The organism is Actinomadura sp. 6N118 (assembly GCF_044326415.1).
In the GTDB taxonomy this organism is placed as follows: domain Bacteria; phylum Actinomycetota; class Actinomycetes; order Streptosporangiales; family Streptosporangiaceae; genus Spirillospora.
Map to the genome: position 1 here is coordinate 54,076 of NZ_JBIRAZ010000015.1, position 111,060 is coordinate 165,135.

Sequence of the window (111,060 nt, forward strand, 5' to 3'; positions counted from 1 at the left end):
GTTGACATCGGTCGATGTAACGTCCTGGACTGATTGTCAATAAGCCCTTCGCTTTCCCAGCCCACCCGGGGGAGGCCGCGATGACCGCGCAGCTCAGCGAGCCCGAGAACATCGTTCTCCAGGCCCGTGACGTCACGTTCGACTGGTCCGGGGTCCCGTTGCACTGGATCCCGGGCGACCCCGTCGCCACGCACCTCATCAACGTGCTGCATCTTCTGCTGCCCGCGGGCGAGGACTGGTTCGTCAAGGTCTTCAAGGAGGCCCTCCCGTACGTCAAGGACGACAGGCTCCGCGAGGACGTGCTCGGTTTCATCGGCCAGGAGGCCATGCATGCCGGTTCGCATGATGGGGTCCTCGACCACTTCGCCGAGCAGGGGCTCGACGTGCGCCCGTTCGTACGTCAGGTGGAGTTCATCTTCGACGGGCTCCTCGGCGACCGGAACCTGACCGGCGAACGCGCGCAGGCCTGGTTGTTCGAACGCGTCGCCATCATCGCCGCGATCGAGCACTTCACCGGCGTGCTCGGCGACTGGGTCCTCAACGCCGTGGCGCTGGACGAGGCGGGCGCCGACCCGACGATGATGGACCTGCTGCGCTGGCACGGCGCCGAGGAGGTCGAGCACCGGCATGTGGCGCACGACCTCTACATGCACCTGGACGGCTCGTACGGCAACCGCGTCCGCGCGATGACCGAGACGATCACGATGCTGCTGACCCTCTGGCAGCGCGGGCATCGCTTCCTGATGGCCCGCGACCCGCTGGTGAGGGGCCGGATCAAGGGCGGCCTGCACCATCTGCGGCGCACCGGCCCGGCGGGCCTCACGCCGCCCGGCCGGCTGCTCGTCCCGTCGATCATGCGGTATCTGAGGCGTTCCTACAGCCCGCTGAACGAAGGCTCGACCAGCCAGGCACTGGCCTATCTCGCCTCGTCCCCGGCCGCGCAGGCGGCGCTGCGGTGACGGGCCAGGGCTCCGGGCGGACGGCGACGAGCCAGAGCGCCGGCCAGATCCCGCCTGACCTGCGAGGCCACCGGTCCCGTGATCCGTTCTGGGTGGCGGTCAGCGCGCTGTTCAACGGCATCCAACGGGTGCGTTCGCTGCGTACCCCGGTGATCCCGTACATCCGGCCGGTCGATCGCAGCCTCACCCTGGTCGTCCGGGAGACGCGGCAGGAGGCGGCGGACGTGGTCAGCCTCCGCCTGGGTGCACCCGACGGGGGTGTGCTGCCGACGTGGCAGCCCGGTTGCCACCTCGACCTGCTCCTTCCCTCGGGCAGGCGGCGGCAGTATTCGCTGTGCGGAGACCCTGCCGACCGGCGTTCCTACCGCATCGCGGTGCGGCGGCTGCCCGACGGTGGCGGCGGATCGATCGAGATCCACGACGAGCTCATCGAAGGCCGTACGGTCACAGTGCAGGGTCCTCGCAACGCCTTCCCGTTCCTGGCGAGCGAGTCCTATCTCTTCCTGGCCGGAGGCATCGGCATCACCCCGATCCTGCCGATGGTCAAAGCGGCGGAACGGGCCGGCGCCGATTGGCGACTTGTCTACACTGGCCGCTCCCGCGAGACCCTGCCGTTCCTGGACGAGCTCGCGGGCCTGCCGCCGAGCCGGATCGTGATCCGGACCGACGACGAGCACGGCGTGCCCGGCTCCGCGGACCTCCTCCGCGACGCCGGCGCCGGCACCGCCGTCTACTGCTGCGGCCCCGCGCCCATGATCGACGTTGTCCGCGCCGCGTTCTCCGCCGGCACCCTGCACGTTGAACGGTTCGCACCGGCACCCATCGTCGACGGCCGCCCGTTCACGGTCGAACTCGCCCGTACCGGCACGACCATCGGTGTCCCCGCCGGGCAGTCCGCGCTGGAGGCCATCAAGGCCGAGCTGCCCTCCGTCGCGTACTCCTGCAGGCAAGGTTTCTGCGGCACGTGCCGCGTCCGGGTCCTCGACGGCACTGTCGACCAGCGCGCGGCCAGCGACCATGGCGACGACTCGATGCTCATCTGCGTCTCCCGCACCCAGGGCGGCCATCTCACGCTGGACCTTTGATCGCCCCACCGAGTCCGCCCTGGATATGCGACGCTTGGGAGGATTTCAGTCCTGCCCTCGAGGAGAAGACCGTGCCGGAGACGTCCCATCTCGATCTGCCGTCGCGCATCGGCCCGTACCGGGTGATGAGCCGGCTGGGCGAGGGCGGCATGGGAGTCGTCTACCTCGGCGTCGACGAGTCCGACCACAAGGTCGCCATCAAGGTGATCCGCCGCGAGTACGCAGCCAACCCCCAGTACCGGGCGCGCTTCGAGTCCGAGGTCTCCGCGGCCCAGCGCGTGCGGCCGTTCTGCACCGCCCCCGTCCTCGACGCCGACCCCAAGGCCGACCCGCCGTACCTGGTCACCGAGTACGTCAGCGGTTCCAGCCTGGCCGCAGCCGTCGACCGCCAGGGCCCGCTGCGCGGCGCCGACCTCGAGGCGCTCGCCGTCGGCATGGCCTCCGCGCTGACCGCGATCCACGACGCGGGCGTGGTGCACCGCGACCTCAAGCCCGCGAACGTGCTGCTCTCCCCGTACGGCCCGCGCGTGATCGACTTCGGCATCGCCCGCGCGGACGACATGACCAGGCTCACCGCGACCGGCGGCCTCGTCGGCACGCCCGCGTTCATGGCCCCCGAACAGCTCAACGGCACGCCTGCCAGCGCCGCCTCGGACGTCTTCGCCTGGGGCGCCACCGTCGCCTACGCCGCCCGCGGTACGACGTGCTTCACCGGCAACTCGATCCCGGCGATGATCCACCAGATCGTCAGCGGCGAGCCCGACCTGCGCGGCCTCCAGGGAACCGTCCTCGACGTCGTCCGGGCCGCCCTGACCAAGGACCCCGCCAAGCGCCCCACCGCGCAACGGCTCCTGGAACGCCTGGTCTCCAGCTCCTCCACCCGTTCCACCCAGGAACAACCCGAAGCCCCCAGCACCGCACCGCCGTTCCCCCCGCCGCAGCCCCTCTTGCCGCCGCCCGCGGTGGGCACGGACCAGTCCGCTGCCCTGGTCGAACGGCAATACCGTGAGGCCGCCGAAGCGGGCGACACCGCAGCCATGTACAACCTCGGCGTCCTGCTGAGCTGGCGGGGGCAGACCGCCGAAGCCGACTACTGGTACCGCCGCGCGTCCGCCACCCAACCCAGCTACGCGTATCAGCCGACGTACCAACAGGCCTACACCACGTCACCCGCCGCCCAGCAGCCGCGCTACAACCACTTGGCCCTCTACGCGATCGTGCTCGGCCTGGTCGGCATCATCACCTGCGGTCTGCCCTCCATCCCGGCGATCATCACGGGACACATGGCTTGGCGGCAGATCGGCCGCACCCAGGAACGCGGCCTCGGCCTGGCCGCGACAGGCCTCGCCCTCGGCTACCTGATGGTCGCGTTCTGGCTGCTCATCGCGTTCGGTGCGGCCCTCCCCGACGAGGACCCGAGCACCCAGCTGCCCACCCCCGCCGCGACATGACAACGGGCCCCGGCGATCGCCGGGGCCCGCCATCAGAGTGTTACTTCACGCGAACGATCTTGCTGGGGACCGGCTTCCGCTTGAGCTTGTCGAAGACCAGGAACTTCTGCGCGTAGACCGGGGTCTTCGCGCCCACCTTGAACGAGATCGGCTTGACCGCGCCCTTCTTGACCCGGCCGTCGGCCTTGTAGGTCTTGATGGCCACGAGCTTCTTGGTCTTCGGGTCGAGCTTGTAGAAGACGACCTTCGCCGAGCCGACCTTGCTGGCGTCCAGGACATAGCCGGAGACCACGGCGGTCTTCTTGACCACGCGCCAGTGACCCGCGCTCTTGATGCTCGCGGGCTGGATGGTGCGCTTGCCCGCCTTGTTGAGGCTCCACTTGCCCTTCGTCGCCGGCTTGCGGTCGGCGCTGGCGGCCGGAGCCGTCACGCCCACCGCAAGGGCTGCGGCGGTGACCACGATCGCTGCCTTACGCATGCGAACTCCTTCTATTCAGGTTGGTAAGCAAGGAAACACCCCGGAAACCGGGGCCGTGATCAACGTAACCAGTCCACTACAGCGATTCGCCGGATTGCGGCCGAATGTTGCGTATGTCATTCCGAGACCGTTCGATCACAAGCAGTCGCGCCCCTGTGATAAATCCGTTGCGGTGATCGTCAGCCTCCTGGCACCATGGACATCGTCAGGCCGTCCAAGGAGACGATGAGAGGAGGACCGGCCATGGAGCAGTACCTATATCGACTGCCCTGGGCGTCGCTCGCCCGCCAAGGCCGGTATCCCGCCTGACCTTCGCCGAGTGACGCCGCACGTTCCATGCGGCTCTACCCCAACGGCAAGAGGGACCTCGCTCAGACCGAGGACGTTCCGGGTTCGAATCCCGGGAGCCGCACGCATGCCCCCGTAGTCCAACGGTAGAGACGGCAGCATGAGGTGCTGTGCGATGCAGGTTCGAATCCTGCCGGGGGTACGACGCGAGCCAAAGAGCTCGCCCCAGGGGCGGCGCCGAAGTTCGGAGAGTCGGGACCGGCTGTAACCCGGTTGCCTCGCGCTGAGTGGGTTCGAATCCCACCCGCCCCACCATCACGCCCGGGGGAGTGGGAAGTCCATTGGCGGGGCCGGCACGCCTCCGCGTAGGTCTTCCATTCGTTTGCGCAGGTCTTTCATGCGGTCGCGGAGCTTGTCGAAGTCCGGCGGGTCGGTGATGTGGGTGGCGGTACGGGTGTCACCGTCTCTCGGGCCGCCGATCATGACGGTGTCGCCGACCTTGACGGACTCCTTGCGGATAGTGGTGTCGGAGGTGAGGGCCCAGGTCCAGGTGGTGCCGTCCGAACTGTGCACTGTGATGGACGAGTCCGATTTCTGGGTGACCGTGCCGGTCTGCCACGTGTAGACGCGGGTCTTGCCGTCGGCGTCTCTCATGACCGACTCGCCGTGCACCACGGCTGGGGGTTCGGCGGGCGCTTGGACCGGGGCGGGCGATGGGTCGGCGGCGGATGCTGCGGCGGCGCCAGTGCCCAGGGCTCCGATTGCCACGGCTGCTCCGGCTAGCAGGATGAGCGGTTTCATCTTGGTCCTTCCGTTGGCCTGTTGCCGGAATCGTGCTTTGGCGCGGCTAACACGGAGGTAACACGCTTCACGTTATTCAGGAGTTATGCCGGGGCCGTGATGCTTGGGCTGACGGAGGTCGTGATGCGGGTTTTGGTTGTGGAGGACCAGGCGGATCTGGTGGAGATCCTCCTTGAAGGGTTGCGCGCGGCGGGGATGGCGGTGGATTCGGCGTTCGGGGGTGTTCAGGCACTGGAGTTGCTCGCGGTGAACGAGTACGACGTGGTGGTGCTCGACCGGGATCTGCCCGACGTTCACGGCGACGAGGTGTGCCGGGAGCTGATCGAGAGTGCGGCGCTGACCCGGGTGTTGATGCTCACTGCCGCCGGCGCGGTCGATGACCGGGTCGAGGGGTTGAGCATCGGGGCCGACGACTATCTGGCCAAACCGTTCGACTTCGCGGAGCTGGTGGCCCGGATCAGGGCGCTGGGCCGGCGGGCGCGGCCTCCGATTCCGCCGGTGCTGGTCGACGGTGATCTCGTGATGGACACCGCGCGGCGGGTGGCGACGCGGGGTGGGCGGCCGTTGCCGCTGACGGCGAAGGAGTTCGGTGTGCTGGAGGTCTTGCTGGGGGCGGACGGCGCGGTCGTCACCTCAGAGCAGCTGCTCGAACGGGTTTGGGACGAGCACACCGATCCGTTCACCAACACCGTCCGGGTCACGATGATGCGGTTGCGCCGGAAGCTCGGTGAGCCCGGTGTTGTGGCGACACTGCCGGGCGTCGGCTACCGGATCGCCCGCTGATGAGCATCCGGCTGCGGTTGACCGCGCTCTACGGCGGGTTGTTCGTGGCGGTGGGGGCGTTGCTCGTCGCCATCACGTACGGCTTGTTCGCGAGCAGGTTGAAGGCGGCGGGGCCGCGTGTGCCTGATCTTGGGCGGCTGCCGGGCCCGCCGTTCGGGCGGGAGGGCTTGGGAGATCCGCAGCGGGTGCTCGACGAGGCGCTCGCGCGGCAGCGGGACGAGGCGCTCGACCAGCTCCTCACCCAGTCGCTCGTCGCGCTGGCGATCGTGTCGGTGATCGCGGTCGTGCTGGGCTGGATGGTGGCCGGTCACGCGCTGCGGCCGCTGCGGGAGATCACCGCGACCGCGCGCCGGTTGTCGACCGACAATCTGGATGAACGCATCGAGCTGGGCGGGCCCCGCGACGAGATCAAGGAGCTGGCCGACACGTTCGACGCCATGCTCGCCCGGCTTGCCGCCGCGTTCGAGGCGCAGCGGCGGTTCGTCGCAAACGCCTCGCACGAGCTGCGGACGCCGCTGACCGTCCAGCGCGCTGCCGTGGACGTGGCGCTCGCCGATCCGGAGCCGTCGCTGCGTTCGCTGACGGCCATGGCGGTACGGATCCGCGCCGCGACCCAACGGCACGAGCGCCTCATCGCCAGTCTTTTGACGCTCGCCCGCAGCGAACGAGGTGTCGAGCACTACGAGGACGTTGATTTCGCCGAGACCGTGCAGACCGTTCTTGTCGGGACGAACACGCGGGATCTGAAGGTCGTTCCCCGGCTGCGGCCTGCCCATGTGCGCGGCGATCCGGCGTTGCTCGAACGGCTGGCCGTCAACCTGCTGGACAACGCCGTCCGCCACAACACGCCCGACGGATGGATCGAGCTCAGCGTCCGTTCCGAGGAGGGGGTGGTGACTTTGCGCGTCGCCAACAGCGGCCCCGTCGTGCCCCAGGAGGTCGAGATGCTCTTCGAGCCGTTCCGCAGGCGGCGATCGGCTGGCGGGCATGGGCTCGGCCTCTCCATCGTCGCCGCCATCGCCGCAGCTCACGGCGGTACCCACGCGGCGTTCGCCCGTCCCGAAGGCGGCCTTGAGGTCACCGTCAGCCTCCCGGCGCATGTTCCCGGTCGAGCGACCGCCCATCTGCTCGCGGCAGGGGTTTCGGCTCGTTCTCAACCAGGGTGAGGATGCATGCGACGGCGAGCAGCATCCCGGCGATCGCGCCGAACATGTGGACCAGAGTGCTGAAACCGTTCGTTCCGCCGCTGAACAGACCCCACGAGAAGAGATGTCCAGCGCCGACCCACGCCGCTGCCACCGCTCCCACCATCCGCCCGGAGCCGCGGCGGTGGACCAAGGCCAGGGCACCCAGCGCGCCCGCGAAGGCCAGCGGCCCGCCGATGGCGACGAACGTCTTCTGCGCAGCCGTCTCGAACCTCGGGTCGCCGCCCAGGTCGCCGCCGCTGAACGCCCACACGATCTGCATCACGCCGACCACCGCGGCGACCAGCGCCGCCCCGTTCACGAACAACACCTGAACCGAACGCGTCGCCCCCGGCCGGAGATCCCTGGCCGCCATGCGGAACACCTGCGGCCAGCGCGCCCGGGCGTGCAGCACGAACGCCCCCATCAGAGTGATCGCCTGGATGGTGAAGCCGCCGTAGACCACGGCGAACACCCAGCCGGCCATGTCGCCGGTGTCCTCGTTGTCCGGCAGCGGCGAGCCGCCGGCGACCGCCTGAACGGCCATCCCTAGCGGGAGACCCAGCACGATCGGCGCGTAACAGAACGCCAGCCGGACGTTCCAGAAACGCCGGTCGGCGGTGTGGGGCAAGATCGTCATGGGTCCCAGGCTCGCCGCGTGGCCTCCGCCCTGCCTCCCGCCCGGAGGGGAACCTCCTCCCCTCCACGGGGGAGGAGGTTCACGGGGCGTTCGTCGTCGCTGAGAGCTCGCCGTTCTGGTTCTCACCCCAGGCGAAGAGATAGCGGGAGCCAGGTACGGGGGCGACCCGGAGGTAGCCGGAGATGGGGACCTGCACGGCGGTCCAGGTCTTGCCCACCAGGCGGTAGAGGGTGCTGTTGCCGGCGGCCCAGTACGTGCCGTCGCCCGCCACGACGGGGTTGGCCGGAATGGACGTGGCGGGATCGCTGAGCTCATCCCATGAAGAGCCGTTCCAGCGCAGCTGGTGGTGGATGGTGCTGTTCCGCTTCCTGAACTGGATCACTGGCCCTTCGAGGTCGTAGATGGAGTGGTCCCAGGTGCCCCGGTAGGCGTCAGGGACGGGGACCGCCACCCACGCGGTGCCGGTCCAGCGGTGAACGATCGGCAGGCCGTCGTCGGTGCCCGTACGGGAAACGGCCCACATCCCGTCGGTGGTGGCGGCGTAGTAGTGGTCGGCCGAGTAGTGGAGGTCGCCCGGCAGCCGCTCGAAGGTGGTCCAGGAACTGCCGTTCCAGTGAGAGATCTTGTCCTCGTTGAACACGTACAGGTCTCCGTTGGCCGCCTGCTGGACGAAGTTGATGTGCCGGCCGCCCAGTGAATGCGATGTCCACGTACCGTCGGCGAAGCGGTGGAGGGCGGTACGGTCGCGGAGCCAGAGGCCCTTCGCGTCGGCCCACATCTCCGCGCTCACCAGAGTCGACGGCGAGGTGACCTGGCTCCATTTCGTGCCGTCCCAATGGGCCAGATATGCGGTGCGGTCCCGGTAACCGACGAAACCGGAAGCCCAGACGTTATCCGGGGTGACGGCCTCGACATTGGTGATCTCACCCTCCCCGCTGATGCCGGGCGGGGAGTGGCTCTTCCAGGACGTCCCGGTCCACTGCTGGAGCAGCGGCTTGGCGCCGATGTCAACCAGCGTGATGGGCGGGCGGATCAGGTCTCCGGGGATGCCGACGTACACCTTGCCCTGGCCGCCGGCGGCCCAGGCCTCCTTGGCGCCGACAGGCTCCACGTCCCTGAAGTTGCGGTCCGGCCAGGACCAGTTGAGCGGGGCCGGACGCCATACGTCGTCCGCATGCGCGGCGCTCGCCGAGCCGACTGCCGTCACCACCACCACCGACGCCGCCGCCGTGAGTGTGCCAGTAAATACTGTCATGATTCGCATGGTGGTCAGTGTCGGGCATGCGGAGGTGGAGATCCAGACCTCATTCCGCCCGATCGGCATGGGCTCCACCGGCCATTAACACGAAGTTCATTCGCGGTCACGCTCCGCTGGTCCGCGCGTTCGCGCAGGTCATTGATCGTCGGTGTGGTGATCTCACGAACGTGATCCATGCAGCTGGGCAAGTCGTGACATTTGCCCGCAAACTGCGCAATGCGACCGTCCCTTCTGACCCGCCGTCCCCGCACATGACCGGGGTCCCCCTCCCGGCCGGGGCGCGGGCAGAAGGAGAGACTCGTGAAACGAGTCACGGCATTCGCGCTGTCCACGGTGACAGCGCTCTGTCTCACCGCCGGACTGGCAACGCCGGCGGACGCCACCCCGCCCAACATCCCCTCCGCGAGCACCGCCGCGTCCGAGCTGGCGGCGCTCACGGTCGCGGCCGAGTCACACGAATCCACCTACGACCGCGACCTGTTCCCGCACTGGGTCACGATCTCCGGCGCCTGCAACACCCGCGAGACCGTGCTCAAGCGCGACGGCGTCAACGTCGTCGTGAACTCCAGCTGTGCCGCGACGTCCGGCAGATGGTCGTCTCCCTATGACGGCGCCACCTGGACCGCCGCGTCCGACGTCGACATCGACCACATGGTCGCCCTCGCCGAGGCCTGGCGTTCGGGTGCGTGGGCATGGACGACGTCCAAGCGCCAGTCGTTCGCCAACGACCTCACGAACGCCCAGCTCTGGGCGGTCACCGACAACGTCAACCAGGCCAAGGGCGACAAGGACGCGGCCGAGTGGAAGCCGCCGCTCACCTCGTTCCACTGCACCTACGCCAGGGCGTTCATCGATGTGAAGTACGAGTGGGGCCTCTCGGTCGACAGCGCCGAGAAGTCGGCGCTGAGCAGCATGCTCGGCCGCTGCTGACTCTCCCGTTCGACGGCCGCCGCCCCGCACGGGGCGGCGGCCGCCGGGACGCGACTCTGGGAAGATCGTGGCCAACGAGCGCGAGGAGTGCGTATGGAGAACTCGTCGATCACCACGGGGCTGCGGCATGCCTTCAGTTACGAGGTGCCTCCGAACCGGACCGTGCCACATCTGTACCCGGAGGCGCCCGAGTTCGTGCCGATGCCGGAGGTGTTCGCGACGGGCTTCCTGGTCGGGCTGCTGGAGTGGACGTGCGTGCAGTTGCTCAAACCGCACCTGGACTGGCCGGCCGAGCAGAGCGTCGGAACCCATATCTCGATCTCGCATGAGGCCGCGACGCCGCCTGGCTTGGTGGTGACCGCCGAAGTCGAGCTGACGGAGGTCGACGGTCGCCGGTTGCGGTTCGAGGTGCGGGCGCACGACGGTGTCGACACCATCGCGCGGGGTACGCATGAGCGGTTCCTGATCGACACCGAACGGTTCGTGCAACGCGCGGCCGCCAAGGCGCAATGAGATCCGCCGACATTCTCGTCGGCACATCATGTGATTGCGGATAGAACGAGGCGTCGCGCGCTGCCGGTACGCTCGCCGGGATGAGAGCGCCGGCGCAGAAGGCCACGGACACCCCGGACACCTCGGAGGCCTCACCTCGGGGATTCGCCGTTCTGCTGGCCGTCGCCAACCTGGGGTTGTGGATCCCGCTGATCCCGCCCGTCCTGGTGACGCTGCACCTTCGGCTGGAAGATCTCGACGCGGCGAACAAGGAACGCAACGCGGGCATCGTGCTGGGCGTCGGCGCGTTCCTCGCCCTGGTGGGCAACCCGCTCGCTGGACGGTTGTCGGATCGTACGGCTTCCCGCTTCGGCCGCCGCCGTCCCTGGCTCATCGGTGGCATGGCCGGCGGCACGGCCGGGATCGCCGTCGTCGCGCTGGTGCCGTCACTGCCCGCGATCCTGCTGGGCTGGTGCCTGGCACAACTCTCGTTCAACGCCACGCTGGCCGCGCTCGCCGCGACCATCCCCGACCATGTGCCGGTGGAACGGCGCGGTTCCATGTCGGGCATCCTCGGCTTCAGCCAGATCATCGCCATCGCCGCCGGTGTGGGCCTCGTCGCGGCACTGCCGGGCATCGCGGCGAAGTTCCTGGTGCCCGCCGTCCTCGGCACGGTGCTCGTCACCACGTTCGCCCTGCTGCTGCCCGACCGCCGCCTCGCCGAGCCTGCCACGCCCTTCTCGCTCCGGGAATTCGCCGGCACGTTCTGGGTGAACCCCCGCAACCACCCCGACTTCGGCTATGCCTGGCTCACCCGCTTCCTGGTCTCATTCGGTGTGTTCGCGCCTCTGACCTACCTGGCGTTCTTCCTGCCCGACCGTGTCGGCATCGCTGAGGACGACGTGGACAAGACAGTGGCGCTGCTGGTCGTCATCGCCCTCGGCTGCACCGCGGTCACCTCGGTCCTGGGCGGCTGGCTCTCCGACAGGGCCGGGCGCCGCAAACCGTTCGTGATCGGGTCCGGCGTCGTGCTGGCCGCCGGCATCGGCCTGCTGGCCCCCGCGACGAGCCTGCCCCAGGTGATCGCCGCTCAGATCGTCCTCGGCATCGCGGGCGGCATGTTCCTCGCCGTGGACATGGCCTTGATCACCCAGGTGCTGCCCGATCCGGAGACCACGGCCAAGGACCTGGGCGTCATCAACATCGCCAACACCCTGCCGCAGTCGCTCGCCCCCGCCGCCGCGCCCCTCTTCCTGGCCATCGGCGACGACAAGAACTACCCGGCCTTCTACGGCTTCGCCGCCCTCTGCGCCTTGGCCGGAGCCGTCTTCGTCACCCGCATCAAAGGCGTCCGCTGACCGCCAACCCGGTCAGCTGGCCATGTTGGTTCCTTGAGGGTCAGGCTGTTCGCCATGTCTTTCGGGGCTTGTTGTGCATGCGCCCGGGGACGCCGGGGCGCTGCTGCCAGGGGTGCGGGCCCGTGGGCGGGCGGTAGCCGACGCCCAGCGCGTCCAGGCGGGAGTAGTGCGCCGCGTTCATCCGGCGGTCGAAGTCCTCGAAGTCGCGTTCATCCGGCTCGGGCAGGTGTGACCAGGCCACTTCGGCGAACGCCACGAGGCGGGGGAACGCCTGGTAGTCGAGGCGGCCGCGGTCCTCGACGACTTCGGTCCACAGATTCGCCTGGGTACCGATGACATGACTCGCCTCGGGTGTCCCGGCGAGGCTGGGCGGTACGGGCTCGAAGCGGTAGACGTCCTCCAGCGTGTGCACCCAGCCGAACGGCACGGGCTCGTCTGGCCCAGGTGCCTGTACGTGGTCGAGGTAGACCTCTTGCTGTGGGCACATCACCACGTCGTGGCCCGCCTTGGCGGCCGCGATGCCTCCCCTGTACCAACGCCAGCAGGTGACCGTGGCGCCCTCCGCCAAGCCGCCCTCCAGGATCTCGTCCCAGCCGACAAGGCGGCGCCCGCGTTCGGCGAGCCAGCCGTCGAAGTGACGGATGATCCAGGACTGGAGTTCGTTCTCGTCCTTGAGCCCCAGCTCACGGATGCGTTCCTGGGCCGTGGGCGAAGCACGCCATTGGTCTTTGACGCACTCGTCACCGCCGATGTGAACGAACCGGCTGGGGAAGATGTCGAGCACTTCTTCCAGGACACCCTCGTAGAAACGCAGCATGGCCTCCGTGGGGGCCAGCACGTTGGGATTGATGCCCCAGTCGGTCTTCACCCCCAGTGCCGAGGTGTCGATGACGTCACTGTTGCCCAGCTCGGGATAGGCAGCGATGGCCGCTTGTGAATGGCCGGGCAGGTCGACCTCAGGAACGACGGTGACATGCCGCTCCGCTGCATATGCAACGATCTCGCGCAGGTCGTCCTGGCTGTAGAAGCCGCCATGCGGCCGTTCGTCCCACATCACCGGCTCGCCCCAGCCCATGCGGGTACGTGGACGCCAGGCGCCGACCTCGGTCAGCCGTGGGTAACGTTCGATCTCGACACGCCACCCTTGGTCATCGGTCAGATGCAGGTGCAGGACGTTGAGTTTGTGCGCCGAGAGCAGGTCGACATAGCGCATCACGTCGTCCTTGGGCAGGAAATGCCGCGCGACGTCGAGCATGAACCCCCGCCAGGCGAACCGTGGCGCGTCCTCGACGACCACGTAGGGCACGCTGACCGGCTCGCTCTCGATGGCTGCACGACGAAAGGCATCAGGGCCTTTCAGCTGCCGCAGACTCTGACGTCCCCAGTGGATTCCGGCCTCGTCCCCGCCCACGATGTCGACTCCGTTGGAAGAGACAGTCAGCCGATAGGCCTCCGGCCCGAGAGCGGGATCGACGCTGGTACGCACCTCTCCCAGCGGGCCCTCACCTCCGGTCCGGACAAGACGACGCGGGGCAGGGATCAGATTCGGCTCTCCGGTCATCGCTGCTCTCCACGGTTCTGGTGCTGCTCGGGCAGATGGCTGTCGGGGTGAACCCACAACAGCACATGGTCCAGCTCGGCGGATTCCCTCTCGTGCTGAAAGAACGAAAGGATCTCCTGGTCCGAGTGGCGCAGGCTGAAATGAGTCAGAACGAACTGCGTTTCCGGGTGCGCCTCGACGATGGGCTTGAGGCGGCTCCACACGGTGTGCCCGACGCGGTTCGCGCGTTCCAGTTCGGTGTCGTGGAGGAACGTGCACTCGGTGATGACGACCGGGTAGTCGAAAAGCCACGGATTCCGGTCGAACACGTTCACATGAGTATCACCGAGGAACGCGAACAGCGGCCGGCGAATCTCCTCCTCGACGGCCACGCCTTCCTTGCGCTTCTGCGCCATGACCCGGCCGAACTCGCCGCTCCGGCCTTCCTGCGCCAACGACCTCCGCAGCTCCTCGAACTCCGGCCGCAGCGCCTTGCGCCGTTCCGAGAACGCGTAGCCGACACACGGCACCTTGTGCTCGCACTCGACCACCCGCACATGGTGTCCGCGGCGGCCGAAGACGAACTCGTCATCCTGACGTACACCGTTCAAGCTGTGGCTCTCCGCCAGGGCCGGGTCGTAGCTCGCCCCGTGATTCAGCTCGGCGGACGCCCGCAGATAGGACTCCACGTACGGCACCGCCTTGTCCGGCAGATAAACGGCCGCCCCAGACGCAAGGAAGTCGAGGTCCTTGGAATGGTCGTGGTGCGTATGGGTCAGGAAGACCGTGTCGACCTGCCGCCCTTCGCACAATCCCGCGTCCAGGCTGCACCGGAGTTCAGGGATGTGGAAGAAGGTCTTGTCGTTCGCGCGGGAGTAGCCGGTGAGAGTGAGTTCGGTCCCCGGTATTCGCCACGTCTTCCACTGGCGGAACGGGTGACCCTTGTCCAGCAGTTCAGGAAGCCGCGTCATCGGGGCCGTCCTCTCAGCACCGTCGTCGACGGCGTCCCTAGCGCCCTGATCAATTCGCGCCGATCGTAGCGACCACCCACCGAACGTACGACCGGATTTCCCTGCCGGTCGTCACCGGCACCGGCGACGGTCGTCACGGCACCGGCTTGCCGTGGGCCGGTGTCTGAACTAATGTCTGGACACGTGTCCGGTATTCAACGACAGCTCATCCATGAGTCCACGCGGCGGCGGCTCACCGATCGGCAGGCCGACACCGTGCGGCGGCTCACGGACGCGGCGGTGGAGGAGGTGCGGGAGACCGGGTACGAGGGTCTGACCGTGCGGAACGTCGCCAAGCGGGCGGGGGTCGCCCCGGCCACGGCCTATACCTACTTCGCCTCCAAGAACCACCTGATCACCGAGGTGTTCTGGCGGCGGTTGAGCGCGCTGGAGCCCGTCTCGCCGGGGGGTGCCGTGGAGGGCTCGGCGAAGGAGCGCGTGGGCGCGGTGCTCCGGGAGATCGCGCTGCTGGTCTCGGACGAACCCGAGCTCGCGGCGGCGTGCACGACCTCGATGCTCGGCACCGATCCCGACGTCAAGGAGCTGCGGTTCAAGATCGGCATGGCGATCCGGGAGCGGCTCCAGGCTGCCCTGGGCGAGGACGCCGACGACAAGGTGGTAGGCGCGCTTGAGCTGGCCTACGCGGGTGCGCTGGTGCACGCGGGCATGGGCTACACCTCGTACGCCCGCATGGCTGACCGGCTGGCCGAGATGGCCGAACTCATATTGCCGAACTCTGAATGAGGTGACGGCTGTGGGGCGTTCCCCCGAGTTTTCTTACAGCCCTTACGACTACGCCATTCACGAGAATCCCTACCCGACGTACGCCAGGTTGAGGGACGAGGCCCCTCTCTACAGGAACGAGGAGCTGGGCTTCTGGGCCCTTTCGCGGCATGCGGATGTGGCGGCGGCCTTCAGGGACTACACGACGTTCTCCAGCACCAACGGCGTCTCGCTGGAGCCGAGTGCCTGGGGCCCGCATGCCCATAAGACGATGTCGTTCCTGGCGTTGGACCCACCTCGGCATACCCGGATGCGGGCCCTGGTCTCCAGAGGCTTCACACCCAGGAGGATCAAGGAGCTCGAAGACGGGATCCTGGAGCTGACGCGGCGTTATCTCGATCCACTGGTGGAGGCGGGTGAGGGCGACTTCATCGAGGCGTTCGCCGGCAAACTCCCCATGGACGTCATCTCCCAGATGATGGGCGTCCCGGAGGCTGATCGGGCCGAGATACGGCGGCTGGCCGACCTGGTGGTGCATCGGGAAGACGGGCTCAACGACGTACCGCCTGCCGGGATGGACGCCGCGCTCACCCTGGCGGGCTACTACGAGCAGATGGTCGCGGAACGCAGGAAGCGCCCGGCCGGGGACTTGACGTCGGCGCTCCTGGACGCGGAGATCGACGGGGACCGGCTGGAGGATCGCGAGATCATCGCGTTCCTCTTCCTGATGGTCGTGGCAGGCAACGAGACCACGACGAAGCTCCTCGCCAACGCCCTCTACTGGGGCTGGCGCAATCCGGGGGAGTCACGCAAGGCCCTGGGCGACGCGGGACGGGTCGAGGACTGGATCGAGGAGACGCTGCGCTACGACACGTCCAGCCAGATGCTCGCGCGGACCGTCGCGCAGGAGACCACCTGGCACGGGCAGACGATTCCGGCGGGGGAGCGCATGTTGCTCCTCGTCGGATCGGCCAACCGCGATCCAAGGGTCTTCGCCAAAGCGGACGCGTACGACATCGACCAGGACACCTCGCAGCTCATCAGCTTCGGCGGCGGACGGCACTTCTGCCTCGGCGCCAACCTGGCGCGGCTGGAGGCGCGCATCGCGCTGACCGAGTTCGTCCGGCAGGTGTCGGAGTACGAGGTGGACGGCGACCGGGCCCAGCGCGTGCATTCGGTGAACGTCCGGGGATTCGCGACCTTGCCCGTACGGCTGGAGAGGCGGCGGTAGTGCCCAGATTCGAACCACATCCCGAGCGGCGTCCGGCGCTGGTGGCCGGGGCGTCGTCAGGCATCGGCGCGGCCACGGCGACCGCGCTGGCGATGGCCGGGCATCCGGTGGCGGTCGGCGCACGTCGTGCCGACAAGTGCGAGGAACTGGCGGCGACGATCCAGGCGGGCGGGGGAGAGGCGTTCGCGCATCCCCTGGACGTGGGCGACTCCGGCTCCGTCAAGGCGTTCGTGGCGGCGGCGCAGGACGCGCTCGGGCCGATCGAGGTCGTCGTGTCGGGTGCGGGCGATCTGGCCGCCGACCGGATCCACGAACTGGACCCCGACGGGTTCCTCGCGCAGGTGCAGGTGCATCTGGTGGGCGCTCACCGGCTGGTGTCGCAGCTCGTACCCGGGATGGTCGCCCGGCGCCGCGGAGACGTCGTCTTCATCTCCTCCGATGTCGTACGGGCGCCACGGCCGCGGATGGGCGCGTACGTCGCCGCGAAGAACGGCGTCGAGGGCATGGCGCGGGCCATGCAGATGGAGCTGGAGGGCACCGGCGTACGGGCGTCGATCGTCCGGCCCGGGCCCACCGCTACCGGGATGGGCATGGGCTGGGACGCCGAGACGACAGGCGTGGTGCTGGAGGAATGGGTCAAGTGGGGCCTGGCCCGGCATCCGTACTTCCTGCGCCCGTCTGATGTCGCAGCCGCCGTGGCCGCAGTGGTGGGGACGCCGCGCGGCGCGCATCTGTCACTCGTCGAAGTCCAGCCCGAGGCACCCGTGGAAGTCCAGCCCGAGGCACCTGTGGAGAAGTCATGACGATCCCTGCCGTGTCCGGCGGTCCCGATCACCTGGACGAGCTGCGCTCGGACCCCATCGCGTTGATGCGCCGTGTACGTGAGGAGTGCGGCGACGTGGGCGAGTTCCGGCTCGCGGACCGCCGCGTCGTGCTGCTGTCGGGCGAGGAGGCGAACGAGTTCTTCTTCCGTGCCCCGGACGAGGAGCTCGACCAGGCCGAGGCGTACCCGTTCATGACCCCGATCTTCGGTGAGGGCGTCGTCTTCGACGCGACCCCGGAGGAACGCAGGGAGGCGCTGCACAACCAGGCGCTCAAGGGCTCGTTCCTCAAGGGCCACGCCGCGACGATCGCCGCCGAGGTGGACGGGATGGTCGCCGGGTGGGGTGCGGAAGGGGAGATCGACCTGCTCGACTGGTTCGCCGAGCTGACCATCTACACCTCGTCCGCCTGCCTGATCGGCAAGAAGTTCCGCGAGCAGCTCGACCGGCGGTTCGCCGAGCTCTACCACGATCTCGAACGCGGCACCGACGCGATCGCCTACGTCGATCCGTACGCGCCGATCGAGAGCTTCCGCAAGCGCGACGAGGCGCGGGCGGCACTCGTCGAGCTCGTGCAAGGGATCATGAACGGGCGGCCTCCGAAACCCCCGAAGGAGGACCGCGACCTGCTCGACGTGCTCATGTCCATCAGGAACGAGGACGGCACGCCGCGTTTCAGCGCCGACCAGGTGACCGGGATGTTCATCTCGATGATGTTCGCCGGGCACCACACCACGTCCGGGACCGCCGCGTGGACGCTGATCGAGCTCCTGCGCCACCCGGACGTGCTGACCGGCGTGGTCGGCGAATTGGACGACCTCTACGCCGACGGCAGCGAGGTGAGCTTCCAGGCGCTGCGCGAGATCCCGAGGCTGGAGTCGGCGATCAAGGAGGCGCTGCGGCTGCATCCGCCGCTGATCCTGCTGCTGCGGGTGGCCAAGTCCGACCAGGAGGTGCTCGGCCACCGCATCCCCGAGGGCACGATGGTCGGCTGCAGCCTGGCCGTCTCCAACCGGATCCCTGAGGACTTCCCCGCGCCGGACGCCTTCCGGCCCGAGCGCTACGCCAAGCCGCGCGAGGAGGACCTCGCGCACCGCTGGACGTGGGTGCCGTTCGGCGCGGGACGGCACCGCTGCGTCGGCGCCAACTTCGCGATGATCCAGCTGAAGGCGATCTTCTCGGTGTTGCTGCGTGACTGGGAGTTCGAGCTCGCCCAGCCGTCGGAGACGTACCGCAACGACCACTCCAAGATGGTCGTCCAGCTCGCGCAGCCGTGCGCCGTCCGCTACCGCCGCAGGAGGCGGCCGTGAAGGTCGAGGCGGACCTCGATCTGTGCCAGGGCCATGCGATGTGCGAGTTGGAGGCGCCTGACGTCTTCGAGGTGCCGCCCAAAGGCAAAGTCCGCGTCCTGAACGCCGAGCCGCCCGATGACCTGCGCGATGAGGTCACCGCCGCGGTCCGTTACTGCCCCACCCAGGCGCTCAAACTGAAGGAGACTCAGTGAACGGAGACTCAGTGAGTGGCTTTCCGCGTGAGGAGCTCGAGGACATGGTCCAGCACTGGCTGGACACCAACCGGCGCTGTGAGGAGCTCGGCGACTGGCGCCCGCTGGCCGAGCTCTACACCGTGGACGCCACGTACGGCTGGAACATCGGCCCCAACCAGGACTTCATGGCCGTCGGCCGCGACGAGATCCGCGATCTGGCCCTCGGATCGGAGATGGGCGGCCTGGACGGCTGGTCCTACCCGTACCAGAGCATCTTGATCGACGACCGCAAGGGCGAGGTGGTCGGCTTCTGGAAGCAGGTGGCGGACGCCGAGCGGCCGGACGGGAGCCCGTACGAGGTGGCGGGGATCGGCGGCAGCTGGTTCCGGTACGCGGGCGACCGGCAGTGGTCGTGGCAGCGCGACTGGTTCGACCTCGGCAACGTCACCTCGTTGTTCGTGGAGATGATGAAGGCCGAGGTGCTGTCGGAGGGGATGAAGCGGCGGCTCGACCGGGCCGCCTCGGGCGAGCCGATCCCCGGCTATTACAAACGCGGCGAGAGCCCGGCACCCCTTTGGTGATCGGCACCCCTCTGGTGAAGCGCAGCGGGCTGCGGCAAAGCCCGCCGGAGACACGGCCTGAGCGCCCTCAGCACCCTCAGATCTGGCCTTCGGGCTTCTTCGGGATCGTGGCCGTGATCGCCTTGCCGAACTCGATCAGCACGTCCCCGGGCGGGGCGTACTTGGCGGGCACCGTCACCTCGACGTAGGCCTGGCGGGCGACCGCCGTCCAGGTCACCGGACGGTTCGCCGGCTGCCCGAACCAGTCGACCCCGTTGATCGTCTGCAGCCGGGAGACGGGCGTCAACGCGGCGGGCCGCGGCACGCCGCAGCGCAGCGCGATCGCGGGAGAGCCCCAGGCGGCGGTCAGCGGCGAGCCCGGCTCGGTGTCGCGGCGGGAGAGACCGTTGACCTTCTCCGGCAGCCGCAGGCCCTCGCAGAGCCGGGTGGTCGCGGCGTCCGGGCTCGGCGGCGGCACCTGGACCGCGCCGTCCCCGCACCCGGCCACCGTGAGGGAGGTGACACCGAGCAGAGCGAGGGAGGTGACACCTCGCAGAGCGAGGGGACGGCGGTGAAGCACAGAGCGGTGAGGCACTGAGGCGTGACCGTCAGATGTGCACGATCGGGCAGGTGAGCGTCCGGGTGATCCCTTCGACCGCCTGGATCTGGGCGACGACGAGCTTGCCCAGCTCGTCGACATTGTTGGCCTCCGCTCGGACGATCACGTCGTACGGCCCTGTCACGTCCTCCGCCATCTTGACGCCCGAGATTCCTGCGATCTCGCGGGCCACGGCGGCAGCCTTGCCTACCTCGGTCTGGATGAGGATGTAGGCCTGCACCATCACGTCCTCCCCGGGCGGAGAAATAGCCGTCAGAAACTCACCGTATCGTGTTACGCGGCGCAACGGGGGTCCGGGGGGCGATCAAGCGTGGCTTGTCCCCTGTGCGGGTGGCCGTGGGGGAGAACGGAAGTCGGAGGCGATGGAGACCATCGGGGCGCTGGGCGAGTTCGGGCTGATCGCCCGGCTGACGCGGCGGTTGCCGCAGGGCCCGGCGGTCGCGCTGGGGCCCGGTGACGACGCGGCGGTGGTCAGGGCACCGGACGGGCGCGTGGTGGCGACCACCGATCTGCTCGTCGAGGGACGGCATTTCCGCCTTGACTGGTCCGGTCCGTACGACATCGGCCGTAAGGCCGCCTCGCAGAACCTCGCCGACGTCGTCGCCATGGGCGCGCGGCCGACCGCGCTGCTGATCGGTCTCGCCCTGCCGGCGGACACGTCCGTGGAATGGGCTGAGCGGCTCTACGACGGCCTCGCGGACGAGTGTGCACGGACTGGGGCCTCAGTGGCCGGTGGTGACGTCGTGGGAGCGTCTGAGATCACGATCGCGGTCACGGCGCTCGGCGATCTGGGCGGCGAGGTGCCCTTGACCCGTTCCGGCGCCCAGCCGGGCGAGATCGTCGCCGTACGCGGCCGGATCGGCTACTCGTCGGCGGGCCTGGACCTGCTGTCCGCCGGGCTCGACGGCCCGGCCGAGTTGATGGAGGCGCACCGGCGCCCGCAGCCCCCGTACGAGGCGGGGCAGGAGGCGCGGGCGCTGGGCGCGACGGCCTTGATGGACGTGAGCGACGGGCTGCTTCAGGACCTCGGTCACATCGCGACGGCGAGCGGCGTGCGGATCGAGGTGGAGAGCGCCGCCGTGCCGGTGGCGGACGTGCTCGGCCCGGACGGGCGCCGTGCCGGTGGCGGACGTGCTCGGCCCGGACGGGCTCCGGCACGCACTGACGGGCGGCGAGGACCACGCCTTCGCCGCCACGTTCCCCGCCGGGACCGTCCTCCCGCCCGCCTGGAGCGTCATCGGCCACGTCACGGAAGGTGACGGCGTGGCCGTGGACGGACGGCGCCACGGGCCTGCCGGTTGGGACCACTTCCGCAGGTGAGCCCGGGTGACACCGCCTGTCGCGGGGGCCACCCTTTTGCCGTTCCGGTAGGCATGTTTGGTACTGATTTGGTATACCTTCCTGTGATCGAAGAGGGATGGGATGGGACGACACACCAAGCCGCAGCAGCCGGATGAGGAGGGAGCCCATCCGGCTCCGCCGTTGGCCGCGCCGCACGGTCCGGGGACACCGTCCGCCTCCCCAGGTCAGGCCGGAACGCCGCCGCGCGCCGGGTTTCCCCTGCCACCCGGCAAGCCGCCTGTACCGCCCACTGGGCCTCCCGCGGTGGCCCGCCCCGTCTCGCCCGACGTGACCGTTCCGGACGTCAGCGCGCTCTACAAGACCCGAGGGCCGTCCCCGGGGCCCGCGACGGACCGTCCGGCCGCCGGCGCCCGCCCGCCCGCGACAGGCAGGCCCGACGTCCCGGTGCCCGTGGCCGGTGCGCCCCGACCGCCGGAAGGCGGCAAGTCGGCCGAAGAGAAGACCTCCGGGTGGCGCCCGTCCAAGAAGCTCGTCGTCACCCCGCTCCTGCCCGTCACCGCGCTGGTGATCGCAGTCGGCGTCGTCGCGTACGCGGGGAGCACCTCGCAGATCTCCCTCAACTTCGGCGGCGGCGCCCACGAGCCGGTCGACCCCAAGGACGGCCAGGTCTCCGAACGCGGTCAGGGCGGCCGGACCAGCCGCGCCGCGCGGGCGTCGGGACTCGTCGTGGCGTTCCGTCCGGGCAGCCCGACTCCGAGCGGGTTCCGGGGCACCGTCACCATCGGCAACAAGGGCAGCCGGCCGGTGAACGACTGGGCGATCGCGTTCAAGATCCCGAACGTCACGTTCGTCTCCGCGACCGGGGGGACCGTCGTGGAGACCGGGCCCCGGCTCTTCGTCCGCAAGGCGCCCGGCGGCCCGGCACTGGCGCCCGGCCAGCGTGTGCGGATCGCGTACGTGGCCAACGGCGTCCTGCAGAAGCCCTCCGAATGCATGATCAATAAACAGCCCTGTGTCCGGGTTTGACCCGTTCCGGGCCGTCTAAAGTTGACGGCATGACGCAGACCCCTCCCCTCGTGCTGACCATCGCAGGCTCGGACTCCGGCGGAGGCGCGGGGATCCAGGCGGACCTGAAGACGATGCTGGCCCTCGGCACGCACGGCATGAGCGTCATCGCAGCCGTGACCGCCCAGAACTCCCTCGGCGTCCAGGGCTACTGGGAACTGCCGCCCGAGGCCGTCCGCGCCCAGCTCGACTCGGTCCTCGGCGACATCGGCGTCCAGGCCGTCAAGACCGGCATGCTCGCCTCCACCGCACTCGTCGAGACCGTCGCGGAACGGCTCGCGACCGTGGACGTGCCCGTGATCATCGACCCCGTCGGCGTCTCCAAGCACGGCGACTCGCTGCTGGCCCCCGACGCGGTGGCCGCCATCCGTTCGACCTTGCTCCCGGTCGCCACCGTCGTGACCCCCAACCTCTACGAGGTCGAGCAGCTCACCGGCGTCAAGGTCGTGGACGAGCCGGGCCTGCGCGAGGCGGCCGAGGCGCTCAAGGCCCTCGGCCCCACCTGGGTGCTGATCAAGGGCGGCCACCTGCCCGGCGATCCGACCGACCTGCTCTTCGACGGCACGACCGAGCACCGCTTCACCGCGCCGCGCTACAACAACCGCCACACCCACGGCACCGGCTGCACCCTCGCCTCAGGCATCGCCTCATACCTGGCCCACGGCGACGACGTCCCCACCGCCGTGGCCAAGGCCAAGGAGTACGTCACAGGCGCGATCGCCGCAGGCTTCCCCCTAGGCGCCGGCATAGGCCCCGTAGACCACGCCTGGCGCATCCGGGCGCACTGATCGCCCGAGCGGCCAGAAACGCAAAAGTCGGCTCACCAGAGCTGGTGAGCCGACTGAGCTTGGAGACGACCGTCAGACGGTCGGCTTGACGACCTTGCCGGCCTTGATGCAGGACGTGCAGGCGTTGATCCGCTTAGTGCCACCGTTCACGACGGCGCGCACACGCTGGATGTTGGGGTTCCAGCGGCGCGGGGTGCGGCGGTGCGAGTGGGAGACACTCATGCCGAAACCGGGTCCCTTGCCGCAGACGTCGCAGACGGAAGCCACGGGAAACTCCAAAGTGGGTGTCGGTGCTCTGAACGGAACGCCCCCGGCCGGAGAGGCCGCTCGGAGCGCTCGCTGAAGGCGCCTCGGAGGAGGCGCATGGATCAGACTAGCCGACCTCGCCTCCGCTAAGCGAATCGGTGATGGATTCGGCCTGCGGATTCCGGGTGCGATCGGTTCCCAAAGGGGCACTTCACGCGATACAGAATTATCTCGGACATGGCCGATGAGACTTGTATTCAGATGAGCGCGGACCGTACCCCGCACGCGAGCGCGCTAACGGGTCGTGAAGCGAGCCGGAGGCGAAGCTTCACGAGAGATCGCGAAGCGATGTCGCGCTCGCCGCTTTTGCGGTTCGGTGGCCGAGCCGCCAGGCGAGGACTCCGAGGCCGCGAAAGCCATGAGAGGGGCGCGTGTGACTGAGGTCCTCGACGGGGCGGCGGTACGGCAGTGGTGCAGGCTCGCTGCCGAGGCCCTCGGCCGCACCCGGGGGGAGATCGACGCGCTCAACGTCTTCCCGGTGCCCGACGGGGACACCGGGACCAATCTGCACCTGACCGTGCTGGCCGCGGCGGAGGCCGTCGAGGCGCTTCCCGGGGACGCCGGCACCGCCGACATCTGGCGGGCACTGGCGCAGGGGGCGCTGCTGGGAGCCCGGGGCAACTCCGGGGTGATCCTGAGCCAGGTGTTCCGCGGGCTCGCCGAGATCATGGGACGGCCGGGGATCCGGGTGGACGCGGAGGTCTTCGCCGAGGCCCTGGAGTACGCCTCGGTCCTGGCCCGCAACGCGGTGGAGCACCCGGTCGAGGGGACGATCCTCAGTGTGCTCCAGGAGGCGTCCACCGCCACCGGCACCAGCGACGGCCTGTCCGGCGCCGCGCGCGCCGCCGCGGCCGGGGCGCGCCAGGCGCTGCGCAAGACCACCGGCCAGCTCGACGTCCTGGCCCGCAGCGGTGTCGTGGACGCGGGCGCCGCGGGCCTCTGCGTGGTCCTGGAGGCGCTCGCCGCCGTGATCACCGAGGAGTTCCCCGAGCGGTACGAGATCCCCGCCCGCACGCACGGCGAGCCCGCCGTACGGGAGGAGCCGGAGATCACGGGCCCCGGGTACGAGGTCATGTACCTCCTCGACGCACCCGACGACGCCATCCCCGACCTCCGTGAGTCCCTGGACGGCCTCGGCGACTCCCTGGTCGTCGTCGGCGGCGACGGCCTCTGGAACATCCACGTTCACGTGGACGACGCCGGAGCGGCCATCGAAGCGGGCCTCGCGGCGGGCCGCCCGCACCGCATCCGCGTCACCTACCTGCACACGATCACTGAGGACCAGCCGCACGCGCCCCATGTCGGCCGGGCCGTGGTCGCGGTCACCGCCGCCGACGGGCTGGCGGCGCTCTTCGAGGGATGCGGCGCCCGCGTCGTACGCCGCGCCTCGGGCACGGTCCCGCCGCTCGCCGTCCTGGCCGAGGCGATCCTGGCGGCCGGAGACGAGGTCGCGGTGCTGCCGAACGAGCCCGAGGTCCTCGCCCTGGCCGAGGCCGCCGCCGAACGTGCCCGCGACGCCGGCGCCCGCATCGCCGTCGTGCCGACCAAGGCGTCCGTCCAGGGCCTCGCCGCCCTCGCGGTGCACGACCCGCTGCGCCGCTTCGCCGACGACGTGATCGCCATGACCCGTGCCGCCGGCGCGACCCGGTTCGGTCATCTGGCGATCGCCGTGGAGGAGGCGTTCACCAGCGTGGGGCTCTGCCAGCCCGGTGACGTGCTCGGCCTGATCGACGGCGACGTCGCCATGATCGGCTCCGATCTGGCCGAGGTGGCCCGCCAGTGCGTGGACCGCATGTTGTCCGGCGGCGGCGAGCTGGTGACCCTCATCGCCGGCGCCCACGCGCCCGACGGCCTGGCCGTGGTCCTGGAAGACCACCTTCGGGACGTCCGCCCGGACGTCGAGGTCGGCGTCTACGACGGCGCCCAGGAGCTCTACCCCCTGCTCATCGGCGTGGAGTGACCCGCTGTCCCTTCCATGGGCTAGAAAAGACAGGTGGCCAAACTCGACGAGCCGTTGCGCAAGGTCCTCGGGGACAAGACCGCCAAGGTTCTGGCGAGCGGCCTCGACCTGCACACGGTCGGGGACCTGCTGCACCACTACCCCCGGCGGTACGCCCACCGCGGCGAGCTGACGCCGCTCAACAGCCTGGCGGACGGCGAGCACGTGACCGTGATGGCCGAAGTCGTCAAGGTCCAGGGCCGCACCCTCACCCGCAGCCCCGGCTACGTCCTGGAGATCACCGTCACCGACGGCACCGGCGAGCTCAAACTGAGCTTCTTCGGCCGCAAGGGCTCGTACAAGCCCGAAAAGGAGCTCTCCCCGGGCACCCGCGGCCTGTTCGCCGGCAAGATCAGCACCTACCGTCCGCGCAGCGGAAGGGCCGTCCGCCAGCTCACCCACCCCCAGTACAAGCCGATCCACGCCCGCGAGGACGCCGCGGCCGCCCAGGAGTGGGCCGAAGAGATCATCCCGATCTACCCGGCCACCAAGGGCCTGGACATCGACGCCATCACCAAGTCCGTCGGCATGGTCCTCGACCATCTCGAACTCGGCGACGACCCGATGCCCCGGCTCACCCTCAAGCGCTACGGCATGATCGGCCTCCGCGACGCGTACGAGGGCATCCACCGCCCCAAGGACTGGGAGGAGCTCGGCCGCGCCCGCAAACGCCTCAAGTGGGACGAGGCGTTCGTCCTCCAGATCGCCCTGGCCCAGCGCCGGCTGGCCGCCGCGGCCCTGCCCGCCAAGGCCCGCCCGGCGATCGAGGGCGGCCTTCTCGACGGGTTCGACGCCCGTCTCCCGTTCGAACTCACCAAGGGCCAGCGCGACGTAGGCCGCGAGGTCGCCGAAGACCTCTCCCTCGAACACCCCATGCACCGCCTTCTCCAAGGCGACGTCGGAGCCGGCAAAACGATCATCGCGTTGCGGGCGATGTTGCAGGTGGTGGACGGGGGTGGGCAGGCGGCTTTGCTGGCGCCCACCGAGGTGCTCGCGCAGCAGCACTACCGGTCGATCACCGGAATGCTGGGTGAGCTGGCGCAGGCCGGGCAGCTGGGGGGAGCCGACAACGCGACCAAGATCGCGCTGCTCACCGGGTCGCAGGGAGCCAAGGCGCGTAAGGCGGCGCTGCTGGACGCGGCCTCGGGGGCGGCGGGCATCGTGGTGGGCACGCATGCCCTGTTGCAAGACCAGGTGCAGTTCGCCGACCTGGGCCTGGTGGTCGTGGACGAGCAGCACCGCTTCGGGGTCGAGCAGCGGGACGCGTTGCGGGAGAAGGTGACCGGCGGGCGGCCCCACGTGCTGGTCATGACCGCCACGCCGATTCCCCGGACGGTCGCGATGACGGTGTTCGGCGACCTGGAGACGTCGGTGCTGGACCAGTTGCCGGCCGGGCGTTCGGAGATCAAGACGCATGTGGTGCCGCCGGAGAGGCCCGCGTTCCTGGCGCGCACGTGGGAGCGCATCAAGGAGGAGGCGGCCGCCGGGCGCCAGATCTACATCGTCTGCCCGCGGATCGGTGAGCAGGAGGGCGATGAGGGCGACACGATCGAGGAGGACGGGGAGCGGCGGTCCCCGCTGGGGATCATGGAAGTGCTGCCCAAGCTGGAGGTCCTGCTGGCGGGGCTGCGGCTGGGAGTCCTGCACGGCAAGCTGCATCCGGACGAGAAGGACGCGGTGATGCGCCGGTTCTCGGCGGGGGAGCTGGACGTGCTCCTGGCGACGACCGTGATCGAGGTGGGCGTGGACGTGCCCAACGCCACCGTGATGGTGATCATGGATGCCGACCGGTTCGGGGTGTCGCAGCTGCACCAGCTGCGCGGGCGGGTCGGCCGGGGGACCCTGCCGGGCCTGTGCCTGCTGGTGACGGACGCGGAGGCGGGGAGCAAGTCGCGGGAACGGCTGGACGCGGTGGCCTCGACGACGGACGGGTTCAAGCTGTCGCGGCTCGACCTGGAGCAACGGCGGGAGGGCGACGTGCTCGGGGCGACCCAGGCCGGGCGTTCGTCCAGCCTGCGGCTCCTGACGCTCCAGCGCGACGAGGAGGTCATCCTGCACGCCCGGGACGAGGCGACCTTGCTGGTCGAGGCCGATCCGGACCTGGAGGCCAACCCCGGTCTCGCGGCCGAGCTGGCCTCCCTCCTGGACGAGGAACGCGCCGACTACCTGGAGAAGGCTTGAGCCTTGCCCATCGGGTGGCAGGCTAATTCCTACTTAGTAGGTTGACTTTATAGGAAATAGGGCTGAGCATGGGGTGTGTGAATCCGAGAGAGCCCCTGACCGCTCGCCGGCACGTCGATCTCCGGCGGCAGGCCAGCGCGCTGTGTCCCCTCCGCTGATCCCCGACCCGAACCGGATCAGACGGCAGCTGGAGGCCTCATCATGATGATCACCGACGCCATCGCCACACCCGACACCACCACACCCGACACCACGACTCCCAACACCACGTCCGCCCCCGGGCTCGCCGCCCGGGTCACTGAGCTGCGCCAGATCGTTCACCCTGAGGTGAGCGACATCGAGCCCTACCTCCGAGACCCCGAGCCAGAGGTGCGCCGCGCCGCGCTCCATGTGCTCATCGACAACGCGAGCGGCGGCGACAGCCCGCGCGGCTTGGGCGACACGCTCGCCTGGGCGCTCGCGGACCAGGACGAGCAGGTGCGCCGGTTCGCGGCCGAAGCGCTTCGTGACCTGCCCGAGGTCTTCTTCGGCGACAAGGGGGTACGGGGGCTCCTGCTGGTGTCCTCGCGTGGCCGCGACAGGCTGGCCCGCGAGGCCGCCGCCGCGCTGCTCGCCGTCCTGACCGAGGGCGCCGGCGAGCTGTACGAACAGGGACTGCACGACGGGGAGACGAACGTGCGCGTCCAAGCGGTCCTCGGCCTCGTCGCGCTGCGCGCGGCCGGTGCGGTCTCCGAGGCCGCCGACGACCCCGCCCGTGAGGTCCGGGTGGCTGTCGCCGAGGGCCTGGCCCGGCTCGCGGACCCCGCCGGACTGCCCGTCCTCGAACACCTGCTCGCCGACCACGACCCGGTGGTACGGATGGCGGCGCTGGACGCCGCCGCTGAGCTCGGCCTGCCCGAGCCGCTGGAGGGCCGCGTCATCACCTCGATCGCGCACGCCGGCTGGCAGGTGCGCAAGCGGGCCGCCCTGGCGCTGGCGCAGGCCACTCCCGACGTCGCCGTCCAGCCGCTCCTGCACGCCCTGCGCGACCGCATCGTCGACGTGCGCCGGGCCGCGGTCCAGTCCCTTGAGCAGTGGGCCTCGGAGCGTCCCGAGGTCGTCACAGCCCTCACCGAGGCGCTGGCCGATCCTGACCCCGGAGTGCAAACCCAGGCGCGCTGGGCACTCGCCTGAGCCGCCGGTCGTCAAAGAGACGTGGGCGGGATGTTCCGGGGTGGGGCATCCCGCCCGCCCGATCACGGCCGGTCCGCGCCACCGCCATAATCAAGGGAGGCCGAGCGAAGCTCGTCCGTTGATGGTGGTGGGTAGGGGCTGGAGCGGAGAGAGGCCGAGCGGAGCTCGTCCCTTTATGGCGGTGGGTGGGGGCTGGAGGACGGTGACGAGGGTCATCGCGGGAAGCGCAGGAGGACGCCGGCTGGCGGTCCCGCCGGGCCGGGACACCCGGCCGACCAGCGACCGCGCCCGGGAGGGCCTGTTCTCGACGGTCCAGGCGTTGCTGGGCCCGCTCGACGGGCTGCGCGTGGCCGATCTGTTCGCCGGGTCCGGCGCGGTCGGGCTGGAGGCGCTCTCGCGCGGGGCGGCGCACGCCCTGCTGGTGGAGTCGCACCCGCGCGCGATCAAGGTCGTCCGGGAGAACGCGGCGGCCCTCGGGCTGCCCGGCGCGCGACCGGTGGCCGACAAGGTGGAACGGCTCGTCCGGCGCCCCCCGGACGAGCCGTACGACCTGATCTTCGCCGACCCCCCGTACGCGCTGACCGACGCGGCCGTGACCGACCTGCTCATCGACCTGCGCGACAACGGCTGGTACACGCCGGACGCCCTGGCCGTCGTCGAACGCTCGGTGCGCGGCCCGGCGTTCGAATGGCCGGACGGCTACACCGCCGAACGCGACCGCCGCTACGGCGAGGCTGTCTTCTGGTACGGCCGCGCCGATGGCTGACCCCGCTCCCTGATGATCCATTTCCTCAAGACCGCTGGTCATGGCGGTGTCCGATATGTGAAGGTAAGCGGATCGCTGTGTGAGGGCGTGCGCGACCACCTCAGGTGGTCGCGCTAATTCGGGGGGTAGGGCCTGGCATGGACAAGGCCGTGAGGCGTACCTGGATCGTGGCGCTGCTGATGGTCCTCGGCCTGATGGTGAACGTGACGTACGTCCAGGGCTTCGAGTACGAGAACCTGCGCGACGACCCCCACAACGCGCGGCAGTTCGAGGACCGCAACAAGATCGAGCGAGGCGCCATCGTGGCCGGCGGCCGGAAGCTGGCCTGGTCGGAGAAGGTCACCGACGCCAAGACCTACCGCCGCCGGTACTGGAACAGCGAGGTCTTCTCCCCGGTCACCGGCTACTTCTCGGTCTTCTCGCAGAGCGCCCTGGAGAACGCCGAGAACCACTTCCTCGACGGCACCGACCCCCGCCTGGTCACCAGCACCTTCCTGGACAAGCTGCTCGGCAAGAAGACGCCCGGCGGCACGGTGGAGACCACGATCAACGTGAAGGCGCAGCAGGCCGCCTACGAGGCGCTCCGGTCGAGCGGCGCCCGCCGGGGTGCCGCGGTCGCGCTGGACGCGAAGACCGGCGCGATCCTGGTGATGGCCTCAACGCCGTCGTACGACGCCAACACGGTGTCCACACTGGACGGCAAGGCTGCGACGGCGAGGTTCAAGCAGCTCAACGACGATCCGTTGAAACCGCTGCTCAACAAGGCGATGAAAGAGGTCTTCCCGCCCGGCTCCACGTTCAAGACCGTGGTCGCCGCGGCCGCGCTGACCGCGGGCGGCACCGAGAACTCACGGGTCAGGGCCAGGCGCAGCTACCGGCCGCCGGGAGCGGGCCAGGCCATCAACAACGACGCGGCCGACATCGGCGGCCAGTGCGACGAGCCTGCCATCCCGCTGATCGACTCGTTCGCCCAGTCCTGCAACACCACGTTCGCCTACATGGGTGCGCAGGCGCCGGGTGCCAAGGCGGTCAGCGACCAGGCGGCGGGCTTCGGCTTCTACAGCAAGATTGATGTCGCCGAAGGGAAGATGACCAGCGCCGCCAGCTCGTTCCCCAAGACCGACCAGCCGTCGCTGAGCGCGCTCGGCTCGATCGGGCAGGGCAGCACGATCGCCACCCCGCTGCAGATGGCCATGGTCACCGCCGGTGTGGTTAACAACGGCAAGGTCATGCGCCCCTATCTGGTCGACAAGCTGCGCGCGCCCGACGGCTCGGTCGTCAGCGACGCGAAGCCGGGGACGCTGAGCCGCCCGCTCACCGCCGTGCGAGCCGGGCAGCTGCGGGACATGATGAGGGCGGTGATCCGGTCAGGCACCGGCAAGGAGCTGCAGGGCTCGTCGATCGTCGGCGGCAAGACGGGGACCGCCGACGTCGAGGCCAGGTCCTACAACGACCGCTGGTTCATCGGATATGGCCCTCAATCCGATCCGCGGTACGCGGTCGCGGTGATGACCGAGGCCGACGGGTATGGAATCAAGTCAGGACCGATCGCCGCTGAGATCGTCGACGCGCTCGCCGGCTGACCTCCGCCACGCTCGGCGCCCGCGCCGGTGGAAGCCCGGTGAGGGCCGACCGAATCCGATTTGGTACGGTCGCGCCGCAGGCCGCCACCTGCACAGAAGGCCAGTCGCAACGGATGGAGCCACCTCGTGCGCCGTGTCGTTTGTCCGGGCTCGTTCGACCCCGTCACCAATGGGCACCTCGACATCATCAGCCGGGCCTCCCGCCTCTTCGACGAGGTGGTCGTCGCCGTATTGATCAACAAGACCAAGCAGGGGCTCTTCACCATCGACGAGCGCATCGCGATGCTCGAAGAGGTCACCAGGGAGTACGGCAACGTCAAGATCGACAGCTGGCACGGCCTGCTCGTGGACTTCTGCCGGCAGAACGACATCCCCATGATCGTCAAGGGCCTGCGGGCGGTCAGCGACTACGAGTACGAGCTGCAGATGGCCCAGATGAACCACCGGATGGCGGGTGTGGAGACCATGTTCATGTCCACCAACCCCCTCTACTCCTACCTCTCCTCCAGCCTCATGAAGGAGATCGTGAAGTACGGCGGCGACGTGTCCGGCCTGATCCCCGACCTCGTCCACGAACGCCTCGTCGAACGCCTCCAAGAAGGCTGACAAGCGCGGCTTAGCCGCGGAGACTGGCAAGCGGAGCTTGTTCCGTTGGAAGGGTGGTTGGGTGGGGGCTGCGGGAAGGCTGGCAAGCGCAGCTTGGTCCGTTGAGAGGGTGGTTGGGTGGGGGCTGCGGGAAGGCGAGTTGGGTAGGCAGGCCTCCGTTCGGTACCCTGGGGAGTCGGCCAGGACCGACGGCCGCAATTCGCCATGCCTCACGAAAGCAGGATTCCGCTGTCTCGCCTCGATCCCAACGCGCCGCTCGTGCTCGACACCCGAGCTCTCAGCAGGCAACCCGGGTCGTCCCGCGAGCAGACCCTGACCGTGCCGGCACCGGAGGATTTCGGCGTCGAGATGGTGGGCGTGCCCGAGGGCGCCGAGCTCGAACTGGATCTCCGGTTCGAGTCGGTGCTGGAGGGCGTGCTCGTCACGGGCACGGCGTGGGTTCCCCTGGAGGGGGAGTGCGCGCGCTGCCTAGACCCGATCGCCTCGACCTTCGAGGCGGACTTCCAGGAGCTCTTCGTCTATCCTGACACCCGCTCCGGCGGGAACGCGGACGACGACGAGCTCCGCCTCGAGGACGATCTGATCGATCTCGAGCCGGTGCTCCGGGACGCGGTGCTGCTCGCACTGCCGCTGTCCCCGCTGTGCCGGGACGACTGTCCCGGCCTGTGCCCGGAGTGCGGGGTACGGCTGGCGGACGCCGGTCCGGACCACCATCATGACGTCGCCGACCCCCGGTGGGCGGCGCTGCAAGGCATCACAGACCTACGAGAACGAAAGCAGGAGGGCTGACCAGTGGCCGTCCCGAAGCGGAAGAAGTCGCGCAGCAACACGCGGCACCGGCGTGCGCAGTGGAAGACCGCGGCGCCGACCCTGGTCGAGTGCCCGACCTGCCGTGACCAGAAGCTGCCCCACACCGTGTGCGCGTCGTGCGGCACCTATGACCGGCGGCAGGTCGTCGCGCCGTCGGCTTGATCTTTGAGTCTCGGGGGGCGGCTTCGCGTGCAGGCGCGGCCGCCCCTCGAGGCGCTTGAACCGACCACATCGAACCGACCACCCGGCGAGTGACGTCGGCGCGTGCGACCGGCACCGGGTCGGCGCCCGAGGCCGTGGTGCACGCCGGGAATGATCAACCGGCGCGCACCTCGTCTTCGCGGACCCTCCCTCGTGCCGTGCTTCCGCGTCGGCACCGCCGTCACACGCCGTAGCGGCCACCACACCGAGTGGTATGAGCCCTGCGAGGAGGGCCTGTGACCGGCAAGACCCATGACCCCGCGCCGGATCGCGCGGAGCTGTCGCGTGCGCTGGGCGTCGAGATGACCCCCGAACTGCTCGAACGTGCGCTCACCCATCGTTCCTACGCGTACGAGAACGGCGGGCTGCCCACCAACGAGCGCCTGGAGTTCCTGGGCGACTCGGTGCTCGGCCTGGTGGTCACCGACACCCTGTTCCGTGACCATCCCGATCTCCCCGAGGGCCAGCTGGCCAAGCTGCGGGCCGCGGTGGTCAACATGCGCGCCCTCGCCGGAGTCGCGCGCGGGCTGGGCGTGGGCGCCCACATCCGCCTCGGCCGGGGCGAGGAGGGCACGGGCGGCCGTGACAAGGCCTCGATCCTCGCCGACACCCTGGAGGCGCTGATCGGCGCGGTGTATCTCGACCGCGGGCTGGAGGAGGCCTCCGCCCTGGTGCACCGGCTGTTCGACGCGCTGATCACCCGTTCCGCCGGGCTCGGCGCCGGGCTGGACTGGAAGACCTCGCTGCAGGAGCTGACGGCGGTGGAGGAGCTCGGCGTGCCCGAGTACCACGTCGCCGAGAGCGGCCCCGACCACCAGAAGACCTTCCGCGCCTCGGTGCGGGTGGGCGGCAGCACGTACGGCTCGGGCGAGGGACGCAGCAAGAAGGAGGCCGAGCAGCACGCCGCCGAGGCCGCCTGGAACGCCATCCGCGAGATCGTCGTGGCCCGCGAGGCCGGGGAGGCCGTGCGGGGCGCCGACGCACGCCCCAACGGGTTCAACGCGGAGGCGGCGGGAAACGCGGGCGACGCCGGTCCCACTGCTCAGCGGCCGTAACCTGGGTCCCATGGCTGACACCTCCCGGCTGCGTTACCGGATGATCACCGGTCCGGACGACGCTGAGTTCTGCAAGCGCATCAGCACGCTCCTCGACGAGGGATACGAGCTGTACGGCTCACCCACGATGGGTTTCGACGCCGCCCGCGAGCAGGTGATCGTCGGGCAGGCCCTCGTGCTCCCGGACGGGGGAGGGCGCACCGATGCCTGAGCTTCCCGAAGTCGAGGTCGTCCGCCGGGGACTGGAGAGCTGGGTGACCGGCCGGACGACCGACGTGGTCGAGGTCCTGCACCCGCGCGCCGTCCGGAGGCACACAGCGGGCGCCGACGACTTCGCCGGCCTCCTGACCGGCCGCACGATCGTCGCCCCGCGCCGCCGCGGCAAGTACATGTGGCTGCCCCTGACCGAGGCCGGGCAGCCAGAGGAAAGGCCCGTGGAGGCGCTCCTCGCGCACCTCGGGATGAGCGGTCAGCTTCTGGTGGGCGAGCCCGGCCGGGAACGCGAGAAACATCTGCGGGTCCGGATCACGTTCACCGACGGCGAGCACGACCTGCGTTTCGTCGACCAGCGGACGTTCGGGCACCTGATGATGACCGACCTGGTCCCCGACCCCCTCGTTCCCGACCCGCTCGCATCCGGCGACCTGGTGCCCGAGCCGATCGCGCACATCGCCGCCGACCCGCTGGAGGGCGCGTTCGACGACGACGCGTTCTTCCGCGCGGTGCGGCGCCGCCGCACGGGCATCAAGCGGGCGCTGCTCGACCAGTCGCTGATCAGCGGGGTCGGCAACATCTACGCTGACGAGGCGCTGTGGCAGGCGAAGCTGCACTGGGCACGGCCCACGGAGACGCTTACCCGCGCCGAGGTGTCCCGCGTCCTCACCGCCGCGCGAGAGGTCATGTCGGCGGCCCTCAACGTCGGCGGCACCTCGTTCGACAGCCTCTACGTCAACGTGAACGGGGAGAGCGGCTACTTCGACCGCTCGCTGGACGCCTACGGGCGCCGCGACGAACCGTGCCGCCGGTGCGGGTCCGCGATCCGGCGCGACGTGTTCATGAACCGCTCGTCGTACAGCTGCCCGGCATGCCAGCCGCGCCCGCGCCGGGCTCGCTACTAGGGCTGTGCTACCAGAGCCGTGCTACCAGGGACCTCGCCACCAGGAACGACGACCTACCACCAGGGGCCAACGATGGACGACGAGAGCGTACGGCTGACCGCCTGGGCCCGCGGTCGCGTCCAGGGCGTCGGCTTCCGCTGGTGGGTCCGGGCCCGGGCGCTGGAGCTCGGCCTGGTCGGCAGCGCGACCAACCTGCGGGACGGCAGGGTCGAGGTGGTGGCCGAAGGGCCCCGTTCGTCCTGTGAGCGATTGCTGGAGCTTCTGAGGGGTCCGGGTACCCCGGGACGGGTCGCGGGCGTCACCGAACGCTGGGGCGAGCCGCGCGGCGGGCTCCCCGGTTTCCAGGAGAGGTGACCGGGTAGGGTTTTCCGGTTTGTACCTGCTAAACTGGTGACGACAGGTTGTTACCGGCCTGTGATGTCCATCTTGACCAGGACACCGGCCGGTGCGACTCTAGACGATACGCGCACCAGCTTCATTTGCTCGTTGTGCGCGATCCCTGCTGGTTACTCAGCGTGGAGGACCCTTAGTCATGGCGAAGGCTCTACTCGGCCACGTCGGCGGTCCCGACCCCCGGATGGTCGCGGAGATGCGGCGTCTTCAGCGGCGTGTACGTGATCTGGAGGCCGAGCTCGTACGGCTTCAGGCAGAGAACGACGCGCTGGCAACGGCGCCGGACGACGACATCGTGTCGCTCGGAGTAAAGGATCGCGAACCGGCGCTGACCTAGTCGGCGTCTTCTCGGGCTGGAAGGGCGGAGTCAGGTCGCAAGCCGCAGCTTGCTCCACCGCCCCCCAGCCCTTTGTATTGCCCGGATCGTATTTGCCCGGACTTATATGCCCGGTGTCGCAACGTCTGATCTGGGCCCATCACCTCGCCCCCACTCTTCCGCCGGGCGGCTTGTCCGCTCCGGTTCTCCGGCGTCCGCCGTCACGCTCCGCGAACACATCGCTGAGCACACGGTCGTTGTCGTGGATTCGCCATCAAACTAGGCGGAAAAGGTCACATTGATCTTTTTCCGTACCCGCAGGTTAGAAGTTCCTTACCTGCGAGTACGGACGGGCGAGGAAAGCTCACGTGGTCATGCACCGCACGCGTCGTACGCGCGGCAGTCGCACACGGCAGTCCTACGCGTCATATGCGTCGGCCGTATGCGTCGTTTCACGGTAGCGGCACGCGTCGTGTGCGGCTGCGAGCGCCGTCTTGTGATCGTTTTGGTGTGCCCGGCATGTGTTTCGGGGGGTCACAGCGCACAAACGGGCAGATCATGGCACATTGGGAGGTGCGCGAAAGCGCAGCGTCCCGGAGCCCGGATGCCTTAGATGCCGGGTCCCCAGGGCCCTGACCGGTATCGTTCGACACGCTCCCAGGCGTATCACCGGGCGCGACAGGGGGCTGGCCCTCCTGGGCACAAGAGGAACAGGCCGTGGTTCGGGGATGGCCTTACCCTGCATGATCCCCTGGAGGAGGACACAGGCGCGTGTATTTGAAGAGCCTGACGCTGCGCGGCTTCAAGTCCTTCGCGTCCTCGACCACGCTGAAGTTCGAGCCGGGCATCACCTGTGTCGTCGGGCCCAACGGATCCGGCAAGTCCAACGTGGTCGACGCGCTGTCCTGGGTGATGGGTGAGCAGGGCGCCAAGTCGCTGCGCGGCGGCAAGATGGAGGACGTCATCTTCGCCGGCACCGCGACCCGGCCGCCGCTGGGCCGCGCGGAGGTCGTGCTCACCATCGACAACACCGACGGCGCCCTGCCGATCGACTACTCCGAGGTGACGATCAGCCGGCTGATGTTCCGGTCGGGGCAGAGCGAATACGCGATCAACGGCGACTCCTGCCGTCTGCTCGACATCCAGGAGCTCCTCTCGGACTCCGGCATCGGCCGTGAGATGCACGTCATCATCGGCCAGGGCCAGCTCGACCGCGTGCTGCACTCGGGGCCCGAGGGGCGGCGGGCCGTCATCGAAGAGGCAGCCGGCGTCCTCAAGCACCGCAAGCGCAAGGAGAAGGCGCTCCGCAAGCTGGACGCGATGCAGGCCAACCTTACGCGTGTGCAAGATCTCACCGGAGAGCTGCGCAGGCAGCTGAAGCCGCTCGGCAAGCAGGCCGAGATCGCTCGCCGGGCCGCCGTCATCCAGGCCGATCTGCGCGACGCGCGGCTGCGGCTGCTGGCCGACGATCTGATGACGCTGACGACCAAGCTCGACCAGGAGGCCGCGGACGAGGCGGCCATCCGGGAGCGCCGGGCCGAGACCGAGCGTGCCCTGGCCGGTGCGCAGGAGCGCGAGGCCGGTCTGGAGGCCGAGGAGGCCGCCGAGGCGCCCAAGCTGGCGCAGGTGCAGGACACCTGGTTCCAGCTGTCGGCGTTGAAAGAGCGGCTGCGCGGCATCGCCGACCTGGCCGCCGAACGGCATCGCAACGCCGCCGAGGCACGCGAGGAGGAGCGGCGCGGGCGCGACCCCGAGGACATGGAGCGCGAGGCGGTCGCCGTCCGCGAGCAGGAAGAGATGCTCCGCGCCGCCCTGGAGGAGGCCCAGGAAGGGCTCGCCGGTGCCGTGGAAGAACGATCCATCGCCGAGGACGCGCTCACGCAGGAGGAACGCCGCCTGCAGTCGGCCGCCCGGGCTGCCGCCGACCGCCGTGAGGAGCTGGCGCGGCTGCGCGGCCGGGTGGACGCGCTGCGCAGCAAGGCGCAGGCGGGCGAGTCGGAGATCGGGCGTCTCGCCGAGGCCCGGACCGAGGCCGAGCAGCGTGCCGGGGCTGCGCAGGCCGAGTTCGAGGCGTACGAGGCAGAGGTCATCGAGGATCCGGAGCTCGCCGCCGAGCACGAGGTGGCCCAGGAGAGTCTCGCCGTCGCCAAGGAGGCGGTCGAGGCCGCCCGTACCGGTGTGGAGGGGCCGCGTGAGGAGCTGAAGCGGGGGCGGGCCGCCGTCGCCGCCGCCCGCACCGCGGACCAGGCAGCGCAGAAGAGCGTCGCCGCGCTCCAGGCGCGGATCGAGGCGCTCAATCTGACCCTCGCGAGCGCCGCCGACGGGGGAGAGGCCCTGCTTTCGGCGGGCACCGACGGATCCCTGGAAGGCGTGCTGGGCACGGTCGCCTCGCTGCTGACCGTACGGCCCGGATACGAGACGGCGATCGCGGCGGCACTGGGCAACGCGGCCGAGGCCATCGCGGTGGGCTCGGTCGACACGGCCGAGGCCGCCCTGGCGTTGCTGCGCGCACGTAACGCAGGGCGTGCGGGTGTACTGGTGGGCGGCGGGCCAGATGGCACGATCCCCCGGGTAACGGGAGTCGACTACGCGATCGACGCGGTGACCGTCCCCGACGTCGTACAGCCCGCGCTGGAGCACCTGCTCCGCGATGTCGCGGTGGTGGACGATCTGGCGGCGGCGGGTGAGCTCGTCCGGCGGGAGCCGGGGCTGCGCGCGGTGACCCGGGACGGCGACCTGTTCGGTGCGCACTGGGCCCTGGGCGGGGCCGCGGGCGGCGGGCAGAGCCTGCTGCAGATGCGGGCGACGCTCGACCAGGCCACCCAGGATCTTGCCGCCGCCGAGACCGGTGCCGAACGCGGCGCCGAGGAACTGGCCGCGGCGATCGAGGCCGAGCAGACGGCGCAGGCCGCGCTGGACGCCGCGCAGTCCGCCGTCAACCAGGCGCAGTCGGGCGTCAACCAGGCCCAGTCCGAGCTTGACCGGGTGCGGGCCAGGCTGCGCGAGTTCGAGGCGAAGGCGGCCCAGGAGGCCAAGCACGCGGCACGGCTGGAGGCGGGCGTGCGCGCCGCGCGCGGCGAGGTCGAACGGCTCACCAAGGCGCTCGACGCCGCCAACGAGTCGCTCGAACGGGACGTCCACGCGGCCGAGGAACTGGCCGTCCGGCTCGCCGAGTCAGAGGAGGCCGCCGAGGTCGCCGATGACATGGGCAACGAGACCGACGCCAGGGACGAGCTCGACGAGCGCTGCCGCAACCTGCGCGCCGTCGAGATGGAGGCCCGGCTGTCGGTGCGGACCGCCGAGGAGCGGGTCCAGGCCATCGCCGGCCGCGCCGACGCCCTCGAACGCGGCGCGCGCCGCGAGCGCGAGGAGCGCGCCCGAGCGGCCCGGCGGCGGGCGCGGCGCGAACGCCAGGCCAAGATCGCCGAAGCCGTGCTCAAGGGGTCGCGGACCGCGCTGGACCGGATCGAGCTCTCGCTCGCGGCGGCGGTCGCCCAGCGGGAGGCCGCCGAGCGGGCGCGCGCCGCGCGCGACGCCGAGCTCAAGGTGGTGCGGTCGCAGGTACGGGAGCTGTCCGGCACGCTGGAACGCCTGGTCAACGTGGTGCACGGCAGCGAGGTCGCGCGGGCCGAGCAGCGCCTGCGGCTGGAGCAGCTCGAACAGCGCGCGCTGGAGGAGTTCGGGCTGGAGGTCGAGGCGCTGGTGTCGGAGTACGGCCCGGAGGTGCTCGTGCCGCCCGGGCCCGAGGCCGCAGAGGACGCACAGCCCGTTCCCTACAAGCGGGTCGAGCAGGAAAAGCGCGCCAAGGCCGCCGAACGCCAGCTCAACCAGTTGGGCAGGGTCAACCCGCTGGCGTTGGAGGAGTTCGCGGCACTGGAGGAGCGGCACGCGTTCCTGACCTCGCAGCTGGAGGACCTCAAGAAGACGCGGCGCGACCTGCTGACCGTGGTCAAGGAGGTCGACGACCGGGTCCAGCAGGTGTTCGCCGCCGCCTACGACGACACCGCGCGGGAGTTCGAGCGGATCTTCGCGCGGCTGTTCCCGGGCGGCGAGGGCAGCCTCTCGCTCACCGAGCCGGAGGACATGCTCGCGACCGGCGTCGAGGTCTCGGCACGGCCGCCGGGCAAGAAGGTCAAGCGGCTGTCGCTGCTCTCCGGCGGTGAGCGGTCGCTGGTCGCGATCGCGTTCCTGGTCGCGGTGTTCAAGGCGCGGCCGTCGCCGTTCTACGTGCTCGACGAGGTCGAGGCGGCGCTGGACGACACCAACACGCAGCGGCTCCTGAGGGTGTTCGAGGAGCTGCGCGAGTCGTCCCAGCTGATCATCATCACCCACCAGAAGCGCACGATGGAGGGCGCCGACGCGTTGTACGGCGTCAGCATGCGCGGCGACGGCGTCACCCAGGTCGTGAGCCAGCGGATGCGGGAGCACGAGACCGTCTGACGGCGGCCTTCGCGCGACCTGACTGCGGCCTCGGCGTGGCCTGACGGCGGCATCCGCGTGACCTGAGGGCGCGGCCTTCGCACGACCGGACGCCCGTCAGCTGTTGTGCGGCGCCAGCGTCGGGGTGAACGTGTAGCCCCGCACCGCCGCACGAGCGCACGGGGTCTGGAGGACATGGCGCGTGCTCTGCGGGCTCAGCTTGGCCGTGTCGATGCCGACGCACATCCCCTTCGAACGGGTGGCGGCGGGCGACAGCCGGAAGACGGGCGTCGTGGCCTGCTGCTCGCCGGGAGCCAGTTCGAGGACGAACCGCTGGCGTATCTCTCTCCTGTCGCAGGGCTTCACGTGCAGGCGGGCGCCCTCCTCCCGGGAGGCGAGAGTGGTGCACCAGAAGGCCGTGGGGCTCGTCCGGACCTTGATGAGATAGGTCCGGACGTCGATCGACTGGAGCCAGATGCGTTGCAGCTTGTCCTCTGCGTCGCATCTGTGCTGCGACAGGGTTGGTTCGCCCTCGTTGTCCTGGAGGACGGCGACGCAGTCACCGTGCGGCTCGCCGGTGACCGGCTTGACCGTGTACCAGCCATCCGGAGGCGGGGTCGGCGCCGGAGCCGGAGCCGGGCTCGTGGGGGCGGGCTTGCCGGAGCCGGGGTTCCGGTTCGCGGCGACCACCAGCGACACAATGATCACGACGATGGTGAAGAACGCGGGAGCGGCCACCAGGAGCGACACCGTGCGCCCGTTGGGTCCCTTGCCGGAGCTGGGGCGGGGGGCATGCGTGGCGCGTCGTTTACCTGGCATCGGGGTGTTCTCTGGCGGGCACGGGTCAGGAGGGGTTGCTGCTACTCGTCGGGGTCTTGACCGGGGTGAAGATGTAACCGACCACGCCGGCCTGACCGCAGTTGGTATGGACCGTGTGCGCGGTGGCGGGGTGATCGACCTTGACGCCGACGCACATCCCGTTCTGCCGCGTGGACGACGCCTGCAGCCGGTAGATCTGGCGCCCGTGAGCGGTCGAGCCCGTCGCCGACAGCGTGAAGCTCTGCAGCGGATCGCCGGACACACAGGGACGCAGCAGGATGCGGGCACCGGGCTCGCGTGCGGCGAGCGTCGCACACCAGATCTTGTCCCACATGTTGAACGCCTGGATCACGGTGGTGCCGCCGCCGAAGGGCTGGAGCCGCACACGCTGGAGCGGATCCTCGGGCGCGCAGCGGTCCTGGCCCACGTTCGGCTCGTACGAGTCGTCGGGGAGCATCGACAGGCAGTCGTCCATCTCCGACTGCGCCGTGACCATCGGGTTGGTCACGTACCAGCCGTCCTTCGGCGGGGGGATCGCCGGCGGCCCGGCGGCCTTGGTCGTCCCGGCCTTGCGTTCCGGATCGTTGCCGGCCGCCGCGTAGAGGGACACCGCGACCACCGCGATCGTGATGAGGGCGGGCGTGGCGACAAGGAGCGAGGCCGAGCGGCGGCCGCCGGGGCGCGGGACGGCGCGACGGTGCCCGCGGCGTCCGGCGTTCACGGGCAGGCGGGGCTGTGTGTCCGACGGCTCCGCGCGTTCGTGTTGAGCCGCGGGCTCGTACTGAGCCGCGGGCTCGTGTTGAGTCGCGGGCTCGGTCCCGACGCGCTCGCGGGCGCGGATCCACGCCTCGCGCGCCTCGTCCGTACACCCGCAGGCGGTCACGAACGCCGCGACGAGCTCCGGGCGGGGCAGAACGTCGCCTCCGAGGAGGCCGCCGAGGCCACCGGGGACCAGGATGCCGACCGCGAGGAGCCGCGTTTCCAGCTCCGGCAGCGACAACCCCGACCAGGCATGGAGCCGTCGCATCTGAGACAGGAACTCGGCAGCTGTTCCCACCTCGCCGGGTTGCGGAGCCACGGTGCTCGCGGTCACTCTCTCTTCCCCTAAAGATCAGCGAGTGCCAGTGGAGGCATCGTAGCGATCCTTTAGGCGAAAGTAACTATTGTTCCCCCTGGGGGTAGCGGGACGTTACTTCACGACCTTCCACCTTCCGCCGAACCGCTGCAACGTGAAGGTCGGCTGAGGCGACAGGAAGTATCCGTGGTCGTACTGCAGCCCGAGGGACGGGATGACGGCCTCCGTCGGCTTGGTGAGCTTGCCGCCTGTCACCCTGATCTCCCAGAGAGCCTGACGTTCCCGCGGCCGCAGGTCGTGGGGCCCGTCTCGCATCCCCTTCGTGCAGTCGCCGCGCAGCGGCCCCTTCTTCTTCGTGGCGAACGGCCCGCGCAGGTCGACGTATCGGCATGCCGATACGTCGCCGTGCGCGTGCCCGCGCAGGACCGCCTGCAGGGCCGTCCGCGCCCCCTTGATGCCTGCCATGTCAGGTGAGCTGCCGGGACCCCACAAGGGCGGCCTTGTGAATCGGGGTCGTACGGAGGAAACAGGCGTTTCGGGGGAGTTGGGCGTGGCCGGACCGTCCTCGCCGTACATGACGACGGCGAAGGTCCCCAGGAGCGCCACGCAGAGGAGCCCGCCGGCGCAGAGGATCAGCAGTCGTTTCACGAACCCCTCACGGGGGTGAACGTGAAACCCTGAACGCCTGCCCGGAAACACGAGGTATGCACGGCGTGGACCGTACCGGGCTTGGCGGGGTCGACGCCCACGCACATCCCGTTCGCGTGCGTCAGCGCGGGCAGCATCCGGAAGATCGCCGTGCCGTTCACCGGCGGCGGGGCGATCGGCTCGAACGTGAACCGCTGACGCTCATCGCCCGGAAAGCACTGCTTGAGATGCAGCCTCGCCCGGTCCTGGCCCCCGTCGAGCGTGACGCATCTGGGTTTCTCGTTCGGGGCCGCCTGGCCCTTCAGCACATGACCGCCCTTGGGCAGGGACTCGAGGCGGAAGTGCTCGGTCTGGTCCTCCTGGTCGCAGACATGTTGCGAGAGCGTCGGCCGCAGCGCGTCGTCGTTCATGATCGACAGGCAGTTGACGGTGGGCTCGCCGGTCACGGGGCTGAGCATGTAGAGCCCGTCCTTGGGAGGCAAGGCGGTCTTTGCCCGCTGTGTCCTGGACGCCTTGCCGGCCTCCCTGCCCTCGCCGTCCGCGCTGTTCACCAGCGCGAAGACCACTGCCGCCGCCGTGATCAGCGACACCGTCGCGGCCTGCGGCGAGATGGGGGCGCGCCGTCGCCGCGCCACCACCGGGAACTCGCCGGAGGCCCGGTGCCGTCCCGCCCGCGCCGGAGCGGCCACCACCGGCAGCTCGCCGGTCGAACGATGCCTTCCCGCAACGCGGGGCTCCCGGCCAATGCGCCGTTCGGCCGATGCCCGCCGTTCGCCGGACGAGCGCTGCATCGGATGCTCGGGTGTCGATTGTGGCGGTTCCTGCATCGGATGCTCGGATGTCGGTTGCGGTGGCTTCCGCGCCGGATGCTCTTGTGCCGGTTGCGGTGGCTTCTGCATCGGATGCCCCTGCGCCGGTTGCGGCCGCTCCTGCACCGGGTGCGCCGCGGGAGGCCGGGCGATCACCGGTCGGGCGATCATGGGGCGGGTGTCCGTGGGTCTGGGGCGCGCCTTGGAGACAGGGCCGGCAACTCGGACGTCTCCGGGCTCGACATCCGGAGAAGGGGGCGCCGAGCGTACGGCGGACAAGCGGGCGTGGGCCTCCAGCCAGCGCGCGCGGACCTCGGGGACACAACCGCAGGCGACAAGGAACGCCCCGAGCGTTTCCTCGCGAGGCAACAGATCGCCGGACAACAGGGCTGCCAGGCCACCAGGAACGAGCACGCTACCCGGGTCGCGGACTCTGGCTTCCAGTTCCTCCATTGAGAGGCCGGACCACAACTGGAGCTTGCGCATCGACGTGACGAACTCGGCGGGCGTGCGGGCACCATCCGGCTGGGGCATGGTCCGCCGCGTGCCGTCGGGAACGCCTGTTTTCGCGGGCATCGTAGGGACCTCCGGGTTAAATGTGGCTAGTGTTCGCTGTGCGGCGGTTGTGTGGAATCACGGCGTTTCCCGTCCAGTGCCGCGTTTCGAGAGGGATCCTGAGATGGTCGGCGACGAGGGGTTGCCCGGCGGGACGATGCGGAGCTCCCTCGAGACCCGCATCGGCCTGACATTCGTCCTGCTCATGCAGGTGCGGGTGCTGGTCGTCGGTATCACCGTGCTGATCAACAACGAGGTCCGGGGCAACTTCAAGGGGCTGTGGGTCCTGGCCGTGGCCGCGCTCGTGTCCGGCGTGGCGCTGATGGGCTGGGAACGGCTCGTCCCCCGGCTGTTCGACCAGCCGGCACTGCTCGCGTTCGACGTGCTCATCGGGTACGCCGTGCTCGCGGTGGGCGGGATCATCGGGCCGTACTTCCTGGTCACCATCGTGGCCGCGGGCCTCGCAGGCCTGCTGTACCGCTGGCCGGCCGTGCTCCTCCTGTGCGCACAGCAGACGGTGCTCTACTACGTCGCGCTGGGCCAGCAGGTGGAGCAGGTAAGGGCCGTGGGGCTGCCGCTGCTGCTGGCGATGCCCTCGTTCTACGTCATCAGTGCGCTGGTCGGGGTTGTGCTGCGCCGGCTGTACCACGAGCAGGCCGAGACCGAAGAGGCACGCTGGCAGTCGGAGGCGCTGGCGCTCGCCGCGGCGGAACGTTCCCGCCTGGCCAGGGAGATGCACGACTCGCTGACCGGCACCCTGTCGGGGATCGCGCTGGCGTCGACCGGGCTGCCCGCCTGGATCCGCAAGTCGCCCGAACGAGCCGAGGTGGAGGCGCAGCGCATCGCCGCCGCAGCCCAGGTCGCGGCTCGGCAGGCGCGGGAGCTCATCGCCGAGTTGCGCGATGACGCCGTGCAACACCCGCTGGGCGTCGCGGTCAACGAGATCGCCGCCGAGTGGGAACGGTCCGCCGGCATCCCGGTGCGCACCCGCGTCCAGGACGGCGTCGACCTGCCGCTGAGCGCACGGCACGAGACGCTGGCGATCGTCAAAGAGGCGCTGGAGAACGTGAGCCGGCACGCGGGGGCGTCCAGCGTCGAGATCAGCGTGGTCGGGGACCGGGACCTGCTGGAGGTCTGTGTGCGCGACGACGGCCACGGCCTGTCCATCCGCCCGGGCGGCGAAGGCTGGCTGGACGCGCTCAGCGGTGCGGGTCACTACGGCCTCCTTGGCATGCACGAACGGGCACGGCGGGCCGGGGGCGAGCTGATCGTGGACTCGTTGCCGGGGGCGGGCACCGGGATCACGGTGCGTTTCGCGGGGGAGGACGCGGCCGGTGGGCGCGCCGCGCTGACGAGGAGGAGGGATCGATGAACGGCCACCCTGCGTTCCCCGGAGGACCGGCCCCCCACGGGACGACACCACCAGGCGGCGGCGAACCGCGACCAGATGGCGGCGGCGGGTCGGGGCCGGGCGGGTCGTATCGCGTGCTGGTCGTGGACGACAACCAGTTCATCCGTTCCGGCCTTGTCATGGCGCTTGAGACCAGCGACGACATCGAGGTGGTCGGCGAGGCCGGCGACGGCGGCCAGGCCATCGAGATGGCCCGGCGCCTGCTGCCGGACGTGACGCTGCTCGACGTCCGGATGCCGCACGTGGACGGGGTGGACGCCGTCGAGGCGCTGAGCACGCTCAGCCGGGTCATCATGCTCACCCAGGTCGAGGACCCCGATGTGGTGCTCACGGCGGTGCGCAGGGGGGCCGTCGGCTATCTCGTGCACAACTCGTTCACGATCGAGGAGCTCGCCGCGGCCATCCGCGAGACCGTCCTGCACCGGGCCCACCCCCTCTCACAGGTCGCGTCCGCCGCCCTGATCGAGGCCACCCGGACGGGACAGGCCGCCCCGCCACCGGCCGACCCGGCCGGTCACAGGTCGCGTTTCGGCCTTTCCGCCCGCGAAATCGAAGTCATGGACCTCATCATTCAGGGACATGCGAACTCTGACATCGCGGCCAAGCTATTTCTGACGGAGAAAACCGTCAAGAACTACATCAACCGGATATATGCCAAGCTGGGCGTGCCCAATCGGGCCACGGCCATCGTGACCTGGCTCGGAATGCCACCAGGCGGCTGACCGGTGATGCCGGGTTGAGGCCCCCGCGGGCGCGCGGTTAGGGCCCTAGGGCCCTAGGGGCCCGGCCCCCCTCCTCGATATCTTCAACCCCGAAGAAATCGACATTTGGCACCCACGTGGACGGGTCGCCATAATTCCCCCCGTGCTCGGAGGTTGTCCATGCAATTCACCCATCGTCATAGGGCGGCCATTCTGGCGACGACCGCGGTCGCGGTTGCGACAACGGTGTCCGCCACGCTGCTGAACGACGGGACGGCAGGTGCCATACCGAGCAGCAGCACGTCGGCCGTGGGCGTCGGCGACCGGGCGGCCGGCACGCCAGGCCCCGGCGCACCGGGCGTCGGCGAGCAGGGCATCGCGCCGGGCGAGCCGGACCCGGCCGGTGGCGGCGCGGAGGCCGCGGGCTACCCGACTGCTGCGAAGCGGTACAAGTGGGGAAGGCCGATCGCCTGGGACGAGTTCGGCGGCAGAAGGCTCAACCTGCGTGACTGGTCCCCGGAGAACGCCAACAGCGAGCACGGCAAGCGCCGCCCGTCGGCCATCACCGTGCGCAACGGCATCATGAAGATCACCGGGCGGAAGGACGGGACCACCGGCGCGATCGGGTGGCGCCGCGGTGCCCGCAAGTGGGGCCGCTGGGAGGCCCGCATCCGGATCAACCGCGCGTGCGCCTGCTACAACGCCAACCTGCTTCTGTGGCCGACCACCGGCAAGCCGTGGGACGGCGGCGGCGAGGTCGACTGGATGGAGACCTACGGCGACAACGGCATGCGCTCGAGGACCTCGTTCTTCCTCCACTACGGCCGGGGGGCGCGACCGACGACGATCTCGAGGCAGGTGCGGACGGACCTCAGGAAGTGGCACACGTTCGCGATCCAGTGGAACTCGCGCAGCATCACCGGCTACATCGACGGCAAGGTCTGGTTCCACTCGAACAAGCGGCAGGCGCTCCCGCCGCGCGCGATGGGCCAGTCGATCCAACTCGACTTCTTCCCGAAGTTGCGCCCGACGACGTCACGCGGCGTCAAGCGCTGGTACCCGGCGACGCTGGAGGTCGACTGGATCAGGATGTACCGCCCCTGACCCCGTCACCGCCCAACGAGCCCTTCACCCCTCGGAGGCCCGACTCCGAGGGGTGAAGCTCGTCGGGGGTGAAGCTCGTCCCGGACTCAGCGGACGATCTGCCAGATGCCGTTCTGCCAGCGCAATACGAACTTGCTCTGTATCGACGCAACCGACAGATCGCCCATTTCCCATTTGAGGCCGGAGAACGGGATCGTGGCCTCGTTGCCCGCAAGTTTGCCACCCGAAACGGAGATGGTGCGCAGCGCGTCCCGTTCCTGAGGCTTCAACCAATGCGGGCCGTACCGTACGCCATTGCGGCAGTCGCCGCGCAGTGCGTCGCCTTTCTCGAATGAGCTGCCGGCGACGACATAACGGCACACCGCCATGTCACCGGCCCCCTGTCCTCGCAGGAACGCCTGCAATGCGGCCCGTGCGCCGGCCAGGGTCCGTTCGGTGCCCGGCATCGGCTTGACGGCCGCGGGGGACGTCGAAGTCTTGGACGAGGGGACGGTGAAGACCTTGGCGTCTCCCGTCTCATCCGCCGCGCCGCAGGCCGCCGAGGCGAACAGCCCGGCGAACAACAGGGCGCCCAATTGAACCGCTGACCGATTAGCCATAGCACGCCTTTCTGAGCTGGCACGAGCCGGTGGGCACATTCGGTAGGACCGGCCCCTCAGGACGGGGGCGATTAATGATCCTATCGACGTGACAGTCGCATTGACAGAGGCAGAAGAGGAATTTCCGATTACTTTCTGTGAGGGGAGTCCGGCGGGTCGGTTAATGGGGGTCGGCAGCACCTGTTGGGGTCTGTCCGGCATACAGTCGAGGCCCTAGGGCCCTATCCGAAAGAACTGCTTATCAAGAATATTGCGCCGCATTGGCCGGGTATTTCATGTCACCGGGCAGCCGCTGCGCGATCCGTGTGCACCTGAGCCGGCTGATCGTTCGCGGATGAACGATGTTCGCGTTGCTGGAGTCCGGAAGGGCGAATGAGTAGTTTGATTTCCAGGGGGCGGTTCGGTGTTGAACGGAGTTGGCAGATTCGGCGTGGTCGGAGCGTGCGTGCTGGCCGTGGGAACGGCCGCCGTGCAGGATGCCGACGTGCCGAAGCCCCGGAACCTGAAGGTCACGACACCGCCGGAGACAGGGCCGGTGCCGAGCGCGGCCGGGCATTACGGGTGGGGCGAGCCCGTCGCGGCGGACGAGTTCAGCGGGGAGACGCTCGACCCCGGCGGGTGGCAGATCTATGACGGGCCCGGGCACGCCGGGCAGGGGCGCCGCAGTCCCACGGCGGTGTCCGTGCGGAACGGGGTGCTGACCATCACCGGCACGAAGGACGGCACGACCGGTGGGGTCGCCTGGCGGAAAGGCTCGCAAAAGTTCGGGCGCTGGGAGGCCAGGGTCAGGTCGTCGCAGGGTTGTGCCTGCTATCACCCCGTCCTGCTGTTGTGGCCGGACGGCGGTGGCGGTGGAGTGGCGCCCGAGGGCGGCGGCGGCGAGGTCGACTACATGGAGACCTTCGACGACGGGCGGCGGCAGAGCACGGGGTTCTACCTGCACTACGGGCCCGAGAACGGAGCACGGAAGATCGGCGCCCGGGTGCGCGCCGACCTGACCCGCTGGCACACGTTCGCCGTCGAATGGACCCCCCGGAGCATGAGCGGGTTCATCGACGGGCGGCGGTGGTTCTTCACGGCGAAACGCGAGGCGTTGCCGCCGGGGCCGATGGGGCAGACGATCCAGCTCGACTGGTTCCCCCAGGACACCCGGCGGACCGCCGACGGCATCGACCGGCTCGCGCCGGCGGCGCTCGAGGTCGACTGGATCCGCATGTACCGGTTGTCAGCTCAGCCTGTGCCGTCCACGCCGGCTGTTGATCCGTCCGCGCCGCCGGCTGTTGAGCCGTCTGCGCCGGTCGCTGATCCGTCTGCGCCGCCGTCTGCGCCGGTTGCCAATCCGCCTGCGTCGCCGTCGCCGTCGCACTCTGTGCCGCCGTCGCACTCTGTGCCGCTGTCGCCGTCTGTGCCGCCGCTGCCGTCTGCTTCGCCGTCTGTGCCGGTTGCCGATCCGTCTGCGCCAGCTGCTTGATCCGTCTGTGCAGCGTGTCGTGAAACACCGCAGGCAACCGGAATTGGATCTATCGCGACCCGCCGCGCGGGCCCTTGTGCATGATCCACCGATCCACTACTCATGTGGACCGGCCGTCGTCTGATCTCCCCGTCGCGGGCACCCGGCCCGGTACAGCGGCGGCCTGGAAGGTAGGCGCATGGACCCGCAGCGGATCAAGGAGAACTTCGCGCTCGTCGGCAAGAACGGCGAAGACGTCGCCGCGTACTTCTACGCGGACCTCTTCGAGCGTGAGCCCACGCTACGGCCGATGTTCCCCGCCGCGATGGCCAAGCAGCACGAAAAGCTCCTCGGGGCGCTCTCGCACATCGTCTCGCTCGTCGACGACGCGCCGGCCCTGGTGCCGTTCGTCCAGGACCTCGGCCGCCGCCACGCGGGTTTCGGCGTCGTCACCGACCACTACCCGGTCGTCGGCGCCAGCCTGCTCGCCACGCTGGCCCACTTCAGCGGCACGTCCTGGAACGACGATCTGGAGCAGGACTGGGCCGCCGCATACGGCCTGGTTGCCCAAGTAATGAACGAGGCCGCCGTCGAGGGTCAGGGCGCGGACCAGCCGGCCTGATCACACCCGGCGCCGTTACCGCCGCCGGTGTGATTTTTCTGTCGTACGCCCGGTCCGCCGCCGCTCTTACGAGTGACGGCGGGCGCGTTGGCGTGCACAGATGTGGTGTTCATGTGTTCTCTGTGACTGCCGTGACACGAGCCGCATTTGCGTCAAAAGTCCATATATGTACGCATCGCTCGGTAAGGTCCCCTCTTGATCATGGCCGCAACCAGGAGACGCAGGCGTGGACGCTCAGCGGTTGAAGGACAACTTCGCGCAGGTCGCGCAGCAGGGTGATGCGGTCGCTCTGTTCTTTTATTCGGATCTGTTCGTACGCAATCCGCACCTCAGGGACATGTTCCCGGTGGGAATGAGCGGCCAGCGGGACAAATTGCTGCGCGCGCTCGGGAGGATCGTCTCGCAGGTCGACGACCTGCCCCAGCTGGTGCCGTTCCTGCAGCAACTGGGCCGTGACCACCGCAAGTTCGGGATCGTCGCGGAGCATTATCCGCATGTCGGGGCCAGCCTCGTCCGCACCCTCAAGTATTTCTCCGGAGCCGACTGGACGCCGGAGCTGGAGCAGGACTGGGGCGCCGCGTACGGCCTGCTCGCCCAGGTCATGCAGGAAGCCGCCGACGAGGACTCCCTGAACAGCCCGCCCTGGTGGGAGGGCCGCGTGGTCGCCGTGGAACGGCGCCGGTTCGACCTGGCCGTCATCCGGGTGGAGCCCGACCGGCCCCTGTCCTACCTGCCCGGCCAGTCGGTCGCCGTCGAACTCCCGGCGCGGCTGCGCCAGTGGCGGTTCTACTCGATGGCCAACGCGCCCCGGCCTGACAACACCGTCGACTTCCATGTGCGGCTCGTCGACGGCGGCGCGGTCAGCCCCGTGCTGGTGCGGGCCCTGCAACCCGGCGACCGGCTCCGGATGGGCGCGCCGATCGGCACGCTCGTACTGGACGAGTCGTCGCATCGTGAGGTTCTGCTCGTCGCCGGAAGCACGGGACTCGCCCCGCTCAAGGCGATCTTGGAGCAGCTCGCGCAACGTTCCGTACCGCCGCCCGTGCAGCTCTTCTTCGGGGCCCGCTCCCGGGACGCCCTCTACGACCTCGAAGATCTGCGCAAGCTGGCCGCGGAGCTGTCGTGGCTGACCGTGGTCCCGGCGGTCTCGGACGAGGCGCCGCCGACGGCCGGCTCGGTGTTCGCCATGGACGTCCGGCCCGGGCCCACCGGCTCGCTCGTCCAGGTGCCGCGTTCCGGACCGCGCTCGGAGGACGCCGACATCGAGTACGGCGCGCTCCCGGACGTGCTCGCCCGGCGCGGCTCGTGGGCCCAGCACGACGCCTACGTCTGCGGGCCCGCCGCGATGGTCGTGAGCACGGTGGAACGGCTGGCGCACCTGGGCATGGATCCCGCCCGCGTCCGCCATGAGACCTTCGTCGACTCCGAGAGGTGAACCGTTGAACTCTCCGAACTATCCGGACCCGTTCGGCGACCCACCGGGTTATCCGGGCTTCGACTCCGCTCCGCCGGAACCCGGACCGCCCGTGCCGGCCTGGTCTGGCCAGTCCCAGCCGCCGGGGCACACGCCCGGCGAGGTGCTGGGCCAGGAACCGTCCTATCCGGTCGTCCCGGCAGCGCAGAATCTCCCCGCGCCCGGGAGCCCGGGCGGCTTCGGGATGATCGGCCGTGACCGGCTGACGCCGAGCGAGGTGCGCGCGACCACGTTCGCGCGCGCGTCCCTCGGGCGCCGTGGCCTGGACGAGGATCACGTACGGGCGTTCCTTGACCGTGTTGAGCACGAACTGGCCCAGCTCGGCAACGAGAAGGCGGCCCTGGCCGACGAGATCGCCCAGCTGCGGGACCGGCTGGACTCCGCCGGCTCGGACGGGCGTGGCGGGATGGCGCACGAAGAGGCGCACTTCCAGGCCGTGCGGATCCTGTCGCACGCGCAGCAGACCGCGGATCTCTATGTGGCGGACGCCGAGCGGTACACCCGGGAACTGGCCCACGAGGCCCGCCTGCACCGCGAATCGATCTTGTCCGACGCGCGGGGACGTGCCGAGCTGATGCTGGAGGAGGCGCACCAGCGCGCCGCCGAGGTCGCCGAGAAGGCGGCCCGTTCCACGCCGGTCCCGGTCCCCTCCACCGCGGTCGAGCCCGCACTGCCGACGGACGAGCGCCAGGCCATGGAACGCGAGATCGCCTACCTGCGGACCTACAGCGACGTGTACCGCACCCATCTGCGTTCCTATTTGGAGGCCCTGCTCAAGAACGTGGACGAATGGGAGACGTCTGAGCGGTCCGCCCTGACCAACGATCAGTAAGGCGAACTCGCCGTCGCGTTCGGCGCATGGGCGCTGGTCTGGAAAACTGGGGTCGCTATGGAATATCTGATCCTCATCGCCGGGCTGGCCGCCCTCGCCCTCATCGTGGGCGGAGTCATGTTCTTGCGGCCTGGCCGCCGCAAGCCCGTTGAACCCGCGGAGCGCCCCGCCGACGTCGTGCCGGGTGGCACGACCGTCGTCGATGAGGCAGAGGCCGCCGCGCCGCCCGTCGAACGTGCCCCACCGGTCGTCCCACCGGTCATCGAGATCGAGAAGCCGCCGCCGTCCGCGGGGCGCCTCGTCCGCCTCCGGGCCCGGCTGGCGCGGTCGCAGTCCACGTTCGGCAAGACCCTCCTCGGCCTGCTGTCGCGCGACACGCTCGACGACGACGCCTGGGACGAGATCGAGGACACCCTGATCGGTGCCGACATCGGCGTCACCGTGGCCCGCCAGATCACCGAGGATCTGCGCACGAAGGTGCAGGTCCTGGGCTCCCGCACCCCTGAGGAGGTGCGCGGCCTGCTCAAGGCCGAGCTGGTCAAGCAGATCGGCCCCGACCTGGACCGGTCACTGCGCACCGAGCGTCACGGCAACAAGCCCGCTGTGATGATGGTCGTCGGGGTCAACGGCACCGGCAAGACCACCACCTGCGGCAAGCTGGCCCGCGTGCTCGTCGGCGACGACCGCACGGTGCTCATGGGCGCGGCCGACACCTTCCGCGCCGCCGCCGCCGACCAGCTGGAGACCTGGGGTTCCCGCGTCGGCGCCCAGGTGGTCCGCAAGGGAGAGGGCGCCGATCCCGCCAGTGTCGCCTTCGACGCGGTCAAGCAGGGCATCGACAGCAAGGTCGACACCGTGATCGTCGACACCGCCGGCCGCCTGCACACCAAGACCGGCCTGATGGACGAGCTGGGCAAGGTCAAGCGCGTCATCGAGAAACAGAGCGCAGTAGACGAGATCCTGCTCGTCCTGGACGCCACCACCGGCCAGAACGGCATGCAGCAGGCCCGCGTCTTCGCCGAAGTGGTCAACGTCACCGGCATCGTGCTCACCAAGCTGGACGGCACCGCCAAGGGCGGCATCGTCGTCCAGGTACAGCGCGAGCTGGGCGTTCCCGTCAAGCTGGTGGGCCTGGGCGAAGGCCCTGACGACCTGGCCCCCTTCGAGCCCGAAGCCTTCGTAGACGCCATCCTTGGGTTTTGATCTGGGAAGGGCCGCGCAAGAGGGACGTCCGAACGGGCGGGATGGCGTAGACGAATCGTCGCCCTGAGGGGTCCTGCCGCCGTCGGGGCGTCGTTCCATCTCGTCACATGGGACCCACAGGCAACTTCGCTTCGGAAAATGGGAACTTTCACTATCTTGACAGTAAGTAAGTGAGGGCTTCGAAACATCATCGAAACATGCCGTGGCCGGGTTTCACACTGACGAAACACGAGAGCCCCCCAGGTGAAACGGCCAACCTCGAATCTCTGGAGCAACCCAACGTTCCGTGCCGAGGAGGGCTCTCTTCGAGATGAAAATCGATACCGGTACAACCGCCTGGATGCTGGCGGCGACCGCACTCGTGCTGCTCATGACGCCTGGCTTGGCGTTCTTCTATGGGGGCATGGCGCGGGCCAAGGGCGTCCTCAACATGATGATGATGTCCTTCGTCAGCATCGTCACCGTCAGCATCATCTGGGTGTTCTACGGCTACTCCATCGCCTTCAGCGCCAACGGCAACTCGACGCTCGACAACTTCTTCGGAGGGCTCTCCGACTGGGGTCTGAAGAGCACGACCACCTCCGTCTATGAGGGGCTGATCGTCGAGGGCCCGGCGGCGATCACCGACAACATGCCCGAGATGGTGTTCTCCGCGTTCCAGCTGACGTTCGCGATCATCACCGTCGCGCTCATCAGCGGCGCGATCGCGGACCGCGCCAAGTTCGGCGCCTGGGTCGCGTTCACCATCGCCTGGGCCACCTTGGTCTACTTCCCCGTCGCGCACTGGGTCTGGGGCGGCGGCTGGCTGTTCGACAAGGGCATCGAGGACTTCGCCGGCGGCACCGTCGTGCACGTCAACTCCGGTGCGGCGGCCCTGGCTCTCGCGCTGGTGCTCGGCAAGCGCAAGGGCTGGCCGAAGGAGCCGATGCGGCCCAACAACATGCCGTTCGTGCTGCTGGGCGCGGGCCTGCTGTGGTTCGGCTGGTTCGGCTTCAACGCGGGCTCCGAGCTCGCGGTCGACGGCACCACCGCTCTCGCGTTCATGAACACCCAGGTCGCCACGGCCGCCGCGGCGGGCGCGTGGATCCTCGTCGAGAAGCTGCGCGACGGCCACGCCACGACTCTGGGCATCGCCTCCGGCGCGGTCGCCGGTCTGGTCGCGGTCACCCCGGCCTGCGGCTTCATCGACACCTGGGTGGCCGTGCTGCTCGGCGTCGTCGCCGGTGCGATCTGCGCCTACGCGGTCGGCCTCAAGTACAAGCTCGGCTTCGACGACTCGCTCGACGTGGTCGGCGTGCACCTGGTCGGCGGCCTGGTCGGCGCCGTGTCGCTGGGCTTCATCGCCGCCTACCCGTTCCTGCCGCAGCAGCACAAGGGCCTGTTCTACGGAGGCGGCTTCGAGCAGCTGGGCTGGCAGGTCATCGCGCCCCTGGCGGTCGGTGCCTACTCGTTCGTCATGGCGTACATCATCGGCAAGATCATTGACCTGGTCATCGGCTTCCGGGTGGACGCCGAGGACGAGGTGGACGGCATCGACATCGCCACGCACGCCGAGAGTGCGTACGATCTCGGCTCGTCCGGGGGCGGCGGCTCCGCCCAGGCGGCCAAGGCCTCGGCCTCCGTGGCCGGCAACGCCACGACCAAGAAGGTGGAGGCGGAAGCGTGAAGCTGATCACAGCGGTCATCAAGCCGTTCAAGCTCGACGAGGTGAAGGCGGCCCTGGAGACCTTCGGGGTCAAGGGCCTCACCGTCAGCGAGGCGAGCGGGTACGGCCGGCAGAAGGGCCACACCGAGGTCTACCGCGGCGCCGAGTACAAGGTCGACCTGGTGCCCAAGCTCCGTGTCGAGGTCCTCGTCGACGACGAGGACGCCGAGGACATCATCGACGTCATCGTCAAGGCCGCGCAGACCGGCAAGATCGGTGACGGCAAGGTCTGGGCGGTGCCGGTCGAGACCGTCGTCCGCGTTCGCACCGGCGAGACCGGCCCGGAAGCCCTGTAGGGCGAACGAGTGGTCCTCGCTCACGGAACGGTCGGGGGACAACGCCACGAAGCCCGCGCAGCCATGGCGGCTGCGCGGGCCGTGCGCGCCGACGAACTCGACCGATGGCTCGCCGGTCTGCTGGGCCTCGGAGGCCGGCCGATCACCGCCGACCGTCGCAGGAACGGAGCGGAAGGTCCCTCGACCGCCCCTGCCACGCCCCCCGCCGCCCTCCCAGACCGGGGGACGGACGCCGTCGCGTTGATCGCGGTCGGCAGTCACGGCCGCCGTGAGCTCACGCCCGGCGGAGATCTCGACCTGGTCCTGCTGCATCGTGGGCGCCCGGACGTCGCCGAGGTGGCCGACCGTGTCTGGTACCCCATCTGGGACTCGGGGATGCGGCTCGACCACTCCGTCCGGACGGTCGATGAGGCGCGATCCGTGGCGCGCACCGACATGAAGGCCGCGCTGGGCCTGCTCTCCGCGCGCCGGATCGCCGGCGATCAAGTGCTCGTCGACGAACTGCGCGCCGCCGTTCTCGCCGATTGGCGTGCCGACGCCCGGCGGCGCCTGGCCGAGCTGGCCGAGATGTGCCGGGAACGCTGGGAGACCCAAGGCGAACTGGCGTTCCTCCTCGAACCCGACCTCAAGGAGGCCCACGGCGGCCTCCGTGACGTCCACGTCATGCAGGCCGTCGCCGCGTCCTGGGTGGCCTCGGCCCCCGACGCTCGCGTACGGGCCGCTCACGATCTCCTTTTGGACGTCCGGCACGCATTGCACGAGATCACCGGCCGGACGTCCGATCGCCTCGTTCTCCAGGAGCAGGAGGCGGTCGCCCAGGCGCTCGGCATGCTCGACGCCAACGTGCTGCTCCGTTCGATCGCCGAGGCCGCGCGCACCATCACGTACGCCGAGGATCACCTGTGGCGGCTGGTGGATCGTTTCTGTGCGCCGCGCCGCGCGTCCACCATCCGTCACCGCGCGGATGCGGCGGGCAGGCGAGGCACTGTCGAACGCAACCCCGTCGGGGACGGTGCGGTCGAACAGGAAGGCGAGGTCGTCCTCGCCCGTGGGGCCGACCTGGACGATCCCGCACTCACGCTCCGCGTCGCCGCAGCCGCGGCCCAGGCAGACCTCCCGCTCGCACCGGCGACGGTGGACCGGCTGGCAGAACGCGCGGCCCTGCCCACCACGCCATGGCCCGCCGCCGCCCGTGACGCCTTGGTGGCGCTGCTCGGGGCGGGTACGGCGGCGATCGGTGTGTGGGAGGCCCTTGACCAGGCCGGACTGATCGTACGGCTGCTGCCGGACTGGGAACGTGTCCGGAACCGCCCGCAACGCAACCCCGTCCACACGTACACCGTCGATCGCCATCTCGTGGAGGCCGCGGCCCGCGCCGCCGCCCTCACCCGCGAGGTCGCCCGGCCCGACTTGCTGCTCGTCGGCGCGCTCCTGCACGACATCGGCAAGGGCTGGCCCGGCGACCACTCGCAGAGCGGCGCGGTCGTCGCGCGTGACATGGGCACGCGGCTGGGCTTCCGGGCGGGGGACGTCCAGGTGCTGGAGACCGTCGTACGGCATCACCTCCTGCTCCCCGAGACCGCCACCCGCCGCGACATCGACGACCCCGTCACGGTGGAGACCGTGGTCAAGGCCGTGTCCGCGGTGCCCGGCCGCGAACGCGAGATCATCGAGCTCCTGGCCGCCCTGGCGATCGCCGACGGCCTGGCGACCGGACCGGCCGCCTGGGGGCCGTGGAAGGCCCGCCTGGTGGCCCAGCTGGCCCGGCGAGCCATCGCCGCGCTCGCCGGCGGCACACCGCCGCCCGCACCCGCGCTTGCACCCGAACAACTGGCCCTGGCCCGTCACGACGGCGCTGCGGTACGCGTCGCGGGCTCCCGGATCACCATCGCCGCTCCCGACCGCGTCGGTCTTCTCTGGAAGGCCGCGGGCGTGCTTGCTCTTCACCGCCTGGCCGTTCGCACCGCCCGTACGGTCAACTCCTCATCCCGTCCGAGCGAGGATGCGGCTCGTACGACGGCGGTGCTGGATTTCACGGCGGTGCCCGAATACGGAACGCCGCCGGACCCCGCGGCTCTGGAGGCCGACCTGAGGAGGATGCTCGCCGATCGCCTGAACGTCGCCGAGCGGCTGGAGAAACGGGCGCGCTCGGTGCGGACGAGGCCGGGCGTGGCCGTCCCGCCGCCGAGGGTGTCGATCGTCGACGACGCCTCCAGCACGGCGACCGTGGTGGAGGTCCGCGCCCACGACCGGCCGGGGCTCCTCTGGCGGATCGGCCAGGCCCTGGGTGATTGCGGCCTCCAGGTCCGCGCCGCGCAGGTCGACACTCTGGGAGCCGAGGCGGTGGACGTCTTCTACGTGGTCGACGCCGAAGGGCGCCCACTCACCGACGTGAGCGACTTGTCCCACGTACGAACCCAAGTCCTGGCGGCCCTGGCGTAACCTCAGCCCGCCCGCCCTGGCGTAATCCTCAGCCCGCCGCGCCTGTACACGCCGTCCGTGGTGCAGGTGGTTGGAGACGGAGGGGCAGCCACGGGGGCACGGCTACCCCTCCGCCGATCTAGGGGGTGTCAGGAGCGCACTGGGGCGCTGCCTGGCTAGGAACCATGTTGTCGGTCTCGGCCTGGCTGTCCAGGGTCGGTTTTGCGACGGTCGTCGCCGTCCTTGCCACCGCGGTTTCCCTTGTCGTCGCCGTTGCCGTTGCCGTTGTTCTGGTCCTTGTTGTTTCCGCCGCTGTTGCCCTTGGAGGGCTTGGTCTTCTGGGCTTTCTTCGCCTTGCCCTGGTTCGCGTTCTGCTTCAGGACCTTTGTGCAGTAGCCGGACACCTTGGGTGCCCCGCCAGCGGCGGAGACCAGGGGGGAGTACGCCGCCGAACGCAGCAATGCGGCACGGTGTGCGGCATTGCCGGACGCGTACGTGCGGCACAGCGCCGCCAGGCCCGATGGCTGATCTCCGCCGTTCGCCGGAGGCTGGCTGGCGTTCGGCCCGGTGGGTTGGGTGGACGGGGACTTCGAGACCGGACGGGGGGTTGGGGACACCGTGTTGACCGGATCGTTGTCCAGCGGGCCCATCGGCAGGGAGCCGGTGCCCGCGGCCAGGGCGACCCCGCCCGCCGCGGTGACCGCCAGGCTCAATGCCGCTGCCTTCGCCGTCAGGATGCGCGTCAGCGGGATCCTGCGCGCCCGCTTCACCGGCAGTTGCGTGGTGGCGAAGGCGGCGGTGAAGGCGGCGACAGCGGCGTCCTCACCGGCAAGCTCTCGCTCCTGAGCGGACGTGGTGGCGGTGGCGAGCAACCGGCCGAGCGGCTCGGCGGGGGTGCCGGGGTCGCCCGGCTCACCGCGGAGCAGGCGCTCGGCGGCGTCGCGGTCGAGTTCCCAGCGATCCGTATTCATCTCACTCCCCTCAGCGTCGCGACCTGCGTTCGTGTCACACCTGACCTCTCAGTCATTCGCCGTCGGGCCCGTGAGCAGGCCGTTCTCCCATCTGATCGGCCAGCCGGTGCAGGCCGCGGTAGGCCGCGGTCCGGACCGCCCCCGCCCGCTTGCCGAGCACCCGCCCGGCCTCCTTGGAGTCCAGCCCGACGACGACGCGGAGCAGCACCGCCTCGGCCTGGTCCCTGGGCAGGGCGCCGATCAGCGCGACGGCGCCGTCGGTGGAGATGCGTTCCAGCGCGTCCCGTTCGGTGTCGTCGCGTCCCACCAGGTCGGTCAGCTCGTCGAGCTGCACGCTGGTCTCGGGCCGCCGGTTGAGCTTGCGCAGATGATCGAGCGCGCGGTGCCGCGCCACCGTCGACGCCCAGCCGCGGAACCGGTCGTAGTCGCCGCTGAACGAACGGATGTCCCGGGCGATCTGCAACCACGCGTCCGCCGCCACGTCCTCGGCGTCCCCGCCCACCAGTGCCCGCAGATACCGGAGCAGCCTGGGCTGCAGGTCGCGATAGATCGTGCGGAACGCGTCCTCGTCCCCGGCCTGCGCGGTCTGCAGAGCAACCTCGAGGCTCTGGTCGGGAGGCTCGACCCGGGTGGTCACCCGTCCGCTCATGCGCGCCCGTGTCGGCGCGGCCACGTCTTCACCTTGGGGGTCCTTCGGGGGCTTGATCAGGACAAGGAGGGTCCGACGCGTCCTGTTGCGCAGGTCACATGGAACCCCTCACCGCTCCAGCGTACGACCCCAACTTAGCCGCCACAGGCACACCGCCAGGACCAAACCGCGTGAGACTCACACACCCGCCTCCAGGCCGAACCGTCCCTTTCGGCTCAGGACGACGGAGGCCGGCAGGGGACGCAAGGCATTGATCGGGCGGGGCGCAGTGGTTGACCCGATAGTCTGATAGGCGATCCCAGAAGCTTTCCAAGGACGGGTCCAGACACGTGTTCGAGACGCTATCCGACCGGTTGACGACGGTCTTCTCGTCGCTGCGCAGCAAGGGGCGGCTCTCCGAGGCCGACATCAACGCGACAGCCCGCGAGATCCGGGTCGCGTTGCTTGAGGCCGACGTCGCCTTGCCCGTGGTGAAGGACTTCATCGCGCAGATCAAGGAGCGGGCCGGCGGTGCGGAGGTCTCGCAGGCGCTGAACCCCGCGCAGCAGGTCGTCAAGATCGTCAACGAGGAGCTCATCAACATCCTCGGTGGCGAGACGCGGCGGATCCGGTTCGCCAAGACCCCGCCCACCGTGATCATGCTGGCGGGTCTGCAGGGTGCCGGTAAGACGACCCTGGCGGGCAAGATGGCGCGCTGGCTCAAGTCCGAGGGGCACGCGCCGCTGCTGGTGGCGGCCGACCTGCAGCGGCCCAACGCCGTTCAGCAGCTCCAGGTGGTCGGTGAGCGGGCCGGGGTGCCGGTGTTCGCGCCGGAGCCCGGCAGCGGCGTCGGCGACCCGGTGAACGTGGCGCGGCGTTCGATCGACCAGGCCAAGCAGGCCCAGCACGACATCGTCCTCATCGACACCGCCGGCCGGCTCGGTGTCGACGCCGAGATGATGCAGCAGGCCATCGACATCCGCGACGCGGTCACGCCGGACGACATCCTGTTCGTGGTCGACGCGATGGTCGGCCAGGACGCGGTCAACACGGCCCAGGCGTTCATGGAGGGCGTCGGCTTCGACGGCGTCGTCCTCACCAAGCTCGACGGCGACGCGCGCGGCGGTGCCGCGCTGTCGGTCCGGCACGTCACCGGCCGGCCGATCATGTTCGCGTCGACGGGGGAGAAGCTCGAGGACTTCTCCGTCTTCCACCCCGACCGGATGGCCGGGCGCATCCTCGACATGGGTGACATCCTCACCCTGATCGAGCAGGCCGAGCAGGCGTTCGACGCCCAGCAGGCCGAGGAGATGACCCAGAAGGTCCTGAAGGGCGAGAACTTCACCCTTGAGGACTTCCTCGAGCAGATGATGATGATCCGCAAGCTCGGGCCGATCGGCAATCTGCTGGGCATGATGCCCGGCATGGGCCAGGTCCGCGACCAGGTCAGCCAGATCGACGACAAGGACCTGGACCGGGTCGCCGCGATCATCCGTTCCATGACCCCGGGCGAACGCGCCAACCCGAAGATGATCAACGGCTCCCGGCGGGCCCGGATCGCCAAGGGCTCGGGCGTCACGGTCGGCGAGGTCAACAGCCTGGTCACCCGCTTCTTCGACGCGCAGAAGATGATGCGGCAGATGACCGCCGGCATGCCGGGAATGCCCGGCATGCCTGGCCGCCGCAAGGCCACGAAGGCTGCCAAGAACGCCAAGAACAAGAAGGGCAAGCAGCGCAGCGGCGATCCGCGCAAGCGCGCCGGCGGCGGCCAGCAGCAGGAGCCCGCCGCCGCCCAGGACGGTGCGGTGCCGGACGGCCTGCCGCCCGGTCTCGGTGGCCAGTTGCCGCCGGGTCTGGGGGGCCAGCTGCCGCCTGGATTCCAGATGCCCGACCTCGGCAAGCTGCAAGGACGCAAGAAAAAGTAAACGTCTCGCCGTGTCACCGCGCGATTGCGCTTTTTCCGCGATCGTCTGGCAGAATGGCAGGCTGGAAACCCCGGGACCGCCAGGAGCCCTCTCTCGTCCTGCGCGGACCGGAAATCCATTGAACGGCCGGTAACCGGTGTCCCCACCTGGTGAGGCCCGTTCACCCTGTAATGAAGTCTGGAGAACACCACACCCGTGGCAGTCAAGATCAAGCTCAAGCGTCTGGGGAAGATCCGGAACCCGCAGTACCGGATCGTCGTCGCCGATGCCCGCACCAAGCGTGACGGTCGGGCCATCGAGGAGATCGGCCTTTACCAGCCGAAGCAGGAGCCGTCGCTCATCGAGATCGACTCCGAGCGCGCGCAGTACTGGCTGGGCGTCGGCGCGCAGCCGACCGAGCCGGTCCTCGCCCTCCTCAAGATCACCGGCGACTGGCAGAAGTTCAAGGGCGAGCCCGGCGCCGAGGGCACGCTCCGCAAGGCCGAGCCCAAGCCGGACAAGAAGGCCGTCTTCCAGGCGGCCGTCAAGGAGGCCTTCAAGGAGGACGAGGCCGCCGCCACGGCGACCAAGTCCAAGAAGAAGGCCGAGCAGCCCAAGAAGGCCGAGCCTAAGAAGGCCAAGTCCGAGGCGAAGACCGAGGCAAAGGCTGAGGCCAAGACCGAGGCCAAGTCCGAGGCAAAGACCGAGACCCCGGCCAAGGCCGAGGACGCCGCCGAGGCCAAGGCCGCCGAGACCACCGAAGCCAAGAGCGAGGACTGACGTGCTCGAAGATGCGCTCGAGCACCTGGTGCGCGGCATCGTGGAGCACCCGGACGACGTCCGGGTGCGCGCCCGCCGCATCAGGGGAGGCCGGGTCCTGGAGGTGCGCGTGCACCCCGATGACCTCGGCAAGGTCATCGGCCGCAGCGGTCGTACCGCCAAGGCCCTCCGCACGGTCATCAGCGCCCTCTCCGGAGGCCGCTATGTGCGGGTGGACCTGCTCGACGTCAACGAGGTCCGCTGACGCTCGGAGCCCCGGCTCCCAGTGGCCCTCGCCCGCGCAAGGCCGACCGCTCCGGTCGGCCCCCGCAGGCCCAGTGACCGGCCCGACGGCCCCGCCGTCGGGCCGGTCGCCGTTTGTAAGATCGGTCGTATCCAAGGATTTCAGGTAAGTGATGGTGATGAAGGACCAGTTGGTGGTCGGCCGGATCGGGCGGCCGCATGGGATCCGTGGTGAGATCACCATTGATGTCCGTACGGACGAGCCCGACGCGCGCTTCGCGCCCGGAGCCGAAATCGCGACGGATCCGGCCGAGGCGGGCCCGCTCACGGTGGAACGGGTGCGCTGGCATTCGGGGCGGCTCCTGGTGGCGTTCGCCGGAGTGGCCGACCGCACCGCGGCCGAGGAACTGCGCGGCACCTGGCTCGTCGTCGCCCCGGACGACATCATCGACACCGGCGACCCGGACGACTTCCACGACTCCGAGCTGGTGGGCCTGTCCGCGGTGACCGTCGCGGGCGAGGAGGTCGGTACGGTGGCCGAGGTCCGTCACTTCGGGCAGGACCTGCTGGTCATCAGCCGGAGCGGTGGTGGAGAGGCCCTCGTGCCCTTCGTCGCGGCCCTCGTCCCCGAGGTGGACGTCGCCGCGGGACGGCTGGTCATCGACCCGCCGGCGGGCCTCCTGGACGAACAGTGAGACTCGACATCATCACGATCTTCCCGGAGTACTTCGCTCCGCTGGACGTCTCGCTGCTCGGCAAGGCCCGCCGGAACGGCCTGATCGAGATGACCGTCCACGACCTCCGGCTGTGGACCCACGACCGCCACCGCACCGTCGACGACACCCCGTACGGCGGCGGCCCCGGCATGGTCATGAAGCCCGAACCCTGGGGCGAAGCCCTGGACGCCATTGCCCCGCCAAACGCAACCCCAGCCCCACCAAACACAATGCCCGGCCGCTCCGACGATGCGGCCGACCCCGCCGACCCCGCCGACCCCGCCGACCCGGCCGGCGCGGCCGATGCCGCCGACCCGGCCGATGCTGCCGGCGCGGCCGATGCCGCCGACCCGGACGATGCCGCCGACCCGGACGACCCGGACGATGCGGCCGGTGGGGCGGGTCAGCGGGCGTGGGGGGCGGAGGTGATGCCGCGGCTGATCGTTCCTACTCCCAGCGGGCGGCCGTTCACTCAGGCGCTCGCGGCGGAGTACGCGGCGGAGCCGCGGCTGATCTTCGCTTGCGGGCGGTACGAGGGCATCGACTCGCGGGTCGTCGAGGAAGCGCGGGAGAGGATGCGCGTCGACGAGGTCAGCCTGGGTGACTTCGTGCTCGCGGGCGGCGAGGTGGCCGTTCTGGTCATGGTGGAGGCGATCAGCCGGCTGGTGCCGGGCGTCCTGGGCAACGTCGACTCCGTGACGGACGACTCGTTCGCGCCGGGGGCCATGGAGTCGCTGCTGGAGGGGCCCGTCTACACCAAGCCGCCGGTCTGGCGGGAACGCGCCGTTCCGGACGTGCTCCTGTCGGGGAACCACGGCGCGATCGCTCGCTGGCGGCGGGATCAGGCGTTGCGCCGGACCGTCGCCAACCGGCCCGAACTGGCCGCGAGGATGGATCCGGAAACCCTTGACAAGCATGATCGCCAGGTGCTGGAGGACGCCGGTTTTCCGGTGGACGGCGAACATATGGCACACTAGAGCGTCGCCGTAAATCTCACGCACGGCGCCCATACTTTCGAAGAAGATCCACTTCGCGCGGCTCGATGCCCCCACCACGCACCACGGGGCCTCTCGATGTCCGCGTTCGACTCATGAGGAAACGCCTGCCATGCACACCCTGATCCAGGAGATCGAGAACGCCGCGCTGCGCAGCGACCACCCGGACTTCCGTCCGGGCGACTCGGTCAAGGTCCACGCGCGCATCACCGAGGGCAAGGTCACCCGCGTGCAGATCTTCGAGGGCGTCGTGATCCGGCGCCAGGGCGGCGGCGCTCGCGAGAGCTTCACCGTCCGCAAGGTCAGCAAGGGCGGCTACGGCGTCGAGCGCACCTGGCCGCTCAACAGCCCGCACATTGAGAAGCTCGAGGTCGTCACCCGCGGTGACGTTCGCCGCGCCAAGCTCTACTACCTCCGCAACCTGCGAGGCAAGGCCGCGCGGATCAAGGAGAAGCGCGACTTCTGAGCCCGAGTGCCCGCGTCATGGCGATGCGGGGCTGCGGCCGTACGGCGCCCCGGGAACCCTCAGCGGTTGCCGGGGCGTTGCCCGTTTGCCAGCGGGCACCGGCGATCGCGAGCGGAGCGCCGTGAACGCGGAGCGCAAGGTGGTAGGGGCGGCAGGCAGTGCGAGGCGACAGGTAGTACGGGGCGACACGGCCGTGCGGAAGGTACGCCGGGCGTGACGCCGATAGGCTTTCGCTCTGATGACAGACGAGGACGATCGGAGAGACGTGCGTTCCGAAGCCGAGGGCGCGGTGCCCCACGAGAAGCAGGCCGTGACCTCGGGCCAGGACCCCGTCGACGACGCGGCCTCAGAGGACGAGTCGTCCACCGGCGGGGGAAAGTCCAAGAACAAGAAGCAGGGCTCCTTCTGGAAGGAACTGCCGGTCCTGATCGGCGTCGCCCTTGTTCTTGCCCTGGTCATCAAGGCGTTCGCCGTGCAGGCGTTCTACATCCCGTCCGCGTCGATGGAGAACACCCTGCAGATCGGTGACCGCGTTCTGGTCAACAAGATCGTTTACCACACCCGCGACATCAAGCGCGGCGACATCGTGGTCTTCAACGGCCTGGACTCCTGGGACCCCGAGGTCGACTACGCCGAGCCGTCCAACCCGGTGTCCAAGGTCCTCCGTGCGATCGGCACGACGTTCGGCGTCGCGCCGAACGAGAAGGACTACATCAAGCGTGTGATCGGCATCCCCGGCGACCGGGTCAAGTGCTGCGACGCGCAGGGGCGCATCACCGTCAACGGCGTGCCGCTCGACGAGAAGCGCTACCTCTTCAGCGATCCCCAGACCGACGAGCAGAACAAGCCCTCCAACGAGACGTTCGACCACACCGTGAAGCCCGGCCAGCTGTGGGTCATGGGCGATCACCGTGAGGTCTCCTCGGACTCGCGGGCCCACCGCGGTGACCCGGGTGGCGGCACGATCCCCGTGAGCCGAGTGATCGGCCGGGCGTTCGTGATCGTGTGGCCGCTGGACCGGATCGGGACACTCCCGATCCCCAAGACGTTCGAGCAGCCCGCCCTGAACGCCGCCGCGGCCCTGACGCCTGCCGTTCCGCTGGCTTTGGGCTTCGTGGGCGCCGTCCCCGTCGTCCTCGTCCGCCGCCGCCTCCGTATCCGCTTCGCCCGGGCGCGCGACTCGTAGGAGGAGACGTGCGTTCCCAACCCGAGGGCACGGGCCCCGAGCAGAATCAGCCTTCGGACCCCACCGGGACGCCGGCCGCGGAGGACTCCACTGCAGACACGCCTGCGGAGGACTCCGCTGCCGACACGGCTCCGGAGGATGTCGGCGACGGCCCGGCAACAGACGAATCCGGCCGCTCCAAGAAGCGCAAGAAGGGCAAGAAGCAGGGATCGTTCTGGAAGGAACTCCCGGTCCTGATCGGGGTCGCGCTGGTCCTGGCGCTGATCATCAAGACCTTCGTCGTGCAGGCGTTCTACATCCCCTCGGAGTCGATGGAGAACACCCTCCTCGTCGGCGACCGCGTGCTGGTCAACAAGATCGTTTACCACATGCGTGACATCGAACGCGGCGACGTCGTGGTGTTCAGCGGCCTGGACTCCTGGGATCTCGAAGTCGACGTCCCCGAGCCGTCCAACCCGGTGTCGAAGGTCCTCCGCGCGATCGGCAGCACGTTCGGCGTCGTGCCCGGCGAGAAGGACTACATCAAGCGTGTGATCGGCGTCCCCGGCGACCGGGTCAAATGTTGCGACGCGCAGAGCCGGATCACCGTCAACGGCGTGCCGCTCGACGAGAAGTCCTACCTGTACCGCGATCCGGAGACAGGGGAGCAGAACAAGCCCTCCGACATCCCGTTCGACGTGACGGTCGGCAAGGGCCAGCTCTGGGTGATGGGTGATCACCGCGAACTCTCGTACGACTCGCGCAATCACCGGGGCGACCCGGGCGGCGGCACGATCCCCGCCAGCCGCGTCGTCGGCCGGGCCTTCGTGCTCGTGTGGCCGCTCGACCGGATCAACACCCTCCCGATCCCCAAGACCTTCGACCAGCCCGCCCTCAGCAAGGCCGCGGCGGCGGCCTTCCCCGTCGCCCTGGGCCTGATCGGCGCCGTCCCCATCACCCTGATCCGCCGCCGCTTCCGCCTCTGACCACTATGGATCTGGTGGTGGCCCTTTCCGGGGGATTCGAGGCGCCTTGCGGGCTTGTGGCGTCGTACGCTGGCGTTCCATGAACGGTCGTCCTCTCCGCTTCACGCCGCGCCGCGACGCCGGGTTGCACGCGTATGAGCGGGCGCTTGAGCATGCCGGTTTCGGTCGCGTCGCGGGCGTCGACGAGGCTGGGCGCGGGGCCTGTGCCGGACCGCTGGTCGTCGCGGCTGTGATCTTGCCTCGGGGACGGCGGGGGATGATCGAGGGGCTGATGGACTCGAAGCTGCTCACTCCCGTACGCCGCGAGGCGATCTACGAGGAGATCGTGCGGCGAGCCGAGGCGTGGAGCGCGATCGTGATCCCCTGCCACGACGTCGATCGGATCGGCGTTCACCGGTGCAATGTCACCGGGATGCGGCGGGCGCTGGCGGCCCTGGAACTGCGGCCTTCGTACGTGCTGAGCGACGGGTTCGCGGTGCCCGGCCTGGACGTGCCGAGCCTGGCGGTGATCAAAGGTGACCAGGTCGCCGCGTGCATGGCGGCGGCCTCGGTGGTGGCCAAGGTCACCCGAGACCGGATCATGGTGGACCTGCATGAGCGTTATCCGGCCTACGGATTCAACGTTCACAAGGGCTATGCCACTCGGGAGCACTCGGCGGCGCTCGCCGAGTTCGGGCCTTGCCCGGAACACCGCTTCTCCTTCGTCAACGTCGGGCGGGCCTTGCGCGAGAACGGAGTCGTGGAGGAGATCAGGGACGAGCCTGTACTGGACGTTCCCGGCGAGGAAGGGGCACGGGCATGAGTCCCCCTACCTTCCGTCGCCGCACCGCCTGAGCTTGCTTGTCAGCGGTTCCTACGGTGTGAGCCGCAGTAGGCGGGCGGTGCACGGCTCCGGCAGGGGGATGCGCCCTGCGTCGTTGTTCGTCCAGCAAGGGGCCGCGTCCACGGGATACAGCAGCGACACCGAGGCGGGGGACACCGGCCGGTTGATCCCGCCCGGCCGGACGCCGTCCTCGAACAACAGGGTGAGCGCGTCGTTGCCCCAGCGTTCCAACATCGAAGAGACCTCCGTACGGCAAACGTTTTCTACAGGCCGGGGTGTCCGGCTTGGGGGCAGGTGAGACACCCGTCAGCATCGCCTCGCGGCGTCGCTCGCGGTGGGCTGGTTGGCGTCAGCGCCGTCGTCCGTCCAGCCTGCGGCCCATCGGAGGGCGCCGAGCAGGTGACGACGGAAGTCTGGCTCGTCGAAGGCATGTTCCGTGTGGCCGAGCGCGGTGTAGAAGGAGCGGCCCGCGCCGTACTCCCGGTACCAGATGAGCGGATGGTGCAGGCCCATGGTGCCGCCCCGGTAGGAGTTCTCGTCGACGGTCGCCAGCACCGTGACCCCTGTGGGGCCATCGCGGAAGTTGTACCACTCGTCGGTCCAGGTCCAGCGTTCCGGCAGGTGGGCGGTCGCCGGATGGGATCGGTCGACGACGTTCACCAGGCCAGGTTGTATCTCCGGGTGCCCGTCGAAGCGGGCGCCGACGAGCGCGCCGTAGTCCGGCCAGTCGTACTCGGTGCAGGTGGCCGAATGGACGCCCAGAAATCCGCCGCCCTCGGCGACGCGTCCGAGCAGTGCCCGCCGCCCGGCCGGTTCCAGGACGTCCCCGCTGGTGGACAGGAAGACCACCGCGTCGCTGGAGGCCAGCCGTTCCGCGGTGAACGTCGCGGGGTCCTCGGTGGCGTGAACGGTGAAACCGTGCTGCGCGCCCAGGCCGCGGAAGGCTGCCACGCCTGCGGGGATCGAGTCGTGCCGGTAGCCCGTCGTCCGGGTGTAGACGAGTATGTTTCTGCTGGTCATGAGCGCTCCGACAGGGGATGGAAAACTTTTTCTATGGACCGGAAGCTCGAGTTCAGCGCGATCTTCGCGACGTCGTCGTGACTCCGCCGGGCCGGCGACGAACTGACCCTCAGCCACGCGGCTCTTTCGGCCATGGCGGACGGCCGGATCCTGCCCTTGAGCCCGCACGGGCCGTGCCTCATGGCCGACGGTCCGCGGCGCGCCCAGGGGCGGTAGGGATCAGCGGAGGCGGGACGACAGGATTCACGAGGGTCTCGCTCCGCGTGGAGGGCCAGAGTGATGGGGGCATTGTGTGACGATGGACGTGGCGGTGGTGCTCGACTCCAATAGCCTCTATAGGAAGAGCTGGCTGCCATGTCGAGTAGCGGGTTCACATCATGATGACCGAGTTGGTTCGCCGGAGGATCGAGGGCACAGTGCCTGGTCAGGTCGCCTTGTCGGCTCCGATGGGGGTTTGCAGTGTCTGCTGAGGACCTGGAGAAGTACGAGACCGAGATGGAGCTCCAGCTCTATCGCGAGTATCGCGACGTCGTGGGGCTCTTCACGTACGTGGTCGAGACCGAGCGAAGGTTCTACCTCACCAACTCGGTGGATCTCCAGGTGCGGAGCACGGACAACGGCGAGGTCTTCTTCGAGGTCGCCATGCAGGACGCTTGGGTTTGGGACATGTACCGCCCTGCGCGGTTTGTGAAAAATGTCCGTGTCGTCACGTTCAAGGACGTCAATGTCGAAGAGCTGGCCAAGAGCGACTTCGAACTCCCCTCCGACCAGTAGCTTCGCCCTCCGATCAGACGTCCGGTACGGCGGCGACCGGGTCGCGAGATCATGATCTTGCCTTGGTGGTCAGGCGCCAGCCCGAGGGCGCGCGTTCGACGAAGCCGGCAGCGGCGAGCAAGCCCAGCTTGCCGTTGACGGTGCCGAGGTCCAGCCCCGCCTTGACGGCGATCTGGGCCGGGCCCGTGGCGCCACGGGCGGGAAGGGCCTCCAGGACCGCTCTGGTCGTGGCGTCCAGACGGTCGCGAGGCAGGATTGGGACGCCCGGATCAGGGGCGAGCGCACCGATCGGACCGACCGCTTCGATCACCTCCTCCGAACGCGTGACGAGCGTGGCGGGTGGGTCTTCCCGCAGAAGTCTGTGGCAGCCCACTGAAGATCCAGAATGCACAGGCCCAGGAACCGCCATGAGCACCCGGCCGAGCTTGCGGGCCCAGGCGGCGGTGCCGAGAGCGCCGCTGCGGCGGGCGGCCTCCACCACCACGGTGCCCCGGGAGAGAGCGGCGATCACCCTGTTGCGGATCAGGAAGCGCAGCCGATTCGGCTCCGTGCCCGGCGGCATCTCGCTGACCAGCAGCGCCCGGCGCGCCATCTCGGCGAACAGGCCGTCGTTGCCGGCCGGATAGGACACGTCGACGCCGTTCGCGAAGACCGCCAGCGTGGGACCGTCCGCGGCCAGGGCACCGCGGTGAGCTGCCGCGTCGATCCCCATGGCACCTCCGGAGACCACCGTCCACCCCCGTTCGGCCAGCTCACAGCCGAGATCAGCGGCGACGCGGAGGCCGTATGGGGAGGCGGCGCGGGAACCGACGACGGCCACCGAGCGCAGGCACCCGTAACGCAGATCCTCGGGACCGCGCAGCCACAGGGCGTACGGCCGTTCGTCACCGAGATCATCGAGCGTGGTCGGCCATTCGGGATCACCGGGGCACACCAGCCGGATGTTCATGCGTTCGCAGATGGCCAGGTCCGCCGCCGGATCGGCGCCCGACAGCTTGATCCGCCACCGCTCGAGCCGATCGCCGACCCGGCCCCCCTCCAGACCGGGAGGTAACTCGCCGGAACGGATCGTCTCCAAGGCTCCGGCAGGGCCGACGACAGCGATCAACCGACCCATCTGTGTGTCCCCGGGCTCAGCGACGGCACAGAGCGTCGCCCGAGCAAGCCGATCGTCGTTCATGCTGCCTCCTTGTGGCTGAGCTGGTGTGTTTGCCGATGGGGTGTCCGGCGACAGGGATTGTTCGGATCATGGGCGGCGGCCCGTCCATAGGGCCAGGGCGCCGCCTACGTCGTCTTCGCTGGGTTGGTCTCGGCCGGCTAGGTCGGCGATGGTCCAGGCGACGCGGAGCACGCGGTCCAGGCCGCGGGCGCTGAGCGTGCCACGCATCAGGGCGTCGTCGGCGGCGCGCATTGCTTCTGGGGGCGGCGTGAAGCGGCGGCGTAATTCCGGGCCTGGGATCTCGGCGTTGGAGCGCCAGGGCGTTTCTGTGAGGCGTTTCGCGGTGCGGTCGCGAGCTGTCAGGACTCGTTCGGCGACTACTTCGCTCGATTCCGCGAACTCCAAGTCGTAGCGGAGCTCGGCGCGGGTGGCGGGGTGGAGTTCGAGCTTGAGGTCGATGCGGTCCAGGAGCGGGCCGGAGATGCGGGCGAGATATCTGCGCCTGATCGCGGGGGCGCACGAGCAGTCGACCTCCTTGGCCGCCGCGCATGGGCAGGGGTTGGCGGCCAGGACGAGGGTGAAGCGGGCCGGGAAACACGCTGTGCCCTCTGAGCGGGCGATCCTTACCTCGCCCTCTTCGAGGGGTTGGCGGAGGGCGTCCAGCACGCCGCTCATGTATTCGGGAGCTTCGTCAAGAAAGAGGATCCCGCGATGGGCGAGGGACGCTGCTCCAGGTTGGATGACGCGGCCCGCGCCGCCGCCGACCATGGCGGCGCGAGTGGCGGTGTGGTGGGGCGCGCAGAACGGAGATTGCTTGATCAGCGGCTGGCCGGGCGGAAGCGTCCCCGCGACTGAATGGATGGCCGTCACTTCGAGGGCGGCGTCGGGTTCGAGCGGTGGCAGGAGGGTGGGCAGGCGTTCGGCCAACATGGTCTTGCCACAGCCCGGTGGCCCGCTGAAGAAGAGGTGATGGCCGCCTGCCGCGCTGATCTCAAGGGCCCGGCGGGCCTCGGCCTGGCCTCGTACGTCGCTGAGGTCCAGCCCGGAACGCCGGTCTGCAAGATCTGGGGTGGGCCGGAGAGGGGGAGCGTCGTCGTCCTCTTCGACCGGTGGCGGCTCGTCCCGGAGATGGCACAGGAGGCTGCGCAGCGATGATGCGGCGATCACCTTGAGGTCGGGCACGAGCTCGGCTTCGGCGGAGTTGGCCTGCGGTACGACGACGCAGGTGTAACCGGCGTTCGCGGCGGCGACAACGGCGGGCAGGACGCCTGGGATGGCCCGGACGCGGCCGTCGAGGCCCAGCTCTCCGATCATCACCAGGCCCGCACAGGCCTTGGGCGGGACGGCTTCGGCTGCGGCCAACAAGGCGATGGCTATTGATAAGTCGAAGATCGATCCGCGTTTGGGGAGGCTGGCCGGGAAGAGGCTCACGGTGACGTGGCGGTTGGGCCAATCCTCGCCCGAGTTGAAGATCGCGGCGCGTACGCGGTCGCGTGCCTCGTTGAGGGCGGCGTCGGGCAGGCCCACGAGGTGCAGACCCGGTACGCCGCTGGTGATGGCGGCCTCCACGTCGACCATGAAGCCGTCGACCCCAACCAGAGCCACAGAACGGGTCTTGGCCAGTGCCACTCAGATCACCCCGCGCAGATGCTCGATCGTGAAGCCGTCGACGACGTTGCCGGGGGTGGAGAGGCGGGGTCTCTCGGCCAGGAGACAGATGGCATCGACTCGGACGGCTGCGCCCGCGATGCCGTGCCGCGCGGCCCATCGCCAGGCCAGCCGCCGTAACCGGACGGCCTTTTCCTGCGTGATCGCTTCGAAAGGCGTGCCCAGCGCGGCGTTTTTGCGGGTCTTGACCTCGCAGACCACATGCTGGCGTCCGTCATGGGCGACGATGTCGATCTCGCCCTGGCGGCACCGCCAATTGCGATCGATGATCGTCCAGCCGAGTTTGGCCAGGTAGAGGGACGCCGCGTCCTCGCCGCGCTGCCCGAGGGTCATGTTGTTCATGTCGATACCTCCGGCCTTCGACGTTGCCCCGGGGCGGGCTCGGAAGGAAGTCGAATGGAATTCTGTGGATAACCCGGCCTTGGTGCTTGCTTGACGAGGGCGGGGGCGACAGCGTGACCGCTGTGGACGGTTCGCAGGCACCCTGGGCGCGCGAGGCACTCGCGGAATTCGAGCTGCATCTGAGGGCTGAACGTGATGTGTCGCCCCATACGTTGAGGGCCTATCTCGGTGACCTCACCGACCTGTGCCTGTACGCGGCGAACGTGGGCGTGGGCGAGCCTGAGGGACTGGATATCGGGGTGCTGCGAGGCTGGCTGGCCCGGCAACACGCACTTGGCCGAAAGCGAGCCACGCTTGCCCGCCGTACTGCCGCAGCCCGTGCGTTCACCCGCCACCTGCACCGGAGGGGCCTGATCTCGCAGGATCCCGGGCCCCTGCTGGGCACTCCCAAACGGGAGCGTGACCTGCCTGTGGTGCTCACGCAGGGCGAGGCTGCCCGGTTGCTGGACGAGATGGTGGCGGAGGGGGCGCTGGGCCTGCGCGACCGGGCCGTTCTGGAAGTGCTCTACGGGACTGGCGTACGTGTCAGCGAACTCTGCGGCCTGGACATCGACGACTTGGACACTGCCCGGCGAACGGCCCGGGTACTGGGCAAGGGTGGCCGTGAACGTACGGTCCCCGTGGGCGAACCGGCGGTACGTGCCGTTGCGGACTGGCTGAGACGAGGTCGTCCCGCGATCGTCACGAAGGACAGTGGGCCCGCGCTCTTCCTAGGGGCGCGCGGAGGGAGGCTCCACCCCACCAGTGCCCGGCGCATCGTTCACACCCGTATCGGGGAGGTCGGCGTACCGGACCTCAGCCCGCACGGTCTCCGGCACAGCGCAGCCACACACCTCCTAGAGGGAGGCGCGGATCTCCGGAGCGTCCAAGAGATCCTGGGCCACGCATCGCTGCAGACCACCCAGATCTACACCCATGTCTCAGCTGAACGCCTCAAACAGGTGCACCGCCAAGCCCACCCTCGCGGCGCCGAATAGCTTGCGCAGATTCACTCGCCAGGTGTTCCAACGGGCCATGCTCTTGCTTCCGTTGAGCTCTATGGGTGTGGGGCCTCAGGGATTGGGAGGGCGTCTCGGTGTCCTTACTGGGCGGTGGTTAGGGCGGGGTTTGGCGTTGGCGGCGTTGGCGGCGTTCTTGGGTTAGGTCGATTACGCCTGTTGGTGGTCTGCGGCGGGTGAGGGTGCGGGCGGTGCGCCAGACCAGGGAGCAGGCACAGGCTAGGAGCATTCCGGCTATCGCCCCGCCTGTGGCGGTTGTCGCGTCGCGGAGGTCTAGGCGGGGTTCTGGTTCGTAAGGCGGTGGCTGTTTGGGCTTGGCGTCTGCGGGTGTGGATTGAGGCGGCCATACGGGGAGCAGGCGGATGCGGGGGCGGACCAGGCTCAGGGGGTCCAGGTAGGTCGCACCCCTCAGGAGGCCCCAGTGGAGGCACGGCTCGGCGGTGCAATGAGGAGTCGCTTCCAGGACGCCTATGCGGGTCCCGGCCTCGACCGGGCGGCCCAACGGGAGCTGGGATCGCACGGGCAAGTAGGTCGTGCGGAGGGGGCCGTGGGTAATGGCGATCACGCCTCGGCCGGCCAGGCGGCCGGTGTAGGACACACGGCCGGGACCTGCGGCGTAGACGGGCTGGCCGGGGCGGGCGGCCAGGTCCACGCCTCGGTGGCCGGCAGACCAGGGGGCCGGCGGGGGTGAGAATCCCCGTACGACCCGGGGCGCGGGTGGTCCTAAGGGCGAGCGCCACGCGTCCGATGCGGGCATGATCGCGGCGCAGGCGAGCAGAAGTGTGACGAGGGTCATGTCCGGCAGACTGCCTCGACGGGCCCGTTCGTCACCAGGCTCGGGCCGGATTGTGGATAACCCTCCGGCCGGCCCGCCCAGGTTGATTCCACGTGTACGCCGGTCATCCCATAGACTTGGGGAACGGTCGCGTGGGTGCTTACCCGAGCGACCGAATTCACGCGCTCCCTGGCCACCTGCTTCTGTCAGGTGGGGCATGGCCTCTCGGTCCGTCACCACGGTGGCGGAGGGGTCGAGCCGGGCGCCGGCATCTAACCGGGAACGTGGCCCGTCCATCGGGCCGGACAGGAGAACACGGGCAATGGCACCCGTCGTCACAATGCGGCAGCTGCTCGAGAGCGGCGTCCACTTCGGCCACCAGACCCGCCGGTGGAACCCGAAGATGAAGCGGTTCATCCTCACGGACCGCAACGGCATCTACATCATCGACCTGCAGCAGTCGCTGTCCTACATCGACCGCGCCTTCGAGTTCGTCAAGGCCACGGTCGCGCACGGCGGCACGATTCTGTTCGTCGGCACCAAGAAGCAGGCCCAGGAGGCCATCGCCGAGCAGGCAACCCGGGTCGGGATGCCGTACGTCAACCAGCGCTGGCTGGGCGGCATGCTCACCAACTTCTCCACCGTCCACAAGCGGCTCACCCGGCTCAAGGAGCTGGAGGAGATCAACTACGAGGACGTCGCGGGCTCCGGCATGACCAAGAAGGAGCTTCTGGGTCTCCGCCGCGAGAAGGACAAGCTGGAGCGCACCCTCGGCGGTATCCGCGACATGGCGAAGGTTCCCAGCGCCATCTGGATCGTGGACACCAAGAAGGAGCACATCGCCGTCAACGAGGCCCGCAAGCTGGGCATCCCGGTCGTGGCGATCCTCGACACCAACTGCGACCCGGACGAGGTCGACTACCCGATCCCGGGTAACGACGACGCGATCCGCAGTGTCAGCCTGCTGACCCGCGTGGTCGCGGACTCCGTGGCCGACGGCCTCATCGCCCGCGCCGGCGCCGCCTCCGGTGGCGACGAGAAGCCGGCCGAGGGCGGCGCCGCCGCGGTCGAGCCGCTGGCCGAGTGGGAGCGCGAGCTGCTGGAGAACAAGGAGCAGGCCCCCGGCGCCGAGACCGCCGAGACTGCCAAGGCCGCCGACGCCCCAGCTGCCGAGGCTCCCGTCGCCGAGGCCCCGGTCGCCGAGGCCACGGAAGGCGAGGCTGCTCCCGCCGCCGACGCCCCCGCCGACGACGCCCCCGCCGCCGACGCTCCTGCTGCCGAGGCTCCTGCTGCCGAGGCTCCGGCCGCTGACGCTCCGGCCGCTGCCGACGCCCCGGCCGCCGAGGCCGAGCAGGCCTGACGACGACGTGGTGCCCCTGGGGCGGACGTACGCGGCGTACGGCCGTCCCGGGGCCCGTCTCACCAGCAGACTTCCATCCCGACAGAGACGAAGAAAACGATGGCGAACTTCACCGCCGCTGACGTCAAGCGGCTCCGCGAGCTGACCGGCTCCGGCATGATGGCCTGTAAGAACGCTCTCACCGAGGCTGACGGCGACTTCGACAGGGCCGTAGAGATCCTGCGCCTCAAGGGCGCCAAGGACGTCGGCAAGCGCGCCGAGCGCACCGCCGCCAACGGCCTGGTCGCCGAGCACTTCGACGGCACCGGCGACGGCGCGCTGCTCGAGCTGAAGTGCGAGACCGACTTCGTCGCCAAGAACGAGGCGTTCATCGAGCTGGCCGGCCGTCTGGTCGAGTTCGCGGCCAAGAGCGACGCGACCGACGCCGACAGCCTCAAGGACCTGGAGATCGAGCCGGGCAAGAGCGTCCAGGCCCTGATCGAGGAGAACGGCGCCAAGATCGGCGAGAAGCTGGAGCTCGGCCGTTTCACGCACTTCCAGGGTGCGTACGTGGCCAGCTACCTGCACAAGTCCGACCCGCAGCTGCCGCCGACCACCGGTGTGCTCGTCGAGCTCGACACCGAGAACGCCGAGATCGCCAAGGACATCGCCCAGCAGATCGCGGCGATGGCGCCCAAGTACCTCACCCGGGACGAGATCCCGGCCGAGGCGATCGAGAAGGAGCGGGCGCTCGCCGAGCAGCTCACCCGCGGCGAGGGCAAGCCCGAGCAGGCCATCCCGAAGATCGTCGAGGGCCGTGTCAACGCCTACTTCCGGGACTTCGTCCTGGTCGAGCAGGCGTTCGTGAAGGACAACAAGAAGACGATCGCGAAGGTCCTCCAGGAGGCCGGCGTGAACGTCAAGCGCTTCGCCCGCTTCAAGGTCGGCCAGAGCTGACGCTCGCCGCCTAGAGGCACTCTGGTAACAGGGACCCCGCAGCGCCCGCCACGATCAAGGCGTTGTGGGGATTCCCCGGATCTGGGCACAGCTCCCAGGAGAACCCGATCTGGGGATGACCCCGAGAAACAGGGACCGACAGATTACGAAGCCGCGATACGAGGAGGCCGCCGCCGTGCAGGAGAAACCGAACGCTGACACGACGGCGGCCTCGTCGTCTTCCCAAATGTCCGGCACATCCGGAACGTCTAGAACGCCCGGTACGTCCACCCCCTTCGGCTCGTCTGGCGCCCTCGCCTCGTCCGGCGCCCACGGCGCACGTGCGGGGCACAAGCGTGGCTGGAAGCGCGTTCTGCTGAAGCTCTCCGGCGAGGCGTTCGCCGGACGCGACCCGCTGGGCATCGACCCCGAGGTCGTGCAGCATGTGGCCGAGGCGATCGCCGAGGCTGTACGTGACGGAGTGCAGGTCGCGGTGGTGTGCGGCGGCGGCAACATGTTCCGCGGCGCCACGATGGCCGAACGCGGCATGGACCGCGGCCGCGCCGACTACATGGGCATGATCGGCACCGTGATCAACTGCCTGGCCCTCCAGGACTTCCTGGAGAAGCTCGGCCTCGACACCCGCGTGCAGACCGCCATCACGATGAGCCAGGTCGCCGAGCCCTACATCCCGCGGCGCGCCATGCGGCACCTCGAGAAGGGCCGCGTGGTGATTTTCGGGGCCGGTCTCGGCCAGCCGTTCTTCTCCACCGACACCACCGCCGCGCAGCGTGCGCTGGAAATCGGCGCGGAGGCGGTGCTGAAGGGGACTCAAGTGGATGGTGTGTACGACGCCGATCCGCGAAAGAATCCGGACGCGGTCAAGTTCGACCGTTTGGATTACGGTGAAGTTCTACAGCGGGGCCTGAAGGTCATGGACGCCACGGCCATCAGTCTCTGTATGGACAACGAACTGCCCATCGTGGTCTTCGACCTCATGGGGCAGGGCAACATCGTCCGGGCCGTCCGGGGTGAGAAGATCGGCACGCTGGTCAGCCCGGCCGAGGGCTGACCGGGGCCGAGCAGGCACCGGCGTTCAGGTGACATTGGCCGATCAGATGACACGGGAGTCGAAGTGATCGACGAGACCCTCCTCGAGGCCGAGGAGAAAATGGAGAAGGCGGTCGCGGTCGCCAAGGAGGACTTCCAGGCCATCCGCACCGGCCGGGTCACTCCCGCCATGTTCAACAAGATCACCGCGGAGTACTACGGCACCCCGACGCCGATCAACCAGCTGGCGTCGTTCACACTGCCGGAACCGCGGATGGTCATCGTGCAGGTCTTCGACAAGTCGTCCATGCAGGCGGTCGAGCGGGCGATCCGCGACAGCGACCTCGGCGTGAATCCCACCAACGACGGCAACGTCATCCGGGTGGTCTTCCCCGACCTCTCGGAGGAGCGCCGCAAGGAGTTCATCAAGGTCGCCGGCACCAAGGCGGAGGACAGCAAGATCTCCATCCGCAACATCCGCCGCCGCGCCAAGGAGACCCTCGACAAGCTCGCCAAGGACGGCGAGGCCGGCGAGGACGATGTGCGGCGTGCCGAGAAGGAGCTCGAAGACACCACCCACAAGTACGTGGCGCAGGTCGACGAACTTCTCGAGCACAAGAAGGCCGAGCTCCTCGAGGTTTGATGGAACTGGACGAGTCCGGGGAGCCGCAGGGCTCCCCGGGTGAGCCGGAGGCACCGCGGACGCCACCCCCGGCCCACACGAAGACCGGGCGTAACCTGCCTGCCGCCATCGGTGTCGGCGTGGCGCTGGGCGCCCTCGTGCTGCTCTCCCTCTACACCGTCAAGACGATCTTCCTGGCCGTCATGGTGGTGTTCCTCGTCGTCGGCCTGCGCGAGCTGACCGACGCGTTCAAGGCCCGCGACATCCGGGTCCCGCTGATCCCGCTCGCCCTCGGCCTGGTCGCGGGCGCGATCACCGCGTACGGCTGGGGGCCCGAGCCGCTGGTCGCGGTCACCGCGCTGACCATCCTCACCGTGCTCATCTGGCGCATGGCCGACGGCCCGGCGTCCGGCTATGTACGGGACGTCACCGCGGGCGTCTTCGCCACCGGCTACCTGGTGTTGATGGGCGGCATCGTCGCCCTCCTCATGGAGCCCGGCGACGGCGACCACCGCATCGTGATCTTCATCGCGACCACCGTCGCCAGCGACATCGGCGGCTACTTCGCCGGGACCTTCCTCGGCAAGCACAAGCTGGTCCCCGCGATCAGCCCCAAGAAGACCTGGGAGGGCGCCGGCGGCGCCGTCCTGGCCTGCATGCTCGTCGGCGCCTGGCTGGTCGCCTGGCTGCTGGACGGCCACCTCTGGGAAGGCGCCGTCATCGGCGCGGCCGTCGCGGTCGTGGCCATCGCCGGCGACCTCATCGTCTCGATGATCAAGCGCGATCTCGGCCTCAAGGACATGGGCACCCTCCTGCCCGGCCACGGCGGCGTCATGGACCGCTTGGACTCCCTGATCGCCACCGCCCCCGTGGTCTGGATCCTCCTGGAACTCTTCCTCCCCTCCGCCTAACTAACGGACGCCTAACTAACCTGACGCCTAACTGACGGCTGGTCAGCTGACGACCCAGCTTCGGGATTGTTGGGAGAGGCGGCGGATCAGGGCGTCGGAGCCCTCGCTCTTGGCGTAGTCGTGCTCTTCGGCCGTGATGGGCACGAGCCACAGCCAGCGGACGGGGTCGCCTTGAACGGTCAGGCCGTCCATGGGCGGGGCGATGGGGCCGGGGAGGCGGGTCGGGTCGTCCAGGAGGAGTACGCCTTCCCAGTCCGCCGACTCGGTCGTGTTCAGTGGGAACGTCCGGGCCTCGTGGTACCACTTGACGACGTCACCGGGGGCGAACCACGTGACAGAACGCCAGGGGTATTGGGCCAGCCAGGGGAAGATGCTGCCCGCGCGTTGGCTGGGCAGGGTGGTGGCAAGGGCGAGCTCTATACGGGCGTGCGGGGCCACCTCGTCCTCGTACAGCTCGATCGTCGGCATGCGCTGGCGGCTCATGCCCACTGTGCTCAGCACCGTGAACTGGCGGTTACCGCGGGCGGGACGTTCCGAGACGCCGACAGTGGGGGCGAGGCCGTCGCGCAGTTGGCGGCCTACGTCGTGCCAGTAGTGGCCGCCAGGGCCGAGGCGGTGGAGGAGGTGGCCGAGAACGGATTGCTGGAAGTCCGCCCAGGAGCCGTCGGCCCGGACGGTCTGCCAGTGCTGGCGGGCACGTTCAAGACGGGGGCCGAACGGCTCGTCCGAGAGGGGGAACGCGAACGGGCTCTGCTTGGTCGCGTCGCGGCTGTAGCCGGGGATACCGCGTTCCATGTCAGACCAGCCCGGGATCACGCAGAGCAGCTCACCGGCTTCAAGGATCGCCACACCGTCACCCTCCTCGAACCACACCGTTTCGAGGTGCCCGAGGGCCGGGCGGCCCTCGGGGTGGCTTATGTGATCGGCGCTCAGCAACGGCGCCAGGCCCGCGTCCAACCGGGCCCGGTCGAAATCCTGCGAGGCGGGGCTGTGGTTGGCGATCCACACGGCCCCGACGACCGCGTCCTTGGCGTTCCTGAGATAGGCGGCCGAGACGACACCGTCGGTCTCCACCACCAGCCTGCGACTTCCGTACGGGCTGACCTCATCGAGGACGGCCTTCGAAACGGACCCCCTGCGCAATACCGACATGATCGAAAGCCTAATCCCCGCTCATGGTCACGCGCAGCATCCCGGACGTAACCCCCGTACGGTCAACGCACAACCCCGTACCGCCAAAGCACAACGCCCGTACGGCCAAGGCACAACCTCCGTACGGCCAAGGCACACGCTGGCATTTGCGACACTGGAAGGACCATGTCTGCCACCGAAAAGACGCCGGCCAAGCTCGTCTTCGCCGCACCCCGCCGGGCCAAGCCGCCACGCCACCTCGCTGACCTCACCGCCGCCGAGCGCAGGGAGGCCGTCGCCGAGCTGGGCGAGAAGCCCTTCCGCGCGGATCAGCTGTCGCGGCACTACTTCGCGCGCCTTGCCGACGACCCGGCGGAGATGACCGATCTTCCGGCCGCGGTCCGGGAACGGCTGACGGCCGAGCTGCTGCCGGAGCTCCTGACGCCCATACGCGAGCTGACCTGCGACGGCGGCAAGACGCTCAAGACGGTCTGGAAGGCCTTCGACGGCGTGCTGTTCGAGTCGGTGCTGATGCGCTATCCCGACCGGGCGACGATGTGCGTCTCGTCACAGGCCGGGTGCGGCATGAACTGCCCGTTCTGTGCCACCGGGCAGGCGGGGCTGACCCGCAACCTGTCCACGGCGGAGATCGTCGAGCAGGTGACCGCGGGCGCCCGCGCCATGGCCCGAGGCAAGATCGCCGGTGGGCCCGGCCGGGTCTCCAACATCGTCTTCATGGGCATGGGCGAACCGCTGGCCAACTACAAGGCGGTGCTCGGGGCGGTCCGGCGGATCACCGATCCGGCGCCGGCGGGCCTCGGCATCTCCCAGCGTTCGGTCACCGTGTCCACGGTCGGCCTGGTCCCGGCGATCGAGAAGCTGGCGGCCGAGGACATGTCCGTACGGCTCGCCCTGTCCCTGCACGCGCCCGACGACGAGCTGCGCGACGAGCTGGTCCCGATCAACAACCGCTGGAAGGTCAGCGAGGTCCTGGACGCCGCCTGGGCGTACGCGGACACGTCCGGCCGACGGGTCTCGATCGAGTACGCGATGATCAAGGACATCAACGACCAGGCGTGGCGGGCTGACCTGCTCGGCAAGCTCCTGCGGGGGCACCTCGTCCACGTCAACCTCATCCCGCTCAACCCGACGCCCGGCTCCAAGTGGACCGCCTCGCGCCCGCAAGACGAGAAGGAGTTCGTCCGCCGTCTGGAGTCCCACGGTGTGCCGGTCACCGTCCGCGACACCCGCGGCCGTGAGATCGACGGCGCCTGCGGCCAGCTCGCCGCCACGACCAAGGACTGACCATCGGGGTGGCGAACGGCTCGGTGGAGCAGGCGCGCGAGACTCTGGCCCTGCCTCTGGAGCCTGCGACTTGGCGGGCGCGGGCCGAGGCACATCGGCGGCGGGTCGCGGACTGGGTGGAGCCTCATCTCGAACGACGCGGACGTGGCGCGGCGCATCCGGTTGAGGACTTCCTGTTCAGCTACTACGGCTACAGCCCGGGCAAGCTGCGCAAGTGGCATCCGGGTGCGGGCGTCGTCCTGCTGGGCGCCGACGCGCGGGATTTCGGGCGCGACTACCTCGACACACCCGAAGGTGCTGTCCTCGACGTCGCCTCGTTGATGACGAAGCGAAAGGCTTCGGTGGAGTTCACCGCCGCCCTGCTTGCCGCGACCGCCGCACGGCCCGCGCATTTCGGGTGCTTCGGCATGCACGAGTGGGCCATGGTCTACAGGTCGCAGGAGATCCGGCACTCGGCCTGGCCGCTGCGGCTCGATGCCGAGGAGATCGCGCAGGTCGTGGAGGCGCGCGGGGTGCGGTGCAGCCACTTCGACGCGTTCCGCTTCTTCACCCCCGAGGCACGGCCGCTGAACGTACTGCAGCCCACTCGGGAACGCCAGACGGAGCTCGAACAACCCGGCTGCCTGCACGCCAACATGGACCTCTACAAGTGGGCCTTCAAGCTCTCGCCCCTCATCAGCAGCGAGCTGGTGGCCGACTGCTTCGCGCTGGCCCGTGACATCCGCGCCGTGGACATGCGCGCCAGCCCGTACGACCTGAGCACGCTCGGGCATGAGCCGATCCCGATCGAGACGCCGGAGGGCCGCGCTGAATACGCGAGCGAGCAGCGTGGATTCGCCGAACGCGCGCAGCCGCTTCGGCAACGGCTGAGTGACGCCTGCGAACGGCTTCTCGACACCACACGCTCCGCTGTCATCTGACCCATCCGCCGCAATGGTTGCGCGCCGGGCGTACGGGCGCCACGCTGTTGCCGTTGAGCCTTGGGGGAGGCGCGGAACAAGGAGCGAGGGACGGTGAAGACGAGAACCCACCGCCTGCCTGTGGCGTTGCGGGGCTATGACCGCGGCCAGGTGGACGATCTGCTCGGCCGTATCCGGAGCACGCTCGACGCAACGAGCAAGTCGACCGGCCCCGCCGTCAGAAGACTCCTCGCTGCCCGGGGCCTCCCCGCCGCCGAAGGAAGCACTGCCACCGATGGAAGCACTGCCATCGAAGGAAGCACTGCTACCGATGGAGGCGCCACCGATGGAAGCGCCGCCGCCGAAAGGATCACCGCTGACGACGTGCGGGCGGTCCGCTTCGACATCGTGCTGCGGGGGTACGAGCCGCGCGCGGTGGACGAGCTGCTCCAGGAGTGCATACGCGAGCTCCAGGCCACCGCGCCCATCGGCCGCCGCCGCCCGGGGCGCACGCGGGTCCATTCGGGCTGGTTGATCGGCTGGATCCAGAACGTGCGGTTCACCGGCGCCGGGATGCGGACCGGCTATGACGTTCGCGACGTGGACGCCTTCCTTGAACGGGTCATCACGGGGCTGCGCGGGACGGCGCCGCCGGTGACGGCGCGGGACGTCCGGGAGATCGTTTTCCGGACCGTACGCTTCGGGCCCGGTTACGATGAGCAAGAGGTCGACGCTTTCCTGGTCCAGCTCGCAGGCGCGCTCGAACGCCGCTGAATCCCCACGTCGGCGAGGGCTGCCCCCGGGTTAGGGACGAACCGGATATCCACAGATCTTGGCCGGGTGCTGGCGCGCGGCGCCCGAACACGCAACGCTACGTGACATGGATCACTTCGCCGCGCAGCATCAGCGGCTGCGCTCCCTGTTCGGCGTCTTCTTCGCCCCCGAGGTCACCGGTGCGCTGCTCCCGCTGGCGCGGCCGGCGCTGCGGCTCGGTCCGGACGGCGACGCGACGGTACTGCTCGGCGGCACGCCGCTGCTCCCGCCCGGCGAGGAATGGCCAACCTGGGAAGGGCGGCCTCTCGACTTCATGCTCTCGGTCGACTTCGCGGAGCTGGCCAAGGTGATGGACATTCCCGGGCTGCCCAAGGACGGCCAGGCCGCGTTCTTCTATGCGAGTGCCCTACCGCGTCCTTGGGGAGACGACCGGGCGCAGCGGGACGGGTGGCGGCTCTTCACCGGCGACCTACACGACGTCGAGCCTGCCGAAGGCACGTCCTCGTTCCCGATGTGCCCGCTCGGCGCGGCGCCGTTCCTCTCACTGCCAGCGCCACAGGAGACCGTGGTGAGGCGTCTTGAGGAGCGCTACAGCGGTGTCCTTCCGGTGTACGAGCAGTTGCACGCGGCATGGCTCCAGCACGTATGGCCCGACGACACTCCACTGCACCAGCTCGGCGGCTGGCCCGTGCTCGTGCAGCGCCCGCTCGGCCCTGACTGCACATACGCGTCGACGGGGCGAGACCTCGACGCGATGGCCCTCTCACCCGAAGAGGAGCTGGCTGCCGAAAACCAATGGCAGCTGCTGCTCCAGCTCGACTCTGACCGGCGGCTCGGCTGGGACTGGGGCGCCCCAGGCCGGGTCTACTTCTGCGTCAATTCCGCGGGTCGGCTGGAAGACACCTGGCTCACCTTGCAGGCGGCCGTCACCACCTGACGACCGTCACCACTTGACGACCGCCATCACCTGACGGTCGCCTTGGCTAGATCCGGTCGGAAGTTGGCGTGCCCGCCGCTGTCCGCTCCTGGGAGCCCTGACTAGCGTCGGCGACGTTTCCGTACGATCCCGTGTGCACGAAGGGTTCCCAGGGCCGATATGAGCAAGCTGTTCCTCATCCTGCACGTCCTCGCCGCGATCCTCGCGATCGGCCCGGTCGCCGTGGCCGCCAGCATGTTCCCGCCCGCTTTGCGCAAGGCGAAGGCGGAGCCCGAATCCCTCCCGGTGCTGCGCAACCTGCACCGCATCTGCCGTGCGTACGCAGTGTTCGGCATCACAGTGCCCGTCTTCGGATTCATCACCGCCAGCAGCATGGGAGTCCTCAGCGATCCGTGGCTGGTCATCTCGATCATCCTCACCGCGGCGGCGGCCGCCGTTCTCGGCCTGCTCATCCTGCCCCGGCAGGCCGCCGCCCTAGCCACCGCCGAAAGCGCACCGGCCGAGAGCCGACCCGAAGACGCACCGGCCGAGAGCCAGACCGAGGACGCACCGCCCGGTGGTCAGGCTCAAGGCGCACCGCCCGGTGGTCAGGCTCAAGGCGCATCGGCCGGTGGTCAGGCCGAAGGCGCACCGGTCGACGCTCTGGCTCAAGGCGCATCGGGCGATGGTGTGGATGTTGTGCCTCTTGCTGCTCGGCTGGCCATGTTCACCGGTGTGTTCAACGTGCTCTGGGCGGTGGTGACGATTCTGATGATCGTCAGGCCTGGGTCCACGACCGGGGCGTGACGTTCTGCGGTCAGGGGCGGGTGCGGCGGATCAGGATGTACGCGACGCCCACTACAGCCGTCCAGAGCGCCATGTGGAGGGCCAGGCCCGGGAACGCCGCTATGAGTTCGTCCGGGCCGTCGTGGGCGGCGCGGATCCAGTCGACCATCGGGACGGACAACCATGACAGCGGTCCGATGCTGAGCAGGAGGGCCGCGGCCGCACTACCGAGAAGGGCCAGGAGCGAGACTCCAGGGTCCGGGATGATCGCGCGGCTCGTCCAGGCGCCGAGGAAGGTACCGGCGGCGGCCACCAGGAGGTTGAGGCCGAGACCAACTGCCACGGCGCCGCTCTCAAGGCCTGCGGAGAGCCCCTGGACCGTCGGCACCGCGAGGATGGCGACGCCCAAGGCCAGGTTGACGGCGTAGGCGGCCAGCAGACCGGCGCAGGCGGGGGTCAGGTGATGGCGCGCGGCGGTCGCTGACAAGGCGCGCTGTTCGTCCGGCTGGGTGTCCAGGAGCGCACGGGCGGCCCACGCCCAGACCGGGAACATGAACGCCGCGACGTCACCGAACGCCCCGGCGGCCAGCCCGGCGTTGGCCGGGGCCTGGGAGAGCAACAGCGCCAGGATCATGAAGATGACGATCACCGGCTGCAGGATCCGGAGGGACCGCAGGTAGCCCGACACCTGGAAGCGCGCGAGCGCGATCATCGTTCGGTCCTCCGTACGTCGTGGCCGTCCGCGCGGAGCTTGGTCGCGACCTCCTCGGCCTCGTCGGCCCGGACGACCACCTCCAGCACGGTCCACTCGGCCTCCACGGCCGCCGCCGTCACGGTCCCGTTCCCGACGCGGATCCGGTCGACGCCGGGGACGGACTCGATCACGCGCTGGTGGTCGCTGACCACGACCGCCGTGCCCGCCTCGGCCAGCTCGGCGATCAACCCGGGGAGCGTGCCGCGGCTCTCGGCGTCCAGGCCGGCGAACGGCTCGTCGAGGACCAGCAGGCCGGGTTCGGCGAGGAGCGCCTGGGCGAGACCCACTTTCTGCGCGCTGCCTTTCGACAACTCCGGCAGCCGCACGTTCAGTAGATGCTCGAAGCGCAACCGCTCGGCCCATTCGCCGATTGCAGGCCGCCTGATACCGCGTATGGCCGCCATGTGGTCAAGGTAGGCCGACACAGTGAACGGCTGGTCCACTGGAAAGCGTTCTGGCGCGTACCCCACCCGGTCTGGGCGGCCCGTGATAGTGCCGCGGTGCGGAGTGCGGAGCCCTGCCAGCAGCCGGAGGAGCGTGGATTTCCCGGCGCCGTTGCGTCCGGTCACCTCCAGCACCCGGCCCGGCGGGAGGGAGAACGAGACGTCCTGGAGTACCCAGGGGGCTCGCCGGCGATAGCGGAAGGCGACCTCGGTCAGCTGCATAGGCCACGGACAGTAGTGATCCCGCTGTAAGCGCCCCGTTAGCCCACAGCTGACAGAATGCGGCTCATGAGCGGCTGCGTGTTCTGCGAGATCATCAAGGGGGAACGGCCGGCGCACCTCGTGCTGGACGCCGAGGACGCCATGGCGTTCCTGGATGCGCGGCCCTTGTTCAAGGGGCACACGTTGCTTGTGCCGCGCGAGCACCACGAGACGCTGGCCGACCTGCCGACGGAGCTGGTGGGCGGCCTCTTCGGGCATGCGCAGCGGCTCGCGGCCTCAATGGAGTCGGTGCTCGGCGCGGCGGGCTCGTTCGTGGCGATGAACAACCGCATCAGCCAGAGCGTGCCTCACCTGCATGTGCACGTGGTGCCGCGCAACCGCAAGGACGGGCTGCGCGGGTTTTTCTGGCCACGGCAGAAGTACGACTCGGACGCCGAGGCGGCCGAGTACGCCGCCCGGCTCCGTGCCGGGACATGAATCCCGGAGTGGAGCCGGCCGGTCGATCGATCCTTCACCTGGGTGCCGCCGCGACTCAGCTGAGTGCCGCCACGGCTCAGCTGGGTGCCGCCGCGACTCAGCTGAGTGCCGCCACGACGGCGACCAGCGGGATGACGGCGCCTTCCACGCCGGTGGCTGACGTGGGGTCACGGTCCTGGTCGCCGAGCGTGGCCCGGCGTGCCGCCGCGTACTCGTAGAGATCGCGTTCAGCCCGGTCAAGGACTGTGGACAGTACATATTGCGGGACCGTCCAGCCCTGGAGTTCTGCCGCCTTACGGATCACGCGGTTCTGTTCCTCGGACGTCCGGAACTCAATGTGGTTGTCGTCACGGGAGGCGGGAAGGCCCTGGTGAACCGACTCAGACATGGCCGGTCTCCTTCCTTACAGCATCCAAAAGTACGCCCGGCGGCGCAGATGCGGCATCCCCAATAAGAAGGAGAATATGAAAGTCCCTGCGTACGGGATCGTCTCCGCACGCCCGCAATCAGCAAGGGCCGGTCAGCGCGTGCCCCACGAGTAGGTCTGCTTGCGCAGCTTCAAATAGACGAAGCTTTCGGTCGCGAGCACGCCGGGTACGGCCCGGATCCGGCCGAGCAGCTCCAGCAGTTGCTCGTCGCTCTCGGCGACGAGCTCCAGCAGGATGTCGAACGAGCCCGCGGTGATGACCACGTAGTCGATCTCCTCGATGGAGGCGAGCTCGTCGGCGACCTTCTCCAGGTCGCCCTCGCACTTGACGCCGATCATCATCTGCCGGGAGAAGCCGAGCATGAGCGGGTCGGTGACGCCGACGATCTGCATGACGCCGGTGTCCAGCAGCTTCTGCACGCGCTGGCGCACCGCCGCCTCGGAGAGCCCGACGGCCTTGCCGATCGCCGCGTACGACCGGCGGCCGTCCTGCTGGAGCTGCTCGATGATCTGCTTGGACGTGTCGTCCAGCGGAACGGGACGCGCCACCATCGTGCTCTCCTTCGTTGCGGCATCGTGCCTGCTTGAGCTACTTGCCAAGGGATTCCGTCGTGAAACTGGATCGTAACAACGGAATCACTTGTCATCATGCCAAACCTCTGTCAAGGTCGGGGCCAATAGGACACATCGGTGCGTGCCCATCGAGGAGGGTCGACGGTGACCAGCGACAGCAGGACAAGGCTGCGCAACTTTATCGGCGGCGAGTACGTGGACGCCAAGGACGGCCGGACCATGGAGGTGGTCGATCCGAGCACCGGCGAGGTCTACGCCGAGGCGCCCGTTTCCGGAGCCGAGGACGTGGACGCCGCCTTCCGTGCCGCCGGGGACGCCTTCCCCGGCTGGCGGGACCTCACGCCGAAGGACCGGAGCCTCGCGCTGCTCCGTTTCGCCGACGCACTGGAGGCCCGGGCTGACGAGCTCGTCGAGGCCGAGTCCCGCGACACCGGCAAGCCCATCCAGCTGACCGCCGACGAGGAGATCCCTCCGATGGTGGACAACATTCGCTTCTTCGCGGGGGCGGGGCGAATCCTGGAGGGCAAGGCGTCGGGGGAGTACATGGCCGACCACACCTCGTCGGTCCGCCGGGAGCCGATCGGGGTGTGCGCCCAGGTCACGCCCTGGAACTATCCGATGATGATGGCGGTCTGGAAGTTCGGCCCGGCGCTGACCGCCGGCAACACGGTCGTCCTGAAGCCGTCGGAGACGACGCCGGCCAGCACGTTGCTGCTGGCCGAGATCGCCGCCGAGTTCCTGCCGCCGGGCGTTTTCAACGTCCTCTGCGGCGACCGTGACACCGGCCGTTCGCTGGTCACGCACCCGACCCCGCAGATGGTGTCGATCACTGGCAGCGTGCGCGCGGGCATGGAGGTCGCCCGGGCGGCCGCGGACGACCTCAAGCGCGTCCACCTGGAGCTCGGCGGCAAGGCTCCGGTCGTGGTCTTCGAGGACGCCGACATCCAGAGTGCGGCTGAGGGCATCGCCGGCGCCGCCTACTTCAACGCCGGCCAGGATTGCACGGCCGCCACCCGTGTCCTGGTCGCGGACCGGCTCGCCGACGACTTCACCGCGGCGCTCACCGAGGCGGCCCGCGGGACGAAGGTCGGCGTGCCCACCGACGCGGACGCCGACTTCGGGCCGGTCAACAACGCCGACCAGCTCGCCCGCGTCCAGGGCTTCCTGGACCGTACGCCCGACCACGCCGACGTGCTCACCGGGGGCGAGCGCGTCGGCGGACCCGGATACGACGGTGGCTACTTCTTCGCCCCGACCGTCATCGGCGGGCTGCGCCAGGACGACGAGATGATCCAGAACGAGATCTTCGGGCCGGTCGTCACCGTCCAGCGCTTCAGCGACGAGGAACGCGCGATCGAGTGGGCGAACGGCGTGAAGTACGGGCTGGCGGCGAGCGTCTGGACCCGGGACCATGGCCGCGCGATGCGGATGACCAAGGCGCTCGACTTCGGGGCCGTCTGGGTCAACACCCACATCCCGTTCGTCTCGGAAATGCCGCACGGCGGCTTCAAGCACTCCGGCTACGGCAAGGACATGTCGATGTACGGAGTCGAGGACTACACGCGAATCAAGCACGTCATGCACTACATCGGCGCCTAGCACGCCGTTCAGACCCCGCGAAGGACCCCGCTCATGACTGAGACCTCGCCTCCTCCCGTACGCGACGACCAGGAGCCGTCCGGCTCCGCGCTCCCCGCCATCGAGCTCACCGGTGTGGTGAAGGAGTACCACGCGCGCGGGGAGAAGGTGGCCGCGGTCCGCGGGATCGACCTGGCGATCGGGCAGGGGGAGTTCTTCTCCCTGCTCGGTCCGTCTGGGTGCGGCAAGACCACCACCATGCGGATGATCGCCGGGTTCGAGGAGCCCACCGGCGGCGAGGTGCTCCTGAACGGGAAACCCGTCACCGACGTACCCGCCAACAAACGCGACGTCAACATGGTCTTCCAGTCGTACGCGCTCTTCCCGCACATGAGCGTGTTCGAGAACGTCGCGTTCGGACTCCGGCGCAAGGGCGTCGGCAAGGACGAGATCCGCACCCGCGTCGGCGCCATGCTGGACATCGTGGACCTGGCCGGTCGCGAGAAACGCAGGCCGGGCGAGCTGTCCGGCGGCCAGCAGCAACGTGTCGCGCTGGCCCGCGCCCTGGTCAACCGGCCGCGCGCGCTCCTGCTCGACGAGCCGCTCGGCGCGCTCGACCTCAAACTGCGGCAGCACATGCAGGTCGAGCTCAAACGCATCCAGCGCGAGGTCGGCATCACGTTCGTGTACGTCACGCACGACCAGGGCGAGGCGCTCACGATGTCGGACCGGATCGCGGTCATGAACGACGGCCGCATCGAGCAGCTCGGCTCACCCCGGGAGATCTACGAGCGCCCCGCCAGCAAGTTCGTGGCGGGCTTCATCGGCACGTCCAACCTGCTCTCGGGCGAGGTCGGCGAGGTGCGCGACACCGACGCGATCATCGCCTACGGAGGCGACGGGCAGATCGTGGTACCGCTGGACGGCCGCGCCGCGGCGCCCGGCGACCGGCTCGAACTGACCGTGCGGCCCGAGAAGATCGAGATCGCCACGCAGCCACCCGGCGGCAACGGCGGCAGCGGCGGCAGCGGCGGCTCGCGGGTGCGCGCGACGGTGGCCGAGGTGGTCTACCTCGGCACGTCCACCAACTACATCGTCACCACCACGGCGGGCGACGACGTCACGGTCTTCCTGCAGAACGCGACGAACGCCGACGACATCGCCGGACGTGGCGACGACGTCTGGCTGTCGTGGGAGCCGCGCCACTCCTACGCGATCGGCGCGTCATGACCCGTCCGGACATCGACCCCGCGTTCATCCGCGGCATGACGACACGGCGCGGCGCGCTCCGGTTGTTCGGCGCGTCCGCCGCCGCGCTCGCCCTGAGCGCGTGCGGCATCCCCGGGCAAGGTGGCCGCGGCAAGATCAACCAGGCGCAGATCGACGCGTTCTGGAAGGGCAAGGGCCGCAAGGGCAGCATCAACTGGGCCAACTGGCCCGGTTACATGGAGGACGACCGGGCGACCATCAAGGCGTTCACCAAGGAGACCGGCATCCAGGTGGCCTACAAGGAGGTCATCCAGGAGGCGGCGGAGTGGTTCGGCAAGATCCAGGCGCCGCTCGCCGCGAACCAGTCGATCGGCTTCGACCTGATGGTGGTCACCAACGGCATCCAGACGACCAAGCTCATCGAGCTCGGCTATCTGGCGCCGCTCGACCACAAACGCCTGACCAAGTTCGCCCAGTACGCGGGGCAGAAGTTCCAGAACCCGCCGTACGACCCCGGCAACGCCTTCACCATCCCGTACGTGTCCGGGGTGACCGGCATCGCCTACAACACCAAGTACGTCAAGGAAGAGATCACCAGCATCGCCCAGCTCTTCGACCCCAAGTACAAGGGCCGGATCGGCATGATGGGCGACTCGCAGGAACTCGGCAACTTCGGCATGTTCGCCCTCGGGATCGACCCCGAGAAGTCCACGCCGAAGGACTGGGAGAACGCCGCGCGCAAGCTCCGCGACCAGCGCGACCAAAAGATCGTCCGCAAGTACTACGAGCAGAACTACATCGACGCCGTCACCAAGGGCGACGTGTGGCTGACGATGGCCTGGTCCGGTGACGTCTACTCGCTGGCCAGCGACGACGTGAAGTTCGTGGTGCCGCGCGAGGGCGGCACGATCTGGACGGACCTGATGATGATCCCGAAGACGGCCGCCAACCCGGTCGACGCGCTCACGCTCATGGACTGGCTGTACGACCCGCGCCGGAACGCCACGCTCACCGAGTACATCAACTACGTCACCCCGGTGCCCGAGACCAAGAAGTTCGTCGCCGCCGACGCCGCCGCGGCGAAGGGCGAGGACAAGGCGGATCTCGAACGGCTCAGCAGCAGCCCCCTGGTCTACCCGTCGGACGCCGACCTGGCCAAGCTGCGCACCTACCGCGTCCTCACCCAGCAGGAGGAGACGCAGTACCAGAAGATCTTCCTCCCGATCGTGCAAGGGAGCTAGCGATGCGTCGTTTCAAGAATGCGCTGACGCCCTATCTGCTGATGCTCCCCGCCGGCTTCTGGCTGCTGGTCTTCTTCGCGATCCCGCTGGTCTACATGGCCTCGGTGTCGTTGATGACCGGGAACCTGATCGACGGTTGGAAGCTCACCTGGCACTGGCAGAACTACACCGAAGGCCTCGACCTCTACGGCGACAAGCTGGTCCGGTCGCTCTGGTACGGGCTGATCGCGACGGTGGCCTGCATCGTCCTGGCATATCCGGCGGCGTACTGGATCGCGTTCAAGGGCGGCAGGCACAAGTCGACCTGGCTGTTCTTGCTGCTGCTGCCGTTCTTCGTGTCGTTCGTGCTGCGCACGATCTCCTGGAAGCTCGTGCTGACCGACAACGGGCCGATCCTGGGGCCGCTGAAGAGCTGGGGGTTGGTGCCGGACGACTTCCACGTGCTCGACAGCGGCTTCGCGGTCATCTCCGGGCTGACGTACAACTTCCTGCCGTTCATGGTGCTGCCGATCTACGTGGCGCTGGAACGCATCGACTACCGGACCATCGAGGCGGCGTACGACCTGTACGCGGGCCGCGTCGAGGTGTTCCGGCGGGTGGTGCTTCCGCTGTCGCTGCCGGGGGTCTTCGCCGGGGTCATCATGACGTTCGTCCCGGTCACCTCCGACTACGTCAACGCGCAGGTCCTCGGCGGGCCGGGCAACACGATGATCGGCAACGTGATCCAGGCCGAGTACTTCACCAACAGCAACTACCACACGGCCTCGGCGCTCTCGTTCACGCTGATGGCGCTGCTCCTGATCGGGATCTTCGCGTACGCGCGGGCCCTCGGCACCAAGGACGTCTTGGAGGCGGCAGGACGATGACGACCACGATCTCCGCCCCGCCACCCGTCGCCGCGCCGCGGCGCCGCCGTCGCCGGCCACTCAAGGGCCGCGGCCTGCATCTCTACACGATCGTGCTGGTCGGCTGGCTCCTCGTGCCGATCGCCGTGATGATCCTCTTCGGCTTCAACGACACCCACACCAAGCAGAACTTCGAGTGGGAGGGCTTCACGCTCAAGTGGTACGTCCATCTGTTCGACAAGAAGGACCTCACCACCGCGCTGATCAACTCGCTCACCATCGCGCTGCTCACCACACTGATCGCGACGGTGCTCGGGACCCTGCTCGGGCTGGCCATCGGGCGGCACCGGTTCCGCGGCCAGGGCATGGCCAACCTGGTGTTGTTCGCCGCGATCTCCTGTCCCGAGATCGTCATGGGCGCCTCGCTGCTGTCGATGTTCGTGGCGACCGAGACGCCGCGCGGCTACCTGACCATCCTGGCCGCGCACGTGATGTTCTCGGTGTCGTTCGTGGCGATCACGGTCCGGGCGCGGGCGGTCGGCATCGACCCGTCGGTCGAGGAGGCGGCGCGTGATCTCGGCGCGGGACCGCTCACCACGTTCCGGCTGGTCACCCTGCCGATGATCATGCCGGGAGTGCTGGCCGGCGCGCTGCTGGCGTTCGCGTTGTCGGTGGACGACTTCATCATCACCAACTTCACCAGCGGCGCCACCCAGACGTTCCCGCTGTGGGTCTGGTCCTCCACCCGCACCGGCACCCCGCCCCAGGTCAACGTCATGGGCACGCTGATCTTCGCCGTCGGGGTACTGCTCGCGGTCATCAACATCGTCGCCGCCCGGCGCCGCGCCCGCCACACCTGATGAACGCGCTGACGTCGCTCGCCGAGGCCGAGCCGGCCCCGTACTGGCTACAGGATCGCGCCCGCCCCGAGGCGGGCGCGGCCCTGGTCGGCCGGGAGACCTGCGACCTCGCGGTGGTGGGCGGCGGCTACACCGGCCTGTGGGCGGCGCTGCGCGCCAAGGAACGCGATCCGTCGCTGGACGTGGTGGTACTGGAGGCGGACCGGATCGGCGCTGCCGCCTCCGGCCGCAACGGCGGCTTCTGCGCGGCCAGCCTGACGCACGGGCTCGGCAACGGCATGGAACGCTGGCCGGGGGAGATGGCCGAGCTCGAACGGCTCGGCCACGAGAACCTCCAGGACATCGGCGCCACCCTGACCCGGTACGGCATCGACGCCGAGTGGGAGCTCACCGGCGAGCTGAACGTCGCCACGCAGGACTGGCAGGTCGCCGGGCTGGCCGAAGACGCCGAGGCGGCCAGAGCGCTCGGCCGCGCGCCGATCCTCCTCAGCGCCGATGAGGTCCGCAAGGAAGTCGACTCACCCACGTACCTCGGCGGCCTCTGGGATCGCGACGGCGTTGCGATGGTGCACCCCGCCAAGCTCGCCTGGGGACTCGCCGACGCGTGCCGCTCTCTCGGCGTCCGCATCTACGAGAACACCCGGGTCACGGGACTGCGGAGCGGCTCCCGGCTGCGTTTGTCCACGCCGTACGGCGCGGTGGTGGCCGGCAAGGTCGCCCTCGGCACCGGTGTCTTCCCGCCGCTCCTGAAGCGTCTCCGGCACTTCCTGGTGCCGGTGTACGACTACGCCCTGGTGTCCGAGCCGCTGAGCACGGAGCAGCGTGAGGCCATCGGCTGGACGCACCGGCAGGGGCTCGGCGACAGCGCCAACCAGTTCCACTACTACAGGCTGACCGCCGACGACCGGATCCTGTGGGGCGGCTACGACGCGATCTACCACTTCGGCAACGAGATCCACGCCGAGCTCGAACGGCGGCCCGCCACGTTCGCCACCCTGGCCGAGCACTTCTTCACGACCTTCCCGCAGTTGGAGGGCCTCCGGTTCAGTCACGCGTGGGGCGGGGTGATCGACACCTGCAGCCGCTTCTGCGCGTTCTTCGGCACGGCGCACGGCGGGCGCCTCGCGTACGCCGTCGGCTACACGGGGCTCGGCGTGGGGGCGACCCGGTTCGGCGCGGACGTCATGCTCGACCGGCTCGGGGTCGGCCTGGCTCCGGGGGAGGAGACCGAGCGCACCCGCCTCCAGATGGTGCGTTCGAAGCCGGTGCCGTTCCCGCCGGAGCCGCTCCGCTACGGGGTGATCGAGCTGACCCGCCGGGAGATAGCCCGCGCCGACCGCAACGAAGGCCGCCGGGGGCTCTGGCTGCGCACGCTCGACCGCTTCGGCCTCGGCTTCGACTCCTGAGGCGCCACGCCCTAGTCCGGCGACGCGTCCTCGGCGCCGAAGATGACCGAGGAGACCTCAAGGTAGAGCTGCTCGGGGTACGGCATGTAACCGACGTTGCGGAGGGCCTGCTTTTGGCCCGCCGACTCCATCACGAACTCGCCGTACCCCAGCATGCGCCCGGCGAGCGACCGTTCCAGCGCGATGTCGGTGACCTTGGCGAGCGGCATCATGGCGACCGAGCGGTTGAGCACGCCGCTGATCACCATCACCCGGTGCTCGGTGACCAGGAAGAACTCGAGCGACCAGGCGATGACCTTCCAGACCAGGTAGCCGAGCACGAGCAGCCACAACCACCAGACCCAGGTGACGCTGAGCGCCGCCCCGGCGAAGCCGGCCAGGATCAGGCCGCCGACGACGAGCGAGACGGGGAGCAGCAACACCGCGGGATGCCGCCGGACCGCGATCACGCGCCCCTCGTACGACATCAGGTACCTGTCGACGGTCCGCGAGCCCGCGTCGCGGAACACCATCATGTCTTGCATGTTCACGGCGGCACCCTTGTCATGATCCGGTGACTTCAAACGGTAGCCGACCGGGCGGGCCTCCGCAGTCCCCGCGAGGTCAGAAACCGACGCCCGGCGACAGGGTTGTGTAAACGGTCTTGTGCGCGCCGGTGCGAGACCACAAGATGTTGCTCATGGACGGCGCTCAGCGGGCTGCCCCGGGTCCGGCTCTGGACGACGGCTCTGCGGGCGCTCGCGGCCCCCAAGGGGAATTCGTCCCGGACGTCACGGGGCGTCCCGTCTGGCGGTTGCTCCTGCGCGGGCTCGGCGTCTACCTGCCGGGCTGGCAGATTCCGGGCGGCGCGCTGCGCGTGTCCGAAGGACCGGCTGAGATGGGCCTGAACGGCTTCGGGCCGCCCGCGTTCCTCAACGGCGACGCCGGGTTCGGGCTGCACCTGCCGGTCCGGCGACGGGGCCTCGAACCGGACCGGGAGATCTACGTGCGCGGCCGCGACGACCCGAGCTTCGGCATCGTCATCGCCGGCCCCGCGGCGGCGATCGGCACCCGGATCGTGGACGCCGGGGAGCTGCTGCGGTACGCGCGCAAGCTCACCTTCGAGGAGCTCTTCGACACCAATGACGCCGACTCGGTGCCCTACGCCGTGCGCGCCGCGAAGGCCGTGGAGAATGTGGTCTTCCTCGACCGCGCCACGGGCATCGGCCTGTGCGCGGAGGTCGACCAGGTGACGGGCGCGGTCACCTGCCCGGTGTTCGTCCAGCTCGGCGGGCCCAGCGAACGGACCGTGAGGGCCTACGGGGTGGCGGCCCAGGCGGTGAGATCCCACAACTGATGGGTCGGGAGCCGGCGCAGCCGTACGGTGGCCGCGGCCGGGTCCCAGTAGACCTCGTCGCTCTCCAGCTCCAGCGACTGCGGCGGGGTCAGCACGGCGCACAGCAGCTCGTCCCGGGCGCGTACGGCCATGAGCGGGCCGATCTGCGCCACGGCGCCCGTGCTCTCGTGGAGCGTGCGCAGCAACGCCTTGAGCGCAGCCTCGTCCTCCGGTGCCCGCGGCGGCTCGACCCCGGGCGGCAGGATGGGCCGGCCGCGTGACAGGCCGTTGCCGTTGTGGGGGAGGTCGGCGCCGGTCGAGATCAGCAGGGCGGTGAAGCCGCCCGCGAGATCCTCCATGTTGTGCCCGGCGAGGAAGTAGCGCCGCCGCTCCGGTGTCCCCGGCGTCGAGCCGTTCGGGCCCTCCATCGTGCGGAACCGGATGTTGAGGCGGGCCGTGCGGACGCACCGCTCGTAGACCTCGGTGAGGATGTCGTCCAGCTGCTCGTCCCGGGTCCACAGCCGGCCGGTCGCCGTCACGGCGGCGGCGTCGCCCTCGCCGCCGCGCGGCTGGCCGGTGAGCGAGGAGGCGACCGCCTCGTCCAGCTCGCCCTCGGTGAACTGGAGCAGCTCGGTGACGACGTCCTCCACGTCTTCGAGCGTCCGGGTGAGCGTGCGCTGCAGCTCCAGGATCTCGGTGCCGCTGCGTTCGAGGTCGGACAGCCGGTCGAGTGCGGCGTCGACCTTGCCCTCGACCGCGGCCGTGCCCGCCCGGGTGACCGACCGCACCGACGTCTCGACCTCGGCCAGCTTGCGGCGCAGCGCGGCCAGCGTGACCCGCTGCTTCTCAAGGTCGTGCAGGCGGGTGGCCTGGACCCGCAGGTAGCCGTCGGCCTGGTGGACGAGCGCGGCGAGCTCCTCGACCTGACCGGTGTTCTGCCGCAGCCGGGAATCGAGCGCGGGCAGCACGTCGCGCTTGACCTTGGACAGCTCGGCGGTGAGCTGCTCGCCGACCGTCACCAGCACGGTGTTCTGCTTGCTGACCTGGTCGTTCAGCTCGTCGATCCGGCGGACGAACGCGCGCGCCTGGTCCTTGCTCTGCTTCCCGGCGTAAAGTTCGAGCGCCCCCACGACGACGCACATCACCACCAGGATGACCGTCGTCATGGTGCTCCTCGAACCTCTCGCCGGTCGGGTGGTTATTACCGGAAATGCTTTTGTTCGCGACCATAACGTACGATCAATCGCCGGAAGTGCCACTTGCGTAACCGACTGATCTCAGTACCCCCGGTTACTCGCACCCCTCGAACTGGGGGACCGTCGTCGTGTATTTGAGGCCTACGGGGGCGAACCACTTGCGCAGAAGCCCCTGCGCCGTCCCGTCCTGGTACATGTCGGTGATCGCCTTGTTGACCGTCGCGCAGCCGTCCGCGTCGCCGAGCCGCATGCCGATGCCGTAGTTCTCGTCCGAGATCGGCGCGTTCACGATCTTGGGCGTCCCGCCTTGGGCGCCGCCGCTCTTGGCGGCCTGCGCGGCGAGCCCGGCGAGGATCAGGTCGTCGGTGGACACGGCGTCGACCGTGCCCTTGGTCAGCTTGTCGAGGCAGTCGGCGTAGCCGGTGGCCGGCACCAGCTTCGCGGCGACGCCCTTCTCCTTGGTGACGCGCTCGTAGGAGACCGAGCCCTCGACCTTGCAGAGGTTGCGGTCCTTGAGTTCGCGCACGTTCCTGATGGGGCTGTCACCACGGACCAGCACGTCCTGGTGGGCGATGTAGTAGGGCCCGGCGAACGTCACCTCGGCCTTGCGGTCCGGTGTGATCGAGTAGCTGGCCACGACGAGGTCGACGTCCCCGTTCTTGATCATCTGCTGGCGGGTTCCGGACGTCACCTCCTTGAACGTGACGTTCCCGCCGGTCACGCCGAGCCGCTTGGCGACCTCCCGGGCGATGTCGATGTCGAAACCCTCGTAGCCGCCGCCGGGCGTGCGGGCGCCGACTCCGGGCTGGTCCTTGTTGACTCCGATGACCAGCTGGTCCTTGTCCGCCACCGAGTCCTCCTCGGCGGTGGCGATGCCACAGGCGGAGGCCCCGAGGACGGAGGCGGCCGCCAGGGCGGCGGTCCCGATCCGACGTCCGCGCATTCTCAGCTCCTTCACCGCGCCCTTCCTCGCCACGCCATTCCTCACTGCGTCCTTCCTCACCGGTACTCCGACAGCCGGGGACGGACGCCGACCAGCACCAGCGCGACCAGCAGCAGCCCCGCGACCGGGATCACGATGTTCCAACCGGCGGTGCCGTCGTCGCCCTTCTTGATCGCGTCGTCGAACGCGGTCTGGTGGATCTTGATGAGCTCGTTCAGGGCCAGGTCGTACTTGCCGAAGGACGAGTCGGGCCTGGCCAGCCGCTCGGTGATCGCCTGCTGCCGCCGGTTGTTCGCCACCAGGGAACGGAGAGCACTGTCATCCCGCTGGTACGCGCGGTACGTGGTGAAGACGGAGCCGAGGGCGGCGTCCTGGCCGGGCAGCGAGGTGCGGCTGGACTCCGTGCCCAGGAAGCCGAGGTACTCCCGTTCGCGACCCGGTGTCTGCACGGCCGCGCTGTACTGCGCGAGGCTGTCCGCCTTCACGTAGAGGATGGTCTGCGACTTGCTGAGGAAGATCTGCTCGTAGGTGTCGGCACGAACCGGGTCGAGCAGGAACCTCGTCTGGTCGGCATTGGCGCTGTTGCCGATGGCGCGGGCCCGCGACAGCGCGAGGATGGAGTCGAAGCCGTCCTCCTTGGCCTTGCGCAGCTGATCAGCCTGGCCGCCCAGCATCGTGAAGCTCACGCCCACCAGCACCAGCGTGGCGACCGTGGCCAGTGCCAGGGCGGGGTTGAGCATCCGCCGGAAGCGCGCGGCGAGGAAGAGCTGCAATCCGCCGAGCAGCACCAGCAGGACGATCCCGGTGAGCAGCACCCAGAGCCTGCCGTCCGAGACGGCGTTCTGCTTGTCCTCGTACGTGTGGCGGACGAGGGTGCCGTTGTCGAGCGTCAGGTTGTACGCCTTGGGCAGCAGGTCGAGCTTCATCAGGTCGGTCGCCTGCCGGTAGACCTTCAGTACGGGCTCCGGCGGCGTTCCCGCGGTGTGCGGAGTCTGCTGGTCGAGCAGCAATGCCTGCCCGGCCAGGCCTTCGTAGCGGGCCATCGCGTCGAGCAGCTCGCGCGCGGTGCGTTTCTCGGTGTCATCGTCGGCGAGCCTGGCCGCCTGGAGCAACGCGGTGCCCGCGCCGCGGCGGCTGTTGTCGTAGTCGCGAAGCGCCTGGTCACGCTTGGCGCCGAGATTCGGCGTGCGGCCGATCAGCAGCGCGTCGGCCAGCCGTGCGTCCATGTTGATGAGCTGGGTGTACAGGTCGCCGGTGGCGACGACCTGCCGCCCCGCGTCGTGCCCGATGACCCGGACGCCGTCGCGCGCGTCGCCGACCGCGGCCCAGGTGACCGCGAGCAGCCCGGCCAGCGCGATGAGGACCAGCACCGTGAGGGCGCGGATCCGGCTCGCGATGGTCCGTGGGACCAGCCGCGCGGCGCCGGTGCGCGGCTCGCTGCGCGCGGCGGGGCGGCCGGGCAGCGCGGGCGCGGTGGTCTGCCGCGGCGCCGGCGCCGTGCCCGGTGGCGGCCCGGGGGGTGGCGGGCCTGCCGAGGGAGCCTGGTGTACGGCCGTCATGTCGCCTCGCCTCTCCGCAGCGTGATGGTGGTCCAGGCGCCCACGTGGATGCGGTCGCCGTCGCCGACCGGGATCTCGACGTTGTACGGGATGGGCTCGGTCGCGCCGTTGAGGCACGTGCGGTTGGTCGAGCCCGGGTCGACCAGGGTCCACGTGCCGTCCGGCTTGGCCAGCAGGACCGCGTGGACGTGGGAGACGCCCGGATCCTCGGGCGGCTCGCGCAGGTCGATCTCCGGCGTGCCCTGCGAGGAACTGCGCCGCCCGATGCGCACCTGCTGCGCGGCCAGAGGGATCCGTCGTTCGGGGTAGTACGGGGGGAACGCGAGGTTCCCGGAGTCGGGCCCTTCTTCAGCGACGATCGTCGCGAAGTAGTCGCGGTCGGCGTTCACCAGGGCCACCCAGCCGGTGCCAGGGGCGGCTGCTCCTGGTGGGGCTCCTGCCGCCGCGCCCGTGGACCCGCCTGGCGCAGACGCTCCGTGCGCGGACCCGCCAGACACGGGTGCTGCGGGCGCGGACCCGCCTGGTGCGGGTGCTCCAGGCGCGGGCCCTGACATGCGAGAGGCCCTTTCGACGGTGGCGTCACGACTCGCCGCTCCAGTGGGCGGGCCGGCGTGCGCGGCGGGTGGGGAGGCGGGCTCTCCGGTGGCTCGTCGTTGAAGTTCCTCGGGCGGGATCTGGCGTGACGGCCCCGTCGCGTGCGGGGAATCCGGGTGCGGCGGCTGGGTGACGATCACGGGCGTGGGCTTGCCGCCCCCGGTCGCGAAGTCGTACCCGCACTCCTCGCAGAACCGGTCGCTCGACGGCGTCCCGCAGTCGGGGCACGGCGTCCCGGGCGCCGACCCCACCGCGTGCATCTGCATGGTCGACCTGGGCGCGCCGGTCTGCGGTGGCGCGCCGGTCGCCGCCGCCGGGGCGCCGATGCGCTCGCCGCAGACGTCGCAGTAGTCGGTCGCGCCGGAGGTGTGGCCGGCCGGGCAGGTCGCCATCGTCACCCCTCGCCCTTCCGTGTACGGACGGTCTTGGTCGACCGCGTGTCCAGGGACATCTCGTCGGCCTTCTCGACGTTCTTCTTCAGCCGCACGGTGCCGGTCGCCGGATCGACCACGTCCACGACCTTGCGCAGCAGCGAGGTGATCTCGTCGTTGCCCGCCACCTCGGCGAGCTGCACGGCGCGGCCGAGGCGCGCGGTGGCCGTGTCCTCGTCGCCGTCCTTGCGGGCCTGCAGGCCCTGCTGGATGGCGTCGGCCAGCTCCGCCTGCCCGGTGTAGTGCGCGACGCGCGGATTGATCCGGGTGGAGGCCGCCTCATCGTCGGTCCACTGGACGAGGACGTTGCCTGTCGCCAGGACCTGGTCCTCGGCACCGGCGGCGCCCGGCACCACGAGCTTGACCCAGCCGGCGCGGAGCTCCTTGCCGACCTCGCCCGGTGGCACCTCCACGCAGATGTGGTAATCGCGGCTCTCCGCGCCCCACGCGCCGAGCGGATAGTCGCCCGCCTGCGGTCCCGACTCGGTGCGCTTGCCGGTGAGGTCCGCCACCGTCGGCATCACCTGCTTGACGAAACGCAGCTTGGCGGTCTGCGGCGTCCACACGCGCAGCGCGACGTCGGCGACCGCCTTGCCCATCGCGGCCTCGGTCATCGCCTGGAAGTCGGCGACCAGGCCCTGCGGGTCGGCGACGATCCCGATGCTGCCCAGCAGCGCCGACGAGACCTTGCGCAGCTCGGCGACCTCCCAGTCGGTGCCGACGCCGCGGCAGTCGCACACGAACCGGCCGGTGCAGCGGTAGAGCACCGCGTCGAGCTCCTCGGCGGTCTCATGCTGGTTCTTGCCGTCGGTGAGCAGGATGGCGTGCCGGATGCCCTCCTGGTGTGCGTCGAAGAGCTGGTCGGCCAACCGCAGCCACGAGCCGATCGCCGTGCCGCCCTGGGCCTGCAGGCGGCTCAGCGCCTGCTTGGCCTGCTGCCGCGTGGTGGCATCCGCTCGTACCAAGGTGGTCTGCTGCGGGAAGACCATCTTCGCGGTGTTCGCGCCCGAGATCACCGCGAAGAACACCCCGTCGCGGAGCGTGTCGACCGCGACCTGTGCTGCCGCGATGGCCGCGCGCAGCTTGGTGTCGGGGTACGACATGGAGCCCGAGGTGTCGATGATGATGACCTCGGCGGCCGAGGCCGGCTGCGAGACCCCGGTGGGCGATCCGGTCGACTCGACCGACACGACCGCGTGGACCTCGCGGCCCCCCTCGGGCAGATACTTGTTCTGATCGATCTTGATGCTGAACTGCGGCTGATCGCTCATGTCGCTCATGGGGCATGCTCCGTGTTAGGCGTGACCGGGTCGGGGGCGACCGTGCCGGGGGCTACCGGGATGACGGCCACCGAGATGTTGTCGCGGCCTCCCGCATCGAGGGCGAACCGGACCAGCGTCCGCGCCGCGCCGAGGGGGTCGAGGGCCGGGTCGCACGCCGCGCCGGCCAGGACGGCGGCCAGGTCCTGGGGCTTGGGCGCGTAGTTCCACAGGCCGTCGCTGCAGACCAGCACGGCACCGGGGCCGTCAGGGGTGAACGTGCGGACCCGCGGCCGTACCTCGTCGGCGTCCGCGCCGAGCCAGGCCGTGATGACGTGCGCGTTGGGGTGCGCCTCGGCCTCGGCCTCCGTCAGCGCGCCCTCGGCGACCATGAAGGCCGCCCACGAGTCGTCCTCGGTAAGTTGCTCGGACGCCGCGTCCGACTCGCCGCTGCCCAGCCAGTAGGCACGGCTGTCGCCGACCCAGCCGACGGTCACGGCGGGGATCCCGGTCGCCGGGTCCGCGTACGTCAGGGCCGACACGTACGTGCACGAAGGAGCGTCGGAAGGTGACTCGGCAAGCGCCGCGACGGCCTCGGCTGCCTTGAGTGCGGCGTCGCACGTGGCTTCCTCCGGAGCGGCGCCGGATCCGAAGCGGGCGGCGAGCTCGGCCACGCCCGTCTCGGCGGCGGCGCGGGAGGCGTCGTCTGGATGGGGAGAGGATCCAACGCCGTCGCAGACCACCGCGGCGATCCCAGCGGAGTGGGCCGCGATGGCGAGAGAGTCCTCGTTGCGGGCGTAGCGGCGGCCTCGGTCGCTGGCTCCTGCCGCCACACTGCCCGCGAGCTCGATCTCGATGTGGTCGCGTTCGGCTGGCTGCCGCATGCCGCAGTGTTCGCAGTAACCGTCGGCATCGATCGCGGTGGCACCGCATTCGGTGCAGGCGGGCTTCGGCGACTTCGGCTCGGTCCGCCGGGTCGGGCGGGTCCCCGGGCGACCGCCCGGCATGACCTTCCCGGTGACGCCCTCACGCGCCACCCGCCCGGCCTGTACAGCCGCCGTGGCCTCCGCGGTCAGGGGATGCCCGCAGGCTTCGCAGAACCCCTCGCCCTCGAAGACCGCCTCCCCACAGTTGGGACAAGACAGCTTCGGTGCCTCCACCACGTTCTGGTCCTCCGTCAAAGCAGGGTCCTCGGACGTACGGCGTTGGCGCGGTCGATGAGGAGGCGCCGGTCCTCCTTGTCACGTGAGTGCTGGGCCAGCGCGCGGTACTCGTCCTCCAGGACGCGGCGCAGCGCGGCCGCGTCGGTGAGCGGGGCGCCGAAGAGCGTCCCGCCCTGCACGTTGCCGTGCTGGGAAGGACCATGGTGTGAGGCGGGCAGGCTCAGCCACGCCAGGGCGGCCTCCAGCACCTCGGCGACGAGCCGTGCGCGCCGTTCACCCTCCAGGTCGAGGCGGCTCAGCCGCTCACCCGCGCCGGCCAGCTCGGCCGCCGTCAGGTCATTGACCGCACGGCCGCGCACGACCGTGGCCACTGCCGCCACCTGCGCGGGCAGATACCGGATGGAGGTCTTGGGCACCGAGTCGAGCACGGCGACCGCCGCCGCCCGGTTGCCCGCCTTGAGATGGATGCGGGCGAGGGCGAACGCGGCGTTGATGTAGGACTGGTCGGTGCGCCAGACGGTCTCGTACAGCCGGATGGCCTCGCCAGGCGCCCGTTCCTCCAGGCAGTACGCCAGCGCCAGCTTGGGCGCCGCCTCGCCGGGGAGCAGCGAGTAGAGCCGGTCGAACTGCGGCTGCGCCTTGTCCAGGTATCCCTCCGCGAGCGTGGCGAGCGCGCGGTACCAGTCGACCCGCCAGTCGTCGGGACGTTCCGCCGCCACTTGGTCGAGGAACGCCCGCGCGGCGGGGAAGTCGCCGAGCTCGATGCGAACGCGGGCCAGCGTCAGCGAAATCTCGGGCGTCTGCTGCGGCGCGTTCGCGATCGTGGCGGCGAGCTGGGCGGGCTCCAGGGCCGTCAGCCCAGCGAGGAACCCGGCCGCAGGGTCGGATCCGTCCACCAGCGGGACGGGCAGCGAAGCCGCCGCGGCGGCGCGGGAGAGCGGCGGCAGCGCCGTGTCGTCGTTGCCCGGCCGGGTCGTGTCGGTGCCCGGGGCGAACCGCTCCGGCCCGAACAGCCCCGACGTGGCAGGGCGGGCGTACCCGTCCTCGGCGGCCAGCACCTCGCGCAGCACACCGGTCAGCTGGTCGGCCATCTCGGCCGCGTCGTGGAACCGCAGCGCCGGGTCGCGGTGCGTCGCGCGCCGCAGGAACCGGTCGTACGACTCGTGCCGCATCAGCAGCGGGACCTCGGTGCGCGGGGGCAGCGCGTCGGCGAACTCGCTGGTGAACCGGGCGAACCGGAAGCTCAGCACCGCCAGCGCCCGGCCCACCGTGTAGAGGTCGGAGCTGATCGACGGCCCGGCGTCGGCGATCTCGGGGGCCTGGTAGCCGACCGTGCCGAAGATCGCGCCGTCCTGGTCGTCCAGCCGCCGCACCGCGCCCATGTCGATCAGACGCAGCTGCTCCTCGCTCTGGATGACGTTGTCCGGCTTGAAGTCGCAGTAGACGAGGCCCTGCGAGTGCAGGTATCCGAACGCCTGGAGCACCTCCAGGGCGTACGCGATGGCCTGGCCGAGGGGGAGCGCGTCCTCGCCCTGCTGCTTGCGCCGCTGCTGGAGGATGTCCTTGAGCGACTGGCCGCCGACGTACTCCATGACGATGTAGCCGGAGCCGCCGTGCTGCACGAAGTTGTAGATCTTGACGATGTTGGGGTGCTCGACCTCGGCGAGGAACGCGCGTTCCGCCGCAGCCGCCGCCAGCGCGTCGGCGTCGCCCGAGTCCAGCAGGCCCTTGAGCACCACCCACCGGTCGCTGACGTTCTTGTCCTTGGCCAGGTAGATCCAGCCGAGGCCGCCGTGCGCGAGGCAGCCGAGCACCTCGTACTGGCCGCCGACCAGGTCGCCGGGGGCGAGCTTGGGTGTGAACGAGTATCCGGCGCCGCACTTGGCGCAGAACCCTTCCGTACGGCCGGGCCGGTCGCCCTTGGCGCGCCCGACGGGTTCACCGCAGCCGCTGCAGAAGCGGCGGTTTTCGGCGACCTCGGGATTGGCGAGAATGGCCGTGGACGGGTCGCGATAGGGCACCCGCGGCACCTCGACGAGCCCCGCGCCGAGAGCCCCCCGGCGTCCGGACGAACGCGACGAGCCGGTGCGGCTGCTACCCGTTCTGACACTGCCCGTGGCGAAGCTTCCCGATGGAAGGCTTCCGGACGGAAGGCTTCCTGACGATGCGCTGCCCGAAGTTACGGGATACGAGGCGGGAGTGCCCGACGAGGGAGGCATACCGCAGACGTCGCAGTAGCCGTCTTGCAACGTTCCGGTGCATCCAGGCTGGGCGCACCGGCCTGGCGCGGCCATCGGCGGGGCAGCCGCTGCGGGCGGAGCGGGCGCGCTCACGGCCGCTGGGGGGTTGCCGCAGACGTCGCAGTAACCGTCCTGGAAGCTGCCCGTACAGCCGGGCTGGGTGCACTTGTCAGCGGGCGCCAAACCTGACTGTTGGGGCATGCCGCATATGACGCAGTAGCCGTCTTCGATGGTTCCGGAACAGTCCGGCGCACCGCATTGATTCATCCGTCCGATCCCTTCGCCCGCGATGAGATGGCCTGCTGGTAACCCGACAGCGTCACGGTCGCCTTCCGCAGGTCACAGGGAGATGTCCAGAGGAGCTCACGGGCCTCCTGGTAACGGCGTGTGAGCTCGGCGTCCTCGGCCAGGCCGAGCCGCGCGGCCTTGACACGGTAGGCGTCGAGCCGGCCGCGAAGCTCCTCGCGCCGGTCCAGCAGTCCGGTGATGAGGGCGTGGTCGTTCCGCGCCTGCTGGAAGGCGGTGGCGGCGGCGCGTTCGAGATCGCCGACACGTTCCGCCAGATCGCTCCAGCGGCGCGCGTCCCGCAGGACCCGCAGCGCCGACAGCCGGTCGGCGAGCGCGGCCGAACGGGCGGCCAGGTCCGGGAGCACCGGCGATGCGATCTTGATGAGGACCTGGTCGCGGGCCTCACGGGCCGCCGCCTCGGCCTGGCGCACCTGGTCGACGGCCGCCGCGGCGCGGGCGATCCGCGTGTCCGAGTCGTCCCGGAAGGCCGCGGCCTCGCCCAGCCTGCGCCGGAGCTCGATCAGGCCGGTACCGGCCGCCTGCAGCCGGGAGATGTCGACGTGGCCGCCTTGCTCGAACGAGAGCGGATCGGTGCGCACGGCGGCGGCCAGGCCGTCGAGCTCGCGGCCGATGCGGTCGAGCTCGGGATCGGGCCCGCCGAGGGACGCCGCCAGCTCGTGCACGGTTCTGCGGTCCGCCTCGACCTGGGCGAGCGCCGCCAGCAGCTCCGACCAGACCGCGTCGACCGCGGCCACCATCTGCGCGGCCTCCTCGAACAGCGGGGTCATCCGTTGGACGACCTCGCCGAGGGTCAGCTTCTCGCCGGTCGGCGAGGAGAGCAGCGTGCGCCGTTCGATCGGCACCTCTTCGACCGGAAGCTCGACCGACGGCCCGGTGAGCAGCCGGGTCAGCTCGGCCAGTTGCGCCTGGCCGGGACGTGAGTGGCGGGCGCGCAGCTCCTCAGCCGCGGCCAGCGTGCCGCCGTAGTGGTCGAACAGGCTCCACAACATGGTCATCCGGGACTGCAGCTCCGCCTGCCGCCGGGCGGTCTCGCCGGTGACCGCCGCCCCGTTCAGCAGCCGGTGCCCCTGGTGGCCCTCCAGGTCGAGAAGGGCGAGGCTGATGCGCTCCTTCTCGTCCCGAAGGCTCCGCAGGGCCCGGTCCACGTCGTCGCGGTTCATCAGCGGTCGCCTGGTACCGGCAGCATGCACATCTAGCCCCCGATTCCCCCGGATTGTGCACTTTTGAAGATTCAGTTTCCCGTATGTGCAGGGTCGGGCTCAAGGCCTCCAAAATGTCAGTGTTCGAACGTATGATCGAACCATGGCGAACGTTACGACGTACCCCGGCAAGACACACCGCACCGACGGCGCCGCACTGACCGCCGCCGAGATCGCCGCCCTGGCGCTCTCGCTCGCCCACCTCGGCGCTGGGCCGCAGGCCACCACCGCCCGCCGGGCCCTGGGCCACCTCATCGACACCGACAGCCACGACGACGTCGTCACCGCCACGCTGGCCACCCTCACCCGCCCGCTCGACGCCTCCACCGCCGACCGCGCCCGCGTGGTGGCCGCCGCCATCACCGAGCACCGCGTCGTCCGCCTCTGCTACGGCGACGCGGGCGCCAACGTCACCATCCGCGAGGTGGAGCCCGTCACCTGCCTCGTCCACCGCGACCACTGGTACCTCGTCGGCTGGTGCCGCATGCGCCGCGGCGTCCGTGCCTTCCGCTTCGACCGCATCCTGGCCGTGGAGTCCACCGGTCTCCCGGCCCGCCCCCGCCGCGCCGAGCGCTACCTGCCGTTCCAGCGCCGCACGGCCGCCGCCGCCTGATCCCTCCCGCCGCGAGGTGGGCGACACCGAGGTCGCCCACCTCGCCACGGCGGGCACGCCGTACGCCCGCTCACTCGTAGAACGAGTCCACGGCCGGCTGCCCGGTGTAGTTGGGCCCGGCCTTGTCATCCGCGCCCAGGTAGCGGTAGGGAAACCGCACGTCGCGGCGACCCGTCAGGCTGATGCGCCGCCGCCGCGGGTCGTACTCGAAGCCCTGCTCGCGGAGCCTCGTGGAGACCCGCCCCGGTGCGCGGACACTGCGGACATCGAGGTCGGCGACGAAGCGGCCGTCGTCGGACAGCCACGACGCGACGCGGGCGAGAAGCCCGAGCTTGTCGCCGACATAGTGCAGACCGTGGACACACGTGATCAGGTCGAACGGGGCGTCCGGGGTCCAGTCGGCGACCGACGCGGTGAGCAGGGTCAGGTTGGGCGGGTGGACGGCCCTCAGGAAGTGGTCGACGAGGTCGACGCCGACGATCTCGGTTCGGGGGAGCAGCGGGGCGGCTTCGAGGAGGGCCCGGCCGGAGCCGCAGCAGAGATCAAGCCAGCGGGCCGGGGCGGCGGCGAGGAGGTCGAGCCCGAGTTCGCGGGAGTAGCTCTTGAGAGGGCGCTCGCGGTTCATGGCGTTGTTGGCCACGACCGAGGAGCGTTCGAGTGCGGCGTCGTCCAGGAGCATGATGACATTCTCAGCCGGGCCGGTGGTGGCCCGGGCACGCTACGGCTCCTCGGCCGTCCCTGACGTCTGGGCGATGGCTTCGGCGACCACGGCTGTCACGTCGTGGGCGCGCGTGAAGACCTGCCGTTGCCATTGGGCGCCGTTGCCCCGTTCGAGAAGCTTCCGGAGGAGCCTCTGGACCGTGTCGAGGTCCCCGGAGGCGGTGAGCGCCGGGGTGAGGTGGTCGACGAGGGCCTGCACGACCGCCTGGGCGGGCGCCGGGCGCCTGGTGACAGGGTGGACGAGATCGTCCAGCAGCCCGGAACGGCTCGCCCGCCAGACGGCCAGCTTGAGCAGGTCGGTCCGTACCCGGTCGGGCGGGATGCCGGCCCGCCAGGCCTGCACGGCGGTGTTGACCATCGCCCGGACCAACGCGGCGATCAGGACGGTGTCGTCGGCGTGGAGGCAGACGTCGGAGATCCGGACCTCCACGGTGGGGTAGTGCCGGGACAGCCGGGCGTCGAAATAGATCATGCCCTCGTCCAGCAGCGCGCCGCTGTCCAGCATGGCCTCGACCGCGGCCCGGTAGCCCTTGGCCGACTCGAACAGCTCGGTCGGGCCACTGGACGGCCAGCGCCCCCAGACCTGCTGGCGCCAGCTGTGATATCCGGTGTCGCGCCCCTGCCAGAACGGGGAATTGGCGCTCAACGCCAGGAGCGGCGGCAGCCACAGCCTGATCCGGTCGAGGACGGCGACGCCCTCGTCGGGTGAGTCCACGTTCACGTGGACATGGCAGCCGCAGGTGAGCTGCTCGTCAGCGGTCTGCGCGTACGCGTAGGCCATACGCCGATACCGCAGCGAGGGAGTGATCGACGGGTGCACGGGGACCGGCGAGGTCGCGAGCGCCACCACCGCCGCGCCGACGCCCCTGGCGGCCTCCGCGGCCGCCTGCCGCCCGCCCCGTATGTCGTCCGCGAGCTCGGCGAGGGAGGCGCGAGGTGCGGTGCCGGTCTCAAGTTGCTCGCGTTGCAGCTCGGTTTCGAAAGGCTCGGCTCTCTTGCTGGAGAGCGTGACGCCGGCGTGATCCTTCGCGTACTTGATCACGGCGCCCGAAACCGCCTGAGGTGCCCCGCTCACCGGGTCGACGAGCAAGAGTTCCTCTTCCACCCCGATAGTGCGCAGTTCGTGATGTGCCACTGTCCTGTTGTGCCCGCCGTAGCCCGGAAGGTGCATCCCAGAGCCCACCGGTTACCGAGTGCCGTTCGGTTTACCCGGCCTACTTCACCCGGGCGCGGCTACCTGATCACCCGGCTGTCGAGCCAATTTCGGATGAGGGTGCCGGTTTCTTCGAAGCGGTCGAGGTAGAGCATGTGGCCGGCGTCGATCTCGGTGATGGTGAGGTCGTCGCCCAGGGCCTCACGGCAGGCGGTCACGAAGGTGGGGCGGACTATGGCGGCCTGGGTGGCGATGACCAGGTGCGTGGGCACGCCGGATGGGGGCGGTACGGGCGGGCGGGCCATCTCGGAGAAGGCGGTCACCACGGCGGCGGGCTCGAAGCGCCAGCGCCAGTGGCCGTCCTCGTCCTGGTCAAGGTGGTCGGCCACCTCGTCGTCTTCCGCGCCGGGGTAGGCCTCCGGCCAGCTCTGAGTGCGGTCCGCACGGGCGTCGGCGGGGGTGGCGAACGAGGACTGGGTGCAGGCTTCGTGGGCCCGTCGGCGTGCGTGGGCCGGGTCCAGGCCGGTCGCGGGATCGAGGAGGACGAGGCGCCGCACGCGTTCGGGGGCCGCACGGGCCAGGTGTACGGCGATCATCCCGCCGTAGGAGTGGCCGATGATGTCCGTTCGGGGGATGTCCTCAGCGTCCAGAACCGCGAGGAGATCGGCTACGTGTTGGTCCACGTGCCAGGGGGCGTCGTGGGTCGAGCGGCCATGGCCGCGCAGGTCAGGCGCCAGGACATGGTGGTCGGGCAGGTGGTGCTCGGCCAGCCTGCGCCAGCGGCCGCCGTGGCCGTTGATGCCGTGCAGGGCGAGCACCGGACGGTTCGTTCGATCTCCGTACCGGCTCACGTTGATGCCCGTCATGCCGGAATCCTAGAGGTACGGGTAGAGGGCCTCCGCGATCGCGCGCTGGACCTCGTCCATCTCCAGCGCGCCGTCCTCGACGTCCCAGAGGACGTTCTGCAGGACGCGGCCGTACGTCCAGCCCACGGCGCGCTGCCGGTCCAGGCCCAGGATCTCGACCATGAGGTCGAAGCGGCGGCGGACGGCGCGGCCCACGTCTCCTGACGCGACGATCTCGTCCCATCGGTTGTCGATGGCGGGCAGCAAATCGAAGCCCGGGTCGCCCGCGAGGGGCTTGGGGTCGATGGCCAGCCAGGGTTCGCGTTCGGCGGCCAGCACGTTGTCGTAGTGCAGATCCCAATGCAGGAGGCGGTCGCCCGGCTCGGACACGAGATCGGAGACCACGGAGGCGCAGGTCTGCACGACGCGCCGTTCCTCGTCGGTGTGGAACGTGGGGAGCGCGGCGGGGACCTGGTCGAGCATGGCCTGTGCGATGTCGCCCAGGCGGCGCATGCCCTCGGGCGCGGGGTGGGCCACGAGGCGGGCGAGGAGTTCGGTGAGGATCTGGAGGGCCTTGGTGCCGTCGGGAACCGAGGAGAGGGGACGGGAGGAGTCCAGCCGTTCGAGGAGCATCACGCCGGTCGCCGGGTCCGACCTGAGCAGGCGGACGGCGCCCTCGCCGTTCCAGAGCCGCAGCCCGACCGGCTCGCTCTCGGTCTCCTCGTCGAGGATCTGGAGCTTGAGGGCGGCGGGCGTGCCGTCGGACGTCCGTACGGGGAGCACGAGGGAGGCCATGCCGTGCATCGAGCCGCCGGTGACCGTCAGGTCCCAGCGGTCGAGATGGTCGGCGGCCAGGCCGGGCA

At 69.7% G+C, this 111,060-nt stretch carries 112 protein-coding genes, 3 tRNA genes and 1 pseudogene (1 of these 116 only partly in view); 76 read left to right on the forward strand and 40 right to left on the reverse strand.

What is annotated here, in order from left to right:
- Positions 1–80 precede the first annotated feature (80 nt).
- The 3 genes from ACH34W_RS33990 to ACH34W_RS34000 all read left to right on the forward strand — a co-directional run bounded on the left by ACH34W_RS33990 (position 81) and on the right by ACH34W_RS34000 (position 3,495).
- Positions 81–959 (forward strand): metal-dependent hydrolase, encoded by an 879-nt coding sequence (locus tag ACH34W_RS33990; protein WP_395965245.1) that lies wholly within the window; start codon positions 81–83, stop codon positions 957–959.
- Positions 956–2,044: a PDR/VanB family oxidoreductase gene (locus ACH34W_RS33995; protein ID WP_395965246.1), complete on the forward strand. Its 1,089-nt coding sequence runs from the start codon at positions 956–958 to the stop codon at positions 2,042–2,044. Before ACH34W_RS33990 ends, ACH34W_RS33995 begins: the two co-directional genes overlap by 4 nt.
- Positions 2,045–2,115: 71 nt before the next feature.
- The gene (locus ACH34W_RS34000) at positions 2,116–3,495 is read left to right on the forward strand and encodes a protein kinase (protein WP_395965247.1); all 1,380 of its coding nucleotides are present in this window, start codon (positions 2,116–2,118) and stop codon (positions 3,493–3,495) included.
- Between the two features lie 40 nt (positions 3,496–3,535).
- Here the strand turns inward: ACH34W_RS34000 and ACH34W_RS34005 are convergent, their stop codons facing one another.
- Entirely contained in the window at positions 3,536–3,973 is a 438-nt protein-coding gene (locus ACH34W_RS34005; RefSeq protein ID WP_395965248.1) for a hypothetical protein, read from the reverse strand.
- Positions 3,974–4,311: 338 nt separating this feature from the next.
- Here ACH34W_RS34005 and ACH34W_RS34010 point away from each other — a divergent pair.
- From ACH34W_RS34010 to ACH34W_RS34020, 3 genes are all read left to right on the forward strand, one after another.
- Positions 4,312–4,385: transfer RNA gene (locus ACH34W_RS34010), tRNA-Leu, on the forward strand.
- 5 nt (positions 4,386–4,390) lie between these two features.
- Positions 4,391–4,463: transfer RNA gene (locus tag ACH34W_RS34015), tRNA-Leu, on the forward strand.
- 26 nt (positions 4,464–4,489) lie between these two features.
- Positions 4,490–4,576: transfer RNA gene (locus ACH34W_RS34020), tRNA-Tyr, on the forward strand.
- Here the strand turns inward: ACH34W_RS34020 and ACH34W_RS34025 are convergent.
- A complete protein-coding gene (locus tag ACH34W_RS34025; RefSeq protein ID WP_395965249.1) occupies positions 4,577–5,062 on the reverse strand; it encodes a hypothetical protein in 486 nt (161 codons plus the stop codon).
- Between the two features lie 123 nt (positions 5,063–5,185).
- Between ACH34W_RS34025 and ACH34W_RS34030 the strand changes: the two genes are divergently transcribed.
- Both ACH34W_RS34030 and ACH34W_RS34035 read left to right on the forward strand, forming a co-directional pair.
- Positions 5,186–5,845, forward strand: a complete 660-nt coding sequence (locus tag ACH34W_RS34030) for a response regulator transcription factor (protein WP_395965250.1) — start codon at positions 5,186–5,188, stop codon at positions 5,843–5,845.
- Positions 5,845–7,011, forward strand: coding sequence for a sensor histidine kinase (locus ACH34W_RS34035; RefSeq protein WP_395965251.1), 1,167 nt, complete (start codon positions 5,845–5,847; stop codon positions 7,009–7,011). The genes ACH34W_RS34030 and ACH34W_RS34035 overlap by 1 nt, the downstream gene beginning before the upstream one ends.
- Here ACH34W_RS34035 and ACH34W_RS34040 read toward each other — a convergent pair.
- Together ACH34W_RS34040 and ACH34W_RS34045 are read right to left on the reverse strand one after the other, a co-directional pair.
- Positions 6,929–7,669 carry a hypothetical protein gene (locus ACH34W_RS34040; protein WP_395965252.1) on the reverse strand — a complete coding sequence of 247 codons (741 nt, stop codon included), beginning with the start codon at positions 7,667–7,669 and terminating at the stop codon, positions 6,929–6,931. The two genes, ACH34W_RS34035 and ACH34W_RS34040, sit on opposite strands and share 83 nt — an antisense overlap.
- Before the next feature lie 79 nt (positions 7,670–7,748).
- On the reverse strand, positions 7,749–8,924 hold the full coding sequence (locus tag ACH34W_RS34045) for a hypothetical protein (RefSeq protein WP_395965253.1): 1,176 nt from the start codon (positions 8,922–8,924) through the stop codon (positions 7,749–7,751).
- Between the two features lie 303 nt (positions 8,925–9,227).
- Between ACH34W_RS34045 and ACH34W_RS34050 the strand changes: the two genes are divergently transcribed.
- From ACH34W_RS34050 to ACH34W_RS34060, 3 genes are all read left to right on the forward strand, one after another.
- The gene (locus ACH34W_RS34050) at positions 9,228–9,857 is read left to right on the forward strand and encodes an HNH endonuclease family protein (protein ID WP_395965254.1); all 630 of its coding nucleotides are present in this window, start codon (positions 9,228–9,230) and stop codon (positions 9,855–9,857) included.
- Positions 9,858–9,950: 93 nt separating this feature from the next.
- Positions 9,951–10,370: a thioesterase family protein gene (locus ACH34W_RS34055; protein WP_395965255.1), complete on the forward strand. Its 420-nt coding sequence runs from the start codon at positions 9,951–9,953 to the stop codon at positions 10,368–10,370.
- An 80-nt stretch (positions 10,371–10,450) separates the two neighbouring features.
- Positions 10,451–11,707, forward strand: a complete 1,257-nt coding sequence (locus ACH34W_RS34060) for an MFS transporter (RefSeq protein ID WP_395965256.1) — start codon at positions 10,451–10,453, stop codon at positions 11,705–11,707.
- 40 nt (positions 11,708–11,747) lie between these two features.
- Here the strand turns inward: ACH34W_RS34060 and ACH34W_RS34065 are convergent, their stop codons facing one another.
- Positions 11,748–13,268, reverse strand: a complete 1,521-nt coding sequence (locus tag ACH34W_RS34065; RefSeq protein WP_395965257.1) for a beta-N-acetylhexosaminidase — start codon at positions 13,266–13,268, stop codon at positions 11,748–11,750.
- Positions 13,265–14,218, reverse strand: coding sequence for an MBL fold metallo-hydrolase (locus ACH34W_RS34070; protein ID WP_395965258.1), 954 nt, complete (start codon positions 14,216–14,218; stop codon positions 13,265–13,267). The genes ACH34W_RS34065 and ACH34W_RS34070 overlap by 4 nt, the downstream gene beginning before the upstream one ends.
- A 183-nt stretch (positions 14,219–14,401) precedes the next feature.
- Here ACH34W_RS34070 and ACH34W_RS34075 point away from each other — a divergent pair, with 183 nt between their 5' ends.
- The 6 genes from ACH34W_RS34075 to ACH34W_RS34100 are packed head-to-tail and all read left to right on the forward strand — an operon-like array spanning position 14,402 to position 19,099.
- Positions 14,402–15,001 carry a TetR/AcrR family transcriptional regulator gene (locus tag ACH34W_RS34075; protein ID WP_395965259.1) on the forward strand — a complete coding sequence of 200 codons (600 nt, stop codon included), beginning with the start codon at positions 14,402–14,404 and terminating at the stop codon, positions 14,999–15,001.
- Between the two features lie 10 nt (positions 15,002–15,011).
- A complete protein-coding gene (locus ACH34W_RS34080; protein WP_395965260.1) occupies positions 15,012–16,211 on the forward strand; it encodes a cytochrome P450 in 1,200 nt (399 codons plus the stop codon).
- On the forward strand, positions 16,211–17,014 hold the full coding sequence (locus ACH34W_RS34085) for an SDR family oxidoreductase (RefSeq protein WP_395965261.1): 804 nt from the start codon (positions 16,211–16,213) through the stop codon (positions 17,012–17,014). Before ACH34W_RS34080 ends, ACH34W_RS34085 begins: the two co-directional genes overlap by 1 nt.
- Complete coding sequence (locus ACH34W_RS34090) at positions 17,011–18,342, forward strand: cytochrome P450 (RefSeq protein WP_395965262.1); 1,332 nt, start codon at positions 17,011–17,013, stop codon at positions 18,340–18,342. The genes ACH34W_RS34085 and ACH34W_RS34090 overlap by 4 nt, the downstream gene beginning before the upstream one ends.
- On the forward strand, positions 18,339–18,536 hold the full coding sequence (locus tag ACH34W_RS34095) for a ferredoxin (RefSeq protein WP_395965263.1): 198 nt from the start codon (positions 18,339–18,341) through the stop codon (positions 18,534–18,536). The genes ACH34W_RS34090 and ACH34W_RS34095 overlap by 4 nt, the downstream gene beginning before the upstream one ends.
- Positions 18,533–19,099 carry a hypothetical protein gene (locus ACH34W_RS34100; protein ID WP_395965264.1) on the forward strand — a complete coding sequence of 189 codons (567 nt, stop codon included), beginning with the start codon at positions 18,533–18,535 and terminating at the stop codon, positions 19,097–19,099. Before ACH34W_RS34095 ends, ACH34W_RS34100 begins: the two co-directional genes overlap by 4 nt.
- 76 nt (positions 19,100–19,175) lie before the next feature.
- Here ACH34W_RS34100 and ACH34W_RS34105 read toward each other — a convergent pair whose 3' ends face one another.
- Together ACH34W_RS34105 and ACH34W_RS34110 are read right to left on the reverse strand one after the other, a co-directional pair.
- Entirely contained in the window at positions 19,176–19,673 is a 498-nt protein-coding gene (locus tag ACH34W_RS34105) for a DUF3515 domain-containing protein (protein WP_395965265.1), read from the reverse strand.
- Positions 19,674–19,686: 13 nt separating this feature from the next.
- Positions 19,687–19,920, reverse strand: coding sequence for an Lrp/AsnC ligand binding domain-containing protein (locus ACH34W_RS34110; RefSeq protein WP_151567330.1), 234 nt, complete (start codon positions 19,918–19,920; stop codon positions 19,687–19,689).
- 139 nt (positions 19,921–20,059) lie between these two features.
- Between ACH34W_RS34110 and ACH34W_RS34115 the strand changes: the two genes are divergently transcribed.
- From ACH34W_RS34115 to thiD, 3 genes are all read left to right on the forward strand, one after another.
- Positions 20,060–20,956: a thiamine-phosphate kinase gene (locus tag ACH34W_RS34115; protein WP_395965266.1), complete on the forward strand. Its 897-nt coding sequence runs from the start codon at positions 20,060–20,062 to the stop codon at positions 20,954–20,956.
- Positions 20,957–21,119: 163 nt separating this feature from the next.
- A complete protein-coding gene (locus tag ACH34W_RS34120) occupies positions 21,120–22,025 on the forward strand; it encodes a cellulose binding domain-containing protein (RefSeq protein WP_395965267.1) in 906 nt (301 codons plus the stop codon).
- Between the two features lie 29 nt (positions 22,026–22,054).
- A complete protein-coding gene (gene thiD / locus ACH34W_RS34125) occupies positions 22,055–22,852 on the forward strand; it encodes a bifunctional hydroxymethylpyrimidine kinase/phosphomethylpyrimidine kinase (RefSeq protein ID WP_395965268.1) in 798 nt (265 codons plus the stop codon).
- 72 nt (positions 22,853–22,924) lie between these two features.
- Here the strand turns inward: thiD and rpmB are convergent, their stop codons facing one another.
- A complete protein-coding gene (rpmB, locus tag ACH34W_RS34130) occupies positions 22,925–23,119 on the reverse strand; it encodes a 50S ribosomal protein L28 (RefSeq protein WP_151571354.1) in 195 nt (64 codons plus the stop codon).
- 412 nt (positions 23,120–23,531) lie between these two features.
- On the opposite strand from rpmB, the gene ACH34W_RS34135 reads away from it, so the two are divergent.
- The 15 genes from ACH34W_RS34135 to smc all read left to right on the forward strand — a co-directional run bounded on the left by ACH34W_RS34135 (position 23,532) and on the right by smc (position 39,799).
- Complete coding sequence (locus ACH34W_RS34135) at positions 23,532–25,118, forward strand: DAK2 domain-containing protein (protein ID WP_395965269.1); 1,587 nt, start codon at positions 23,532–23,534, stop codon at positions 25,116–25,118.
- Positions 25,119–25,151: 33 nt separating this feature from the next.
- Positions 25,152–27,338: an ATP-dependent DNA helicase RecG gene (recG, locus tag ACH34W_RS34140; protein WP_395965270.1), complete on the forward strand. Its 2,187-nt coding sequence runs from the start codon at positions 25,152–25,154 to the stop codon at positions 27,336–27,338.
- 68 nt (positions 27,339–27,406) lie between these two features.
- Positions 27,407–27,496: a putative leader peptide gene (locus ACH34W_RS34145; RefSeq protein WP_395965271.1), complete on the forward strand. Its 90-nt coding sequence runs from the start codon at positions 27,407–27,409 to the stop codon at positions 27,494–27,496.
- 43 nt (positions 27,497–27,539) lie between these two features.
- Positions 27,540–28,511 carry a HEAT repeat domain-containing protein gene (locus ACH34W_RS34150; protein ID WP_395965272.1) on the forward strand — a complete coding sequence of 324 codons (972 nt, stop codon included), beginning with the start codon at positions 27,540–27,542 and terminating at the stop codon, positions 28,509–28,511.
- 202 nt (positions 28,512–28,713) lie between these two features.
- Entirely contained in the window at positions 28,714–29,277 is a 564-nt protein-coding gene (rsmD, locus tag ACH34W_RS34155; RefSeq protein WP_395965273.1) for a 16S rRNA (guanine(966)-N(2))-methyltransferase RsmD, read from the forward strand.
- Positions 29,278–29,414: 137 nt separating this feature from the next.
- Positions 29,415–30,860, forward strand: coding sequence for a penicillin-binding transpeptidase domain-containing protein (locus ACH34W_RS34160; RefSeq protein WP_395965274.1), 1,446 nt, complete (start codon positions 29,415–29,417; stop codon positions 30,858–30,860).
- 126 nt (positions 30,861–30,986) lie between these two features.
- On the forward strand, positions 30,987–31,466 hold the full coding sequence (coaD, locus tag ACH34W_RS34165; protein WP_395965275.1) for a pantetheine-phosphate adenylyltransferase: 480 nt from the start codon (positions 30,987–30,989) through the stop codon (positions 31,464–31,466).
- Positions 31,467–31,670: 204 nt separating this feature from the next.
- On the forward strand, positions 31,671–32,255 hold the full coding sequence (locus tag ACH34W_RS34170; protein WP_395965276.1) for a YceD family protein: 585 nt from the start codon (positions 31,671–31,673) through the stop codon (positions 32,253–32,255).
- A gap of 3 nt (positions 32,256–32,258) precedes the next feature.
- Positions 32,259–32,438 carry a 50S ribosomal protein L32 gene (rpmF, locus tag ACH34W_RS34175; protein ID WP_344536842.1) on the forward strand — a complete coding sequence of 60 codons (180 nt, stop codon included), beginning with the start codon at positions 32,259–32,261 and terminating at the stop codon, positions 32,436–32,438.
- Positions 32,439–32,779: 341 nt separating this feature from the next.
- Positions 32,780–33,532, forward strand: a complete 753-nt coding sequence (gene rnc, locus ACH34W_RS34180) for a ribonuclease III (protein ID WP_395965472.1) — start codon at positions 32,780–32,782, stop codon at positions 33,530–33,532.
- Positions 33,533–33,542: 10 nt separating this feature from the next.
- Positions 33,543–33,743, forward strand: coding sequence for a DUF1737 domain-containing protein (locus ACH34W_RS34185; protein WP_395965277.1), 201 nt, complete (start codon positions 33,543–33,545; stop codon positions 33,741–33,743).
- Positions 33,736–34,650: a bifunctional DNA-formamidopyrimidine glycosylase/DNA-(apurinic or apyrimidinic site) lyase gene (mutM, locus tag ACH34W_RS34190; RefSeq protein ID WP_395965278.1), complete on the forward strand. Its 915-nt coding sequence runs from the start codon at positions 33,736–33,738 to the stop codon at positions 34,648–34,650. Before ACH34W_RS34185 ends, mutM begins: the two co-directional genes overlap by 8 nt.
- A gap of 72 nt (positions 34,651–34,722) precedes the next feature.
- Positions 34,723–35,004, forward strand: coding sequence for an acylphosphatase (locus ACH34W_RS34195; RefSeq protein ID WP_395965279.1), 282 nt, complete (start codon positions 34,723–34,725; stop codon positions 35,002–35,004).
- Between the two features lie 178 nt (positions 35,005–35,182).
- Positions 35,183–35,380 carry a hypothetical protein gene (locus tag ACH34W_RS34200; RefSeq protein WP_151571373.1) on the forward strand — a complete coding sequence of 66 codons (198 nt, stop codon included), beginning with the start codon at positions 35,183–35,185 and terminating at the stop codon, positions 35,378–35,380.
- Positions 35,381–36,130: 750 nt separating this feature from the next.
- Entirely contained in the window at positions 36,131–39,799 is a 3,669-nt protein-coding gene (gene smc / locus ACH34W_RS34205) for a chromosome segregation protein SMC (RefSeq protein WP_395965280.1), read from the forward strand.
- A gap of 96 nt (positions 39,800–39,895) precedes the next feature.
- Here smc and ACH34W_RS34210 read toward each other — a convergent pair whose 3' ends face one another.
- From ACH34W_RS34210 to ACH34W_RS34225, 4 genes are all read right to left on the reverse strand, one after another.
- On the reverse strand, positions 39,896–40,597 hold the full coding sequence (locus ACH34W_RS34210) for a hypothetical protein (protein ID WP_395965281.1): 702 nt from the start codon (positions 40,595–40,597) through the stop codon (positions 39,896–39,898).
- Between the two features lie 25 nt (positions 40,598–40,622).
- Positions 40,623–41,690, reverse strand: a complete 1,068-nt coding sequence (locus tag ACH34W_RS34215) for a hypothetical protein (RefSeq protein ID WP_395965282.1) — start codon at positions 41,688–41,690, stop codon at positions 40,623–40,625.
- A gap of 96 nt (positions 41,691–41,786) precedes the next feature.
- Complete coding sequence (locus ACH34W_RS34220; RefSeq protein WP_395965283.1) at positions 41,787–42,320, reverse strand: hypothetical protein; 534 nt, start codon at positions 42,318–42,320, stop codon at positions 41,787–41,789.
- On the reverse strand, positions 42,317–43,705 hold the full coding sequence (locus ACH34W_RS34225) for a hypothetical protein (RefSeq protein ID WP_395965284.1): 1,389 nt from the start codon (positions 43,703–43,705) through the stop codon (positions 42,317–42,319). Before ACH34W_RS34225 ends, ACH34W_RS34220 begins: the two co-directional genes overlap by 4 nt.
- A gap of 103 nt (positions 43,706–43,808) precedes the next feature.
- Between ACH34W_RS34225 and ACH34W_RS34230 the strand changes: the two genes are divergently transcribed.
- The 3 genes from ACH34W_RS34230 to ACH34W_RS34240 all read left to right on the forward strand — a co-directional run bounded on the left by ACH34W_RS34230 (position 43,809) and on the right by ACH34W_RS34240 (position 46,900).
- The gene (locus ACH34W_RS34230) at positions 43,809–45,056 is read left to right on the forward strand and encodes a sensor histidine kinase (RefSeq protein WP_395965285.1); all 1,248 of its coding nucleotides are present in this window, start codon (positions 43,809–43,811) and stop codon (positions 45,054–45,056) included.
- Positions 45,053–45,817 carry a response regulator gene (locus ACH34W_RS34235; protein ID WP_395965286.1) on the forward strand — a complete coding sequence of 255 codons (765 nt, stop codon included), beginning with the start codon at positions 45,053–45,055 and terminating at the stop codon, positions 45,815–45,817. The genes ACH34W_RS34230 and ACH34W_RS34235 overlap by 4 nt, the downstream gene beginning before the upstream one ends.
- A gap of 159 nt (positions 45,818–45,976) precedes the next feature.
- On the forward strand, positions 45,977–46,900 hold the full coding sequence (locus ACH34W_RS34240; RefSeq protein WP_395965287.1) for a glycoside hydrolase family 16 protein: 924 nt from the start codon (positions 45,977–45,979) through the stop codon (positions 46,898–46,900).
- Positions 46,901–46,986: 86 nt separating this feature from the next.
- On the opposite strand, the gene ACH34W_RS34245 is transcribed toward ACH34W_RS34240, so the two are convergent.
- Entirely contained in the window at positions 46,987–47,463 is a 477-nt protein-coding gene (locus ACH34W_RS34245; protein ID WP_395965288.1) for a hypothetical protein, read from the reverse strand.
- 439 nt (positions 47,464–47,902) lie between these two features.
- On the opposite strand from ACH34W_RS34245, the gene ACH34W_RS34250 reads away from it, so the two are divergent.
- The 8 genes from ACH34W_RS34250 (at position 47,903) to ACH34W_RS34285 (ending at position 57,523) form a co-directional block, all read left to right on the forward strand.
- Positions 47,903–48,970 (forward strand): glycoside hydrolase family 16 protein, encoded by a 1,068-nt coding sequence (locus tag ACH34W_RS34250; protein ID WP_395965289.1) that lies wholly within the window; start codon positions 47,903–47,905, stop codon positions 48,968–48,970.
- Positions 48,971–49,148: 178 nt separating this feature from the next.
- Positions 49,149–49,571 carry a globin domain-containing protein gene (locus tag ACH34W_RS34255; RefSeq protein WP_395965290.1) on the forward strand — a complete coding sequence of 141 codons (423 nt, stop codon included), beginning with the start codon at positions 49,149–49,151 and terminating at the stop codon, positions 49,569–49,571.
- A 226-nt stretch (positions 49,572–49,797) separates the two neighbouring features.
- Positions 49,798–51,006 carry a globin domain-containing protein gene (locus tag ACH34W_RS34260; protein ID WP_395965291.1) on the forward strand — a complete coding sequence of 403 codons (1,209 nt, stop codon included), beginning with the start codon at positions 49,798–49,800 and terminating at the stop codon, positions 51,004–51,006.
- Between the two features lie 4 nt (positions 51,007–51,010).
- Complete coding sequence (locus ACH34W_RS34265; protein WP_395965292.1) at positions 51,011–51,877, forward strand: DivIVA domain-containing protein; 867 nt, start codon at positions 51,011–51,013, stop codon at positions 51,875–51,877.
- A 57-nt stretch (positions 51,878–51,934) separates the two neighbouring features.
- Positions 51,935–53,080: a signal recognition particle-docking protein FtsY gene (gene ftsY, locus ACH34W_RS34270; protein WP_395965293.1), complete on the forward strand. Its 1,146-nt coding sequence runs from the start codon at positions 51,935–51,937 to the stop codon at positions 53,078–53,080.
- A gap of 310 nt (positions 53,081–53,390) precedes the next feature.
- Entirely contained in the window at positions 53,391–54,746 is a 1,356-nt protein-coding gene (locus tag ACH34W_RS34275) for an ammonium transporter (RefSeq protein ID WP_395965294.1), read from the forward strand.
- On the forward strand, positions 54,743–55,081 hold the full coding sequence (locus tag ACH34W_RS34280; protein WP_395965295.1) for a P-II family nitrogen regulator: 339 nt from the start codon (positions 54,743–54,745) through the stop codon (positions 55,079–55,081). The genes ACH34W_RS34275 and ACH34W_RS34280 overlap by 4 nt, the downstream gene beginning before the upstream one ends.
- Before the next feature lie 63 nt (positions 55,082–55,144).
- Positions 55,145–57,523 carry a [protein-PII] uridylyltransferase gene (locus ACH34W_RS34285; RefSeq protein WP_395965296.1) on the forward strand — a complete coding sequence of 793 codons (2,379 nt, stop codon included), beginning with the start codon at positions 55,145–55,147 and terminating at the stop codon, positions 57,521–57,523.
- Positions 57,524–57,678: 155 nt separating this feature from the next.
- Here ACH34W_RS34285 and ACH34W_RS34290 read toward each other — a convergent pair whose 3' ends face one another.
- Both ACH34W_RS34290 and ACH34W_RS34295 read right to left on the reverse strand, forming a co-directional pair.
- A complete protein-coding gene (locus ACH34W_RS34290; RefSeq protein WP_395965297.1) occupies positions 57,679–58,473 on the reverse strand; it encodes a hypothetical protein in 795 nt (264 codons plus the stop codon).
- A 52-nt stretch (positions 58,474–58,525) separates the two neighbouring features.
- Positions 58,526–59,146 (reverse strand): RNA polymerase sigma factor, encoded by a 621-nt coding sequence (locus tag ACH34W_RS34295; RefSeq protein WP_395965298.1) that lies wholly within the window; start codon positions 59,144–59,146, stop codon positions 58,526–58,528.
- A 305-nt stretch (positions 59,147–59,451) separates the two neighbouring features.
- Between ACH34W_RS34295 and ffh the strand changes: the two genes are divergently transcribed.
- The 9 genes and pseudogenes from ffh to ACH34W_RS34340 all read left to right on the forward strand — a co-directional run bounded on the left by ffh (position 59,452) and on the right by ACH34W_RS34340 (position 67,137).
- Positions 59,452–61,026 (forward strand): signal recognition particle protein, encoded by a 1,575-nt coding sequence (gene ffh, locus ACH34W_RS34300; protein ID WP_395965299.1) that lies wholly within the window; start codon positions 59,452–59,454, stop codon positions 61,024–61,026.
- 195 nt (positions 61,027–61,221) lie between these two features.
- Positions 61,222–61,674, forward strand: a pseudogene (gene rpsP / locus ACH34W_RS34305) (30S ribosomal protein S16); the annotation flags it as partial.
- Positions 61,675–61,786: 112 nt separating this feature from the next.
- The gene (locus ACH34W_RS34310) at positions 61,787–62,029 is read left to right on the forward strand and encodes an RNA-binding protein (RefSeq protein ID WP_395965300.1); all 243 of its coding nucleotides are present in this window, start codon (positions 61,787–61,789) and stop codon (positions 62,027–62,029) included.
- 157 nt (positions 62,030–62,186) lie between these two features.
- A complete protein-coding gene (rimM, locus tag ACH34W_RS34315) occupies positions 62,187–62,702 on the forward strand; it encodes a ribosome maturation factor RimM (protein ID WP_395965473.1) in 516 nt (171 codons plus the stop codon).
- On the forward strand, positions 62,699–63,700 hold the full coding sequence (gene trmD / locus ACH34W_RS34320; protein ID WP_395965301.1) for a tRNA (guanosine(37)-N1)-methyltransferase TrmD: 1,002 nt from the start codon (positions 62,699–62,701) through the stop codon (positions 63,698–63,700). Before rimM ends, trmD begins: the two co-directional genes overlap by 4 nt.
- A 130-nt stretch (positions 63,701–63,830) precedes the next feature.
- Positions 63,831–64,184: a 50S ribosomal protein L19 gene (gene rplS / locus ACH34W_RS34325; protein WP_151568085.1), complete on the forward strand. Its 354-nt coding sequence runs from the start codon at positions 63,831–63,833 to the stop codon at positions 64,182–64,184.
- Positions 64,185–64,449: 265 nt separating this feature from the next.
- A complete protein-coding gene (lepB, locus tag ACH34W_RS34330) occupies positions 64,450–65,370 on the forward strand; it encodes a signal peptidase I (RefSeq protein ID WP_395965302.1) in 921 nt (306 codons plus the stop codon).
- 8 nt (positions 65,371–65,378) lie between these two features.
- On the forward strand, positions 65,379–66,335 hold the full coding sequence (gene lepB / locus ACH34W_RS34335; protein ID WP_395965303.1) for a signal peptidase I: 957 nt from the start codon (positions 65,379–65,381) through the stop codon (positions 66,333–66,335).
- A gap of 79 nt (positions 66,336–66,414) precedes the next feature.
- Positions 66,415–67,137 carry a ribonuclease HII gene (locus ACH34W_RS34340; protein WP_395965304.1) on the forward strand — a complete coding sequence of 241 codons (723 nt, stop codon included), beginning with the start codon at positions 66,415–66,417 and terminating at the stop codon, positions 67,135–67,137.
- Positions 67,138–67,188: 51 nt separating this feature from the next.
- Here the strand turns inward: ACH34W_RS34340 and ACH34W_RS34345 are convergent, their stop codons facing one another.
- A complete protein-coding gene (locus tag ACH34W_RS34345) occupies positions 67,189–67,392 on the reverse strand; it encodes a hypothetical protein (protein WP_395965305.1) in 204 nt (67 codons plus the stop codon).
- 72 nt (positions 67,393–67,464) lie between these two features.
- Complete coding sequence (locus ACH34W_RS34350; RefSeq protein ID WP_395965306.1) at positions 67,465–68,178, reverse strand: ThuA domain-containing protein; 714 nt, start codon at positions 68,176–68,178, stop codon at positions 67,465–67,467.
- A 459-nt stretch (positions 68,179–68,637) separates the two neighbouring features.
- On the opposite strand from ACH34W_RS34350, the gene ACH34W_RS34355 reads away from it, so the two are divergent.
- A complete protein-coding gene (locus tag ACH34W_RS34355) occupies positions 68,638–68,952 on the forward strand; it encodes a DUF2469 domain-containing protein (protein ID WP_395965307.1) in 315 nt (104 codons plus the stop codon).
- Between the two features lie 49 nt (positions 68,953–69,001).
- Here the strand turns inward: ACH34W_RS34355 and dprA are convergent, their stop codons facing one another.
- The 3 genes from dprA to ACH34W_RS34370 all read right to left on the reverse strand — a co-directional run bounded on the left by dprA (position 69,002) and on the right by ACH34W_RS34370 (position 72,112).
- Complete coding sequence (gene dprA / locus ACH34W_RS34360) at positions 69,002–70,132, reverse strand: DNA-processing protein DprA (RefSeq protein ID WP_395965308.1); 1,131 nt, start codon at positions 70,130–70,132, stop codon at positions 69,002–69,004.
- Between the two features lie 66 nt (positions 70,133–70,198).
- Entirely contained in the window at positions 70,199–71,740 is a 1,542-nt protein-coding gene (locus ACH34W_RS34365; protein WP_395965309.1) for a YifB family Mg chelatase-like AAA ATPase, read from the reverse strand.
- The gene (locus ACH34W_RS34370) at positions 71,741–72,112 is read right to left on the reverse strand and encodes a YraN family protein (RefSeq protein ID WP_395965310.1); all 372 of its coding nucleotides are present in this window, start codon (positions 72,110–72,112) and stop codon (positions 71,741–71,743) included.
- 122 nt (positions 72,113–72,234) lie between these two features.
- Between ACH34W_RS34370 and ACH34W_RS34375 the strand changes: the two genes are divergently transcribed.
- Entirely contained in the window at positions 72,235–73,158 is a 924-nt protein-coding gene (locus ACH34W_RS34375; RefSeq protein ID WP_395965311.1) for a tyrosine recombinase XerC, read from the forward strand.
- Between the two features lie 118 nt (positions 73,159–73,276).
- On the opposite strand, the gene ACH34W_RS34380 is transcribed toward ACH34W_RS34375, so the two are convergent.
- Complete coding sequence (locus tag ACH34W_RS34380) at positions 73,277–74,392, reverse strand: M23 family metallopeptidase (protein ID WP_395965312.1); 1,116 nt, start codon at positions 74,390–74,392, stop codon at positions 73,277–73,279.
- Here ACH34W_RS34380 and rpsB point away from each other — a divergent pair.
- The 5 genes from rpsB (at position 74,277) to ACH34W_RS34405 (ending at position 78,812) form a co-directional block, all read left to right on the forward strand.
- Positions 74,277–75,314 carry a 30S ribosomal protein S2 gene (rpsB, locus tag ACH34W_RS34385; protein ID WP_395965313.1) on the forward strand — a complete coding sequence of 346 codons (1,038 nt, stop codon included), beginning with the start codon at positions 74,277–74,279 and terminating at the stop codon, positions 75,312–75,314. The genes ACH34W_RS34380 and rpsB overlap by 116 nt on opposite strands.
- Before the next feature lie 99 nt (positions 75,315–75,413).
- A complete protein-coding gene (gene tsf, locus ACH34W_RS34390) occupies positions 75,414–76,250 on the forward strand; it encodes a translation elongation factor Ts (RefSeq protein WP_395965314.1) in 837 nt (278 codons plus the stop codon).
- A 226-nt stretch (positions 76,251–76,476) separates the two neighbouring features.
- Positions 76,477–77,301 carry a UMP kinase gene (gene pyrH, locus ACH34W_RS34395; protein WP_395965315.1) on the forward strand — a complete coding sequence of 275 codons (825 nt, stop codon included), beginning with the start codon at positions 76,477–76,479 and terminating at the stop codon, positions 77,299–77,301.
- A gap of 63 nt (positions 77,302–77,364) precedes the next feature.
- Positions 77,365–77,922: a ribosome recycling factor gene (gene frr / locus ACH34W_RS34400; protein WP_395965316.1), complete on the forward strand. Its 558-nt coding sequence runs from the start codon at positions 77,365–77,367 to the stop codon at positions 77,920–77,922.
- On the forward strand, positions 77,922–78,812 hold the full coding sequence (locus ACH34W_RS34405) for a phosphatidate cytidylyltransferase (protein ID WP_395965317.1): 891 nt from the start codon (positions 77,922–77,924) through the stop codon (positions 78,810–78,812). Before frr ends, ACH34W_RS34405 begins: the two co-directional genes overlap by 1 nt.
- Before the next feature lie 42 nt (positions 78,813–78,854).
- On the opposite strand, the gene ACH34W_RS34410 is transcribed toward ACH34W_RS34405, so the two are convergent.
- A complete protein-coding gene (locus ACH34W_RS34410; protein ID WP_395965318.1) occupies positions 78,855–79,964 on the reverse strand; it encodes a suppressor of fused domain protein in 1,110 nt (369 codons plus the stop codon).
- Between the two features lie 165 nt (positions 79,965–80,129).
- Here ACH34W_RS34410 and rlmN point away from each other — a divergent pair, with 165 nt between their 5' ends.
- The 5 genes from rlmN (at position 80,130) to ACH34W_RS34435 (ending at position 84,644) form a co-directional block, all read left to right on the forward strand.
- Complete coding sequence (gene rlmN, locus ACH34W_RS34415) at positions 80,130–81,248, forward strand: 23S rRNA (adenine(2503)-C(2))-methyltransferase RlmN (RefSeq protein ID WP_395965319.1); 1,119 nt, start codon at positions 80,130–80,132, stop codon at positions 81,246–81,248.
- A gap of 8 nt (positions 81,249–81,256) precedes the next feature.
- Complete coding sequence (locus tag ACH34W_RS34420; protein WP_395965320.1) at positions 81,257–82,168, forward strand: 3-methyladenine DNA glycosylase; 912 nt, start codon at positions 81,257–81,259, stop codon at positions 82,166–82,168.
- Between the two features lie 93 nt (positions 82,169–82,261).
- Positions 82,262–82,921 carry a DivIVA domain-containing protein gene (locus ACH34W_RS34425; protein WP_395965321.1) on the forward strand — a complete coding sequence of 220 codons (660 nt, stop codon included), beginning with the start codon at positions 82,262–82,264 and terminating at the stop codon, positions 82,919–82,921.
- A 106-nt stretch (positions 82,922–83,027) separates the two neighbouring features.
- Positions 83,028–83,858 carry a DUF1963 domain-containing protein gene (locus ACH34W_RS34430; protein WP_395965322.1) on the forward strand — a complete coding sequence of 277 codons (831 nt, stop codon included), beginning with the start codon at positions 83,028–83,030 and terminating at the stop codon, positions 83,856–83,858.
- 159 nt (positions 83,859–84,017) lie between these two features.
- Complete coding sequence (locus tag ACH34W_RS34435) at positions 84,018–84,644, forward strand: hypothetical protein (protein ID WP_395965323.1); 627 nt, start codon at positions 84,018–84,020, stop codon at positions 84,642–84,644.
- A 10-nt stretch (positions 84,645–84,654) separates the two neighbouring features.
- Here the strand turns inward: ACH34W_RS34435 and ACH34W_RS34440 are convergent, their stop codons facing one another.
- Entirely contained in the window at positions 84,655–85,335 is a 681-nt protein-coding gene (locus ACH34W_RS34440) for a hypothetical protein (protein ID WP_395965324.1), read from the reverse strand.
- A complete protein-coding gene (locus ACH34W_RS34445; RefSeq protein WP_395965325.1) occupies positions 85,332–86,042 on the reverse strand; it encodes an ATP-binding cassette domain-containing protein in 711 nt (236 codons plus the stop codon). Before ACH34W_RS34445 ends, ACH34W_RS34440 begins: the two co-directional genes overlap by 4 nt.
- 66 nt (positions 86,043–86,108) lie before the next feature.
- Here ACH34W_RS34445 and ACH34W_RS34450 point away from each other — a divergent pair, with 66 nt between their 5' ends.
- A complete protein-coding gene (locus tag ACH34W_RS34450) occupies positions 86,109–86,519 on the forward strand; it encodes an HIT family protein (RefSeq protein WP_395965326.1) in 411 nt (136 codons plus the stop codon).
- A gap of 97 nt (positions 86,520–86,616) precedes the next feature.
- Here ACH34W_RS34450 and ACH34W_RS34455 read toward each other — a convergent pair whose 3' ends face one another.
- Together ACH34W_RS34455 and ACH34W_RS34460 are read right to left on the reverse strand one after the other, a co-directional pair.
- On the reverse strand, positions 86,617–86,907 hold the full coding sequence (locus ACH34W_RS34455) for a DUF1778 domain-containing protein (protein ID WP_395965327.1): 291 nt from the start codon (positions 86,905–86,907) through the stop codon (positions 86,617–86,619).
- 132 nt (positions 86,908–87,039) lie between these two features.
- The gene (locus ACH34W_RS34460; protein ID WP_395965328.1) at positions 87,040–87,498 is read right to left on the reverse strand and encodes an Lrp/AsnC family transcriptional regulator; all 459 of its coding nucleotides are present in this window, start codon (positions 87,496–87,498) and stop codon (positions 87,040–87,042) included.
- A 165-nt stretch (positions 87,499–87,663) separates the two neighbouring features.
- Here ACH34W_RS34460 and ACH34W_RS34465 point away from each other — a divergent pair, with 165 nt between their 5' ends.
- Genes ACH34W_RS34465 through ACH34W_RS34490 form a run of 6 tightly spaced genes read left to right on the forward strand, consistent with a single transcriptional unit; the run spans position 87,664 to position 94,658 of the window.
- A complete protein-coding gene (locus tag ACH34W_RS34465; RefSeq protein WP_395965329.1) occupies positions 87,664–89,118 on the forward strand; it encodes a gamma-aminobutyraldehyde dehydrogenase in 1,455 nt (484 codons plus the stop codon).
- A 33-nt stretch (positions 89,119–89,151) separates the two neighbouring features.
- The gene (locus ACH34W_RS34470) at positions 89,152–90,327 is read left to right on the forward strand and encodes an ABC transporter ATP-binding protein (RefSeq protein WP_395965330.1); all 1,176 of its coding nucleotides are present in this window, start codon (positions 89,152–89,154) and stop codon (positions 90,325–90,327) included.
- Positions 90,324–91,547: a PotD/PotF family extracellular solute-binding protein gene (locus tag ACH34W_RS34475; protein ID WP_395965331.1), complete on the forward strand. Its 1,224-nt coding sequence runs from the start codon at positions 90,324–90,326 to the stop codon at positions 91,545–91,547. The genes ACH34W_RS34470 and ACH34W_RS34475 overlap by 4 nt, the downstream gene beginning before the upstream one ends.
- Before the next feature lie 2 nt (positions 91,548–91,549).
- A complete protein-coding gene (locus ACH34W_RS34480; RefSeq protein ID WP_395965332.1) occupies positions 91,550–92,413 on the forward strand; it encodes an ABC transporter permease in 864 nt (287 codons plus the stop codon).
- A complete protein-coding gene (locus tag ACH34W_RS34485) occupies positions 92,410–93,252 on the forward strand; it encodes an ABC transporter permease (RefSeq protein ID WP_395965333.1) in 843 nt (280 codons plus the stop codon). Before ACH34W_RS34480 ends, ACH34W_RS34485 begins: the two co-directional genes overlap by 4 nt.
- On the forward strand, positions 93,252–94,658 hold the full coding sequence (locus tag ACH34W_RS34490; RefSeq protein ID WP_395965334.1) for an NAD(P)/FAD-dependent oxidoreductase: 1,407 nt from the start codon (positions 93,252–93,254) through the stop codon (positions 94,656–94,658). The genes ACH34W_RS34485 and ACH34W_RS34490 overlap by 1 nt, the downstream gene beginning before the upstream one ends.
- A gap of 11 nt (positions 94,659–94,669) precedes the next feature.
- Here the strand turns inward: ACH34W_RS34490 and ACH34W_RS34495 are convergent, their stop codons facing one another.
- Positions 94,670–95,182 carry a PH domain-containing protein gene (locus ACH34W_RS34495; RefSeq protein ID WP_395965474.1) on the reverse strand — a complete coding sequence of 171 codons (513 nt, stop codon included), beginning with the start codon at positions 95,180–95,182 and terminating at the stop codon, positions 94,670–94,672.
- Positions 95,183–95,337: 155 nt separating this feature from the next.
- On the opposite strand from ACH34W_RS34495, the gene ACH34W_RS34500 reads away from it, so the two are divergent.
- Positions 95,338–95,994, forward strand: a complete 657-nt coding sequence (locus ACH34W_RS34500) for a hypothetical protein (RefSeq protein ID WP_395965335.1) — start codon at positions 95,338–95,340, stop codon at positions 95,992–95,994.
- On the opposite strand, the gene ACH34W_RS34505 is transcribed toward ACH34W_RS34500, so the two are convergent.
- The 8 genes from ACH34W_RS34505 to ACH34W_RS34540 all read right to left on the reverse strand — a co-directional run bounded on the left by ACH34W_RS34505 (position 95,955) and on the right by ACH34W_RS34540 (position 106,827).
- Positions 95,955–97,139, reverse strand: a complete 1,185-nt coding sequence (locus ACH34W_RS34505) for a hypothetical protein (protein WP_395965336.1) — start codon at positions 97,137–97,139, stop codon at positions 95,955–95,957. The genes ACH34W_RS34500 and ACH34W_RS34505 overlap by 40 nt on opposite strands.
- Before the next feature lie 124 nt (positions 97,140–97,263).
- Positions 97,264–98,112 carry a glutamate ABC transporter substrate-binding protein gene (locus ACH34W_RS34510; RefSeq protein WP_395965337.1) on the reverse strand — a complete coding sequence of 283 codons (849 nt, stop codon included), beginning with the start codon at positions 98,110–98,112 and terminating at the stop codon, positions 97,264–97,266.
- A 56-nt stretch (positions 98,113–98,168) separates the two neighbouring features.
- Positions 98,169–99,671, reverse strand: a complete 1,503-nt coding sequence (locus tag ACH34W_RS34515) for a hypothetical protein (protein ID WP_395965338.1) — start codon at positions 99,669–99,671, stop codon at positions 98,169–98,171.
- On the reverse strand, positions 99,668–100,657 hold the full coding sequence (locus ACH34W_RS34520; RefSeq protein ID WP_395965339.1) for an FHA domain-containing protein: 990 nt from the start codon (positions 100,655–100,657) through the stop codon (positions 99,668–99,670). Before ACH34W_RS34520 ends, ACH34W_RS34515 begins: the two co-directional genes overlap by 4 nt.
- 2 nt (positions 100,658–100,659) lie before the next feature.
- Complete coding sequence (locus ACH34W_RS34525) at positions 100,660–101,967, reverse strand: VWA domain-containing protein (RefSeq protein WP_395965475.1); 1,308 nt, start codon at positions 101,965–101,967, stop codon at positions 100,660–100,662.
- 5 nt (positions 101,968–101,972) lie between these two features.
- Positions 101,973–103,136, reverse strand: a complete 1,164-nt coding sequence (locus ACH34W_RS34530; RefSeq protein WP_395965340.1) for a protein phosphatase 2C domain-containing protein — start codon at positions 103,134–103,136, stop codon at positions 101,973–101,975.
- Entirely contained in the window at positions 103,133–105,559 is a 2,427-nt protein-coding gene (locus ACH34W_RS34535; RefSeq protein ID WP_395965341.1) for a tetratricopeptide repeat protein, read from the reverse strand. The genes ACH34W_RS34530 and ACH34W_RS34535 overlap by 4 nt, the downstream gene beginning before the upstream one ends.
- A 62-nt stretch (positions 105,560–105,621) precedes the next feature.
- Entirely contained in the window at positions 105,622–106,827 is a 1,206-nt protein-coding gene (locus ACH34W_RS34540) for a hypothetical protein (RefSeq protein WP_395965342.1), read from the reverse strand.
- A 142-nt stretch (positions 106,828–106,969) separates the two neighbouring features.
- On the opposite strand from ACH34W_RS34540, the gene ACH34W_RS34545 reads away from it, so the two are divergent.
- Entirely contained in the window at positions 106,970–107,479 is a 510-nt protein-coding gene (locus ACH34W_RS34545) for a helix-turn-helix transcriptional regulator (protein WP_395965343.1), read from the forward strand.
- Positions 107,480–107,549: 70 nt separating this feature from the next.
- Here the strand turns inward: ACH34W_RS34545 and ACH34W_RS34550 are convergent, their stop codons facing one another.
- The 4 genes from ACH34W_RS34550 to ACH34W_RS34565 all read right to left on the reverse strand — a co-directional run.
- Positions 107,550–108,158, reverse strand: coding sequence for a class I SAM-dependent methyltransferase (locus ACH34W_RS34550; protein WP_395965344.1), 609 nt, complete (start codon positions 108,156–108,158; stop codon positions 107,550–107,552).
- Between the two features lie 39 nt (positions 108,159–108,197).
- Entirely contained in the window at positions 108,198–109,370 is a 1,173-nt protein-coding gene (locus ACH34W_RS34555; protein WP_395965345.1) for a glutamate--cysteine ligase, read from the reverse strand.
- A gap of 62 nt (positions 109,371–109,432) precedes the next feature.
- The gene (locus ACH34W_RS34560; RefSeq protein ID WP_395965346.1) at positions 109,433–110,218 is read right to left on the reverse strand and encodes an alpha/beta fold hydrolase; all 786 of its coding nucleotides are present in this window, start codon (positions 110,216–110,218) and stop codon (positions 109,433–109,435) included.
- A 9-nt stretch (positions 110,219–110,227) separates the two neighbouring features.
- A protein-coding gene (locus ACH34W_RS34565) for an aminoglycoside phosphotransferase family protein (RefSeq protein WP_395965347.1) crosses the window boundary here: on the reverse strand, positions 110,228–111,060 show its 3' portion. Its footprint extends 85 nt past the window's final position; only the last 833 of its 918 coding nucleotides appear in the window; its start codon lies beyond the right edge, outside the window — the gene reads right to left on this strand; the stop codon is at positions 110,228–110,230.

Excerpts from the sequence above, each read along its gene's own strand:
- ACH34W_RS33990 (WP_395965245.1), top strand. The coding sequence starts at position 81 with ATGACCGCGCAGCTCAGCGAGCCCGAGAACATCGTTCTCCAGGCCCGT.
- ACH34W_RS34005 (WP_395965248.1), bottom strand. The coding sequence starts at position 3,973 with ATGCGTAAGGCAGCGATCGTGGTCACCGCCGCAGCCCTTGCGGTGGGC.
- ACH34W_RS34025 (WP_395965249.1), bottom strand. The coding sequence starts at position 5,062 with ATGAAACCGCTCATCCTGCTAGCCGGAGCAGCCGTGGCAATCGGAGCC.
- ACH34W_RS34030 (WP_395965250.1), top strand. The coding sequence starts at position 5,186 with ATGCGGGTTTTGGTTGTGGAGGACCAGGCGGATCTGGTGGAGATCCTC.
- ACH34W_RS34035 (WP_395965251.1), top strand. The coding sequence starts at position 5,845 with ATGAGCATCCGGCTGCGGTTGACCGCGCTCTACGGCGGGTTGTTCGTG.
- ACH34W_RS34040 (WP_395965252.1), bottom strand. The coding sequence starts at position 7,669 with ATGACGATCTTGCCCCACACCGCCGACCGGCGTTTCTGGAACGTCCGG.
- ACH34W_RS34045 (WP_395965253.1), bottom strand. The coding sequence starts at position 8,924 with ATGACAGTATTTACTGGCACACTCACGGCGGCGGCGTCGGTGGTGGTG.
- ACH34W_RS34055 (WP_395965255.1), top strand. The coding sequence starts at position 9,951 with ATGGAGAACTCGTCGATCACCACGGGGCTGCGGCATGCCTTCAGTTAC.
- ACH34W_RS34060 (WP_395965256.1), top strand. The coding sequence starts at position 10,451 with ATGAGAGCGCCGGCGCAGAAGGCCACGGACACCCCGGACACCTCGGAG.
- ACH34W_RS34065 (WP_395965257.1), bottom strand. The coding sequence starts at position 13,268 with ATGACCGGAGAGCCGAATCTGATCCCTGCCCCGCGTCGTCTTGTCCGG.
- ACH34W_RS34070 (WP_395965258.1), bottom strand. The coding sequence starts at position 14,218 with ATGACGCGGCTTCCTGAACTGCTGGACAAGGGTCACCCGTTCCGCCAG.
- ACH34W_RS34090 (WP_395965262.1), top strand. The coding sequence starts at position 17,011 with ATGACGATCCCTGCCGTGTCCGGCGGTCCCGATCACCTGGACGAGCTG.
- ACH34W_RS34110 (WP_151567330.1), bottom strand. The coding sequence starts at position 19,920 with ATGGTGCAGGCCTACATCCTCATCCAGACCGAGGTAGGCAAGGCTGCC.
- ACH34W_RS34115 (WP_395965266.1), top strand. The coding sequence starts at position 20,060 with ATGGAGACCATCGGGGCGCTGGGCGAGTTCGGGCTGATCGCCCGGCTG.
- ACH34W_RS34120 (WP_395965267.1), top strand. The coding sequence starts at position 21,120 with ATGGGACGACACACCAAGCCGCAGCAGCCGGATGAGGAGGGAGCCCAT.
- thiD (WP_395965268.1), top strand. The coding sequence starts at position 22,055 with ATGACGCAGACCCCTCCCCTCGTGCTGACCATCGCAGGCTCGGACTCC.
- ACH34W_RS34145 (WP_395965271.1), top strand. The coding sequence starts at position 27,407 with ATGGGGTGTGTGAATCCGAGAGAGCCCCTGACCGCTCGCCGGCACGTC.
- ACH34W_RS34150 (WP_395965272.1), top strand. The coding sequence starts at position 27,540 with ATGATGATCACCGACGCCATCGCCACACCCGACACCACCACACCCGAC.
- ACH34W_RS34160 (WP_395965274.1), top strand. The coding sequence starts at position 29,415 with ATGGACAAGGCCGTGAGGCGTACCTGGATCGTGGCGCTGCTGATGGTC.
- ACH34W_RS34170 (WP_395965276.1), top strand. The coding sequence starts at position 31,671 with ATGCCTCACGAAAGCAGGATTCCGCTGTCTCGCCTCGATCCCAACGCG.
- rnc (WP_395965472.1), top strand. The coding sequence starts at position 32,780 with ATGACCCCCGAACTGCTCGAACGTGCGCTCACCCATCGTTCCTACGCG.
- ACH34W_RS34185 (WP_395965277.1), top strand. The coding sequence starts at position 33,543 with ATGGCTGACACCTCCCGGCTGCGTTACCGGATGATCACCGGTCCGGAC.
- mutM (WP_395965278.1), top strand. The coding sequence starts at position 33,736 with ATGCCTGAGCTTCCCGAAGTCGAGGTCGTCCGCCGGGGACTGGAGAGC.
- ACH34W_RS34195 (WP_395965279.1), top strand. The coding sequence starts at position 34,723 with ATGGACGACGAGAGCGTACGGCTGACCGCCTGGGCCCGCGGTCGCGTC.
- ACH34W_RS34200 (WP_151571373.1), top strand. The coding sequence starts at position 35,183 with ATGGCGAAGGCTCTACTCGGCCACGTCGGCGGTCCCGACCCCCGGATG.
- ACH34W_RS34210 (WP_395965281.1), bottom strand. The coding sequence starts at position 40,597 with ATGCCAGGTAAACGACGCGCCACGCATGCCCCCCGCCCCAGCTCCGGC.
- ACH34W_RS34225 (WP_395965284.1), bottom strand. The coding sequence starts at position 43,705 with ATGCCCGCGAAAACAGGCGTTCCCGACGGCACGCGGCGGACCATGCCC.
- ACH34W_RS34230 (WP_395965285.1), top strand. The coding sequence starts at position 43,809 with ATGGTCGGCGACGAGGGGTTGCCCGGCGGGACGATGCGGAGCTCCCTC.
- ACH34W_RS34235 (WP_395965286.1), top strand. The coding sequence starts at position 45,053 with ATGAACGGCCACCCTGCGTTCCCCGGAGGACCGGCCCCCCACGGGACG.
- ACH34W_RS34240 (WP_395965287.1), top strand. The coding sequence starts at position 45,977 with ATGCAATTCACCCATCGTCATAGGGCGGCCATTCTGGCGACGACCGCG.
- ACH34W_RS34255 (WP_395965290.1), top strand. The coding sequence starts at position 49,149 with ATGGACCCGCAGCGGATCAAGGAGAACTTCGCGCTCGTCGGCAAGAAC.
- ftsY (WP_395965293.1), top strand. The coding sequence starts at position 51,935 with ATGGAATATCTGATCCTCATCGCCGGGCTGGCCGCCCTCGCCCTCATC.
- ACH34W_RS34275 (WP_395965294.1), top strand. The coding sequence starts at position 53,391 with ATGAAAATCGATACCGGTACAACCGCCTGGATGCTGGCGGCGACCGCA.
- ACH34W_RS34285 (WP_395965296.1), top strand. The coding sequence starts at position 55,145 with ATGGCGGCTGCGCGGGCCGTGCGCGCCGACGAACTCGACCGATGGCTC.
- ACH34W_RS34290 (WP_395965297.1), bottom strand. The coding sequence starts at position 58,473 with ATGAATACGGATCGCTGGGAACTCGACCGCGACGCCGCCGAGCGCCTG.
- rimM (WP_395965473.1), top strand. The coding sequence starts at position 62,187 with ATGAAGGACCAGTTGGTGGTCGGCCGGATCGGGCGGCCGCATGGGATC.
- rplS (WP_151568085.1), top strand. The coding sequence starts at position 63,831 with ATGCACACCCTGATCCAGGAGATCGAGAACGCCGCGCTGCGCAGCGAC.
- ACH34W_RS34340 (WP_395965304.1), top strand. The coding sequence starts at position 66,415 with ATGAACGGTCGTCCTCTCCGCTTCACGCCGCGCCGCGACGCCGGGTTG.
- ACH34W_RS34345 (WP_395965305.1), bottom strand. The coding sequence starts at position 67,392 with ATGTTGGAACGCTGGGGCAACGACGCGCTCACCCTGTTGTTCGAGGAC.
- ACH34W_RS34350 (WP_395965306.1), bottom strand. The coding sequence starts at position 68,178 with ATGACCAGCAGAAACATACTCGTCTACACCCGGACGACGGGCTACCGG.
- dprA (WP_395965308.1), bottom strand. The coding sequence starts at position 70,132 with ATGAACGACGATCGGCTTGCTCGGGCGACGCTCTGTGCCGTCGCTGAG.
- ACH34W_RS34370 (WP_395965310.1), bottom strand. The coding sequence starts at position 72,112 with ATGACCCTCGGGCAGCGCGGCGAGGACGCGGCGTCCCTCTACCTGGCC.
- rpsB (WP_395965313.1), top strand. The coding sequence starts at position 74,277 with ATGGCACCCGTCGTCACAATGCGGCAGCTGCTCGAGAGCGGCGTCCAC.
- ACH34W_RS34380 (WP_395965312.1), bottom strand. The coding sequence starts at position 74,392 with ATGCCGTTGCGGTCCGTGAGGATGAACCGCTTCATCTTCGGGTTCCAC.
- tsf (WP_395965314.1), top strand. The coding sequence starts at position 75,414 with ATGGCGAACTTCACCGCCGCTGACGTCAAGCGGCTCCGCGAGCTGACC.
- pyrH (WP_395965315.1), top strand. The coding sequence starts at position 76,477 with ATGTCCGGCACATCCGGAACGTCTAGAACGCCCGGTACGTCCACCCCC.
- ACH34W_RS34405 (WP_395965317.1), top strand. The coding sequence starts at position 77,922 with ATGGAACTGGACGAGTCCGGGGAGCCGCAGGGCTCCCCGGGTGAGCCG.
- ACH34W_RS34410 (WP_395965318.1), bottom strand. The coding sequence starts at position 79,964 with ATGTCGGTATTGCGCAGGGGGTCCGTTTCGAAGGCCGTCCTCGATGAG.
- rlmN (WP_395965319.1), top strand. The coding sequence starts at position 80,130 with ATGTCTGCCACCGAAAAGACGCCGGCCAAGCTCGTCTTCGCCGCACCC.
- ACH34W_RS34430 (WP_395965322.1), top strand. The coding sequence starts at position 83,028 with ATGGATCACTTCGCCGCGCAGCATCAGCGGCTGCGCTCCCTGTTCGGC.
- ACH34W_RS34435 (WP_395965323.1), top strand. The coding sequence starts at position 84,018 with ATGAGCAAGCTGTTCCTCATCCTGCACGTCCTCGCCGCGATCCTCGCG.
- ACH34W_RS34440 (WP_395965324.1), bottom strand. The coding sequence starts at position 85,335 with ATGATCGCGCTCGCGCGCTTCCAGGTGTCGGGCTACCTGCGGTCCCTC.
- ACH34W_RS34445 (WP_395965325.1), bottom strand. The coding sequence starts at position 86,042 with ATGCAGCTGACCGAGGTCGCCTTCCGCTATCGCCGGCGAGCCCCCTGG.
- ACH34W_RS34450 (WP_395965326.1), top strand. The coding sequence starts at position 86,109 with ATGAGCGGCTGCGTGTTCTGCGAGATCATCAAGGGGGAACGGCCGGCG.
- ACH34W_RS34455 (WP_395965327.1), bottom strand. The coding sequence starts at position 86,907 with ATGTCTGAGTCGGTTCACCAGGGCCTTCCCGCCTCCCGTGACGACAAC.
- ACH34W_RS34460 (WP_395965328.1), bottom strand. The coding sequence starts at position 87,498 with ATGGTGGCGCGTCCCGTTCCGCTGGACGACACGTCCAAGCAGATCATC.
- ACH34W_RS34470 (WP_395965330.1), top strand. The coding sequence starts at position 89,152 with ATGACTGAGACCTCGCCTCCTCCCGTACGCGACGACCAGGAGCCGTCC.
- ACH34W_RS34475 (WP_395965331.1), top strand. The coding sequence starts at position 90,324 with ATGACCCGTCCGGACATCGACCCCGCGTTCATCCGCGGCATGACGACA.
- ACH34W_RS34480 (WP_395965332.1), top strand. The coding sequence starts at position 91,550 with ATGCGTCGTTTCAAGAATGCGCTGACGCCCTATCTGCTGATGCTCCCC.
- ACH34W_RS34485 (WP_395965333.1), top strand. The coding sequence starts at position 92,410 with ATGACGACCACGATCTCCGCCCCGCCACCCGTCGCCGCGCCGCGGCGC.
- ACH34W_RS34490 (WP_395965334.1), top strand. The coding sequence starts at position 93,252 with ATGAACGCGCTGACGTCGCTCGCCGAGGCCGAGCCGGCCCCGTACTGG.
- ACH34W_RS34495 (WP_395965474.1), bottom strand. The coding sequence starts at position 95,182 with ATGCAAGACATGATGGTGTTCCGCGACGCGGGCTCGCGGACCGTCGAC.
- ACH34W_RS34500 (WP_395965335.1), top strand. The coding sequence starts at position 95,338 with ATGGACGGCGCTCAGCGGGCTGCCCCGGGTCCGGCTCTGGACGACGGC.
- ACH34W_RS34505 (WP_395965336.1), bottom strand. The coding sequence starts at position 97,139 with ATGACGACGGTCATCCTGGTGGTGATGTGCGTCGTCGTGGGGGCGCTC.
- ACH34W_RS34510 (WP_395965337.1), bottom strand. The coding sequence starts at position 98,112 with ATGCGCGGACGTCGGATCGGGACCGCCGCCCTGGCGGCCGCCTCCGTC.
- ACH34W_RS34515 (WP_395965338.1), bottom strand. The coding sequence starts at position 99,671 with ATGACGGCCGTACACCAGGCTCCCTCGGCAGGCCCGCCACCCCCCGGG.
- ACH34W_RS34520 (WP_395965339.1), bottom strand. The coding sequence starts at position 100,657 with ATGGCGACCTGCCCGGCCGGCCACACCTCCGGCGCGACCGACTACTGC.
- ACH34W_RS34525 (WP_395965475.1), bottom strand. The coding sequence starts at position 101,967 with ATGAGCGATCAGCCGCAGTTCAGCATCAAGATCGATCAGAACAAGTAT.
- ACH34W_RS34535 (WP_395965341.1), bottom strand. The coding sequence starts at position 105,559 with ATGCCCCAACAGTCAGGTTTGGCGCCCGCTGACAAGTGCACCCAGCCC.
- ACH34W_RS34540 (WP_395965342.1), bottom strand. The coding sequence starts at position 106,827 with ATGAACCGCGACGACGTGGACCGGGCCCTGCGGAGCCTTCGGGACGAG.
- ACH34W_RS34545 (WP_395965343.1), top strand. The coding sequence starts at position 106,970 with ATGGCGAACGTTACGACGTACCCCGGCAAGACACACCGCACCGACGGC.
- ACH34W_RS34550 (WP_395965344.1), bottom strand. The coding sequence starts at position 108,158 with ATGCTCCTGGACGACGCCGCACTCGAACGCTCCTCGGTCGTGGCCAAC.
- ACH34W_RS34555 (WP_395965345.1), bottom strand. The coding sequence starts at position 109,370 with ATGCACCTTCCGGGCTACGGCGGGCACAACAGGACAGTGGCACATCAC.
- ACH34W_RS34560 (WP_395965346.1), bottom strand. The coding sequence starts at position 110,218 with ATGACGGGCATCAACGTGAGCCGGTACGGAGATCGAACGAACCGTCCG.